The sequence below is a fragment of the Streptomyces sp. NPDC048565 genome, assembly GCF_040650935.1.
Classification (GTDB): Bacteria; Actinomycetota; Actinomycetes; order Streptomycetales; family Streptomycetaceae; genus Streptomyces.
The window spans coordinates 1-110987 of record NZ_JBEZIH010000027.1 but is presented as its reverse complement, the minus strand read 5'-3'; the positions used below and the strand labels follow the sequence as shown (position 1 = coordinate 110987).

Annotated in this window: 105 protein-coding genes and 4 pseudogenes (1 of these 109 running past the window's edge); 58 read left to right on the top strand and 51 right to left on the bottom strand. The window is 71.0% G+C overall.

Annotated elements, in window-relative coordinates; translation table 11 throughout:
• Window positions 1-473, bottom strand: partial view of a regulator gene (locus tag AB0C75_RS28680; protein ID WP_362894624.1) — the start only. The gene continues 1138 nt to the left of window position 1, outside the view; the window shows 473 of its 1611 coding nt (coding positions 1-473); its start codon is at window positions 471-473; the stop codon falls past the left edge of the window.
• A 313-nt stretch (window positions 474-786) separates the two neighbouring features.
• On the opposite strand from AB0C75_RS28680, the gene lipB reads away from it, so the two are divergent.
• The 4 genes from lipB to AB0C75_RS28660 all read left to right on the top strand — a co-directional run bounded on the left by lipB (window position 787) and on the right by AB0C75_RS28660 (window position 3934).
• A complete protein-coding gene (gene lipB / locus AB0C75_RS28675) occupies window positions 787-1608 on the top strand; it encodes a lipoyl(octanoyl) transferase LipB (protein ID WP_362894623.1) in 822 nt (273 codons plus the stop codon).
• Between the two features lie 133 nt (window positions 1609-1741).
• Window positions 1742-2710 carry a lipoyl synthase gene (gene lipA / locus AB0C75_RS28670; protein WP_362894622.1) on the top strand — a complete coding sequence of 323 codons (969 nt, stop codon included), beginning with the start codon at window positions 1742-1744 and terminating at the stop codon, window positions 2708-2710.
• Window positions 2711-2979: 269 nt separating this feature from the next.
• A complete protein-coding gene (locus tag AB0C75_RS28665; protein ID WP_362894621.1) occupies window positions 2980-3180 on the top strand; it encodes a hypothetical protein in 201 nt (66 codons plus the stop codon).
• Window positions 3181-3223: 43 nt separating this feature from the next.
• Window positions 3224-3934, top strand: a complete 711-nt coding sequence (locus AB0C75_RS28660; RefSeq protein ID WP_362894620.1) for a DUF4191 domain-containing protein — start codon at window positions 3224-3226, stop codon at window positions 3932-3934.
• 80 nt (window positions 3935-4014) lie between these two features.
• Here the strand turns inward: AB0C75_RS28660 and AB0C75_RS28655 are convergent, their stop codons facing one another.
• Window positions 4015-4482, bottom strand: a complete 468-nt coding sequence (locus AB0C75_RS28655) for an RDD family protein (protein ID WP_362894619.1) — start codon at window positions 4480-4482, stop codon at window positions 4015-4017.
• A 221-nt stretch (window positions 4483-4703) separates the two neighbouring features.
• Here AB0C75_RS28655 and glnA (AB0C75_RS28650) point away from each other — a divergent pair, with 221 nt between their 5' ends.
• The 4 genes from glnA (AB0C75_RS28650) to mgtA all read left to right on the top strand — a co-directional run bounded on the left by glnA (AB0C75_RS28650) (window position 4704) and on the right by mgtA (window position 9720).
• Window positions 4704-6113, top strand: coding sequence for a type I glutamate--ammonia ligase (gene glnA, locus AB0C75_RS28650; protein ID WP_362894618.1), 1410 nt, complete (start codon window positions 4704-4706; stop codon window positions 6111-6113).
• Between the two features lie 175 nt (window positions 6114-6288).
• Complete coding sequence (locus AB0C75_RS28645) at window positions 6289-6564, top strand: GlsB/YeaQ/YmgE family stress response membrane protein (protein ID WP_362894617.1); 276 nt, start codon at window positions 6289-6291, stop codon at window positions 6562-6564.
• A gap of 179 nt (window positions 6565-6743) precedes the next feature.
• Entirely contained in the window at window positions 6744-7094 is a 351-nt protein-coding gene (locus AB0C75_RS28640) for a metalloregulator ArsR/SmtB family transcription factor (protein ID WP_362894616.1), read from the top strand.
• A complete protein-coding gene (gene mgtA, locus AB0C75_RS28635) occupies window positions 7060-9720 on the top strand; it encodes a magnesium-translocating P-type ATPase (protein WP_362894636.1) in 2661 nt (886 codons plus the stop codon). The genes AB0C75_RS28640 and mgtA overlap by 35 nt, the downstream gene beginning before the upstream one ends.
• A gap of 11 nt (window positions 9721-9731) precedes the next feature.
• Here the strand turns inward: mgtA and AB0C75_RS28630 are convergent, their stop codons facing one another.
• Window positions 9732-11288 carry an LCP family protein gene (locus AB0C75_RS28630; RefSeq protein WP_362894615.1) on the bottom strand — a complete coding sequence of 519 codons (1557 nt, stop codon included), beginning with the start codon at window positions 11286-11288 and terminating at the stop codon, window positions 9732-9734.
• 149 nt (window positions 11289-11437) lie between these two features.
• Here AB0C75_RS28630 and tatA point away from each other — a divergent pair, with 149 nt between their 5' ends.
• Window positions 11438-11740 carry a Sec-independent protein translocase subunit TatA gene (tatA, locus tag AB0C75_RS28625; RefSeq protein WP_362894614.1) on the top strand — a complete coding sequence of 101 codons (303 nt, stop codon included), beginning with the start codon at window positions 11438-11440 and terminating at the stop codon, window positions 11738-11740.
• A gap of 21 nt (window positions 11741-11761) precedes the next feature.
• Here tatA and AB0C75_RS28620 read toward each other — a convergent pair whose 3' ends face one another.
• Entirely contained in the window at window positions 11762-11998 is a 237-nt protein-coding gene (locus AB0C75_RS28620) for a hypothetical protein (RefSeq protein ID WP_362894613.1), read from the bottom strand.
• Between the two features lie 107 nt (window positions 11999-12105).
• Between AB0C75_RS28620 and AB0C75_RS28615 the strand changes: the two genes are divergently transcribed.
• The gene (locus tag AB0C75_RS28615; protein WP_362894612.1) at window positions 12106-12684 is read left to right on the top strand and encodes a TerD family protein; all 579 of its coding nucleotides are present in this window, start codon (window positions 12106-12108) and stop codon (window positions 12682-12684) included.
• A gap of 61 nt (window positions 12685-12745) precedes the next feature.
• Here the strand turns inward: AB0C75_RS28615 and AB0C75_RS28610 are convergent, their stop codons facing one another.
• Window positions 12746-13144 carry a sec-independent translocase gene (locus AB0C75_RS28610; protein WP_362894635.1) on the bottom strand — a complete coding sequence of 133 codons (399 nt, stop codon included), beginning with the start codon at window positions 13142-13144 and terminating at the stop codon, window positions 12746-12748.
• Between the two features lie 151 nt (window positions 13145-13295).
• Here AB0C75_RS28610 and AB0C75_RS28605 point away from each other — a divergent pair, with 151 nt between their 5' ends.
• Together AB0C75_RS28605 and AB0C75_RS28600 are read left to right on the top strand one after the other, a co-directional pair.
• Entirely contained in the window at window positions 13296-13871 is a 576-nt protein-coding gene (locus AB0C75_RS28605; RefSeq protein ID WP_362894611.1) for a TerD family protein, read from the top strand.
• Between the two features lie 81 nt (window positions 13872-13952).
• Window positions 13953-14924, top strand: coding sequence for an SDR family NAD(P)-dependent oxidoreductase (locus AB0C75_RS28600; RefSeq protein ID WP_362894610.1), 972 nt, complete (start codon window positions 13953-13955; stop codon window positions 14922-14924).
• A 54-nt stretch (window positions 14925-14978) separates the two neighbouring features.
• Here AB0C75_RS28600 and AB0C75_RS28595 read toward each other — a convergent pair whose 3' ends face one another.
• The 4 genes from AB0C75_RS28595 to AB0C75_RS28580 form a co-directional block, all read right to left on the bottom strand.
• The gene (locus tag AB0C75_RS28595) at window positions 14979-16790 is read right to left on the bottom strand and encodes a choline/carnitine O-acyltransferase (RefSeq protein ID WP_362894609.1); all 1812 of its coding nucleotides are present in this window, start codon (window positions 16788-16790) and stop codon (window positions 14979-14981) included.
• A gap of 63 nt (window positions 16791-16853) precedes the next feature.
• Window positions 16854-17660, bottom strand: coding sequence for a class I SAM-dependent methyltransferase (locus tag AB0C75_RS28590; RefSeq protein WP_362894608.1), 807 nt, complete (start codon window positions 17658-17660; stop codon window positions 16854-16856).
• Between the two features lie 58 nt (window positions 17661-17718).
• Window positions 17719-18588: an arpA protein gene (locus AB0C75_RS28585; RefSeq protein ID WP_362894607.1), complete on the bottom strand. Its 870-nt coding sequence runs from the start codon at window positions 18586-18588 to the stop codon at window positions 17719-17721.
• Window positions 18589-18754: 166 nt separating this feature from the next.
• A complete protein-coding gene (locus AB0C75_RS28580; RefSeq protein ID WP_362894606.1) occupies window positions 18755-19024 on the bottom strand; it encodes a hypothetical protein in 270 nt (89 codons plus the stop codon).
• A 119-nt stretch (window positions 19025-19143) separates the two neighbouring features.
• Between AB0C75_RS28580 and AB0C75_RS28575 the strand changes: the two genes are divergently transcribed.
• Window positions 19144-19503, top strand: coding sequence for an ArsC/Spx/MgsR family protein (locus AB0C75_RS28575; protein WP_362894605.1), 360 nt, complete (start codon window positions 19144-19146; stop codon window positions 19501-19503).
• Here the strand turns inward: AB0C75_RS28575 and AB0C75_RS28570 are convergent.
• Window positions 19481-20359 (bottom strand): alpha/beta hydrolase, encoded by an 879-nt coding sequence (locus AB0C75_RS28570; protein WP_362894604.1) that lies wholly within the window; start codon window positions 20357-20359, stop codon window positions 19481-19483. The two genes, AB0C75_RS28575 and AB0C75_RS28570, sit on opposite strands and share 23 nt — an antisense overlap.
• A gap of 70 nt (window positions 20360-20429) precedes the next feature.
• Here AB0C75_RS28570 and AB0C75_RS28565 point away from each other — a divergent pair, with 70 nt between their 5' ends.
• Window positions 20430-20882, top strand: a complete 453-nt coding sequence (locus tag AB0C75_RS28565; protein WP_362894603.1) for a MarR family winged helix-turn-helix transcriptional regulator — start codon at window positions 20430-20432, stop codon at window positions 20880-20882.
• 10 nt (window positions 20883-20892) lie between these two features.
• On the opposite strand, the pseudogene AB0C75_RS28560 reads toward AB0C75_RS28565, so the two are convergent.
• A pseudogene (locus tag AB0C75_RS28560) lies at window positions 20893-21851 on the bottom strand (Gfo/Idh/MocA family oxidoreductase).
• Window positions 21852-22106: 255 nt separating this feature from the next.
• Here AB0C75_RS28560 and glnII point away from each other — a divergent pair.
• The 4 genes from glnII (at window position 22107) to AB0C75_RS28540 (ending at window position 26160) form a co-directional block, all read left to right on the top strand.
• Window positions 22107-23141 (top strand): glutamine synthetase, encoded by a 1035-nt coding sequence (glnII, locus tag AB0C75_RS28555; RefSeq protein WP_362894602.1) that lies wholly within the window; start codon window positions 22107-22109, stop codon window positions 23139-23141.
• 320 nt (window positions 23142-23461) lie between these two features.
• The gene (locus AB0C75_RS28550; RefSeq protein WP_362894601.1) at window positions 23462-24085 is read left to right on the top strand and encodes a winged helix-turn-helix domain-containing protein; all 624 of its coding nucleotides are present in this window, start codon (window positions 23462-23464) and stop codon (window positions 24083-24085) included.
• Window positions 24086-24262: 177 nt separating this feature from the next.
• Window positions 24263-25528 carry a sensor domain-containing protein gene (locus tag AB0C75_RS28545; protein ID WP_362894600.1) on the top strand — a complete coding sequence of 422 codons (1266 nt, stop codon included), beginning with the start codon at window positions 24263-24265 and terminating at the stop codon, window positions 25526-25528.
• The gene (locus tag AB0C75_RS28540) at window positions 25513-26160 is read left to right on the top strand and encodes a response regulator transcription factor (protein WP_362894599.1); all 648 of its coding nucleotides are present in this window, start codon (window positions 25513-25515) and stop codon (window positions 26158-26160) included. The genes AB0C75_RS28545 and AB0C75_RS28540 overlap by 16 nt, the downstream gene beginning before the upstream one ends.
• An 18-nt stretch (window positions 26161-26178) precedes the next feature.
• On the opposite strand, the pseudogene AB0C75_RS28535 reads toward AB0C75_RS28540, so the two are convergent.
• Window positions 26179-26487: pseudogene (locus AB0C75_RS28535) on the bottom strand (MarR family transcriptional regulator); the annotation flags it as partial.
• A gap of 54 nt (window positions 26488-26541) precedes the next feature.
• On the opposite strand from AB0C75_RS28535, the gene AB0C75_RS28530 reads away from it, so the two are divergent.
• From AB0C75_RS28530 to AB0C75_RS28520, 3 genes are all read left to right on the top strand, one after another.
• Window positions 26542-27027, top strand: coding sequence for a carboxymuconolactone decarboxylase family protein (locus AB0C75_RS28530; protein WP_362894598.1), 486 nt, complete (start codon window positions 26542-26544; stop codon window positions 27025-27027).
• 62 nt (window positions 27028-27089) lie between these two features.
• The gene (locus AB0C75_RS28525) at window positions 27090-29015 is read left to right on the top strand and encodes a hypothetical protein (RefSeq protein ID WP_362894597.1); all 1926 of its coding nucleotides are present in this window, start codon (window positions 27090-27092) and stop codon (window positions 29013-29015) included.
• A 111-nt stretch (window positions 29016-29126) separates the two neighbouring features.
• Window positions 29127-29861, top strand: coding sequence for a TetR/AcrR family transcriptional regulator (locus tag AB0C75_RS28520; RefSeq protein WP_362894596.1), 735 nt, complete (start codon window positions 29127-29129; stop codon window positions 29859-29861).
• On the opposite strand, the gene AB0C75_RS28515 is transcribed toward AB0C75_RS28520, so the two are convergent.
• The 4 genes and pseudogenes from AB0C75_RS28515 to AB0C75_RS28500 all read right to left on the bottom strand — a co-directional run bounded on the left by AB0C75_RS28515 (window position 29846) and on the right by AB0C75_RS28500 (window position 36142).
• Entirely contained in the window at window positions 29846-30196 is a 351-nt protein-coding gene (locus AB0C75_RS28515) for an isomerase (RefSeq protein WP_362894595.1), read from the bottom strand. The two genes, AB0C75_RS28520 and AB0C75_RS28515, sit on opposite strands and share 16 nt — an antisense overlap.
• Before the next feature lie 197 nt (window positions 30197-30393).
• Window positions 30394-33030 (bottom strand): annotated as a pseudogene (pulA, locus tag AB0C75_RS28510) (pullulanase-type alpha-1,6-glucosidase); the annotation flags it as partial.
• A gap of 266 nt (window positions 33031-33296) precedes the next feature.
• Window positions 33297-34787 carry an alpha-amylase family glycosyl hydrolase gene (locus tag AB0C75_RS28505; protein WP_362894594.1) on the bottom strand — a complete coding sequence of 497 codons (1491 nt, stop codon included), beginning with the start codon at window positions 34785-34787 and terminating at the stop codon, window positions 33297-33299.
• Between the two features lie 575 nt (window positions 34788-35362).
• On the bottom strand, window positions 35363-36142 hold the full coding sequence (locus AB0C75_RS28500; protein ID WP_362894593.1) for a helix-turn-helix transcriptional regulator: 780 nt from the start codon (window positions 36140-36142) through the stop codon (window positions 35363-35365).
• Between the two features lie 122 nt (window positions 36143-36264).
• Between AB0C75_RS28500 and AB0C75_RS28495 the strand changes: the two genes are divergently transcribed.
• A complete protein-coding gene (locus AB0C75_RS28495; protein WP_362894592.1) occupies window positions 36265-36615 on the top strand; it encodes a nuclear transport factor 2 family protein in 351 nt (116 codons plus the stop codon).
• Complete coding sequence (locus AB0C75_RS28490; protein ID WP_362894591.1) at window positions 36612-36974, top strand: DUF1330 domain-containing protein; 363 nt, start codon at window positions 36612-36614, stop codon at window positions 36972-36974. Before AB0C75_RS28495 ends, AB0C75_RS28490 begins: the two co-directional genes overlap by 4 nt.
• 235 nt (window positions 36975-37209) lie before the next feature.
• Here AB0C75_RS28490 and AB0C75_RS28485 read toward each other — a convergent pair whose 3' ends face one another.
• Window positions 37210-37647, bottom strand: coding sequence for an ATP-binding protein (locus AB0C75_RS28485; protein WP_362894590.1), 438 nt, complete (start codon window positions 37645-37647; stop codon window positions 37210-37212).
• Between the two features lie 164 nt (window positions 37648-37811).
• Here AB0C75_RS28485 and AB0C75_RS28480 point away from each other — a divergent pair, with 164 nt between their 5' ends.
• From AB0C75_RS28480 to AB0C75_RS28470, 3 genes are read left to right on the top strand one after another with little or no spacing between them, the layout of a single operon-like run.
• Window positions 37812-38690, top strand: coding sequence for a helix-turn-helix transcriptional regulator (locus AB0C75_RS28480; RefSeq protein WP_362894589.1), 879 nt, complete (start codon window positions 37812-37814; stop codon window positions 38688-38690).
• A complete protein-coding gene (locus AB0C75_RS28475) occupies window positions 38687-38896 on the top strand; it encodes a DUF397 domain-containing protein (protein WP_362894588.1) in 210 nt (69 codons plus the stop codon). Before AB0C75_RS28480 ends, AB0C75_RS28475 begins: the two co-directional genes overlap by 4 nt.
• A 10-nt stretch (window positions 38897-38906) precedes the next feature.
• On the top strand, window positions 38907-39398 hold the full coding sequence (locus AB0C75_RS28470; RefSeq protein ID WP_362894587.1) for a hypothetical protein: 492 nt from the start codon (window positions 38907-38909) through the stop codon (window positions 39396-39398).
• Here the strand turns inward: AB0C75_RS28470 and AB0C75_RS28465 are convergent.
• On the bottom strand, window positions 39319-39867 hold the full coding sequence (locus AB0C75_RS28465) for a GNAT family N-acetyltransferase (RefSeq protein ID WP_362894586.1): 549 nt from the start codon (window positions 39865-39867) through the stop codon (window positions 39319-39321). The two genes, AB0C75_RS28470 and AB0C75_RS28465, sit on opposite strands and share 80 nt — an antisense overlap.
• A gap of 10 nt (window positions 39868-39877) precedes the next feature.
• Window positions 39878-40735: an SDR family oxidoreductase gene (locus tag AB0C75_RS28460; protein ID WP_362894585.1), complete on the bottom strand. Its 858-nt coding sequence runs from the start codon at window positions 40733-40735 to the stop codon at window positions 39878-39880.
• A gap of 71 nt (window positions 40736-40806) precedes the next feature.
• On the opposite strand from AB0C75_RS28460, the gene AB0C75_RS28455 reads away from it, so the two are divergent.
• Window positions 40807-41409, top strand: a complete 603-nt coding sequence (locus AB0C75_RS28455; protein WP_362894584.1) for a TetR/AcrR family transcriptional regulator — start codon at window positions 40807-40809, stop codon at window positions 41407-41409.
• A 22-nt stretch (window positions 41410-41431) separates the two neighbouring features.
• On the opposite strand, the gene AB0C75_RS28450 is transcribed toward AB0C75_RS28455, so the two are convergent.
• The gene (locus tag AB0C75_RS28450) at window positions 41432-42127 is read right to left on the bottom strand and encodes an SDR family oxidoreductase (protein WP_362894634.1); all 696 of its coding nucleotides are present in this window, start codon (window positions 42125-42127) and stop codon (window positions 41432-41434) included.
• A gap of 166 nt (window positions 42128-42293) precedes the next feature.
• Here AB0C75_RS28450 and AB0C75_RS28445 point away from each other — a divergent pair, with 166 nt between their 5' ends.
• Window positions 42294-43172 carry a LysR family transcriptional regulator gene (locus AB0C75_RS28445; RefSeq protein WP_362894583.1) on the top strand — a complete coding sequence of 293 codons (879 nt, stop codon included), beginning with the start codon at window positions 42294-42296 and terminating at the stop codon, window positions 43170-43172.
• 44 nt (window positions 43173-43216) lie between these two features.
• Here the strand turns inward: AB0C75_RS28445 and AB0C75_RS28440 are convergent, their stop codons facing one another.
• From AB0C75_RS28440 to AB0C75_RS28420, 5 genes are all read right to left on the bottom strand, one after another.
• Window positions 43217-44275: a LacI family DNA-binding transcriptional regulator gene (locus AB0C75_RS28440; RefSeq protein WP_362894582.1), complete on the bottom strand. Its 1059-nt coding sequence runs from the start codon at window positions 44273-44275 to the stop codon at window positions 43217-43219.
• Window positions 44260-45942, bottom strand: a complete 1683-nt coding sequence (locus AB0C75_RS28435) for a glycoside hydrolase family 13 protein (protein WP_362894581.1) — start codon at window positions 45940-45942, stop codon at window positions 44260-44262. The genes AB0C75_RS28440 and AB0C75_RS28435 overlap by 16 nt, the downstream gene beginning before the upstream one ends.
• A 121-nt stretch (window positions 45943-46063) precedes the next feature.
• A complete protein-coding gene (locus AB0C75_RS28430; RefSeq protein WP_362894580.1) occupies window positions 46064-46942 on the bottom strand; it encodes a carbohydrate ABC transporter permease in 879 nt (292 codons plus the stop codon).
• Window positions 46939-47955 (bottom strand): sugar ABC transporter permease, encoded by a 1017-nt coding sequence (locus tag AB0C75_RS28425; protein WP_362894579.1) that lies wholly within the window; start codon window positions 47953-47955, stop codon window positions 46939-46941. The genes AB0C75_RS28430 and AB0C75_RS28425 overlap by 4 nt, the downstream gene beginning before the upstream one ends.
• A gap of 20 nt (window positions 47956-47975) precedes the next feature.
• Entirely contained in the window at window positions 47976-49250 is a 1275-nt protein-coding gene (locus AB0C75_RS28420; protein ID WP_362894578.1) for an extracellular solute-binding protein, read from the bottom strand.
• Window positions 49251-49607: 357 nt separating this feature from the next.
• On the opposite strand from AB0C75_RS28420, the gene AB0C75_RS28415 reads away from it, so the two are divergent.
• Both AB0C75_RS28415 and AB0C75_RS28410 read left to right on the top strand, forming a co-directional pair.
• The gene (locus AB0C75_RS28415) at window positions 49608-50651 is read left to right on the top strand and encodes a LacI family DNA-binding transcriptional regulator (RefSeq protein ID WP_362894577.1); all 1044 of its coding nucleotides are present in this window, start codon (window positions 49608-49610) and stop codon (window positions 50649-50651) included.
• 75 nt (window positions 50652-50726) lie between these two features.
• Window positions 50727-51710, top strand: a complete 984-nt coding sequence (locus AB0C75_RS28410; protein WP_362894576.1) for a phosphatase PAP2 family protein — start codon at window positions 50727-50729, stop codon at window positions 51708-51710.
• 52 nt (window positions 51711-51762) lie between these two features.
• Here AB0C75_RS28410 and AB0C75_RS28405 read toward each other — a convergent pair whose 3' ends face one another.
• A complete protein-coding gene (locus AB0C75_RS28405) occupies window positions 51763-54759 on the bottom strand; it encodes a bifunctional [glutamine synthetase] adenylyltransferase/[glutamine synthetase]-adenylyl-L-tyrosine phosphorylase (protein WP_362894575.1) in 2997 nt (998 codons plus the stop codon).
• Between the two features lie 148 nt (window positions 54760-54907).
• Between AB0C75_RS28405 and AB0C75_RS28400 the strand changes: the two genes are divergently transcribed.
• Window positions 54908-55447: a pyridoxamine 5'-phosphate oxidase family protein gene (locus tag AB0C75_RS28400; protein WP_362894574.1), complete on the top strand. Its 540-nt coding sequence runs from the start codon at window positions 54908-54910 to the stop codon at window positions 55445-55447.
• A gap of 65 nt (window positions 55448-55512) precedes the next feature.
• On the opposite strand, the gene AB0C75_RS28395 is transcribed toward AB0C75_RS28400, so the two are convergent.
• On the bottom strand, window positions 55513-56301 hold the full coding sequence (locus AB0C75_RS28395) for a putative protein N(5)-glutamine methyltransferase (RefSeq protein WP_362894573.1): 789 nt from the start codon (window positions 56299-56301) through the stop codon (window positions 55513-55515).
• A gap of 144 nt (window positions 56302-56445) precedes the next feature.
• Window positions 56446-57231 (bottom strand): helix-turn-helix transcriptional regulator, encoded by a 786-nt coding sequence (locus AB0C75_RS28390; protein WP_362894633.1) that lies wholly within the window; start codon window positions 57229-57231, stop codon window positions 56446-56448.
• A gap of 54 nt (window positions 57232-57285) precedes the next feature.
• On the opposite strand from AB0C75_RS28390, the gene AB0C75_RS28385 reads away from it, so the two are divergent.
• Window positions 57286-58476 carry an MFS transporter gene (locus AB0C75_RS28385; protein ID WP_362894572.1) on the top strand — a complete coding sequence of 397 codons (1191 nt, stop codon included), beginning with the start codon at window positions 57286-57288 and terminating at the stop codon, window positions 58474-58476.
• 52 nt (window positions 58477-58528) lie between these two features.
• Here AB0C75_RS28385 and AB0C75_RS28380 read toward each other — a convergent pair whose 3' ends face one another.
• Window positions 58529-59152: an AAA family ATPase gene (locus tag AB0C75_RS28380; RefSeq protein ID WP_362894571.1), complete on the bottom strand. Its 624-nt coding sequence runs from the start codon at window positions 59150-59152 to the stop codon at window positions 58529-58531.
• An 85-nt stretch (window positions 59153-59237) separates the two neighbouring features.
• Window positions 59238-60248, bottom strand: a complete 1011-nt coding sequence (locus AB0C75_RS28375) for an NADP-dependent oxidoreductase (protein WP_362894570.1) — start codon at window positions 60246-60248, stop codon at window positions 59238-59240.
• Between the two features lie 140 nt (window positions 60249-60388).
• Here AB0C75_RS28375 and AB0C75_RS28370 point away from each other — a divergent pair, with 140 nt between their 5' ends.
• Complete coding sequence (locus AB0C75_RS28370; protein WP_362894569.1) at window positions 60389-60955, top strand: TetR/AcrR family transcriptional regulator; 567 nt, start codon at window positions 60389-60391, stop codon at window positions 60953-60955.
• A 28-nt stretch (window positions 60956-60983) separates the two neighbouring features.
• Here AB0C75_RS28370 and AB0C75_RS28365 read toward each other — a convergent pair whose 3' ends face one another.
• Window positions 60984-61178, bottom strand: a complete 195-nt coding sequence (locus AB0C75_RS28365; RefSeq protein ID WP_362894568.1) for a hypothetical protein — start codon at window positions 61176-61178, stop codon at window positions 60984-60986.
• 410 nt (window positions 61179-61588) lie between these two features.
• A complete protein-coding gene (gene glnA, locus AB0C75_RS28360) occupies window positions 61589-62950 on the bottom strand; it encodes a type I glutamate--ammonia ligase (protein WP_099176388.1) in 1362 nt (453 codons plus the stop codon).
• Window positions 62951-63194: 244 nt separating this feature from the next.
• Between glnA (AB0C75_RS28360) and AB0C75_RS28355 the strand changes: the two genes are divergently transcribed.
• The 6 genes from AB0C75_RS28355 to AB0C75_RS28330 all read left to right on the top strand — a co-directional run bounded on the left by AB0C75_RS28355 (window position 63195) and on the right by AB0C75_RS28330 (window position 70033).
• Window positions 63195-63863, top strand: a complete 669-nt coding sequence (locus AB0C75_RS28355) for a DUF3105 domain-containing protein (RefSeq protein ID WP_362894632.1) — start codon at window positions 63195-63197, stop codon at window positions 63861-63863.
• Window positions 63860-64588, top strand: coding sequence for a DUF305 domain-containing protein (locus AB0C75_RS28350; RefSeq protein ID WP_362894567.1), 729 nt, complete (start codon window positions 63860-63862; stop codon window positions 64586-64588). Before AB0C75_RS28355 ends, AB0C75_RS28350 begins: the two co-directional genes overlap by 4 nt.
• Window positions 64589-64712: 124 nt before the next feature.
• Window positions 64713-65138, top strand: coding sequence for a CBS domain-containing protein (locus AB0C75_RS28345; RefSeq protein WP_362894566.1), 426 nt, complete (start codon window positions 64713-64715; stop codon window positions 65136-65138).
• A gap of 99 nt (window positions 65139-65237) precedes the next feature.
• Window positions 65238-66824 (top strand): multicopper oxidase family protein, encoded by a 1587-nt coding sequence (locus AB0C75_RS28340; protein ID WP_362894565.1) that lies wholly within the window; start codon window positions 65238-65240, stop codon window positions 66822-66824.
• A 91-nt stretch (window positions 66825-66915) separates the two neighbouring features.
• Window positions 66916-68670: an NAD+ synthase gene (locus AB0C75_RS28335; RefSeq protein WP_362894564.1), complete on the top strand. Its 1755-nt coding sequence runs from the start codon at window positions 66916-66918 to the stop codon at window positions 68668-68670.
• A 118-nt stretch (window positions 68671-68788) separates the two neighbouring features.
• Entirely contained in the window at window positions 68789-70033 is a 1245-nt protein-coding gene (locus AB0C75_RS28330) for an MFS transporter (protein ID WP_362894563.1), read from the top strand.
• A 74-nt stretch (window positions 70034-70107) separates the two neighbouring features.
• On the opposite strand, the gene AB0C75_RS28325 is transcribed toward AB0C75_RS28330, so the two are convergent.
• The 5 genes from AB0C75_RS28325 to AB0C75_RS28305 form a co-directional block, all read right to left on the bottom strand.
• Entirely contained in the window at window positions 70108-71319 is a 1212-nt protein-coding gene (locus AB0C75_RS28325) for an MFS transporter (protein ID WP_362894562.1), read from the bottom strand.
• A gap of 178 nt (window positions 71320-71497) precedes the next feature.
• Window positions 71498-72682: a Cmx/CmrA family chloramphenicol efflux MFS transporter gene (locus tag AB0C75_RS28320; RefSeq protein WP_362894561.1), complete on the bottom strand. Its 1185-nt coding sequence runs from the start codon at window positions 72680-72682 to the stop codon at window positions 71498-71500.
• A 382-nt stretch (window positions 72683-73064) separates the two neighbouring features.
• Entirely contained in the window at window positions 73065-74084 is a 1020-nt protein-coding gene (locus AB0C75_RS28315) for an endonuclease/exonuclease/phosphatase family protein (protein ID WP_362894560.1), read from the bottom strand.
• Window positions 74085-74252: 168 nt separating this feature from the next.
• On the bottom strand, window positions 74253-74903 hold the full coding sequence (locus AB0C75_RS28310; RefSeq protein WP_362894631.1) for a TetR/AcrR family transcriptional regulator: 651 nt from the start codon (window positions 74901-74903) through the stop codon (window positions 74253-74255).
• 121 nt (window positions 74904-75024) lie between these two features.
• Window positions 75025-76647, bottom strand: a complete 1623-nt coding sequence (locus tag AB0C75_RS28305) for an MFS transporter (RefSeq protein ID WP_362894559.1) — start codon at window positions 76645-76647, stop codon at window positions 75025-75027.
• A gap of 200 nt (window positions 76648-76847) precedes the next feature.
• On the opposite strand from AB0C75_RS28305, the gene panB reads away from it, so the two are divergent.
• The 3 genes from panB to AB0C75_RS28290 all read left to right on the top strand — a co-directional run bounded on the left by panB (window position 76848) and on the right by AB0C75_RS28290 (window position 79734).
• The gene (gene panB, locus AB0C75_RS28300; RefSeq protein WP_362894558.1) at window positions 76848-77735 is read left to right on the top strand and encodes a 3-methyl-2-oxobutanoate hydroxymethyltransferase; all 888 of its coding nucleotides are present in this window, start codon (window positions 76848-76850) and stop codon (window positions 77733-77735) included.
• A 134-nt stretch (window positions 77736-77869) separates the two neighbouring features.
• Entirely contained in the window at window positions 77870-78880 is a 1011-nt protein-coding gene (locus tag AB0C75_RS28295) for an ATP-binding cassette domain-containing protein (protein ID WP_362894557.1), read from the top strand.
• Window positions 78877-79734: an ABC transporter permease gene (locus tag AB0C75_RS28290; protein ID WP_362894556.1), complete on the top strand. Its 858-nt coding sequence runs from the start codon at window positions 78877-78879 to the stop codon at window positions 79732-79734. The genes AB0C75_RS28295 and AB0C75_RS28290 overlap by 4 nt, the downstream gene beginning before the upstream one ends.
• A gap of 9 nt (window positions 79735-79743) precedes the next feature.
• On the opposite strand, the gene AB0C75_RS28285 is transcribed toward AB0C75_RS28290, so the two are convergent.
• The 3 genes from AB0C75_RS28285 to AB0C75_RS28275 all read right to left on the bottom strand — a co-directional run bounded on the left by AB0C75_RS28285 (window position 79744) and on the right by AB0C75_RS28275 (window position 87235).
• Window positions 79744-81825, bottom strand: coding sequence for a serine/threonine-protein kinase (locus AB0C75_RS28285; protein ID WP_362894555.1), 2082 nt, complete (start codon window positions 81823-81825; stop codon window positions 79744-79746).
• A gap of 60 nt (window positions 81826-81885) precedes the next feature.
• Window positions 81886-83811, bottom strand: coding sequence for a serine/threonine-protein kinase (locus AB0C75_RS28280; protein ID WP_362894554.1), 1926 nt, complete (start codon window positions 83809-83811; stop codon window positions 81886-81888).
• A 106-nt stretch (window positions 83812-83917) separates the two neighbouring features.
• Window positions 83918-87235 (bottom strand): BTAD domain-containing putative transcriptional regulator, encoded by a 3318-nt coding sequence (locus AB0C75_RS28275; protein WP_362894553.1) that lies wholly within the window; start codon window positions 87233-87235, stop codon window positions 83918-83920.
• Window positions 87236-87356: 121 nt separating this feature from the next.
• Here AB0C75_RS28275 and AB0C75_RS28270 point away from each other — a divergent pair, with 121 nt between their 5' ends.
• Window positions 87357-88169 carry a site-2 protease family protein gene (locus AB0C75_RS28270; RefSeq protein WP_362894552.1) on the top strand — a complete coding sequence of 271 codons (813 nt, stop codon included), beginning with the start codon at window positions 87357-87359 and terminating at the stop codon, window positions 88167-88169.
• On the opposite strand, the gene AB0C75_RS28265 is transcribed toward AB0C75_RS28270, so the two are convergent.
• Both AB0C75_RS28265 and npdG read right to left on the bottom strand, forming a co-directional pair.
• Entirely contained in the window at window positions 88166-88357 is a 192-nt protein-coding gene (locus tag AB0C75_RS28265; protein ID WP_362894551.1) for a hypothetical protein, read from the bottom strand. The two genes, AB0C75_RS28270 and AB0C75_RS28265, sit on opposite strands and share 4 nt — an antisense overlap.
• A gap of 79 nt (window positions 88358-88436) precedes the next feature.
• Complete coding sequence (npdG, locus tag AB0C75_RS28260; protein ID WP_362894550.1) at window positions 88437-89147, bottom strand: NADPH-dependent F420 reductase; 711 nt, start codon at window positions 89145-89147, stop codon at window positions 88437-88439.
• Between the two features lie 155 nt (window positions 89148-89302).
• Between npdG and AB0C75_RS28255 the strand changes: the two genes are divergently transcribed.
• Entirely contained in the window at window positions 89303-89905 is a 603-nt protein-coding gene (locus AB0C75_RS28255; protein ID WP_362894549.1) for a hypothetical protein, read from the top strand.
• A gap of 22 nt (window positions 89906-89927) precedes the next feature.
• Here AB0C75_RS28255 and AB0C75_RS28250 read toward each other — a convergent pair whose 3' ends face one another.
• A complete protein-coding gene (locus tag AB0C75_RS28250) occupies window positions 89928-90164 on the bottom strand; it encodes a hypothetical protein (protein WP_362894548.1) in 237 nt (78 codons plus the stop codon).
• A gap of 58 nt (window positions 90165-90222) precedes the next feature.
• Between AB0C75_RS28250 and map the strand changes: the two genes are divergently transcribed.
• Window positions 90223-91080: a type I methionyl aminopeptidase gene (gene map / locus AB0C75_RS28245; protein ID WP_362894547.1), complete on the top strand. Its 858-nt coding sequence runs from the start codon at window positions 90223-90225 to the stop codon at window positions 91078-91080.
• A gap of 166 nt (window positions 91081-91246) precedes the next feature.
• Complete coding sequence (locus AB0C75_RS28240) at window positions 91247-91912, top strand: biliverdin-producing heme oxygenase (RefSeq protein ID WP_362894546.1); 666 nt, start codon at window positions 91247-91249, stop codon at window positions 91910-91912.
• A 33-nt stretch (window positions 91913-91945) separates the two neighbouring features.
• Here AB0C75_RS28240 and AB0C75_RS28235 read toward each other — a convergent pair whose 3' ends face one another.
• Window positions 91946-92662: a PhzF family phenazine biosynthesis protein gene (locus tag AB0C75_RS28235; protein WP_362894545.1), complete on the bottom strand. Its 717-nt coding sequence runs from the start codon at window positions 92660-92662 to the stop codon at window positions 91946-91948.
• 29 nt (window positions 92663-92691) lie between these two features.
• Here AB0C75_RS28235 and AB0C75_RS28230 point away from each other — a divergent pair.
• Window positions 92692-92787: pseudogene (locus AB0C75_RS28230) on the top strand (hemin ABC transporter ATP-binding protein); the annotation flags it as partial.
• A 126-nt stretch (window positions 92788-92913) separates the two neighbouring features.
• The gene (locus AB0C75_RS28225; protein ID WP_362894544.1) at window positions 92914-93906 is read left to right on the top strand and encodes a hypothetical protein; all 993 of its coding nucleotides are present in this window, start codon (window positions 92914-92916) and stop codon (window positions 93904-93906) included.
• A 21-nt stretch (window positions 93907-93927) separates the two neighbouring features.
• Here the strand turns inward: AB0C75_RS28225 and AB0C75_RS28220 are convergent, their stop codons facing one another.
• Window positions 93928-94929 carry a YafY family protein gene (locus AB0C75_RS28220; RefSeq protein ID WP_362894543.1) on the bottom strand — a complete coding sequence of 334 codons (1002 nt, stop codon included), beginning with the start codon at window positions 94927-94929 and terminating at the stop codon, window positions 93928-93930.
• 90 nt (window positions 94930-95019) lie between these two features.
• On the opposite strand from AB0C75_RS28220, the gene AB0C75_RS28215 reads away from it, so the two are divergent.
• Entirely contained in the window at window positions 95020-95421 is a 402-nt protein-coding gene (locus tag AB0C75_RS28215) for a VOC family protein (protein WP_362894542.1), read from the top strand.
• An 80-nt stretch (window positions 95422-95501) separates the two neighbouring features.
• Here AB0C75_RS28215 and AB0C75_RS28210 read toward each other — a convergent pair whose 3' ends face one another.
• Both AB0C75_RS28210 and AB0C75_RS28205 read right to left on the bottom strand, forming a co-directional pair.
• The gene (locus AB0C75_RS28210; RefSeq protein WP_362894541.1) at window positions 95502-96245 is read right to left on the bottom strand and encodes a bifunctional DNA primase/polymerase; all 744 of its coding nucleotides are present in this window, start codon (window positions 96243-96245) and stop codon (window positions 95502-95504) included.
• A gap of 141 nt (window positions 96246-96386) precedes the next feature.
• The gene (locus AB0C75_RS28205) at window positions 96387-97022 is read right to left on the bottom strand and encodes a TetR/AcrR family transcriptional regulator (RefSeq protein WP_362894540.1); all 636 of its coding nucleotides are present in this window, start codon (window positions 97020-97022) and stop codon (window positions 96387-96389) included.
• Window positions 97023-97150: 128 nt separating this feature from the next.
• Between AB0C75_RS28205 and ddaH the strand changes: the two genes are divergently transcribed.
• Entirely contained in the window at window positions 97151-98098 is a 948-nt protein-coding gene (ddaH, locus tag AB0C75_RS28200) for a dimethylargininase (RefSeq protein ID WP_362894630.1), read from the top strand.
• On the opposite strand, the gene AB0C75_RS28195 is transcribed toward ddaH, so the two are convergent.
• Window positions 98038-99027, bottom strand: coding sequence for a small ribosomal subunit Rsm22 family protein (locus AB0C75_RS28195; protein ID WP_362894539.1), 990 nt, complete (start codon window positions 99025-99027; stop codon window positions 98038-98040). The two genes, ddaH and AB0C75_RS28195, sit on opposite strands and share 61 nt — an antisense overlap.
• Window positions 99028-99223: 196 nt before the next feature.
• Between AB0C75_RS28195 and AB0C75_RS28190 the strand changes: the two genes are divergently transcribed.
• Window positions 99224-100522: a hypothetical protein gene (locus AB0C75_RS28190; RefSeq protein WP_362894538.1), complete on the top strand. Its 1299-nt coding sequence runs from the start codon at window positions 99224-99226 to the stop codon at window positions 100520-100522.
• Between the two features lie 26 nt (window positions 100523-100548).
• Here AB0C75_RS28190 and AB0C75_RS28185 read toward each other — a convergent pair whose 3' ends face one another.
• Complete coding sequence (locus AB0C75_RS28185) at window positions 100549-101889, bottom strand: multidrug effflux MFS transporter (RefSeq protein ID WP_362894537.1); 1341 nt, start codon at window positions 101887-101889, stop codon at window positions 100549-100551.
• A gap of 85 nt (window positions 101890-101974) precedes the next feature.
• On the opposite strand from AB0C75_RS28185, the gene AB0C75_RS28180 reads away from it, so the two are divergent.
• Window positions 101975-102988, top strand: a complete 1014-nt coding sequence (locus AB0C75_RS28180; RefSeq protein WP_362894536.1) for a Gfo/Idh/MocA family oxidoreductase — start codon at window positions 101975-101977, stop codon at window positions 102986-102988.
• On the opposite strand, the gene AB0C75_RS28175 is transcribed toward AB0C75_RS28180, so the two are convergent.
• Window positions 102975-104642, bottom strand: a complete 1668-nt coding sequence (locus tag AB0C75_RS28175) for an alkaline phosphatase D family protein (RefSeq protein WP_362894535.1) — start codon at window positions 104640-104642, stop codon at window positions 102975-102977. The two genes, AB0C75_RS28180 and AB0C75_RS28175, sit on opposite strands and share 14 nt — an antisense overlap.
• Before the next feature lie 142 nt (window positions 104643-104784).
• On the opposite strand from AB0C75_RS28175, the gene AB0C75_RS28170 reads away from it, so the two are divergent.
• The 4 genes from AB0C75_RS28170 (at window position 104785) to AB0C75_RS28155 (ending at window position 107773) form a co-directional block, all read left to right on the top strand.
• The gene (locus AB0C75_RS28170; RefSeq protein WP_362894534.1) at window positions 104785-105540 is read left to right on the top strand and encodes an SDR family oxidoreductase; all 756 of its coding nucleotides are present in this window, start codon (window positions 104785-104787) and stop codon (window positions 105538-105540) included.
• 158 nt (window positions 105541-105698) lie between these two features.
• Window positions 105699-106163, top strand: coding sequence for a lamin tail domain-containing protein (locus AB0C75_RS28165; protein ID WP_362894533.1), 465 nt, complete (start codon window positions 105699-105701; stop codon window positions 106161-106163).
• Between the two features lie 40 nt (window positions 106164-106203).
• On the top strand, window positions 106204-107058 hold the full coding sequence (locus AB0C75_RS28160) for a PhzF family phenazine biosynthesis isomerase (RefSeq protein ID WP_362894532.1): 855 nt from the start codon (window positions 106204-106206) through the stop codon (window positions 107056-107058).
• Between the two features lie 142 nt (window positions 107059-107200).
• Window positions 107201-107773, top strand: coding sequence for a GNAT family protein (locus tag AB0C75_RS28155; protein ID WP_362894531.1), 573 nt, complete (start codon window positions 107201-107203; stop codon window positions 107771-107773).
• Between the two features lie 199 nt (window positions 107774-107972).
• Here AB0C75_RS28155 and AB0C75_RS28150 read toward each other — a convergent pair whose 3' ends face one another.
• Complete coding sequence (locus tag AB0C75_RS28150; protein ID WP_362894530.1) at window positions 107973-108848, bottom strand: glycosyltransferase family 2 protein; 876 nt, start codon at window positions 108846-108848, stop codon at window positions 107973-107975.
• 396 nt (window positions 108849-109244) lie between these two features.
• Here AB0C75_RS28150 and AB0C75_RS28145 point away from each other — a divergent pair, with 396 nt between their 5' ends.
• Together AB0C75_RS28145 and AB0C75_RS28140 are read left to right on the top strand one after the other, a co-directional pair.
• Window positions 109245-109673 carry a pyridoxamine 5'-phosphate oxidase family protein gene (locus tag AB0C75_RS28145; protein ID WP_362894529.1) on the top strand — a complete coding sequence of 143 codons (429 nt, stop codon included), beginning with the start codon at window positions 109245-109247 and terminating at the stop codon, window positions 109671-109673.
• 205 nt (window positions 109674-109878) lie between these two features.
• Complete coding sequence (locus AB0C75_RS28140; RefSeq protein WP_362894528.1) at window positions 109879-110910, top strand: 7-epi-alpha-eudesmol synthase; 1032 nt, start codon at window positions 109879-109881, stop codon at window positions 110908-110910.
• Window positions 110911-110987: the final 77 nt, after the last annotated feature.

Here is a 110987-nt window from a genome sequence, read left to right as displayed (position 1 = left end):
CCGCGCTCCCGCGGCTCGCCGCGGCCGACCCACTCGTCGGCCCGTCCGATCAGCCAGTCCCGGCTGGGGACGACCAGTCCAGCGGGCGTGAACGCGATCTTGCGCAGCTCCGTATGGCTGCCCGAGTCCTTGCGCCACAGCCCGCTGACGATGTCGACGGCCTCGGCGGGCGTGGCAGCGAACTCCAGCCCGGCATAGACGGGCGCGCACGCGTCCAGGCCCAGATCCTGTGCGGAGAGCCGGCGCCCGAGCCGTCTGGTGAAGACCTCGGCGATCAGCGCGGGGGTGGTGCCCCGGGGCTGCTGGCCGCGCAGCCAGCGGGTCACCGAGGTCTTGTCGTATCGCAGGTCGAGCCCGTGTTCGAGGCCGAGCTGGTCCACCCGGCGGGCCAGGCCCGCATGGGAGAACCCGGCCTCCGCGATGAGGGCAGCGAGCCGCCGGTTCGGGGTGCGCTGCGGAGGTCGTTCCGACATCAGCTGTAAGGTCTCCTGCCTTCGGCGCCGGGCGGGCAGCCCTTACGGGCTCCCCCACGGTTGGGAGCGGGCGAGCCCGTTATGGAACGGCGCGAACTTAACCGCCCCGGCCGCGGTGCCGATGACCTTCGCTCCATGTTCATCCGATCGTGTGAGGACTGTCGGATCGCTGACGGTGGCCCCCTGCCCGTAACCTGCCGGACTCCGTGTTCCGTGGCGGTCGTACAGTGGCTCGGGGCGCACATCAGTGCATGGTGACGTGGCTCAGGGGACCTCCCCGGCCCTCCGGCACCGCGAGTAGGGAGGCACCCGAGTGAGTGAGCTGCGGTTCGTCCGTCTGGGGTTCGGTGAGGAACGGGTCGACTACCAGGAGGCCTGGCAGAAGCAGCGCGAGGTGCATGCCGCCCGGTTCGAGGACACCGTCCCCGACACCTGCCTGCTCCTCGAGCATCCGTCCGTCTACACGGCGGGGCGGCGCACCACGGAGAGCGAGCGCCCGCTGGACGGGACCCCGGTCATCGATGTCGACCGCGGCGGCAAGATCACCTGGCACGGCCCCGGGCAGCTCATCGGCTACCCGATCCTCAAGCTCCCCCGCCCGGTGGACGTGGTCGCGCATGTCCGGCGGCTGGAGGACGCCCTGATCCGCACGGCCGCCGAGTTCGGCGTGGAGACCAGCCGGGTCGAGGGCCGCAGCGGCGTCTGGGTCCTCGGTGACCCGGTCGAGGACCGCCCCTCGCTCGGCGGGCTCTCCCTCGACTTCGACCCCCGCCTCCACGACGAGGAGTTCGACCCCCGGCTGAACGGCCCCGAGTACGCGCCCTCCAACGCGGGACAGCGCCGCGAGGACCGCAAGCTGGCCGCGATCGGCATCCGGGTCGCCAAGGGCGTCACGATGCACGGCTTCTCCCTGAACGTGAACCCGGACAACACCTCGTTCGACCGGATCGTGCCGTGCGGCATCCGGGACGCGGGGGTGACCTCGCTCAGTTACGAACTGGGCCGCGAGATCACGATCGACGAGATCCTCCCGGTCGTCGAGAGACACCTGCGGGACATCCTGGAGAACGCGGAGCTCGCGCCGCGGGTCATCGCGCCGAAGGAGCCTGCCGCGGAGCCGGCCGCCCCGGTATAGGGAGAGCGCGGGGAAGCCGCGGGGAATAGGCCCCCTCGGCCACAGGTTGGCCAGACGCAAGGCCGTTCTAACCACGGGCGTACCCTGGTGTTCGCCGAAGAATCCAATGCAGCGAAAGCAAAGGGGTGCCGGAGTGTCCGGTGTCGCACCCGACGGGCGCAAGATGCTGCGCCTGGAGGTCCGAAACAGCCAGACCCCCATCGAGCGCAAGCCCGAGTGGATCAAAACCCGGGCGAAGATGGGCCCCGAGTACACGAAGATGCAGGCGCTCGTGAAGGGCGAGGGACTGCACACCGTGTGCCAGGAGGCCGGCTGTCCGAACATCTACGAATGCTGGGAAGACCGCGAGGCGACCTTCCTCATCGGCGGCGACCAGTGCACCCGGCGCTGCGACTTCTGCCAGATCGACACGGGGAAGCCGCAGGCGCTGGACCGTGACGAGCCCCGCCGCGTCGGTGAGTCCGTCGTGACGATGGACCTGAACTACGCCACGATCACCGGCGTCGCACGCGACGACCTGGACGACGGCGGCGCGTGGCTGTACGCGGAGACCGTGCGCCAGATCCACGCCCTGACCGCGGAGCGGGCGAGCGGCGCCACGAAGGTGGAGCTGCTGATCCCCGACTTCAACGCGGAGCCGGAGCAGCTCGCCGAGGTCTTCTCCTCGCGCCCCCAGGTCCTCGCGCACAACGTCGAGACGGTGCCGCGGATCTTCAAGCGGATCCGCCCCGGCTTCCGTTACGAGCGCTCCCTGGACGTCATCACGCGGGCCCGTGAGGCCGGTCTGGTGACGAAGTCGAACCTCATCCTCGGCATGGGCGAGACCCGCGAGGAGATCAGCGAGGCGCTCCAGGACCTGTACGACGCGGGTTGCGAGCTCATCACGATCACGCAGTACCTCCGGCCCTCCGCACGGCACCACCCGGTCGAGCGCTGGGTGAAGCCGCATGAGTTCGTCGAGCTGAAGGACGAGGCCGACGCGATCGGTTACTCCGGCGTCATGTCGGGCCCGCTGGTGCGTTCCTCGTACCGCGCGGGACGCCTCTTCCAGCAGGCGATGGAGCGACGCGGAGTGACCGCCGCGACCGCCTCCGCCGTGTGAATCGGCGCACAAGAAGCTACTGAGCGGTAATGCCCGCAACGACGCGGTCCGTACGTCCCCCGCAGGCCAGGGGCCCGTATGGGCCGCGTCGGCGTGCGCGCCGCCGAAATCAGAGTTTCATTGGTGTTTGACCGACCGGTCATGCACTGGTAACACCGAGCAGTGACCCTAGGTACATACACGGTGGCTCCGCAGCCGCCGTCGTCATTGCTTCCCGCTACTCAGTGCGCGCCGGGCGCGCGCATCCGCTCCGAGGGGGAACATCCACGATGCACGTCGCACCGGTACGAGCCAACGCCATCCCGACCGTCGCCACCGCGCTCCGCGCGGTCGAGTCGCTGCTGCTGAGCAGCGGCCAGCGCACCGCCCGCCGCAACGCCTGGACAGCGGTCCTGGAGGACCGCCGCAGGGCGCAGGACCGGGTCGAGGCCGAGCATGTGCTGAAGGCCGTGGCCGACCACCGTTCCTAGGTCGCGTTCCTGCGCCGCTCCGGGGCCACGTAAACTTCCGTACATGGCGAGGAAGGCAAACACTGACGGCGCGGACAGCGCCGAGAACGCGGGGCGGCTCAAGCAGATCGCCCTGACCTACAAGATGACCAGGCGGACGGACTCCAAGGTGGGTCTTGTCGTCGCGGGTGTGGGAATCGTCACCTTCGGCGTCTTCCTCGCGATCGGTTTCCTGATCGGTCACCCCGTCTACGCGGGCATCCTGGGCTTCGTCCTGGCCTTCCTCGCGATGGCGATCATCTTCGGACGGCGTGCCGAGCGTGCGGCCTTCGGGCAGATGGAGGGCCAGCCGGGCGCGGCCGCGGCGGTGCTGGACCGGGTGGGCCGTGGCTGGACCACGACTCCGGCCGTCGCGATGAACCGCAACCAGGACGTCGTCCACCGCGCGGTGGGCAAGGCAGGCATCGTCCTGGTCGCCGAGGGCAACCCCAACCGGGTGAAGAGCCTGCTGGCGGCGGAGAAGAAGCGGATGGCCCGCATCGTCATCGACGTACCGGTGCACGACATCATCGTCGGCGACGGCGGCGAGGGCCAGGTGCCGCTGAAGAAGGTCCGCACCACGATGCTGAAGCTTCCGCGGGTCCTGACCGGGGCGCAGGTGACCGCCGCCAACGACCGGCTGCGGGCGATGGGCGACCTGATGAGCAACATGCCGCTCCCGAAGGGGCCCATGCCGAAGGGCATGCGGATGCCACGCGGCGGAAAGATGCGCTGACCGAACACGTACGAAGAGGAGCAGCCCCGGACGACGCACTCGTCCGGGCCGCTCCTCTTCTCATGCCTTCTTCGTACGCCTCAGATACGCACCTGGACTGCGCGGGCCAGCCGGTCGTGCAGGCCGCGGCTGTCCCGGTCCCAGACGATGGCGGGGACCACCAGGAGCAGCAGCACCGTCCGCAGGACGACCCGCACGGTGCCGAGCCGTCCGCCGTCCTCGGAAACGAGCCGCAGGCCCAGAATCCGCTTGCCGGGGGTGGAGCCGACGGTTCCGACGGTCAGCAGACTCATGACGAGGAAGACGCCGAGCGCCCAGTTCCCCGCCGCCTGCTGGTCACCGCGAGCGAGCAGCCCGTATGCGATCACCATGCACAGGGCCCAGTCGATGAAGAGAGCCCCGAAGCGCCGGCCGAGCGGGGCCACGGACCCCGGGCCTTCCTGGGGCAGACCGAGGCGCTGACCCCGGTAACCGAAGTCGGCGCCCATCTCCTCGGCCGCCGCGCGCGGCCCCGAGAGCCACGATCCGATTGCTTGCCTGTTGTCCACCCGTCCACGGTACTGCGCCCGCTTCCGCACCCGTCCTCGCGGGTGCGGAACACGTCGCGGAGGTGCCGCCCGCGGTCACCCTGGTTAACTTGTGCGAAACAAATGGGTCATGCTGGAGAAATCCTGTCTGCCTATGGTCAGGGCCAGCGTGTGCCACCGCACTGGCCACACAGACGAGCTGCAACCCCGCCCTTTCCCGGGTCGGGAGTAGGAGGAGTTGGATGTTCCAGAACGCCGACGAAGTCCAGAAGTACATCGCCGACAACGACGTCAAGTTCATCGACGTCCGGTTCTGCGACCTGCCGGGTGTGATGCAGCACTTCACGATTCCGGCGGCGACCTTCGACCCGGCCGAGGAACTGGCTTTCGACGGCTCGTCGATCCGCGGATTCCAGGCCATCCACGAGTCGGACATGGCCCTCCGCGCGGACCTCTCCACGGCCCGTGTCGACCCGTTCCGCCGCGACAAGACGGTGAACGTCAACTTCTTCATCCACGACCCGATCACCGGCGAGCAGTACAGCCGTGACCCGCGGAACGTGGCCAAGAAGGCCGAGGCCTACCTCGCCTCGACCGGCATCGCCGACACGGCCTTCTTCGGCCCCGAGGCGGAGTTCTACGTCTTCGACAACGTCCGCTTCCAGACGTCGGCGAACGAGAGCTTCTACCACATCGACTCCGAGGCCGGCGCCTGGAACACCGGTGCGGTCGAGAACAACCGTGGTTACAAGGTCCGCTACAAGGGCGGCTACTTCCCGACGCCGCCGGTCGACCACTTCGCCGACCTGCGTGCCGAGATCTCCCTGGAGCTGGACAAGAACGGCCTCCAGGTCGAGCGCCAGCACCACGAGGTCGGCACCGCCGGCCAGGCCGAGATCAACTACAAGTTCAACACGCTGCTCGCCGCGGCCGACGACCTGATGCTCTTCAAGTACATCGTGAAGAACGTCGCCTGGCGCAACGGCAAGACCGCGACCTTCATGCCGAAGCCGATCTTCGGTGACAACGGCTCGGGCATGCACGTGCACCAGTCCCTGTGGGCCGGCGGCGACCCGCTGTTCTACGACGAGCAGGGCTACGCGGGCCTCTCGGACATGGCGCGCTACTACATCGGCGGCATCCTGAAGCACGCCCCGTCGCTGCTCGCCTTCACCAACCCGACGGTGAACTCCTACCACCGTCTGGTCCCGGGCTTCGAGGCGCCGGTCAACATGGTGTACTCGCAGCGCAACCGCTCCGCCGCGATGCGCATCCCGATCACGGGCTCCAACCCGAAGGCGAAGCGCGTCGAGTTCCGCGCCCCCGACCCGTCCTCGAACCCGTACCTGGCGTTCTCGGCCCTGCTGATGGCCGGCCTGGACGGCGTCAAGAACAAGATCGAGCCGCCTGAGCCGATCGACAAGGACCTCTACGAGCTGGCTCCCGAGGAGCACGCGGGCGTCCAGCAGGTCCCGACCTCGCTCCCGGCGGTCCTCGACGCACTTGAGGCCGACCACGAGTACCTCCAGGCCGGCGGCGTCTTCACGCCCGACCTGATCGAGACGTGGATCGACTACAAGCGCACGAACGAGATCGCCCCGATCCAGCTGCGCCCGCACCCGCACGAGTTCGAGCTGTACTTCGACCTCTAAAGGGTCAGGGCCGACCGGCCCGTGACACCGGCGAGGGCCGCCACCCCGACGACCACGGGGTGGCGGCCCTCGCTGTGTTCCCGGCGGTCCGGGGGCCGCGCGGCGTTTAGAAAGGTCAGGACGGTACAGACGGTGTCTTGACACCAATTCAGTACATCGAGGTAGGAGACGCACCATGGGCATCATCGCCTGGATCATCATCGGTCTGCTCGCCGGCCTCATCGCCAAGGCACTGATGCCGGGCAAGGACCCCGGCGGCATCATCATCACCATCCTCATCGGCATCGCGGGTGGCCTGCTCGGCGGCTGGCTCGGCAAGGTCATCTTCGGTGTGGACTCCATCGATGGCTTCTTCGACATATCCACCTGGATCGCCGCCATCGTCGGATCCCTCATCCTTCTCGTCCTGTACCGGGCTCTCACAGGCAACCGGCGCTCCCGCCGTAGCTGACCCGCCCCGCGCGCTCCTGCCGAATGGCTCCACCTCCTGACGGGGGGCGGAGCCATTCCCCGTCCGTGGGATCCCCGCCGCCTCCGGCCTCCGCCGGGGCGGAGGACCGATTCGTCGGGCACCTACACTGAGATTCTTCGGGCCCGGCAGTGCGGCCCAGGCCGGACAGGAGCGCGCAGGTGGCAGCAGGGAACTCCGACGATCCGCCCGCCGAGGTGCTGGCGGACGCGGCTGCGGCGTTCGGGCTGCTGGCATCGCCGCCGCGGCTGCACATCGTGTGGGCCCTGGCCGAGGGTGAGAGCGACGTGAGCGGGCTGGCCCACCGCGTGGGCGGAGCGCTGCCCGCGGTGAGCCAGCATCTGACGAAGCTGAAGCTCGCCGGTCTCGTACGTTCCCGGCGGGAGGGGCGGCGGCAGGTGTATTACGTCGACGACGCCGACGTGGTGACGGTGGTACGGCTGATGATCGGCCAGCTGACCACCCGTGCCGCGCGTGATGCGGCGCCCCGTCTCCGTGACCTCGGTGCCTGAGAGCGCGACGGCAGGAAACACCGATCCTGCGGGCCCCGGGGAGCGGTGGGCGCGACAGGCTGTGGGTACGGACCTCGGGCCGGGCGACGGGCCGCCGCCCTGGCCCGAGCTCACGTCCCTCCAGGTGCTGCGGCATCTCGACAGCGGGCCCCGCGGGCTCGTCGAGGAGGAGGCCGAGGAGCGGCTCGCCAGGTTCGGAGAGAACACGGTTCCCTCGTGGCGCACGGCCTCCTGGCCGCGCCGGCTCGTGGGGAGCCTGCGGGATCCGTTCACCGTGGTGCTGCTGTGTCTGGGGCTGGTGTCGGCCGTCGTGGCGGCCTGGGGCACCGCGAGCGTGATCCTCTCGCTGGTGGTGGTCAGCTGTGTGCTGCGCGCGGGCGGGGAGCGCCGGGCCGACCGGTCCGTGGCCGCGCTGCGCAGTCTCGTCGCGACCACGGCGACCGTGCTGCGGCGGTCGGCCGACGATGAGGCGCCCCGGTCACGGGAGATCCCGGTCGACGAGCTGGTGCCCGGCGATGTGGTGCGTCTCGGCCCCGGCGATCTGGTTCCCGCCGATGTGCGGATCCTGCGCGCGAGCGGCCTCACCGTGCACCAGGCCCCGCTGACGGGTGAGTCGGCGCCGGTGGCCAGGTATCCCGTCGACGCGCCGGAGCCGCGGGGCGGACCGTTCGACCAGCCGCAGCTGTGCTTCCAGGGCAGCAGCGTGGCATCGGGCAGCGGTACGGCTGTCGTCGTGTCGACCGGGTCGCACACCCGTTTCGCCGCCACCCAGAGCGGTCCGGGCCAGCGCGTGGCCAGTGCGTTCGACCGGTCGGTGCACGGGATCTCCTGGGTCCTCATCCGCTTCATGCTGCTGACCCCGCCCCTGGTGCTCATGGCCAACGCGGCGCTGCACGGCCGGGGGTTCGAGACGCTGCCGTTCGCGGTGGCGGTCGCCGTCGGGCTCACCCCCGAGATGCTGCCGGTCATCGTCACCACCGCCCTGGCCCGTGGGGCGTCCCTCCTCGCCCGGGACCACCGGGTCATCGTCAAGCGGCTCCCCGCGCTGCACGATCTCGGCGCGGTCGATGTGCTGTGCCTCGACAAGACGGGCACCCTCACCCAGGACCGGCCGGTCCTGCACCACGCGCTCGACGTGCGGGGCCGTCCGGACCGTGAGGTGCTGCACTGGGCAGGCGTCAATGCCTGGTGGACGCTCCAGCTCGCCGACCTGCCCGCGCCCGACGCCCTGGACGAGGCGATCCTGGACGCCGTCGACGAGGACGAGCCACTGGCGTACGAGGGTGTGGCCGCGCTGCCCTTCGATCCGGTACGGCGTCTGTCCACCGCCGTCGTACGCCGCCCAGGCCGCCTCGGACTTCACACGATGGTCGTCAAGGGCGCGGCGGAGGACGTGCTGGAGCGCTGCGCGCTGACCGAGGACGAGCGGGCGCGGCTGCTCGCGCTCGCCGCGCGGGAGGCGCGAAGCGGCCTGCGGCTGCTCGCCGTCGCGACCTGCGAACGCCATGCCCGCAGCCGCGACTACACCCCGGCCGACGAGCGTGGCCTCACGCTCATCGGCTTCGTCGCCCTGCGCGACGCCCTCGCGCCGACCGCTGCGGACGCCCTGGAGGTCTTCGCCGACCGGGGCGTGGCCGTCAAGGTCCTCACGGGTGACCACCCGGGCACGGCGGCCCGCGCCTGCGGGGATCTGGGGCTCGACCCAGGCGACGTACTCTCCGCCGACGCCATCGACGGCATGCCGGACGAGGAGCTCGCGGAACTCGCCCGCCGCACCACCGTCTTCGCGCGCTGCGCTCCCGAGCACAAGGCCCGGATCATCTCCGTGCTGCGCGCCGACGGACACACCACGGGGTTCCTCGGCGACGGCGTCAACGACCTGCCGGCGCTCCACGCGGCCGATGTCGGGGTCTGTCCGCGCGACGCCGTGGACGTCGTCCGCGAGAGCGCCGATGTGGTCCTGGCCGAGAAGGACCTCACGGCCATCGCCCACGCGATCACCGCGGGCCGGTACAGCAGTGTGAACATCGCCAGCTATCTGCGCATCACGCTCTCCTCCAACCTGGGCAACGTGATCGCGATGCTCTCGACCGGTCTGATGCTGCCGTTCCTGCCGATGCTCCCGGCGCAGATCCTGGTCCAGAACCTGTGCTTCGACGCCGCCCAGCTCGCCTTCGCCTTCGACCGGCTGCACCCCTCCGCACTCCGGCGGCCCACGGTGCTGCAACCGCGCCGCTTCCTGCGCTTCATCACCGGTTTCGGGATGCTGGGGGCCGCGGCGGACCTGGCCACCTTCGGTGTACTCGCGCTGGCCCTGCACGATGCCGCCCACGCCGACGAGGCAGCCTTCCATGCCGGGTGGTTCACCGAGAACCTGCTCACCCAGGCCCTGGTGATGCTGCTGCTGCGCACCGCCCGCCGCACCGGCCGGGGCGCCACGGCGAGCCCCGTGCGCTGGGCCGCCGCCGGGCTCGCCGTGATCGGCATCCTGCTGCCGCCCTCCCCGCTCGGGCCGCTGCTGGGGATGACCGCGCTGCCGCCCCTGTACTACCCGCTGCTCGCCGCGGTCCTCGCGCTGTACACGGCGGCACTCTCGGTGGCCCGGTCCCGCTACGAGGGGGCGTAGCGGCGCCCGGATCATCCGTACGAGAGTCCCTCGCACAGGTCCTGGTCGGCGGAACGCGCGCCCTCGGCGACCTCGGTCGGCACCCCCGAGGGGGCCGGGGAGGCCTCCGGGGACTCCTCACCGGAGGGATCGCCGGTGGCCTGATCGGCGTAGGACTGCCCGAGTACGACGTCCAGGCCTTCAGCTGTGGAGGAGCGGAGTTCCCCGGTGCCGAGGAGCCGGGCGAGCGTCTCCGCCTCCTCCTTCCGGCCGGGCCCGTACTCGATCACTGTGGTGCTGTGGTCCTGGCTGCCCGCCGTCGCCGTGCCGGTGACGGTGACACCGGCCTCTTCCAGGACGGATGCCGCTCGGGCGGCGAGTCCGGTGACCAGGGTGCCGTTGTGGACGGTGGCGGAGATGCCCTCGCCGGAGATCCGCTCGCCGGCGTCCGGCGAGGGGGTGGAATGCTGGGCGGGACTCTTCTTCTCCCCGTCGCTCCCGCCGCCGGCGTCCTCCCCCTCCAGGGTGCGGTCGGCCTTCAGCGCTGCCCACAGCGCACCGGCGTCCGGTTCGACGATCGCCACACGCGCGCCCTCGTACCGCCAGGGGACGGTGACGAACTCGGTGTTCTGCAGATCGATGTCCTTCAGCGACATCGCGAAGGAGACCAGTTTGTCGGCCGATCCGAGGCCGGGGTCGACGGTCATGGAGGTCGTCGCCGCGTCCGCCAGCGGGAGCAGTTTCGTGGGCGTGAGCCCGTCGCTCTTCACCTTCTTGAGGAGACTGCCGACGAAGGCCTGCTGCCGTTTGATGCGGCCTATGTCGGAGCCGTCGCCGATGCCGTGCCGGATGCGCACGTAGTCCAGGGCCTTCCGGCCGGAGACCTTCTGCACCCCTTCGGCGAAAATGCGCTTGCCGCGCGTGGTGCGGCCGGGGTTCAGATCCTGCTGGTAGATGTCCTGAGGCACACACACCTCCACGCCGCCGACGACCTCCGTCAGCTCCGAGAAGCCGTTGAAGTCGACGACCACGGTGTGATCGACGCGCAGGCCGGTGAGGCTCTCGACGGTGTTCTGGGTGCAGGCGGGGTTGCCCTCGGCCGTACTGCCCATGGCGTACGCCTCGTTGAACATGGCCTGGTGCCTGGTCTCGGTCCAACTGCCGTCGGGCAGCTTGCACGGCGGGATGTCGAGCAGGGTGTCGCGGGGAACGGACACCGCGACGGCGTGCCGGCTGTCGGCGTAGACGTGCAGCAGGAACGCGGTGTCGGAGCGGCCGACGTCGTTCTTGTCCCCGCCGCCCAGTTCGCTGTTCCCTCCGGTCCTGGCGTCCGAACCGATCACCAGGACGTTCTGCCCGTCGGTGGTGGCGGGCCGGTCGTCGGAGATCCCGTCCGCGCCGAAGGTGTCGATGTTGCCGCTGATCTTGAGATACGCCCAGCCCGCACCGGCCGTCACGAGCACGAGCAGCGAGACCGCCGTGACGAGGACGGTCCGTATCCGGGACCGCCTCGGCCGCCGGCCTGAGGCCCTGCCGGCCCCCGTGCCGCGCCGGGGTGCGGCTGCTTTCGCCCGGTGACTGCCTGCCATCTGTACGCCCCATTCGTCCGGCTCCGGCGGAGGGGACGAATGAATCCGTCCCAAGCTTGTACAGTTGCGCAATCTAGCAATCTTTGAAGCGTGCTTCGCACCCCGGTGGTGCGCGGGCCCGCGCCGACGACAGAAAGGACGGGGTGACCATGCTCCGCAACGGACTGGAACCCTGGCACCTGCTGGTGCTGGGGATCGTGGTCATCATGCTGTTCGGCTCGAAGAAGCTCCCGGACTCCGCACGCGCACTGGGCCAGTCCCTGCGGATCCTCAAGAGCGAGACGAAGGCGATGAAGGAGGAAGGCGCGGCGTCCAGCGGCGCCGCGCCCGGTGCCGCACCCGGCGGCGCCCCCTCCGAGCAGCCGGCCGCAGCCGAGCAGCCAGCCGCACCCGAGCAGCCAGCCGCACCCGAGCGGCCGGCCGCACCCGAGGGCGGCACCCAGGTCAGGTGAGCGCGCGCCCCCGCCGGGACGTCAGGGGCTGGCCGCGTCGAAGCCGTAACGCAGCGGCTCGCCCCGCACCCCTGGCCTGCGCCGGTAGACGTACAGCGCGTCCACCCGCACCCCCGGCTGCGGATGCGGGCCGTCCACCTCGCAGGGGCAGGTGACCTGCACCACCCCGGGCCGGTCGGCGACCCTCATCCGCAGCCCGTCGGCGGGCCCGCCGTCGAGCACCGCCACTTCCCACACCGTCGTAACGTCTCCAGTCATACCCAACACATTAATAGTTGCGCATGTCATAAACTATCGTGAATCCATCACACCGGAACGGCCCACACCGGATTCCGGAACGTCTCGACTCGGGAGAAGCAACGCACATGGGCGTCAGCCTCACCAAGGGCCAGAACGTCGTCCTCAACCAGGACGGCACCGCGCTCGCGGACGTCACCGTCGGCCTGGGCTGGGACGCCCGGCCGGTCGGCGGTACGGACTTCGACCTGGACGCGTCCGCGATCGTCTGCGGCGCGGACCTGAAGGTCGCGTCCGACGACCACTTCGTCTTCTACAACAACCTTGCCAGCCCCGACGGGGCGGTCCGGCACACCGGCGACAACCTCACCGGAGAGGGCGAGGGCGACGACGAGCAGATCCTCATCGACCTCGACCGCCTCGGCGACGAGACCGGCCAGGTCGTCTTCGCCGTGTCCATCCACGCGGCCGAGGAACGCGGCCAGAACTTCGGCCAGGTCGACGAGGCCTTCATCCGGGTCGTGGACAACCTCACCGGCCGGGAGATGTGCAGGTACGAGCTCTCCTACGACGCGGCCGGCGAGACCGCGATGGTCTTCGGCGCCCTCTACCGCAGGGGCGGCGAGTGGAAGTTCCGCGCCATCGGACAGGGCTACGCCTCGGGGCTGGGCGGCATCGCCACCGACTACGGCGTCAGCGTCGGCTGACCGCCCCACCCCGGCACCGGGGCCACCTAACCCGTGCCCGCGGCCCCACCACCGGCACGGGTCAGGTGGCGTCCGGGTCGACCGAAGGGCGCCCGGCCACCGCCCGGTCCCCGTCCTTCCGCAGGGAGACCGGCTCCGCGTCGAACGCGTCACTCATGACCTCCTTCAGTTCCGGGCGCGGGTCCAGGGCGTGACGGATCTCGTCGAGAGCCAGGCCGTCGCTGTCCAGCACGTGCTTGCGCACGAATGTCCGCGGGTCCAGGTCCTCGAACTCGAAGTCCTCGAACTCCGGGCCCAGCCCGGACCGCACCTCGTGTTTCGCGGTCTCGGAGAATTCCCGGAACTTCCTCATGACCGCGGACACCGTCCTGATCGCCTCCGGCAGCTTGTCCGGGCCGAACAGGACGAGAGCGAGGATCACCAGCGTGACCAGTTCCAGCACACCCACATCGGCGAACACGCCACCACCTCCCGAGCCGTCGCGGTCCCGTAGCACCAGTACCTCCACGGCATGCATCAATAGTTTCAAAGTTGCGCAATTGATGGAACCATAGAGGCTGCTCCGGCGTTGGACCGGATGACGACAGACCAGAAACAAATGGAGGATCACCGTGGGAGTCAGCCTGGCCAAGGGCGGCAACGTATCGCTGAGCAAGGAGGCCCCCGGCCTCACCGCCGTGACGGTCGGACTCGGCTGGGACGTGCGCACCACCACAGGTGCGGATCACGACCTCGATGCCAGCGCCCTGATGTGCGGCGAAGCAGGCAAGGTCGTCTCCGACCGCCACTTCGTCTTCTACAACAACCTCAACAGCCCGGACGGTTCGGTCCAGCACACCGGTGACAACCTCACCGGAGAGGGCGAGGGCGACGACGAGTCGATCAATGTGGACCTGGCGTCCGTGCCGGCCGAGGTCACGAAGATCGTCTTCCCGGTCTCCATCCATGACGCCACCGCGCGCGGGCAGAGCTTCGGCCAGGTCCGTAACGCCTTCATCCGGGTGATCAACCGGTCCGACAACGCCGAGCTGGCGCGCTACGACCTGAGCGAGGACGCATCGACGGAGACCGCCATGGTCTTCGGCGAGCTCTACCGCCACGGCAGCGAGTGGAAGTTCCGCGCGGTGGGCCAGGGCTACGCCTCCGGGCTCGCGGGCATCGCGGCCGACTTCGGCGTCAACATCTGACACACGTCCGGCGCCGGACACGGGGCTCCGCCCCGGCGGGGGACTTGCGTTGGAGTGCGCTCCAATTCGTAGGTTCGCGGCATGACCACTGAACAGCACGGCATCAACTCAGGGTTCGGTCCGGGCAGTACCACCACGGACGTGCTGCGGGGCACCGATCTGTCCGGGAAGCTCGCCGTCGTGACCGGCGGATACTCGGGGCTCGGTCTGGAGACGACGCGGGCCCTCGCCGCGGCCGGGGCGCGCGTCGTCGTCCCCGCGCGGCGGCGCGAGGCCGCGGTCAAGGCGGTGGAGGGCATCGCAGGGGTGGAGGTGGACACCCTGGACCTGGGCGACCTGGACAGCGTACGGGCCTTCGCCGGGCGGTTCCTCGAATCGGGCCGCTCCATCGACCTGATGATCAACAACGCGGGCATCATGGCCAGCCCAAAAACCCGCGTCGGCCCGGGCTGGGAGGCCCAGTTCGCCACCAATCACCTGGGACACCACGCCCTGGTCAACCATCTCTGGCCGGCCATCGCCCGTGGGGGCGCGCGCGTGGTCTCCGTGTCATCCAACGGACACCAGCTCTCGGACATCCGCTGGGACGACCCGCATTTCGAGCAGGGCTACGACAAGTGGCTGGCGTACGGGCAGGCGAAGACGGCGAACGCCCTGTTCGCGCTGCACCTGGACGCCCTGGGGCGGGACTCCGGGGTCCGGGCGTTCTCCCTGCACCCGGGCACCATCATGACCGAGTTGGGCCGTCACATGTCGCAGTCGGATCTGGACGAGCTGACGCGGTCGATGGCCGAGAGCGAGACGAACGGCGGTTGGAAGACGCCCGAGCAGGGCGCGGCCACGCAGGTGTGGGCGGCGACGTCGCGCCGGCTCGCGGGGCTCGGCGGGGTGTACTGCGAGGACTGCGACATCGCGGAGCCCGCGGCGCCTGGCACGGTGCTGGGCGCCGGGGTGAGCTCCTGGGCCATGGATCCGGACAGCGCCGCGCGGCTGTGGAAGCTGTCGGCCGAGCTCACCGGGGCCGATGCCTTCGGGACGGGCACGGCTCACTGAGCCCGGGGAAGGGGATCCGCACGCGGCGCCCCTCCCCCGGTGGCCCGGCCCTGCTCAGTCCGCCAGCAGCTCGCGCAGCTCGGTGACCGCGTCGCGGAGGTGGTCGGCGAAGGCGTGCATCTGGCCGGCCACCGCGCGCGGAGTGCTCAGGTAGAGGTTGAAGCGGTCCGGCAGCAGGACGTACGCGACGCCGATGCAGCGGCTGCTCGTGGAGCCGAAACCGAAGTACTGGATGTTCTCGGACGGCGCCGAGCTGGTGCTCAGATAGTCGTCCCGCATCGTGACCCAGCCCGGCGAGCGGTACAGGGCGGGCTGTTCGGGCACACCCAGCGCGTCACCGCGGCGGCGCTGGATCAGCTCCAGCTCCCAGAGGTGCTGCTCGGGGGCGTCCCCCGCCTGGCACTCCTTCGCCCGCGCCACATGGGCTCCGGCGGCGGCCCTGAACGCAGCCCGCCGGGTGTCGCGGTCCGCCGCCGGGTCCTCCATCGCCGCGACGAAGACGGGCATCTCCGGGGTGACGACGCGCATCGCCTCGGTGCGGCCGTGGCGGTACTGCCGGGTGGCGATCGACTCGTACGTGGCCCCCAGGCGGCCCTTCGCCCGCTGGTGGGCCAGCTGGTACGCGGCCTGCACGAAGGCGTCGGGCGACACCCCGAGCGCCTTCGCCGCGGTGCTGCCGAAGTCGCCGAACGACACGGTGCGGGTGGCGGTGTCCGCGCCGTACGCGGCGAACGCATCGGCCGCGTCGCGCACCTGCGCCCGCAGGGGCGCGTCCAGTTCGAAGACCAGGGGGTGCGGCACCGGCTCGCCCTGCGGGCGCGCTCCCGAGCGGCGGGAGTGCTCGTCCGGCGAGGTGCCGAGGAGGGCGTCGGTGAAGCTGAGGACGGTCGTGCCGTCCAGCTCGCAGTGCTCGACGTTGATGCCGGCCCGGCCGTCCGCGTAGACGACGAAGGAGACCGCCTTGTCGAACCAGCGGTTGCCGCGGTCCCCGTGGAGCAGCTCGTCGCAGACGGCCTGGGTGTCCTCGGGTGCGAAGTCCTCCAGGCAGACGCAGAACAGCGCGGTCTCGATGTCCTCCAGCGCCCGGGCGTTGCCGGGGCTGCCGTCGGCGAGGGACGCCCTGGTGTCCGCCCATGCGGCGCGCGCCATGGTGGTGAGATGGCCGACCCGGTCCGTCGGCGCCGTGTGGACGTCGGCCTTGGTGACGGCGCGCAGCGCGGCCTCGATCTCGTCGAGGGTGTGCGGGGCGCCGTCGGGGCCGAGCACGTCCAGCCGGAACATGGTGCCGCGGAAGAACACCACGATGTGCCGGGCCGTGGACGGCCCGGGCTCCTGCTCGCTGTACGGGGCGCGCACCGTGTCCAGCGGCACCCCGGGGATACGCGTCGTGGAGAAGAGGTAGGTGTTCTGCACCATCGACTGGGGAACGCCGCGCTGCTCCACCGGCGCGATCAGCCCCTCGTCCAGCCGCCGCTTGTAGTGCAGCGCCCCGGCGACGAGCCCGGCCGCCCGGTCGAGCTGCCCCTGGCCGGTGTCCTGGAACAGGAAGAAGAAGTTGGCGTTCAGCGCGATACGGTCCCGGCGGCCGAGGTAGCGGTACGGCCAGAACGTGTCCAGCCAGCTGTGCACGCCCTCGGTCGCGTCGTACTCCTCCAGCGCCGCGTGCAGGGTCCTGCCGGGGCCGCCGGGCCGCAGGAAGGCGGTGACCTCGGCCTCCGTCGTGGCCCGCTCCTCGGCGGTCAGCAGTGGGGCGCACCAGGCGAGGAACCTCTCGCAGCTCGCCTCCAGCGTGGGCAGCGGCACGCGCGGAAGGGTGCCTTCACGGGCGAAGGTCGCGCCGGCTGCTGCTTCCTGACTGACGTTCAATGCGGCTCTCTTCTCGGTGAGTTCGGTGGGTGGGGTGAGGCGGGCGGTTGCGGGCGGGGCCGTCTACCTGTTCTGCGGTCTGGAGAGATAGAGCTGAGCGTAGAGCCAGCCGTCCTCCTCGAGGCCGCTCGCGTCCACACCGGACGCGGCGAGGCTCTCCAGGACGCCTCGCTGTTCCTGCGGGCCCGCGAACCGCCGCTGCTTGAAGACCTCGTCGACCCGCGTCGTCCGGTAGCCGAGCGCGTCCAGGGCCTCCTCGACGGGGTCGAAGGGGAACATCCGCAGCACGAAGTGCGCCATCCAGGGGAGGCGGCCCTCCTGTACGCGGACGACTCGGGTGAGGGTGCGCTCGGTGACATAGCCGATGCAGCCCGTCGAGATCACGAGGTCCGTCCCGGCGAGGCGGGCGCGCTGCGCGGGGGTGGGGTCGTCCGTCTCCAGGTCGGCGTTGACGGTGTCGTCCAGGAACCCCGCCTCGTGGGCGTAGGCCAGGGCGCTGACGGAGGCGTCGAGGCCGGTGAAGCGCAGGGGGTTCGCGGGGCTGCGGGAGCGGGAGAGCGCGCGGTCGCGCTCCAGCAGTCCCGCGCGGGATCCGGGTCCGCTGCCGTCGTAGCGTGCGTACAGCTCGTCCATGGTGGCGTCGTACTTGAGCAGGGCGGCGTTGATCCCGTACGAGCAGCCGATGTCCAGCACCCGGGGGGCGGCCACCCCTTCCGCCTCTCGGTACTCCTTGACGAGCTTGCCGAAGTAGGGCTTGGCCAGTTGCGGGACGCAGTAGCCGAGCGGGCGGAGCACCTGGAAGTACGTGCGGGGGTCGGGCGCGGTGTAGATGTGGTCCAGCGAGACTTTTCCGGACGCGTCGAAACGCAAGGGGCTTCTCCTCGGTGGGTGGCGCGTGACTGTGCCTGAACCGTTCGCCGTGCTCCGGTCAGTCCAGCAGCTGGTCGCCCCGCACCGCCCGCCCTTCCGCCGCCAGGTGTTCGGGCAGGACACGGCCGAAGAGCTGCTTGGAGCGCGCCACGCTCCCGATGACGCCGGGGCGCTCGCTGTAGGCGAAGATCGCGCTGTGGCGTGCCCGGCCGCCCCGGACGGGGCTGACCCGGTGCAGCGAGTACCGGCCCTTGAACAGCTGGAGGTCGCCGGGCCGCAGGGGCAGACGCTCGGGCTTCGGTGCGCCGCGGCCGTCCAGGACGTCCCGGACGTCGTCGAAGCGCTCGTCCTCGGCGGACCTGATGTTCGGGCAGTACTCGAAGGACCCGCCCTCCTGCGCCTCCTGGGTCAGCATGCTGACCGTGTACTCGTTGGTGTCGAAGTGCCAGGGATGCTCCATGCCGGGCCGTACGACGTTGAGTACGAGACCGGACAGGGGGTCGGCGAGCTCGTACAGGCGTGGCAGCCCGAAGCAGTCGGCGACGAAGCGCTGGAACGCCTCGTCGGCGTAGAGCCTGCCGATGAGGGAGTCCCCTGGGATGCGGTCGCGGGCCACGAACGCGTTGCCGCGCTCGAAGGTGCGCCGGCCGGGGTGGTGTTCGGGCAGGTCCGCGTCCACGTCGATGTTGTAGACGTTGACCGTCTCGACGTCGAAGTACGCCTCGGGGGCGAGGGATGCGCACTCCTGCCGCAGGACGTCGTGGAGCGAGGGCCGGACGAAGTCCGGCAGTACGGTGCAGCCGACCTCGGCCAGTTCGCGCCGCGCCCGCGCCACCACGGCGCGGGATCCGGTACTTCCGGGGTCCGACAAGGGGTAGCGGTCCGTGTCGACCACCTGATCGAGCGTGATGGCTTGCAGAGTGCTCATTCGACCCTCTCACGCGTGCACGTCGATAACTCAACTGATGAGTAACAGAGTTGAAGTTCCCACAGCCTCGCCGCGCTGTCTGTGACACGTCACACTTCCGGACGGCGCGGGCGGTGGCCGGAGTCGTTTCGGTCACCGCCCGCGCCACGGTCACATCAGGGCCGCGTCAGCGCCCGTAGCGGATCAGAGCGCGGACCATGCGGCAGGTGGTGTCGGACGGCGGGTGGATGGCGAGCCGGTCCGCGGCGGCGCGGATCCGGGCGTTGTGGGCGCTCGACGGCTGGTACACACCGGTGTCGAGCAGGGCTATCGCCAGGCGCATGGCCTTCAGGCGACGGTTGTGGGAGACATACCACTCGCGGGGCCGGCCCGCGGGGAGCGGCTTCTTCGGCGGGGACATCTGGAGCGGCTCGGTCGTGACTACGGCAACGGCCATCGGCAACCTCCTGGCACGGTGGTGGAACCCTCACGAACTCCCCCTATTCTACTGTCCCGCACTGACAATCGCCCCTGGCCAGAGGCCTTTTCGAGGGTCACTCCCGTACCCTGGACCCCATGGAGATCTGGATCGATCCGGCCTGTTCCAAGTGCCGCGGCGCGCTGAGTCTGCTCGACGCCGAGGGCGCCGACCACACGGTCCGCCGCTATCTGGAGGACGTGCCGTCCCCCGAGGAGATCCGGGCCGTGCTCGACCGGCTCGGGCTCGAACCGTGGGACATCACCCGGACCCAGGAGGCGGAGGCGAAGGAGCTCGGGATCAAGGAGTGGGCGAAGGACGCCGGTTCGCGCGAGCGGTGGATCGCGGCGCTGGCCGGACACCCGAAGCTCATCCAGCGCCCGATCATCACCGCGCAGGACGGTTCGGCCGTGGTGGCACGGACGGACGAGGCGGTCAGGGACGCACTGGGGCGCTGAGGAAGTCCTCGATACGGCGGGCGATCTCGGCGGCCCCGGGGTCGCCCTGCGGCACGGAGTGGTGGGTGGCGCCCGCGACCGTCGCCGTCCCGGCGTACGGGAGCAGCCGCTCGGCTGTGGCGGCGACCCGTCCCGCGTCGTGGGCCCGGCTGTCCCCGGCGAGCAGGACGAGCGTCTCCACCTCCAGGCCGCGCAGCTCATCGGGTGAGGGCATCGGCCCGGTGACCGGACGGACGGCGGGGAAGCCCACCGCCTCGTCCCGCAGCCGCGCCCGGACAGGATCGAAGGCCGCGCTTCCCGTCTCCCAGGCCAGGAAGGCGCGGGTGCGGCGGACCGTGGGCCTGAGCAGCATCGGCAGGGCGTGCAGCAGATAGCCGGGACGGAAGCCGGCGAAGCAGCGGGTCGGGTCGACCAGGACGAGCCGGTTGACGCGCCGGGGCGCGTACAGGGCGTATCGCAGGGCGATCCAGCCGCCGTACGAGTGGCCGCAGAGCGCGGCGGACCGCACGCCGAGACCGTCCAGCAGCGCATCGAGCCATGCCGTCAGATCGGCCACCGAGCGGAGCGGGCGCTCCCCCGGTGCGCTGCGACCCGGCTCGCCGACGAGGTCGACCGCGTGGACGCGATGGGTGCGTCCCAGGCGCGCCGCCTGCGCGGACCACACGGTGGAGGTGGCGCTGCCACCGGGCAGCAGGAGCACGGGCGGGCCGTCCTCGGGGCCGTGGCTGTTGAGATGAGTGGTGCCGTACGGAGTGGGGACCACGGTCGGGGCCGTGCCGGCGGGCCACCGGGCCGCGATGACCTCGTCGTAGGCCGCGAGGAAGGCCGCGTCCCCGGGCCGCCAGGTGGATGTCATGGGGCTCTCCCTCGGCTCCGTACCTCAGCCTATTATCTCGCTCAACGAGATAATAGGCTGAGGAGCGGCGATGGGCGACCAGGAACGCGAGATGGAGATCGTCCATCTGCTGCGCAGGGTCACGACCGAATTCGGGCTGCGCCAGGCCGAATTCGCGGCACAGCACGGCATGCACCCGACCGATGTGCGGGCCCTGGTCTGTCTGCTCGACGCCGGGCGGAACGGGGCCGATGTCACGGCAGGCCGGCTCGGCGCGGAGCTCGGGCTCAATTCGGCGGGCACCACGTCGCTCATCGACCGGCTGGAGCGGCTGGGCCATCTCACCCGGTCCCGGGACGTGCGGGACCGGCGGCGGGTGCTGCTGAGCGTGACCCCGCAGGCGGTGGAGCTGGGGTGGGCGGCGTTCGGACCGGTGATCGGGAGCGCCGTCGAACTGCTGCGCGGCTTCGACGACACCGAGGTCGCCGCCGTCCGGCGCTTCCTGGACGGCTTCCACACCGCGGTGTCGCGGGGACCGGAGTAGCCGGCGCCCGCTACCGCCCGGCCCGCGCCTGTGCCTGGGGCTGGGCGGCCTGTGCCTCGGCCCGGGTCCGCGCCTGGCTCTCCGCCTCCGCCAGCAGTTCCGTCAGCCGGAGTCCGAACCGTACGTCGCAGGGGTGCGCCACCCCTGTGCGCACCGATTCGATCAGCGCGTCCACCGCCGCCCGGAAGGCGGGGACTGCGCCGTCCCAGCGGGGCAGTCCCGCGGTCCCGTGCTCGCCCCTGAGCTCGATCCCCACCCCGGCCGCCGCCGTCGGAGCGCCCAGTGCGAGCGTCACCGTGCTGGAGGCACCGGAGGCATGGCGCAGAACCAGGTGGTGGGTGTCCGAGGGGCCCCGGGCCGCGCTCAGCCCGGTGACGTCGCCCAGGACCGGGATGAGGACGGACAGCGCGTGCGGGCCGACGTCCCAGAGGCCGCCCTTCTCGTGGCGCCAGGGGGACGCGGCGTACGCGCTGTCGGCGCCGGGTGCCCACAGCGCCCCGATCCAGTGGGCGTGTGCGGTGAACCAGCCGCCCTTCGCGTGCTGTTCGGCGATCCAGGCGGAGGTCTCCGGGGCGAACCGCAGGGTACAGAAGACGAGGGAGGCGACCCGGGCACGCTCGGCGGCCTCGGCCACCTCACGGGCGCCGGCGACGGTCGTGGCCACCGGCTTGTCCATCAGCAGATGGCAGCCGGCCGCCGCGGCGCGGGCGGCCAGCGGGGCCTGTACGTCCGGCGGCAGGGCGAACGCGACGGCGTCGCTCGCGGCGAGGAGCGCGTCGAGCCCCGCGTCACCGGTGTACGCCGTGGCGCCATGGGCGTCGGCCAGCTCCTGCGCGGCCTCGGCCCGGCGGCCCCACACCCCGCTCAGCACGGCGCCGGGGTGCTCGGCGATGGCGGGCGCCTGGGTGTCGCGGGCCCAGGGGCCCGTACCGACAGGCCGATACGCAGGGGGGCAGCGGCTGTCGTCATGGGGCAAGTGTGCCTCGTGCGGCCGTGTGGTCCCCAGGCGGCGACCCCCTGTATACGCCGTATACGACGTGGAGCCGGGCGGCGCACCCATGACTCCTGAGGCCCCGTGACCCACGCCTCCGGGGCCCTCGCCATCAGCCCGTCGCACACAGGAAACGTCGGTAACACGGGGTTCACGCCAGGGCAACGGACGAGAAATCGCGTCTTGCGAAGCTGCGACGCATAGACCGCAGCACCCTCAGAAGGATGGCTTCCGTGACGTTCAAGGCTGAGTACATCTGGATCGACGGCACCGAGCCGACCGCCAAGCTCCGCTCCAAGACGAAGATCATGCCCGGCACCCCGTCGTCCGACGTGGCCGAGCTGCCCATCTGGGGCTTCGACGGGTCGAGCACCAACCAGGCCGAGGGCCACGCCTCCGACCGGGTGCTGAAGCCGGTCTTCACCTGCCCGGACCCGATACGCGGCGGTGACGACGTCCTGGTCCTGTGCGAGGTCTTCCACATCGACATGACCCCGCACGAGTCCAACACCCGTGCCTCGCTGCGCCCGGTCGCCGAGCAGTTCGCCGGCCAGGAGCCGGTCTTCGGCATCGAGCAGGAGTACACCTTCTTCGACGGCCACCGTCCGCTCGGCTTCCCCGAGGGCGGCTTCCCGGCCGCGCAGGGCGGCTACTACTGCGGTGTGGGCTCCGACGAGATCTTCGGCCGTGACATCGTCGAGAAGCACCTGGACAACTGCCTGAAGGCGGGCCTCGCCATCTCCGGCATCAACGCCGAGGTCATGCCGGGACAGTGGGAGTTCCAGGTCGGCCCGGTCTCGCCGCTCGAGGTCTCCGACCACCTGTGGATCGCCCGCTGGCTGCTCTACCGCACCGCCGAGGACTTCGACGTCTCCGCGACGCTGGACCCGAAGCCCGTCAAGGGCGACTGGAACGGCGCGGGCGCGCACACCAACTTCTCCACGAAGGCGATGCGCGAGGGCTACGAGGCGATCATCACCGCGGCCGAGTCGCTCGGCGAGGGTTCGAAGCCGATGGACCACGTCAAGCACTACGGCGCGGGCATCGACGACCGGCTGACCGGTCTGCACGAGACGGCCCCGTGGAACGAGTACAGCTACGGCGTCTCCGACCGCGGCGCATCGGTCCGTATCCCGTGGCAGGTCGAGCAGGACCGTAAGGGCTACATCGAGGACCGCCGCCCGAACGCCAACGTCGACCCGTACGTCGTCACACGGCTGATCGTCGACACCTGCTGCACCGCACTGGAGAAGGCCGGCCAGGTCTGACCGTACGCACGGGGAAGGGACGACAGGTACGGAAGGGGAGCGTGAGGAAGCTGACACAGCGGTCCGTACCGACCGGTGAGAGAACACTGCTGTGCGACGCCGATGTCTGCTTCAATGGGGGCATGGCCAGCTTCCAGTACATCGCGTCGGGTCGCAGCGACCTCGAGCCGTTCTGGCCCTCTCGTCAGCATCATGACTTCGACCGGGTGTGTTGCCGCGCGTGGAACGCGCAGGCCCTCTAAAGCCGTCTCACCCCGGCCTTCGGTCCGCGCGCACGACGTACGTCCTCGACGACTCCTCGCGCGAAAGAGCTGACCCTCATGGCGAACACCCGTCCCTTCCCCACCGCGTCCGCCGCCACCGCGGCGTCCGCGGTGCCCGCTGCGGCCACCACCACCGCTCGCAACACCCTGTCCCCCAACCGCCATCGGCTGCGTGCCGTCGACCGTGACGAGGTCGTCGAGCTCTCGGACGTGGCCGGTTTCCTGCCACCCGGCGCGACCTGGCTGCCCGCACCCGCGCACACGCTCCCGGCCCTGCCGGGCCGGCCTCCGATGGTCGGCTACCTGGTGCTCGTGCCCGCCGACCAGCAGCCGGCTCTGGCCGGTGCCGTGGCCTCGGCCCAGCACCGTGAGTTCGTGCCGGAGCCGGCCGCGCCTCCCGCCGGGCCCGTGGTGATCGACTCCACCCGGCGCACCGCGTCCGTGAACGGCCTCACACTCGACCTCACGTACCTCGAATTCGAGCTGCTCGCGCATCTGGTGGCGCACCCGCACCGGGTGCACACCCGCGATCAGCTGGTGACGACGGTCTGGGGTTACGGGCATGTGGGCGACGGGCGCACCGTCGACGTCCATGTGGCCCGGCTGCGCCGCAAGCTGGGCGTCGAGCACCGCAGGTCGATCCAGACCGTGCGGCGCGTGGGCTACAAGTACGCGCCCTGATCACACACCGCCCGTACGGGAGGCCCCGGGTTCCTGCCCGGGGCCTCCCGCCGTCTCAGGGGTGGTGCCAGGTACACCACCGTCGGGTGGCCGGACGGCTGACGGTGCCCCCTGACCACAGGCGAGACTGGGTGCCGAACGGGATCCGACGTGGACCCGGCGAGGGGAGACATCATCATGAATTCGGCACAGGGCCGGGCACGGACCGCGCTGCTCGCCGGTGGGCGGGCGTTCGTCCTGTCCTTCGCGAGCATCGTGGGCTCGGTCACTCTCTTCGTCCTGTCGGTCGTCTCGATCGTCTTCGTGCCGCTCGGCGTCGGGCTGATCACCACTCCACAGATCATGGAAGCGGTGCGCACGCACGCCAACCGGCGCAGACTGCTCGCCGCGGAGTGGTCGGACGTCCGTATCCCGGTCCCCTACCGGCCGTTCCCGAAGGATCCGCGCACCGGCTTCACCGGGCAGGTGGAGCGCACCACGCTGCTGCTGAAGGACCCGGCGACCTGGCGTGACCTGCGATGGCTGCTGCTCGACATGACGGCGGGCTATGTGCTGCTGGTCTTCGCCTTCGCGCTGCTGGCCTACCCGCTGGAGGGGTTCGTCCTGGCGGCGGGGCTGTGGCGGGTCTTCCAGGACGACACCTACTGGTACGCCTTCGTGCCGGTCACCAGCCAGGCGACGGGCCTGGCCGCCGCGGCACTCGGCGTCGTGTTCCTCCTCGTCGGCCTGTGGGCGAGCCGGCCCCTGCTGCGGCTGCACTTCGTGCTCGCCCGGGCGTCGCTCTCGCCCACCCAGGGGGAGCTCACACAGCGCATCGACCGGCTCACCGAGACCCGGCACGAGGCCGTGGACACGGCGGCGTCCGAACTGCGGCGCATCGAGCGGGACCTGCACGACGGGGCACAGGCCAGGCTGGTCGCCATGGGCATGAATCTCGGCACCATCGAGGCGCTCATGGAGAAGGACCCGGCCGAGGCCAAGAAGCTGCTGTCGATGGCGCGTACGTCATCCGCGGAGGCCCTCACCGAGCTGCGTGACCTCGTACGGGGCATCCACCCGCCGGTGCTCGCCGAGCGGGGGCTCGGGGACGCGGTGAAGGCGCTGGCGCTGCGGCTGCCGGTCGCGTCCGAGGTGACCGTGGAGCTCCCCGGCCGGGCGGACGCCCCGGTCGAGTCGGCGGCGTACTTCGCCGTCAGCGAGGCCCTGACGAACGTGGTGAAGCACTCGGGCGCCGACCGCCTGTGGGTGGACATGCACCACACCGACGGCATGCTGCGGATCTCCGTCACGGACAACGGCAAGGGCGGTGCGTCCGTCGGATCCGGCTCGGGGCTGAGCGGAATCGAACGCCGACTGGGTACATTCGACGGCGTACTGGCCGTCAGCAGCCCTGCGGGCGGCCCCACCATGGTGACCATGGAGATCCCTTGCGCGTTGTCCTAGCCGAAGATCTCTTCCTGCTCCGCGACGGCCTCGTGCGCATGCTCGAAGCCTACGACTTCGAGATCGCGGCCGCGGTCGAGACGGGGCCCGAACTGACCAAGGCACTCGCCGAGTTGGAACCGGACGTCGCCGTGGTCGACGTCCGGCTCCCGCCGTCCCACACCGACGAGGGCCTGCAGTGCGCGCTGGCCGCCCGACGCAGCAGACCCGGGCTGCCGGTGCTCGTCCTGTCGCAGCATGTGGAGCAGCTGTACGCCAGGGAGCTGCTGGCCGACGGCAACGGTGGCATCGGCTATCTGCTGAAGGACCGGGTCTTCGACGCCGACCAGTTCATCGACGCGGTACGCCGGGTCGCCGCCGGGGGCACCGCGATGGACCCGCAGGTCATCTCGCAGCTGCTGTCACGGCGCTCGGCGGACGAGCCGATCGTCGCCCTGACACCCCGGGAACGCGAGGTCATGGAGCTGATGGCACAGGGCCGGTCCAACGTGGCCATCGCCGCGCAGATGGTGGTCACGGAGCGGGCGGTGGCCAAGCACACCTCGAACATCTTCGGCAAGCTCGGCCTGCCCGTGTCCGACGACGACAACCGCCGCGTACTGGCGGTCCTCGCGTACCTCGACCGGGGCTGACCGCGGGGCCGGCGGAGCTCAGCCCGCGAACCACCTTTCCGCGTCCAGCCGGAACGCGGCCGCGGGCACCATCCTGCGCAGATCCGCCTCCAGGGCGCCGACCCGCTCCGCGCCCAACACCTCGACCCACTCCGCGCGGATCCGGTCGAAGCCCTCGGCAGATCTGATCAACACGTCGATGCCGCGCGCGGTGAGCCTGACCCGTTTGCGCCGGCGGTCGTCGGGGTCGTCGATCCGCTCCACGTATCCGAGGCCCTCCAGCCTGTCGACCGTCTTCCCGGCGGCCTGCTTGGAGACGCCGAGACGCCGGCCGATCTCGCTGGCGCTACGTACTTCCCCGATCACACCCTCGACTCGGCGCCACCCGCCGCGCGCCGCACCATGGAGGCCATGGGCAGGAAACAGGGCGGCCGGGTTCCGTCCGGCGTGGCCCGGCTGGCCACTTCGCCGGAAACGCTCGACGGCTTCCTCCGGGCGAGTGCGGCGTTCGAGTCGAGCACCCTGGACCCGCTGTCCCGCGAGGTCGTCGTCATGACGATGGCGACGCGCAACGCATGTCACATCTGCGTGGGACTGCACACGGCGAGACTGACGTCGCTCGGCGCGGCGCCCGAGCTCGTCACGGCACTGCGGGCCCCTGGCGGGCAGCAGCCCCTGCCGGACGAACGACTGGAGGGCATACGGCGGTTCACCCTTGCCGCGCTGGAAACGGCGGGCGCGGTCGGGGATGACGCCCTCCGGGACTTCCGGGCACTGGGCTACACCTCCCGCAACGCTCTGGAGGTGGTTCTCGGCATCGGCACCTACACGATCTCGACACTGGCCAACCGGATGACGGGAGCCTCCATGGACACCGTGCCGACGTAGCAGGCCCGCGCCCCGGGCGCACGCCGGAGTGACCATCGCACCATTCGCTCGTTCAGCTGAATATGCCACCACTGCGAGCAGTACCGCCGTCCGCCGGCCGCCCGTATGCGGGGCGGGCCGTCGGGGAGCGGGCCGAGGCCGCGCCCGCCGAGCACTACGCCCGGCTGGTGCGGCTCGCGTATCTCGTGCTGGCGCCCTCGCTCGGCCGCAACCGCCGGGTCCTGTCGGCCCATGGACTGGCCCAGCGGGCCCTGGCAGGCGGGCAGGCGGCGGATCCAGGGTTCGCGTACGCCCATGTACGCCTGCGGGTGCTGCGCTTCGCGCTGGAGGCGGGGCTGCCGCTGCTGCGGTTCGGCCGGCCGCGGCGGGCGCAGCTCCCGCCGCTGGTGCCCCAGGTGTGGGGGCTGCGGCTGTTCCCGCACTCCTGCGGCGCGGACGAACTGGCCCTGGAGCAGGCCCTGGCCGACACATCCGCGCCCTGCCGGGCCGCGCATGTGCTGCGTGGCCTCGAAGGGCTCGACGACGCCGAGGTGTGCCGGGTCCTGGAAGCGGCGGGTGTCGACGACCCACGGGCAGCCCTGCTGGAGGCCGACGCGCTCACGGCGCCCTACACCCTGCTGGCCTCACCGGAGTTCGACCCCTGTTCGCTCCAGGTCAGACCGACCGATCCGGTGCGCAGGCGGCGGCGCGGGCGCGCCCTGCTGGCCGGGGCCGGCGCCCTGCTGGTCTGCGGGACCCTGCTGCTGATGCCGGGGGACGGCCTGGGCGGCCCGCGCGCCACGTCCGCGCCGCTCTACTCACGCAACGCCACCGCCCAGCTGGCGCTGGATCCGGCCGAGGTGCGCCGGGTGCCCCAGGGGCTCTGGCGGGCGGCCGCGCGCCGGGACTTCACGGTCTGGCCCACGCGCGGCGACCGGACCGGGGACACCCGCCTGCTGGGCCGCGCCCTCGCCGCGTGGGCGCGGCCCGGCCCCGCGGTGGTCCCCTCGGCGACACCGGGCACGCCCGACGGGCCACCGATGGGTCCGCCACAGCTGCTGTACGCGGGCGAGGTCGGCCCGGCGGCCGTGGTGCTGTTCCACGACGGTCTGCGCGTCGTGCGCTACGCCGAGCCGCGCAACGCCGACCCGTCCGGGGGCGCGGCCCTGGACTTCGCCCGGGTGGACGGGGCGGACGCGGTGGGGGCGAGTGCCCTGGTGGTGCAGCGCAGGGCCGGCCGGATCCGCTATCTGACCGCCCCCTGGGTGCGGGAGGCCGGGGTGCGGGACCTGCTCGCGCCGCACGCGGCGGCCCGGCCGTTGCCCCGCGACCGTCACGGGGTGACGGACCCGCTGACGGAGCCCGGGACCCAGGAGGGGGCCCGGGCGGACTGCCACTCCTGGCAGGCCCTTGAGCTGGGGGACGGCACCACGGCGCGGCTGATGACGGATCTGGGTGAGCTCACCCCCGTACGCCTCACCTCCGGCGCGCCGTCCGCCCCGCACGATGTGTCGGGGCGGGCCGAGCGGGAGAGCTGGGCGCGCACCGCCTGTCTCCTGCCCACGGTCAGTTCCAACGGCGTCCGGTCGGTGAACTCCTGGCCGTACGCGGCGCAGCGGCTCCCGGAGGGGGCGGGGGACGCCCTGTGGTTCTGCACCAGGGCGGACACCTGGAGGGGCACGGGCAGCAGGGTCCTGGCGCAGTTCCAGGCGCCACCGGAGCTCTCGGGCGGCGCCGGTGCGCCGGCGGCGGTCGCGGCCCGCGCCGAGGACTCGCCGGACTGCGGGGTACGCCGGCCACGGGTGCTGGCGGGCGTGCTGTGGAAGTCGGACGGCGGCCGGTGGTACGTACTGGCGGCGGGCTCCCGGCAGTTCGTGTCCCTGACCGCGACGGGCGGCGTGACGGGCCGCGCCGACGGGCGGTTCCTCGCACTGCCCGCCGGCGAGGGCGACCGGCCCCGTCTCGACGGTCTGCTGACGGACGGCAGGCGGGCGGGGTCGCTGCGGTGACGCGGCCGCGCGTGTGCCGAGCCGGCGATCAACGCCGTTGACCGGGCCGCTCGGCCATAAGCGGCCCCCTGGAGTCCGCTTCCGCTTCCACCAGTCAGTACGCTGTTGTTCATGACGACCGGGGTGCGACGCAGGATGGGCGTCGATCAGCGCAGGGCCCAGTTGATCGGTGTCGCGCTGGAGTTGTTCAGCAGCCGCTCGCCCGACGAGGTCTCGATCGACGAGATCGCGGCGGCGGCGGGGATCTCGCGCCCGCTGGTCTACCACTACTTCCCGGGGAAGCGCAGCCTGTACGAGGCGGCGTTGAAGCGTGCGGCGGACGAGCTGTCCGGCCGTTTCCTCGAAGCACACGAAGGGCCCCTGGGGGCCCGCCTGATCCGCGTGATGCGCCGGTTCTTCGACTTCGTCGACGAGCACGGCCGTGGCTTCGCCGCCCTGATGCGGGGCGGCCCCGCGGGCGGCTCGTCCACGGCCAACGCCCTGGTGGACGGGGTGCGTCAGGCGGCGTACGAGCAGATCATCGCGCATCTCGACGTCCCGCAGCCACCCGCCCGTCTTGAGCTCGTCGTACGGTCCTGGGTGTCGCTGGCCGAGTCGACGGCGCTGCTCTGGCTCGACGGGAAGCACATCCCGCGTGCGGAGCTGGAGTTGCAGCTGGTGCACGACTTCGCGGCGCTGGCGTCGGTGAGCGCCGCGTACGACCAGGAGATGGCCGGCATCATGCTGCGGGTCTTCGCTCAGGAGCCGGCGGACGGCCCGTTCGGCGAACTGCTCGCCAGGCTCTCGGTCCTGGCGCCCGCCGCACCGGCCGTCCCGCCGCAGCGGCTGCCTCAGTCCTTGCGGTAGGAGGCGTCCAGGTCCCTGACCTCGGCCGAGGCATGGACGGTGAGACCGTCGGCGGGCTTCAGGTGCCCGGCCAGCAACGCCAGTACGGCTTCCGTCAGCTGGGCCTTGATCTCGGGGGTCCGGCCGGGCAGCAGGGCGATGGAGACGTTCACCACGGCGTCGCCCGTCTCGGCGTCTCCGGCGACGAAGGCATCGGCCCGGTGGAACCGGGTCTTGCAGGCGGCGACCTTGGTCGACACCGTCTCGGCGATGACCGGGTGCAGGGCGAGCGCGAAGCCGCGCCGGTCGAAGCTGTCGTCGAGCTCGGCGGAGTAGTCGACGGTGATCTGCGGCATCAGGCGCTCCTGAGGGCGGGTAGCGGTCCGTATATGTGTACAGCGTGCGTGGACATGTACGTGTACGGCTCCAGCTTCGCGTGCCCGCGCCGCGCGCACAAGGGAGGGCCGAGACGGCCGGTCCCGGCTTCCGCCACGAGGGCGGGAGCCGGGACCGGCTGGTGCGGTGTCGGTGCTGTCAGCGGTGTCGGTATCTGTCAGCGGTGGGAGAACACGGCGACCGTGCGTCCCGGCACGGTGAAGCCGCCCGACTTCCTCTCGTACGAGGACTTCTTGACCGTGGCGTCCGAGCCGGCCGCCTGCACGGGGTGCAGGGCGTACGCCTTCCCCGCGAGACCGGGGATCGCCTGGCTCTGCGTGCCGGGGGTCGCGTTCATGACGACGACGAGCTTGCCCAGGCGCATCGTGATGACCCCCGGGGTCTCCTCCTTGCCGGAGAGCGGGAAGGACAGGGAGTGCTGCACCTGTCCGGCGGTCGCGAGGCCGAAGTCCTTCTCGGTGGTGCGGATCCTGAGCAGGTCCTGGTAGGCGGCGGACGCACCGGTGATCTCCGCGCACCCGGGGGTGAGTGCGGCGGAGGTCAGCAGGGGCTTGCCGTAGGACCACTTGTCCTCGTTGTCGGCGGCGGGCGGCAACCCTCGGCCGAAGCCGTTGCCCTTGCGGCAGTCCCAGTTCAGCGTGTTGAACCAGTCACCACTGTCGTAGGAGTTACGGTCCAGCGACTTGGAGCGCAGCAGGTCCGTGCCGGCCTGGGAGAGCGACGGCCCCTGCGAGAGGGTGGCGGTCGCCATCGCCATGACCTGCATACGGGCCCGGTCGGCCGCCGTGGTGTCCGCGGGGAGCTTGAAGGCGAGGGCGTCGTAGAGGGTTTCGTTGTCGTGGGCGTCCGCGTAGGCCAGCGCGTCGCCGGGCGCCGCCGCGTAACCGGCCGGGGCACCGCCGTAGTCGACGCCCGAGCCCTTGACCGTACGGCCCTGGCTGTCGGTGAAGGTGTAGTCGGCGAGGTTGCCGGTCAGGCCGACCTTGATCAGGTCCTGGTAGTGGAGCAGCCGGGCCTTCTGTTCGGCCTCGGTGCCGTTGGCGGGCGAGGCGTTGGGGTCGGTGTAGAGGCCGGAGGCGAAGCCCTGGACGCCGGGGTCCTCGTCGAAGGGGCCGCCGCCGCGCACGGCGTCGCGGGCCCGGTCGGAGAAGGTGGCGATGCCGGTGCCGGCCATGTTCTTCTGGGTGGCCTGGACGAAGCGCGCGTCGTCGGCGATGTCACCGAAGTTCCAGCCCTCGCCGTACAGGACGATCTTCTTCCCGTCGACGCCGTCCCTGGCGGGGGTCAGCGCGTCGAGTGCCTCGCGGACGGCCAGGATGTTGGCCTTCGGGTGGTGGCCCATCAGGTCGAAGCGGAATCCGTCGACCTTGTACTCCTTGGCCCAGGTGACCACCGAGTCCACGACGAGCTTGCCCATCATGGTGTTCTCGGTCGCGGTGTCGGCGCAGCAGCTGGAGGTGTCGACGGTGCCGTCGTCCAGGAGCCGCTGGTAGTAGCCGGGCACGATCCTGTCGAGGATGGACTTGTCGTCCTGCCCCGAGGCGACGGTGTGGTTGTAGACGACGTCCATGACGGTGCGCAGCCCGGCGCCGTTGAGGCCCTGGACCATCTGCCGGAATTCGACGGTGCGCTTGGTGCCTTCGGGGCCCGAGGCGTACGAACCCTCGGGCACCGTGTAGTGCAGCGGGTCGTAGCCCCAGTTGAAGCCGTCCTTCGCGGCGGCCTCGGTAACGCAGGCCTGCTGCTCCTCGGAGTCGGCGGCGTGGGCGGGCAGGTCGCAGCCCGGCTCCTGCTGGTCGGACTTCTTCTCCGGGACGGTCCCTATGTCGAAGGCGGGCAGCAGGTGCACATAGCTGGTGCCGGAGTCCGCGAGCTGCCTGAGGTGCTTCATCCCGTCGGAACGGGTGTCGGTGAAGGCGAGATACTCACCGGGGTGCTTCGACGTGCTGTCCGTGATCGAGAAGTCACGGATGTGCAGTTCCTGAATCTGGGCGTCGCGCAGCGGCACGGCTGCGGGCTTCCTCAGCGCGGACCAGCCGCGCGGCGCCAGCTTCGGGTCGTCGAGGTCGACGACGAGACTGCGGGCGGAGTCGGCGGTCAGGGCGGTGGAGTACGGGTCGGTGACCTTGTTGGTGACCATCTTCCGGACGGTGGGCGCCCAGACCTGGACGACGTAACGGTAGGACGCGCCTGCCCAGCTCTTCTTCCCGGTGACCGACCAGACGCCGGTGCGGTCGTCGCGGCGCATCGGAACGGTCGCCACCGCCTTCCCGCCCTTGCCTGCCCTGCTGCCCTTGCCGCTGCCGGCTTCGAGTTCGAGCGACACGGTGCGGGCGGTGGGTGCCCAGACGGAGAGCGTCGGGGTGCTCCGGCGGAAGACGGGGCCGAGGTCGGACCGGCTCGCGGCCTTCCCGTACAGCGCGTCCAGCACACTCGCGGTCTGTACGCCCGTGGCGGCGAGCAGCGCACCGTCCGCCGCCCGCTGGGTGGCGATCAGCTGGCCGCGCAGGGCGGCCCGGGCCTTGCCACGGTCGCGGGTGTCGACGGTGAACGCCGGGAAGTCCTTGAGGTGCGGGTACTTCGCCTTCTGCGCGTCGGTGAGTCCGGCGGCGCCGAGACGGATCCGCTGCCCCGCGTCGGAGAGGTCACCGTCGACGACGGAGATGCCGCCGTTCTTCGCGTACACGAGCTGCTGGCTGGTGGCGCCGGTGGCCTTCACCTTCCAGACGACGGTGTTCGCGTCGATCCACTGGGCCTCGGACTTCGTGAGGTCCACGGACGGGGCTTCGCCGGCGGTCGTCGAGGCGAGGGCGCTCGGCCTGGGAGCGGCGGACACGGAGGCCGCCGGCACGAGGGGAAGCAACGCCGCGCACAGCAGCGCGGCCGCCCCTCGGCGGAGGGTGGTTCGGGACACGGGCGGGTACTCCTCGGCGTTCAGGGGGATCAAGCGGCGGTGTGAAGCGGCAGTGTGAAACGGGGGTGCGCAGTGGCGGTGCGAAGCGGTGCGGGCCGGGGAGCCGGGGACGCTCGCCCCGGCTCCTCGGCCCGCGGAGGTGTGGATCAGCTGCGCCAGACGTCGGCGGTCAGGGCGACCTTGCCTGAGGACGGCACGGTGGCGGTACGGTCGGCGCCGCTCTCCCAGGTGATGTTGCCGCCGGTGCAGGTACGGGCGTCGACGTGCAGCGCGACGGCGGTGTTCGCGCCCAGGGTGGCGGTGAACTGTCCGGATCCGTCGACGGTGACGCCGTTGCCGGACTGGACGTCGCAGTAGTCGCCGGCGGGCAGGGACGTCTGGAACGTACGGCTCAGCGAGGAACCCTCGTGGTTGATGGCGACGTACGCCTTGGAGCCCCGGCCGAAGGCGATCTGGTCGCCGCCGTTGTCCCACCAGTCCGAGACCCCCTCGCCACCTGCGGCGTTGCGGAAGCCGACCATGGAGGAGATCTCGGTCCAGGCGTGCTGGCACTTCCAGCCGTCGCTGTAGCAGGCGTTCACCTGGCCGCCGTTGGGCGGGCCCGCGTCCTTGTCGGACCACTCGTATCCGGAGTGGACGTCCGGGGAGCCGTAGGGGTAGGCGAGCATGAAGACGTTCGCCAGGGTGTAGTTGGCGCCGTCCTTGTAGTTCAGGGTGTCGCCGCCGCGCTCGGTGTCGTGGTTGTCGACGAAGACGGCGGACTTGCCGGACTCCATGAAGCCCCAGCCCTCGCCGAAGTTCTTCAGCTCGGCGAGGTTCTCGTTGTTGAAGACCTGCTTGAGACTGCGGCCGTAGCGGAACTCCTGGACGTCACCCGTGCCGAGGTACTCGGACGGCGAGACCGCCTCGCCGTCCCCGTATATCGCCTCCTGCTTCCAGTACACACCGGGGTCGCCGATCCGGGACTTGATGTTGGCGAGGTCGCCGGCCGGCATGTGCTTGGCGGCGTCGATCCGGAAGCCGTCGACGCCGAGCGAGAGCAGGTCGTTCAGATAGCCGGCGATCTTGCCGCGTACGTAGTCCTCGCCGGTGTCCAGGTCGGCGAGCCCCACCAGTTCGCAGTTCTGGACGTTGGCCCGGTCGCCGTAGTTGTTGATGTCCGACTGGCAGTCGTCCATGTCGCTGACCGAATAGGTGCCCGGGTAGTCGTACTTGGAGTACGAGGAACCGCCGGTGCCGGTGCCGGAACCGGACGACATGTGGTTGATGACCGAGTCCGCGACGACCTTGACCCCGGCCCCATGGCAGGTGCTCACCATGTTCTCGAAGGCCGTACGGTCCCCGAGCCGGCCGGCGATCTTGTAGCTGACGGCCTGGTACGAGGTCCACCACTGCCCGCCCTGGATGTGCTCCTGGGGCGGCGAGACCTGGACGTAGCCGTAACCGGCGGGGCCGAGACTGTCGGTGCACGCTGCCGCCACCGAGTCGAACTTCCACTCGAACATCACCGCGGTGACGTCCTTCTCACCCGACGGCGCGGCCTGGGCCGTACCGGCGGCGCCGAGCCCCGTGGGGACGGCGAGGACCGCGGCGCCCAGGACGAGGGCGAGCGCACCGGGCAAGGGTCTGTGTGCCATGAGGTTCCTCCTGCGGCGGGGGGCAGAGCGGGGATGGCTGTGCAGCCTCACATGGCAACGCGCCGTGCCCTCAAGGCTCATGAAGCTTCTTGCAGCAAGCCTGCAAAACTTCATGTGCGCAGACCGTACGAGCCGGACCTTCCCTGGTCAACCCTCTGGACACGACGCGATTACATCCCGCTCACATCCACGAAACCGTGGAGATTTCTTCCTGCAAGGCCTTACGCAAGATATTGCGAGCCTGTTAAGTTCGTCCCGACTCCGGCCCGGTCGGCCGGGGGGCCGGAAACCCGGACCCCACGCGCCCGGCCGACCGGGCCGGTCACTGCGCGGAGAGGTCCGGACGTCGCTTCCCCGCCGGCCCGAACCCGGGCCGACCTCCGGACCTCTCCCGTGCGGCGCGGCGGTAATGCCGCTTGGTTGAACGCCACGGAATGGTCCTGTCCCTCGCTGGGCAGGGCGGCCAGTCTCCTACGACGCCAGAGGCGCGGTGGTCTGTTCGCCGTGCTCGCGCAGCATGCGCATGACGGTCGCGGTGAGGGGTGCCGGCCCCTCTTGGCGCCGCTGGTGATTGTCTATCGCTGATCGAACCGGCGTCGAGTCTCGTCGTCGGCCGGCAGGAACGTCTCCAGATGCAGCCCCTCCAAGGCCGCATCGGTGGCGGTGCTGAGGGTGGCGGAGGCGCTGAAAAAACGCAGCGGGCAACCGTCGACGTCGATTTCGAGGGTGATCACCGGCCCTGTGAGGGAGCTGGAGGCATCGGGTTTGCCGACGTAACCCGCGATCTCCGCGGCAAGCTCGTGGTGGCGCTGATCATGGGTGCGCTCGGCACGGTGACTCACCTGTTGCAGAAGGTGGCTGCCCCACTCCGCGAGATTGCCGACCCGGCGGGCCAGCCCGTCCGGATGGAGGCAGACCCGGACCACATTGATCGGCGGCTCCAGCAACTCCGGCGCGCAACCGGCCAGCAGCTGATCAACGGCAGCATTGGCGTCGATGATGTCCCAGTGATCGTCCAACAGCAGGGCGGGGTAGGGCAGGTGGGCGTCGAGAAGCCGGCGCAGACCATCCATCACCACCTCGATCGATATGTCGTCCCATCGGTGGTCCTGATAGCGCGGTGCGTAGCCGGCGGCCAACAGGAGCCGGTTGCGTTCCCGCAGCGGCACATCCAGGTTGTCGGAGAGACGCATGAGCATCTCCGGCGTCGGGTGCGCCTTGCCGGTCTCCACCCGGCTGAGGTGCCGGGTGGACACCCGCGATCGGTTGGACAGCTCCTGCTGGCTGAAACGGCGTCGCTCACGCCAGGTCCGCAACAACGCACCGACCGGTAGGGCTTCGGCTGCAACGCTCATGCCCATGAGCCTAAGGGGCCATGTCCGGGTGGCCATGACCTGTGAGGTCATGGCTCTGCCGACCGGGACCGGACCAGGATGTGGGACATCAGCCGATCGAGATACACGGGAGAAAATCAATCATGAAGGCTGTCGTTCAGCAGTACCTGGCCACCTGGAACGCGACCGGCGACGAGCGTGCGGCCCTGCTCTCCAAGCATTGGTCGCCCGCGGCGACCTACACCGATCCGATGGCCGAGGTCTCTGGCCACGATGGGATCACGGCAGTCGTCGATGCCGTCCGGACGCAGTTTCCCGGGTTCGTGTTCACCCCGGTCGGCGAGGCCGACGCCCACCACCGCCAGGTGCGTTTCCGCTGGGGCCTGGGCCCGGAGGGAGCCGAGCCGCTGGTGATCGGATTCGATGTCCTGGTGCTGGACGAGTCGGGCCGGATCCAGGACGTACACGGTTTTCTGGACAAGGTGCCGGCATGACGGCGCCGCGCGCGTACGCGATCGGTTACCTGAGGGATGTCGAGGCCGGCCCGGAAATCGCGGAGTACATCGAGCAGGTCGAGGCCACGACGGCACCGTACGGCGGCCGCTTCCTCGTGCACGGCGGGCAGCTCGTCGGGCATGAGGGAACCTGGGGCGGCGACATCGTGATCCTGGAATTTCCCGATCTGACCAGTGCTCAGGAGTGGTACGCGTCGCCGAACTACCAGGCGATACTGCCTCTCCGCACCGAGCACTCAACCTCGATGGTCGCCCTGGTCGAGGGCGTACCCGACGGCTATCGAGCCAGCGCGAAGATCCCGCAGCCGTTCCCGAATCAGGACGCTTCGGCCGGGTGATCTGTGCTGAACGCCGGAGAGGTGTGAGACGAGCTCCGGATATTCCTGGAAGATGCGGTGCATCGCTTCGTGCGGTGCGCTGACCATGAAGCTCCGTTCGGAGAGCTGGAAGGGATTGCCGAGAGCATATGCCCGACAACCCTCCCCAGATCCATCCCAGTTGGCCAATATCATCCAGGTGAGTGACAAGGTGCGAAGTGGGGCTGCTCGGCCCAGGCAAGCGAGGTAGTGGCCGTCACCGCCCGAGGTCGATTTCCGCCCAGACCGTCTTGCGCGGGACCGGCCCGACGTCCACGCCCCAGCGGTCCGCAAGTGCCTCGACGATCAGCAGGCCGCGCCCCGACTCCGCGTCACCCGGGGTCGCCTCGACGGTCCCTGGCGCGGGAGGGAGGCTGTAACCCTGGGTATCGGACACCTCGATACGGAGAAATGCCTGGTGGTGGACCGCGAGGTATAGCCGAAAGTCCCGCCCCGGTACGCGGCCGTGCGCGACAGCGTTCGTGGCCAGTTCGGCAACGATGTTCGCCGCCGGCTCCGTGGGCAGCCCCCATTCGCCCAGATGCGCCGTGGTCAGCAGGCGGGCGAGCCTGGCACCCCGGCGGGTGGAGGAGAGCAGCACGGTGAACTGCCGCGCGGGAGCGGAATGTTCGGTTCGGGTGATTTCTTCGGTCATATCACTCAGCGTGGCCCCGATTGCTTACCGTGAAGAGGGATCAGCCGGTTACGTACGGCGACTGTCCTGTCTCTGTCCGGCGCTGTCCCGACTGTCCGGGGTGACGTGCCGGGGACGACAGGGGTTGGTGCAAGAACGGCAAGCGCGTCGGAAGTGGGGCACGGATGAGCGTGGACGAGGCAGGTACGGCACGGGGTAACGAAGGGGCTGACGAGGCGGGTTGGGACGTCGATCCCGATGACGAGTCGGGAGTCACCATGGCCGCCACGGTGGGCCGCCAGATCAAGGCCTGGCGGGAGGCCGCAGGCATGCGGGCCGGGGAGTTCGGGGCCGCGATCGGTTACGGGGAGGACCTGGTCTACAAGGTGGAGGGCGGCCGCCGCATCCCTCGGCCGGAGTTCCTGGACAGGGCGGACGAGGTACTGGGCGCGGGTGGCAAACTCGCCCTGCTGAAGAGGGAGATGGCGGAGGTCCGGTATCCGAAGAAGGTGCGTGACCTGGCGAGGTTGGAGGCACAGGCGGTCGAGCTCCTCGCATACGGGGACCACAACCTGCACGGTCTGCTTCAGACCGCCGAGTATGCGCGGGCGCTCTTCGAGATGCGGCTACCCGCGTACTCGCCGGATGCGATCGAGCAGGCGGTCGCCGCTCGCATGGCCAGGCAGACGATCTTCGAGCGAACCCCAGCTCCTGCACTCAGCTTCGTACAGGAGGAGGCAACGCTGAGACGCCCGCTCGGGGGCACAATGGTCCTGCGCCGCCAGCTCGAACATCTGCTGTCCGTAGGTGAGTTGCGGCAGGTCTCCATCCAGGTCATGCCGATCGCTCGCGAGGAGCACGCCGGAATGCAAGGAGAGACGCAGGTGCTGAAGTTCAAGGACGGAGCGGCACTGGGCCGCTCGGAAGGGGCGTTCAACGGCCGCGCCGTATCCGACCCGAAGCACCTTCGAGTGCTTGAGCTGCGGTATGGCATGATCCGGGCCCAGGCTCTCACCCCTCGGGAGTCGCTGGCCTTCATCGAGCAACTTCTGGGAGAAACATGATCAGCGAGCTGCCCGCCGAGGGCGCTGACGAACTGAATTGGTTCAAGAGCAGCTACAGCAGCAACAGCAGTGAAGCGGACTGCGTCGAGGTGGCCACTACCCCCCGCACCGTGCACGTCCGTGACTCCAAGGATCTGCCCGGCCCCCACCTCGGCTTCACCCCCACCACGTGGGCAGTCTTCCTGACGTACGCCGCCGAGAACTGACGGCAGGCACGTGTTCGCGCTGCGCGAGCGGTGGAGCAGACAGAGACCGTGGGTGAGATGGGTCCTCGCGGTGTACGTGATCGGGTTCCTTGAAGGATTCGGCGCCCACGTTCTGGATCTGGCCCGTGCCGGCATCCACGCCTACGCACCGTTCCAGTGGGTGCCGCTGCAAGTGTTCTTCGTCGCCCTGGTGGTTCTCGACCCGCTGGTCGTCGTCCTGGTGATGCTCACGCGGAGGGCAGGGGTCTGGCTGGCAGGCGCTGTGATGGTGATGGACGCCGGCGCGAACTGGATAGGCAACTGGCACTGGTTGAAGGATGATCTCGCGGGATTGTTGCGTCTTGACGGGCTATTGGTCATCAATCTGTTCGGCTTGTTCGTCGTCGCGTTCCTGCTTCCGTTGCATCACGCGATGGCCGAGCTCAAGCCGGCCGCGTGGCCGGGGGAATGGCGCCGAACCACTGCTCGGCGCCGTATTCCTCGAACCGGTCCACCTCGGTGAATCCCAGCTTGGCCGCGAGGCGCATCGAGCGGGTGTTGGCGGTCTGGGTGCAGAGCACCACCGGTTCGCCGGGAAGCGTGTCGGCGCACCACGTGAGTGCTGCTGTGCACGCCTCGACGGCGTATCCGTGTCCCCACGCCTCCGGCAGGAAGGTGTAGCCGAGTTCGGCCTCCCCGCCGTCCGGGCTGATGTGCCCCGGGCGTTCCGCGCCTCGCCGGTCGAGGGCGACCATGCCGATCATCGCCCCGTCGAGGTCGATCACGAAGAGGCCGGGGCGCCGCCCGGGCACCTCGGGCACCGCGCGTTCGAGCTCGTCGCGCGGTCGGGTGCCGCCCAGGTACGTACGCACCTCGGGCGAGGAGAAGAGTTCGATGAACGCCGCCCGGTCCCGGGCCTCGGACGCGCGGAGCAGGAGCCGTTCCGTCCTGATCGGTGCGGGTGGCCAGGTGACGGGTCCGAGTCCGGTCATGGCGGGCAACCTATCGCATGTCCTTGGGAGTTGCCCCCGGCCCGGCCGTATCGAGGACGGCCGAGCGCAGGGACGCGACGACGCCGCCGTCGACGAGCAGATCGTTGCCGGTGATGAAGGTCGCTCCGGGGCCGAGCAGGAAGGCCGCCGCGTCGGCGATGTCGTCGGGGGTCCCCAGGCGACCGGTTCCCGACGCGGAGACCATGGCACGCATGTGTTCGCCACTGTCCCCGTCGAGTTCCTTCAGCCCCATAGGCGTCGCGATCACGCCGGGGCTGATGGAATTGATGCGGGCGCCCCGCTCTCCCCAGGAGGTAGCTGCGGCCTGGACACGCAGCCGGTTGCCGTACTTCGCCAGTACGTAGGCGCCCTGTCCGAGGACTTCCGGGTCGGTGAACGGCAGGCCCAGCAGCGCGTCGGCGGGTGAGTGCGCGAGGGCGCCCTCCTGCTCCGCGCTCAGAGGGGCGGGCAGCATGTGACCAGCCATGCTGGCTATCACCAGGCCCGCACCGCCCGGAGCTACGACCCGCCCGAACGCCTCGATGACCAGAGCCGTGCCGAGCAGGTCCACCCGCAGAACAGCGGCGGCCGAGGCCTGCACCGGAGAGAGGCCCGCCGTGTGGACGACCTGGGTGACGGGTCCGAGCCGCGCCGCCATTTCGGCGAGGGCGGCCACCGAAGGCCGGGAGGAGACGTCGACCGCTTGCGTCGTGACGTCGTGGCCCTGCCCGCGCAGCAGTTCCGCGACGGTGGTGAGCGTCTCCTCGTCGTAGTCGGCGAGCAGCACCTTGTTGCCCGTGCCCTGGCGCCGGGCGATGGCCTGCCCCATTCCCCCGACACCGATGACGACGACCACGTTCGCGCCCATGGCGGCACCCTCCATTAACGTTACGAACCGTTTCGTAATTAAAATGGAGTCTACTCGTAGGATGGGGCTCCATGGACGATGCGAGACGGCCGGGGCGGCCCCGGGACGCGACCAGGGACGAGGCCATCCTGAAAGCGGCGCGCGAGGTCCTCGTGGACGAGGGCTACGCCGGCCTGTCGATGGAGAAGGTCGCCGCGGCGGCGGGCGTCGGCAAGCCCACGCTCTACCGCCGCTGGTCCTCCAAGGCCGCCCTCGTCGGCGACGCCGTGCTGCACAGCTTCCTCGCGGCGGCACCCGGCTTCGACTCACCCGGTCCGCACGACACCGGCACCACCCAACAGCTGACCGCATGGGTCCGGGCGTACGCCACATCCGTCGGGGACCCGCACCACGCGGCCATGATCCGGGCCCTCGTCGCGGCTGCCGCAGAGAGCCCGCACGATGCGGAGGCTCTCTACAGGCAGCGCACCCACGCGCAGTACACGGCCATCCTGAGCTGGCTGCGCGCGGGAGTGGCCGGCGGCGAGTTGCGTGCCGACGCCGACCTCGAAGCGGTCGCCGACGCGCTGATCGGCTCGGTGCTCTACCAGTTGCTCACGGGCACGGAGCACGGAGCGCCCCGACGGGCCGAGCACCTGCTCGACATCCTGCTGGCCGGACTGCGCCGCAGCTGACCCGCAGCCCCCGTCCCCGCGGTCACCAGGGGACGACGCCCTCGTCGTCGAAGAAGCCGCCGCGCGGCCCGTCGTCCGGCAGGGTGGCGAGCCGGATCGCGATCGCGGCGCCCTGCTCGGGCGTCCGTGGTGCGTTGAAGCCGGTGAAATCGGTCGCGACATAGCCGGGGCAGCCGGCGTTCACGATGATGTCCGTATCGGCGAGCCGACGGGCGTACTGGGCCGTGATGCTGTTGAGCATCGACTTCGACGGTGCGTACGCGGCCATCGCCGGACCCGTCTGTAGCGTCAACGAGCCCATGTTGCTCGACATGTTGACGATGCGCGGCGAGCCCGCACGGCCGAGCAGCGGGAGCATCGCGTTCGTCACCCGCACGACCCCGAGAACGTTCGTTTCGAGGACGGTGCGGACGACGTCGAGGTCGAGCGTCACCGGGTCCTGCGCGCCGCCGTCGGTCCGGCCGGAGATGCCCGCGTTGTTGACGAGGACGTCGAGTCGTCCCGCCGTCCGTTCGATGGTCTTCGCCGCCGCGGCGACGCTGCCGTCGGAGGTGACGTCGAGGGCGACGCCGAACGCGTCGACGCCTGCGGCACGCAGCCGCCCGACGGCCTCCTCGCGCCTGGCCTCGTCACGCGCTCCCACCGCGACCGTGAAGCCGATCGCCCCGAGCCCCTGGGCGATGGCGAAACCGATCCCCTTGTTCGCGCCGGTGACCAACGCGGTCCTGGTGCCCTCGGTGTTCTCGGTGTTCTCGGTGTTCTTGGTGTTCTTGGTGTCCTTCGTGGTGTTCACCCGGTCCATGCTCGGCGTCCCCGTGATCGTTGTCCAAGACCGGTCCGGTACATCGTGATACCTGCCAGGTATCAGGACGTAGGCTTCCGTCATGGACGATCTGGAGACCCGCGAGCTGCGGTATTTCATCGCCGTAGCCGAGGAACTGCACTTCGGGCGTGCGGCCGATCGGCTCGGGATCGCGCAGCCGCCGCTCTCGCGCGCGATCCGTCTGCTGGAGCACCGGCTCGGCGTCCGGCTCCTCGACCGGGACCGTCGCGGGGCGGCGCTCACCGGCGCGGGCAGGGTGCTGCTCCACGAGGCCCGGACCGCCCTTGACGCGGTGGAGGCGGCCGCGCGTCGGACGCGGCGTGCCGGGGATCCGAAGCGGCCGCTCGTACTCGTGACGAAGGCCGGGGCGTCCCACGCGCTGCTGCGACAGCTCCTCGACGCGCTGGCGAGCGAATCCGGTGCGCCGCCGGTCGAGGTCCTGCTGTGCGAGGTCGGCGAGCAGGCACGGCGACTGCGCGACGGACAAGCGGACGTGGCCCTGATGCACCGCCCGTTCGACGACCTCGCCGGGTTCGACACCGAGGATCTCCTCGTCGAGAGCCAGATCGCACTCCTTCCCGCCGGGCATCCGCTCGCGTCGCGCGATCAGCTCACGACGGCGGATGTACGCGATGTGCCGGACCTGCCCATAGCCCGGTGGCCCCGGCTCGACGGGTCCTACCCCGACGGTCCGGGCCCGGAGGTGCACACCCAGGCGCAGCTCGCCCAACTCGTCGCACTCGGGCGGACGTTGCTCGTCATCCCGGCATCCAGCCGGGCGTGGCAGTGGCCCGATCACATCGCGGTTCCCGTCACCGACGCCCCGGACGTCACCACGGTGCTGGCATGGCCGCACGGCAGCCGCTCACCGGCCGTCGCCGCGCTCGTCCGCGCGGCGGCCGCGCTCGGTGACGCCGCGCCCTCCGGGCCCGGACGCTGACGGGGCCGGGTCCCCCCTCCGGACCCGGCCCCGCTCACGCCCGTTCAGGCGCCCCGCACCGCCGCGGTGGAGCCGCGTACCACCAGCTCCGGCTGGAACACGTACTCCGTACGCTGCACGGGGCTTCCCGCGATCTCCTCCAGCAGTGCTCCCACGGCCGCCGCCGCCATCGCCTGCACCGGCTGGCGCACCGTGGTCAGGGGCGGGTCGGTGAAGGCGATGAGCTGGGAGTCGTCGAAGCCGACGACGGAGACGTCACGCGGGACGTCGTAGCCCCTCCCCCGGGCCGTGCGCACCACGCCCAGCGCCATCAGGTCGCTGCCGCAGACGATGCCGGTGCAGCCCTCGTCGAGCAGCGCACCGGCCGCGACCTGGCCGCCCTCGACGCTGAACAGCGTGGAACAGACGAGGAGTTCGGCCTCGTCGCGGTCCATGCCCAGCAGCGAAACGGCCGCGTCGACGAAGCCGTCGCGCTTGCGCCGGGAGGGCACGTAGCGCTGCGGTCCGATCGCCAGGCCGATCCGCCGGTGCCCGAGCTCGGCGAGATGGCTGACGGCCATGCGTACGGCGGCCTGGTCGTCGGGCGAGACGAACGGGGCGCTGATGCGCTCGTTGTAGCCGTTGATCAGGACGAACGGCACACCGCGTTCGGTGAGCGCGGCGTACCTCGACGGGTCGGCCGAGGTGTCGGCGTGCAGCCCGGACAGGAACACGATGCCGCCCACACCACGCTCGACGAGCTGTTCGACGAGCTCGTCCTCCGTCGCGCCGCCGGGCAGCTGGGTGCAGAGCACGGGTGTGTAGCCGTGCCCGGCGAGCACCTGCTCCACGGACTGGGCGAACGCAGGGAAGATCGGGTTGGTGAGTTCGGGTGTCACCAGACCGATCAGCCCGGCGCTGCGCTGCCGCAGCCGTACGGGCCGTTCGTAGCCGAGGATGTCGAGCGCCGCGAGCACCCGCTGACGCGTGGTGTCCGCGACGCCCGGCTTCCCGTTCAGCACCCGGCTGACGGTGGCCTCGCTGACCGTGGCCTGTCCGGCGATGTCGGAGAGCCGCAGCGCCGGTCCTGTCCTGGGTGCGGGGACGGTCACACCGTCCACCACACCGTGGTGTCCGCGGGCAGCTCGAACGTCGCGCCGTCCTCGGTGACCGGGCCGCTGGCGAGCAGCAGGGTGCCGGGGGCGGGGATACGCACCGGCGTGCCCGTCGTGTTGACGGTGCAGACGAAGCCGGGGCGGCCGAGGGCGAGGACACCCTCGGGTGCGTCCAGCCACTCGACGTCCGTGCCGGCGCCGAGGCCGGGGTGCTCGCGGCGGGCGGCGATGGCGGCGCGGTACAGCTCCAGCGTGGAGCCCTCCGTGCCGGCCTGCGCCTCGACGGAGTACGTGCCCCAGCTGTCGGGCTGCGGCAGCCAGCTGCCCCCGCTGCCGAAGCCGTACGAGCTGCCCTCGCGGGTCCACGGGATCGGCACGCGGCAGCCGTCGCGGAAGCCGTCCTGGCCCTCGGCTCGGAAGTACGACGGGTCCTGGCGGACCTCGTCGGGCAGGTCGGTGACGTCCGGAAGGCCCAGTTCCTCGCCCTGGTAGACGTAGGCCGAGCCGGGGAGCGCCAGCATCAGCAGGGTCGCGGCGCGCGCCCTGCGCAGGCCGAGCTCGCCGTCGCCGGGGGTACGGATCTGGGTGCCCAGGCCCGGCGGGTTGGCGAAGCGGGTGGTGTGGCGGGTGACGTCGTGGTTGGAGAGCACCCAGGTGGTGGGGGCGCCGACGGGGCGCATCGCACCGAGCGAGGAGTCGATGACGGCGCGCAGCTCGGCGGCGTCCCAGGCGGTGGAGAGATACTGGAAGTTGAAGGCCTGGTGCATCTCGTCGGGCCGCACGTAGTTCGCGGTGCGCTCGACGGTGGGGGTCCACGCCTCGGCGACGGCGATGCGGTCACCGGGATACTCATCGAGGATGGTGCGCCAGCTGCGGTAGATCTCGTGCACGCCGTCCTGGTCGAAGAACGGCAGGACATCGTCGGCGCTGCCCAGCAGCTTCACCTGGTCGTGCGCTCCGAGGTCCGGCAGGCCCTCCGCCTTGACGAGGCCGTGGGCGACGTCGACGCGGAAGCCGTCGACACCCATGTCGAGCCAGAAGCGCAGGATGGAACGGAACTCGTCGGAGACGGCCGGGTGTTCCCAGTTGAAGTCGGGCTGCTCGGGCGCGAAGAGGTGCAGGTACCAGTCGCCGGGGGTGCCGTCCGCGTCGGTGGTCCGCGTCCAGGCGGGGCCGCCGAAGACGGACTCCCAGTCGTTGGGCGGGAGTTCGCCGTCGGCGCCCTTGCCAGGGCGGAAGTGGTAGCGGTCGCGCAGGGCTGATCCGGGGCCGTCGGCGAGGGCCCGCTTGAACCATTCGTGCTGGTCGGACGAGTGGTTGGGCACCAGGTCGACGATGATGCGCAGGCCCAGGTCGTGGGCCTCGCGGATCAGTGCGTCGGCGTCGAGGAGTGTGCCGAACATCGGGTCGATCGCCCGGTAGTCGGCGACGTCGTAGCCCGCGTCGGCCTGCGGAGAGGCGTAGAACGGGCTGAGCCAGACGGCGTCCACACCGAGGTCCCTGAGGTACGGGAGGCGCGCGGTGATTCCCGCGAGGTCCCCCATGCCGTCGCCGTCGCCGTCGGCAAAGCTCCGTGGGTACACCTGGTAGATCACCGCGTCCTGCCACCAGCCGGTGGGCTGGCCCGGGGCGTCGTCGGACGGGCCGGTGGAGGGGGCAGCAAGGTGCTGGGTCATGTCGTCCCTGTGGTGTCTGGGTGGGGAGCGGCGCCGGGACCGGGTCGGGGATCCGGCGCCGCCCTGACGGGTGCGGTCGTACGGTCGTGCGGGACTGCGTCAGACGCTGTCGAGCGGCCTCTCAGCCCTTGACGGCTCCGGCGGACATGCCGGTCACCAGGTGCTTCTGTGCGAAGAGGAAGACCAGCGCGGCCGGGATCGCGATGAGCACGGACGCCGCGGTCATCGGGCCCCACTGGGCGCCGTACTGGTTGACGAACTTCTGCAGTCCGCCGGCGAGCGTGAGGTTCTCGTCGCCGACCATGAAGGCGGAGGCGTAGGCCACTTCGCCCCAGGCGGTGATGAAGGAGTAGAAGGCGGTGACGGCGAGTCCGGGCTTGGCGAGCGGCAGGATGAGCCGCCAGAACGTACCGAACGGCGTGAGTCCGTCGACCTGGCCCGACTCGTCGATCTCGCGCGGGATCGTGTCGAAGAAGCCCTTCATCATCCAGGCGCAGAAGGGCACCGAGATGGTGAGGTAGGTGATCACGAGTCCGGCCGGCTGGTTGAGCAGGCCCAGCGTCGACATGATGTTGTAGATCGGCACGATGAGGACGGCGACCGGGAACATCTGGGTGACGAGCAGGGTCCACATCAGGCCGCGCTTGCCGGGGAAGCGGAAGCGGCTGACGGCGTAGCCGGTGGTGGCGGAGACGAACACACCGATGACGGTGGAGAGTCCCGCGACGATCACGGAGTTGCCGAACCAGCTCAGGAACTCGGTGTCCTTGATCAGGTTCGTGTAGTTCTCGATCGTCGTCTCTTTGAGGAAACTCGTGGTCGAGGCGTACTTCGCGGGCTTCAGCGAGGTCAGCAGGACCCACAGCACCGGGAAGACCGCGATCACCGACGTGATGATCAGGGTGAGGTGCAGGGCCAGGGAGGCGGCCGGCGAGCGTTCGCCGCGCCGACGGGGCTTACGGGCGTCGTGCCGGGCGGGGGTTGCCGTAGCGGTGGTCACCAGTTGTCTCCCTGCGTGCGGAGCACTCGCCGGTACACCATGGCGAAGAGCATCAGGAGTATGAGGATCAGCACGCCCCAGGTGGAGGACTGCGCGAAGTCGCGCGGGCTGATCTCGAAGGAGAATTTGTACGCCTGGGTCACCAGGATCTGGGTGGCCTCACCGGGTCCGCCGCGGGTCAGCAGGAAGATCACCGGGAACATGTTGAAGGTCCAGATGGTGGAGAGCAGGACCACCGTGGTGGACACCGGGCGCAGTCCGGGAAGCGTGACGTGACGGAAGCGCTGCCAGGCGGTGGCACCGTCCATCTCGGCGGCCTCGTACTGCTCCGAGGGGATCGACTGCAGTCCGCCGAGCAGGGCGACCATCATGAACGGCACGCCGAGCCAGACGTTGACGGCGATGACGGAGAACTTCGCCCAGGCGGGGTCGTTCAGCCAGGGTACGGCGTCGATGCCGGCGCCGCCGAGGATCTTGTTGAGCAGGCCGTTGTTCTCGTTGTAGAGGAAGCGCCAGGCGAAGACCGAGACGAAGCCGGGGATCGCCCAGGGCAGGATCAGCGCCATGCGGTAGGCGGAGCGGCCGACGATCCTGCGGTTGAGGATGTTGGCCAGCGCCATGCCCAGGCAGAAGGTGATGGCCACACAGGAGACCGTCCACACCAGCGTCCAGCCCAGCGTGCCGAGGAACTGGTTGCCGCTCAGGGCGTCGGCGTAGTTGTCCAGGCCCACGAACTCGTACGTGGCGGGCATGTCGTTGACGCCGATGGACCGGGCGACGTTGCGCTCGTTGGCGTCCGTCAGCGACAGCCAGATACCGCGGACGAGCGGATAGCCGATGATCACGCCGATCACGATGACGACCGGGGCGACCATGGCCCAGGCGTACCAGTGGACCGAGAGGGCGCGCCTGAGCCTGCTCGGCGGCGGGGGGTTGCCAGTACCGCGGCTCCGGCCGCGAGCGACGTCGTCGCCCGCGGCCTTCGCCACCGACTGGCTGGTGTGGACAGCCATCAGTCGGCCTGCCTTCCTGGTTACTTCCAGCCCTTGAGGAGCTTGCGGTAGGAGTCGCCGGTCGCCTCGGCGGCCTTCTCGGGAGTGGTCTGGCCGGTGAGGACCTTGGTGTACTCGACGTTCAGCGGGGCGAAGAGGCTGCCGGTCTCGGGGATCCAGGGGCGCTCGACCGCGGTCTCGACGACCGGCTTGAAGAACTGGACGATCTCGCTGTCCGAGGCTTCCTTCTTGGCGTACGCGGAGGTGCGGGTCGGCAGCAGGTTCAGCTCACCGGCGGTCTTCGCCTGGGTCTCGACCGAGGTCATGTAGTCGACGAAGGCGTAGGAGGCGTCAAGGTTCTTGGAGCCCGCGTAGACGGCGAGGTTGTGGCCGCCCTGCGGGGCGCCCTGCCCGGCGGAGCCGGCCGGGACCGGGGAGATGCCGAGGTTCGACTTGTCGTCGGCGAACTCCTTGCCGGTGAGCGTCTCGCCCACCGCCCAGGGGCCGTTGACCATCATCGCGACGTCGCCGTTCTTGAACGCCGACATCATGTTCTCCCAGCCGTCCGTGGCGTCCGTCTTGGCCGTCCCGGAGTCGACGAGGTCCTTCACGACGCCGAACGCCTTGACTCCCGCGGCGTTGTCCACGGTGACGGTCTTCGACTCGGGGTCGACCAGGTCGCCGCCCTCGCCGTAGAGGAAGGAGAGGAAGTAGTAGGAGTCGTCGCCGCGCAGGTAGAGACCGGTCTTGCCGGTCTTCTCCTTGATCTTCTTGGCGGCGCTCTTGAGATCGGCGATCTTCGCGGGCGGCTCGACGCCGGCCTCCTTGAAGATCTTCTTGTTGTAGAAGATGCCCATGGAGTCGATGACCTGCGGGACGGCGAACGTCTTGCCGTCGTACTCGGTCGACGCGGCGGCCTGCTTGAGGAAGTCGCCCTTGTCCTTCAGCGCCGGGGTGCCGTCCAGCGGGGCGAGGTAGCCGAGGTCCGCGAACTCGGGGGTCCAGGCCACCTCGGAGCGGATGACGTCGGGGGCGCCGGAGCCGGCCTGGGCCGCGTTCTTGAACTTGTTCTGCGCGTCACCGAAGGGGACGCTGACGTACTTGACGTCAACCTTCGGGTGCTCCTTCTCGAAGCCTTCGGCGATCTTCTTGAAGACCTTGTCCTCGCTGCCGACGTTCGAGGTGTCCCACCACGTCACCGTGCCGGAGAGCTCGCCAGAGCTCTTGCCGCCGCCGGACTCGTCGTCGCTTCCGCAAGCGGTCGCCGCGAGCGCCAGGGTCGCGACCAGGGCGGTGGCCGTTATGCCACGTCGCATCTGAACTCCTTCAACTGCCGTACCGCTCCGTCGCGGCGCCGGGTCGACGTGAACGTAACAAGGATGCAAGATGACCGAAAGAGCTTGCGGAAGATTTCTGCAAGCGCTGCTGATCGTTACATTCGCGTGTCCTCAAGGTTGCCGTCAAGCCTCTTGACGGCAGTCCGTTCGCCCTGCTCGCGCCCGGCCATGCCCCTTCTCTCAGCGGTACGACGATCCGACCGGAGGGAACGGAGAGAGCCCGCAAGTCCTTGCAAGATGTTTCCGAACAGGGCCGGTCGGCCGGTGACCGGGGCGGACTGCCCGAATCCCGTGCATGGTGGGCAATCCGACACGCGCCCGGTACAGTCCATTGCCATGACCGCACGGCTTGCCGATATCGCAACTCAGGCGGGGGTCAGCGAAGCGACGGTCAGCCGCGTACTGAACGGCAAGCCCGGTGTTGCAGCGGCCACCCGCGAATCCGTCCTCGCGGCGCTCGACGTCCTCGGGTACGAACGCCCCGTCCGGCTGCGCCGGCGCAGCGCGGGCCTCGTCGGCCTGATCACGCCCGAGCTGGAGAACCCGATCTTCCCCGCGCTCGCCCAGGTCATCGGGCAGGCGCTCACCAGGCAGGGCTACACGCCGGTGCTGGCGACGCAGACACCGGGCGGCTCCACCGAGGACGAGCTCACCGAGATGCTCGTCGACCGCGGGGTCGCGGGCATCATCTTCGTCTCCGGACTGCACGCCGACACCTCCGCCGACATGCAGCGCTACGAACAACTGCGCGCCCAGGGCGTCCCCTTCGTCCTGGTCAACGGCTTCTCCCCCAAGGTGCAGGCCCCGTTCATCTCCCCCGACGACCGGGCGGCGATGCGGCTCGCGGTGACGCACCTGGTGGCGCTCGGCCATCAGCGCATCGGCCTGGCGGTCGGGCCCAAGCGCTTCGTCCCTGTGCTCCGCAAGATCGAGGGGTTCCACTCCACGATGCGGGAGCAACTGGACCTCACGGCCGATTGCGTGGAGGAGCTGATCCAGCACTCCCTGTACACGCTGGAGGGCGGCCAGGCGGCCGCGTCGGCGCTGATGGAACGCGGTTGCACCGCGGTGGTGTGCGCGAGCGACATGATGGCGCTCGGCGCGATCAGGGCCGCCCGCCGGATGTCGAAGAACGTCCCGCGTGACCTCTCCGTGGTCGGTTACGACGACTCGCCCCTCATAGCGTTCACCGACCCGCCGCTGACGACGATCCGGCAGCCGGTGACGGCGATGGGCCAGGCCGCCGTACGCACTCTGCTGGAGGAGATCGGCGGCACACCCGCGCCGCACAGCGAGTTCGTGTTCATGCCCGAACTGGTCGTACGCGGCTCGACAGCCGCGGGTCCCGGCCTCTCATCGGCGGCCCGCGCCCGCCGCTGACCTACTGAATGTGCGCCCCGCACCCGACCGGAGGATCATCGGGCCAAGGGGTACGTATCTGGGAGACTTGTGCCTATGGGTGATACGCACGTGACCACAGAGGAAGACCGCTCGGCGGCCTCCCCGTCACCCGTCGCCGACAGCACGCCCGTGTCCGGTTCGACACGAGCGAGCGCTGTGTCACGCATGCGCCGCACCCGGTTCTCCCTCAGCGCGCTGCGCTCCCCGCGCCGCCCACGGCTCTGGTTCGAAATCCTGCTGATCGGGCTCAGTTACTGGCTCTACTCCCTGGTGCGCAACGCCGTCCCCGAGCAGAAGGCCGCGGCCCTGCGGAACGCCGACTGGATCTGGTCCATCGAGCACTCCATCGGGCTCGCCTTCGAGGAGACGGTCAACGGGGCGGTCAACTCGGTGACATGGCTGATCGTCTCGATGAACTACTACTACGCGACGCTGCACTTCATCGTGACCATCAGTGTGCTCATCTGGCTGTTCCGCCGCCATCCGGGCCGCTATGCGGCGGCCCGTCTGATCCTTTTCGCCACCACGGCGGTGGCCCTCCTCGGCTACTACCTCTTCCCGCTGGCACCGCCCCGCCTGATGACCGGCGGCGGCTTCATCGACACGGTGGTGCGGCACCAGACGTGGGGCTCGATGGCCTCGGGCAACTTCAAGCACATGTCGAACCAGTACGCGGCGATGCCGTCCATGCACATCGGCTGGTCCCTGTGGTGCGGTCTGACCATCTGCGCGCTGGCGACAGCCCCCTGGGCACGCATCCTGGGCGCGCTGTACCCGGTGGCCACGCTGATCGTGATCGTGTCGACGGCGAACCACTTCTGGCTGGACGCGGTGGGCGGAATGGCCTGCCTGGCCTTCGGTATCGCCCTTTCCTACGGCTGGTACGGGACACTGCCGCACCGCCTGCCGAAACGCGTCCAGCGCCCCGAAGCGGCCCGCACGGCCCGTCTGCGCGCCCTGCGGAGACCTTCCGCTCGGGAAGCAGGGGGAGCGCGGGCAGTCCGGGACTCCCGCGAACCGGACCCCGCCGACAGCTGAGCTCCGGAACTCACCGGGCACCGGAGCTCACCCGGCGGGCCTCACCCGGACCTCACCCTGCGGCGCCGTAGAACCACTCGTCCACGACCGCCCTGGCCCGCCGGGTGGTCCTCCGGTAGTCCTCCAGCATGTCCCCCACGTGCCCCGGCTCGTAGCCCAGGTAGCGCCCCACCGCTGTCAGCTCCCGCGGGTTCGAGGGGAACGTGTCGCCCGGCCGCCCCCGTACCAGCATCACCGCGTTGCGCACCCGCGAGGCCAGCACCCACGCCTCGTCCAGCATCTGCGCCTCCTCCGCGGGGATCAGCCCCGCCGCGCACGCCGCCGCCAGCGCCTCACGCGTGTGCGGGGTCCGCAGTCCGGGCTCCTCCCAGGCGTGCTGCATCTGCATCAGCTGGACCGTCCACTCGACGTCGCTCAGCCCGCCGCGGCCCAGCTTGGCGTGCAGCGTCGGATCGGACCCGCGCGGCATGCGCTCGGACTCCATCCGCGCCTTCAGGCGCCGGATCTCCCGCACCGCGTCGTCCCCAAGGCCTTCCACCGGGTAGCGCAGCGGGTCGATGAGCTCGACGAAGGCACGGCCCAGGTCCTCGTCCCCGGCCACCGGATCGGCGCGCAGCAGCGCCTGGCTCTCCCAGACAAGACCCCAGCGCCGGTAGTAGGCCGCGTACGACTTCAGGGTGCGCACCAGGGGGCCGGTCCTGCCCTCCGGCCGCAGGTCCGCGTCGATGAGCAGCGGCGGGTCGGCGGTAGGCAGCTCCAGCAGCCTGCGCATCTCCGTGACGACGGTGTTCGCGGCCCTGGCCGCCTCCTCGTCGCTGACCCCTTCCCTGGGTTCGTGCACGAACAGGACGTCCGCGTCGGAGCCGTAACCCAGCTCGTGCCCGCCGAAGCGTCCCATGCCGATGACGGCGAACCTGGTCGGCAGGGTGTTGCCCCACCGTTCGCGGACGGCGGCGCGCAGCGCCCCCGAGAGCGTGGCGGCGTTGAGGTCGCTGACCGCGGAGCCGACCCGGTCGACGAGGGCGCCGTGGTCGGCTTCGGCCGGGTTGTCCTCGGTGCCGTACGAGCCGATGATGTCGGCCGCCGTCGTACGGAACAGCTCCCGCCGCCGCACCCCGCGCGCCACCGCGACGGCCGCTTCGGCCGCGGGGGCCCGGCCGACCGCGGCCAGTACCTCCTGTTCCAGGTGACTACGGCTGCGCGGCTTCAGCCCCTGCGGGTCGCCGAGGATGGCGACGGCCTCAGGGGCGCGCATCAGCAGGTCGGGGGCGAGGCGGCCTGCGGACAGGACCCGGGCGAGATTCTCGGCGGCGGCGCCCTCGTCGCGCAGCAGCCGCAGATACCAGGGGGTCTTGCCCAGGGCGTCGGAGACCTGGCGGAAGCCGAGGAGCCCGGCGTCCGGGTCGGCCGAGTCCGCGAACCAGCCGAGCAGCACCGGCAGCAGCGTGCGCTGGATCGCGGCCTTGCGGGAGACCCCCGAGGACAGCGCCTCCAGGTGCCGCAGCGCTGCGGCGGGGTCCGCGTAACCGAGGGCTTCGAGACGGACCACGGCGGCCTTCGCGCTGAGCCTGCTCTCGCCGGGCGCCAGCTGGGCGACGGCGTCCAGGAGCGGCCGGTAGAAGAGCTTCTCGTGCAGCCGGCGTACGACGGACGCGTGGCGCCGCCACGCCCTGTTCAGATCGGCGACCGGGTCCGTGCGCAGCCCGAGGGAGCGCCCCAGCCTGCGCAGGTCCGCCTCGTCCTCGGGGACCAGGTGGGTGCGGCGCAGCCGGTAGAGCTGGATGCGGTGCTCCATGGCGCGCAGGAAGCGGTACGCCTCGTCCAGCTGGGCGGTGTCCGCCCGCCCGACGTAACCGCCGTCGGCGAGCGCCCGCAGGGCATCGAGGGTGGAGCCCGAGTGCAGGGTGGTGTCGCTGCGGCCGTGCACGAGCTGGAGCAGCTGGACGGCGAATTCGACGTCCCTGAGCCCGCCGGGGCCGAGTTTCAGCTCACGGTCGACCCGGTCGATGGGGATGTTGTCGACGACGCGGCGGCGCATCTTCTGTACGTCGCCGACGAAGTTCTCCCGGTCGGCGGCCTGCCACACCAGCGGGGACACGGCCTCGACGTAGGCGGCCCCGAGCCCGGGGTCCCCGGCGACCGGCCGCGCCTTCAGCAGCGCCTGGAACTCCCAGGTCTTGGCCCAGCGCTGGTAGTACGCCAGGTGCGAGGACAGGGTCCGCACCAGCGGCCCGTTGCGGCCCTCGGGGCGGAGGTTGGCGTCGACGGGCCAGATGGTGCCCTCGACGGTGGTGTCGGAGCAGATCCGCATCAGGTGGGCGGCGAGCCGGGTGGCGGCCTGCATGGCGCTGTTCTCGTCCGCACCGTCGACGGGCTCGCCGACGAAGATCACGTCCACGTCGGACACGTAGTTCAGCTCGTGTCCGCCGCACTTGCCCATCGCGATGACTGCGAGCCTGCACTGCGCGGCGTCGTCGGGCGCGGCGGAGCGGGCGATGGCGAGCGCCGACCGCAGGGTCGCCGTCGCCAGGTCGGCGAGCTCGGCGGCGACCTGGGCGACATCCGTCGTTCCGCACACGTCGCGGGCCGCGACGGACAGGAGGGACCTGCGGTAGGCGGCCCGCAGCGAGTCCGGATCGACGGCGTCGGCGAGCATCAGCTCGAACTCGGGGACCCCGGGGTGCAGGTCGGTGGCCTCGTAGGTGACCAGCACCTGCCAGTCGCGTGGGTGCCGCGCCAGATGGTCCCCGAGCGCCTCGGAGGCGCCGAGGGCGCCGAGGAGCCGGTCCCGCAGCGGCTTGGCCGTGATGAGCGTGTCCAGCAGGATCTGCCGCTCGTCGGCCTCCTCGGCCTCGACGAGCCGCACGAGGCCGTGCAGGGCGAGATCGGGGTCGGCGGTGGCCCCGAGCGCCTCGAAGAGGACGGGATCGGCCCGTACGGAGGAGAGCTCCGGCAGGTCGAGGAGACGCTCGGCGGCGGAGGGGTCGGTGAAACCGTGCCGCAGCAGTCGGGTGAACGTACTGCTCCTGCGTCCCGGCACCGTCGTCATCCTGTGTCTCCTGCCCGCCGATCCCACATGTCCGCCCTTCGAGCCTAGCCCTGCTCCGATGAATCCGGAGCGGGGGCGGAGTCCGTACTTCACGAGGACGATCGAGGAACGACCGCCCGCACCGCACTGCCACCCCTGGAGGCCGGAAATGCCCGACAGCGACACCACCACCGACGCCGCCGCCGTTCCTGAGACCCTGCTGGACCCGCACTACAGCGGCGAGGACGCCACCGCCCGTCCGTGGGCGGACGCGGTCGAGCTGCTGGAGCGGGCGGAGCTGTACTGGCTGTCCACGGTCCGCCCCGAAGGCCGCCCGCACGTCACCCCGCTGATCGGCCTCTGGTCGCACGGCGCGCTGCACTTCTGCACCGGGCCGTCGGAGCGCAAGGCGCGCAATCTGGCGGCCAACCCGGAGGTCGTCCTGACCACCGGAGCCAACACGCTCGACCAGGGCTTCGACGTGGTGGTCGAGGGCCGGGCCGCCCGGGTGACGGACGAGCGGCGGCTGATCACCCTCGCCGAGGCGTGGGAGGCGAAGTACGGCGCGGAGTGGCACTTCGGCGTCACGGACGGGATGTTCTCCAACGGCGCGGGCGGCCGGGCCGAGGTCTTCGCGGTGACCCCCCGCACGGCGTTCGGCTTCGCCAAGGGCACCCCGTACGGCCAGACACGGTGGCGCTTCACCTGAGCCGGCCACGGCCCGCCTCCCCCGGTCACCCGGGGTCTGGCCGGCCACCCGCCTCTCTCCCCCGGTCACCGGGGTCTGGTGCCGATGACGACGGTGGCGTACAGCTCGTCGGAGACCGCGACGCGCGCGGTGAGCCCGCTGCTCCCCACCGTCTCCTCGGCGCGCGCCGCCTGCCGCTCGCTGGTCTCCACGAGCAGGCTGCCGCCCGGGGCCAGCCAGCCGGTCGCCTCCGCGACGACACGCCGCATCACGTCGAGTCCGTCGCCCCCTCCGTCGAGCGCGACGCGCGGCTCGTGGATCCGCGCCTCGGCGGGCAGCAGCTCGACGTCCTCGGTCGGTACGTACGGCACGTTGGCGAGCAGGACGTCGACCCTGCCTCGAAGCGAGCGGGGCAGGGGGGCGAAGAGGTCGCCCTCGTAGACCGTTCCTCGTCCGCCCACGTTGCGCCGGGCCCAGCGCACGGCGGCGGGTTCGACGTCGGCGGCGTGCAGTTCGACCTCGCCCAGCCACTCGGCGAGCGCTCTGCCGAGCGCCCCCGTACCGCAGCAGAGGTCCACGACGACCGCCCGCTCGGGTGCGAGCGCCGCGGCCTGCCGGACGAGGAACTCCGTACGCCGCCGGGGCACGAAGACCCCAGGCCCCACCTCGATCCGCAGCCCGCAGAACTCGGCCCAGCCGAGCACGTGTTCAAGCGGCAGACCGGCTACGCGGCGCTCCAGCATGGCGGCGAGCCCGGCGGGGCCGGCCGCCGTGGAGAGGAGGAGTTCCGCCTCGTCCTCGGCGAAGACACAGCCGGCGGCGCGGAGGCGGGTGACGAGGGTGGAGAAGGTGAGCGGAGGGGCGAATTCCTGCATGGTGCGGAGCCTTTCGGAATGACCGATGGGCGCTCCGCGAGTCGTTCAGGCCCGGTCGGCCACACGACGGCGAGGAGTGAGCGCCCAGCCTGCTGAAGCGGTAATGGGTCTCACCTCCTGGGTCGGTCCCGGTCTCGGGACGGGTCACACTACCGGACCCCGGCCGCGCGCCTCACCGCCCGCGCCTCCCGGTGTTCTGTGGGCACCGGGCGTGCGCCCGTAGGCCCGGCGGAACACATCGATGAAGGCGCTGGCGGACGACCAGCCGCAGGTGTGCGCCACGGTGGTGACGGGACTTCCCTCCGCCAGCAGCACCAGGGCCCTGTAGAGGCGGAGCTGGGTGCGCCACTGGGGGAAGGTCATGCCGAGGTCGCTCCTGAACAGCCGCGACAGGGTACGGGCGCTCGCACCGGTCTCCCTGCCCAGCGCGGCCAGTGTGCGCGGGTCGCCCGGGTCGGCGTGCAGGATCGCGCAGACGGCCCGCAGCGCGGGGGCGGAGGGGGCGGGCAGATGCACGGGCGTCTGGGGCGAGGCGCTCAACTGGTCCAGGAGCACCGCCCGTAGCCGGCCGCGGGACGGACTCTCGTCGCCGGGGGCACGGGTGTAGGCGAGGATCAGTTCGCGCAACAGGGGGCCGACGGTCAGCACCGCAGGTTCGTCCAGGCCGAGCGGGTTGTCCCGCGCGGGGAGCCCGACCAGGTGGAGTTCGAGTGCGCCGTGGGCCTGATGGGCGTGAACGGTACCGGCGGGCACCCAGACGGCACGGTTGGCGGGCGCGACCCAGGTCCCGGCTCCGGTGGTGACGGCCAGCACTCCGCGGGCCGCGTAGACGATCTGGTGGTCGTCGTGACGGTGGGCGTCGATGGCAGCCCCGGGCGCGACCCGCTGACTGCGGGTGGGGGCGGTCGGCTCGTGGCGAATGTCCGGCATCATTCGGCAGATTATCGGAAGTGCGACAGGAGGCCCTCCGGCGACGATGGCGGCGTGCCAGCGAACAGAACGATCCTCCTGCTGTCGGTCGGGCACGGCTGCGTGGACGTCTACCAGGGCTCCGTGGCCGCGCTCATCCCCTTCTTCATCGCCGAGCGGTCCTACACCTACGCGGTGGCCTCCGGCATCGTGCTCGCCGCTTCGCTGCTGTCCTCGGTCGCCCAGCCGCTGTTCGGGGTGCTCACCGACCGGTGGGCGATGCCCTGGCTGATGCCGGCGAGCACACTCCTGGGCGGCCTGGGGGTCGCACTGAGCGGCCTCAGCGGCTCGTACGCCCTGACCCTGGTGTTCGTCGCGGTGTCCGGCATCGGCATCGCCGCGTACCACCCGGAGTCGGCGCGCGTCGCACGGATCGCCTCCCGGGGCAGCCACACCGCGATGGGCTGGTTCTCCCTCGGCGGCAACATCGGCTTCGCCGCCGCCCCGCTCATGGTCACCGCCGCGATCGCCACCGGGGGCCTGCGGTACACCCCCCTGCTGATCCTGCCGGCCCTGGTGGGCAGCGTCCTGTGCCTGCCCGTACTGCGCGCCCTGACGCGGGCCGACGCGGCGGCGGGGAAGGGGACTTCGGCGCCGAAGGCGAGACGAGAGCACGACGACACGGCGTCGTTCGTCAGACTGTCCCTCGCGGTGGCCTGCCGGTCCGTCGCGTTCATGGGGCTGAGCACGTTCATCGCGCTCTACGCCAGGCAGCGCACGGGCGGCGGCACGACGGCCGGCACGGCGGCCCTGTCCGTGCTCTACCTCGGCGGCGCGGTGGGCACCGTGCTCGGCGGCAGGCTCGCCACCCGGTTCGACCGGGTCGCCGTCGTCCGCGGCGCGTACCTGGCCGGCATCGCCGCCGTCGCCGGCACCGTCCTCGTCCCGGGCCCGCCCCTCTACTTCTTCACGGCCCTGGCCTCAGCGGCTCTCTACATCCCCTTCTCGCTCCAGGTGACACTCGGCCAGGACTACCTGCCGTCGCGGGTGGGCACGGCGAGCGGGATCACGCTCGGCCTGGCCGTCAGCGTGGGCGGCGTCGCGGGCCCCCTGATCGGCGCCCTTGCCGACGCCACGTCCCTGCGAACGGCCCTGACCCCGCTGATCCTCATGCCGGGCCTCGCCTACCTGATGGCGCGCACCCTGAACGAGCCGTCCACCCACCTGTCGGTGACGGCGGAGCCGGTGCGGGCCCCCCTGACGTGACGGGGGGAGCTTACGGACGAGAAGGTGCCCGATATGCCGGTGTCTCGCGACCTCAACTTCCCTGTGGCCAGCGGGGTGGCTCCTCGACGCGGGCCTCGGTCCAGGCGCGGGCGAGGATCTCGTCCACGGTCTCGGCCGGGGTCTGGGACGAGGTGTCGATCCAGAGGCCCAGGCGTGCGGTCTCCTCGCGAAGGACCTGGTCGAGCATGTGGACGGTCAGGGTGTCGTAGGCGTTCTTGGTTCTGGCGGCCTCGCGGGCCAGGACCGTGCCCGGGTCCGGCGCGAGGACGACGACCAGCAGGGGTCTGCTGCGGATCTGCGCGACGGTCCAGGCGAGGTGCTCGCCGAGGATGACGTCCTGGGCGACCACGGTGAAGCCGGCCTCGAAGTAGCTGTCGCCGACCTGCGCGGTCAGCTGGTGCCGAAGTCGCAGCTGGCGGACGGCCTCTTCACCGGCGGTGGCCGTCATGTCGGCCCGGCCGTTGACCACCATGCGGCGGAACCGGTCGCCGCGTACGTGCACGGAGTGCGGCAGCCGCTCGGCCAGCGCCTGCGCGACCGTCGACTTTCCAGCTGCCTGGATACCGGTGACGAGGACGATCGCCCGCTCCGCCTGCGGGAATCCGGGTGCGCCGGGTTCGTCCGTGCTCGGCGACGCCTTCGGAGTGCTGGTCATCGTGGCCCTTCAGGACAGGGGGTGTACGAGGCCCCGGTACGGTACCGGCTGCCGGCCGATCCGGCCCGACCCGGCGGAAGGCCCCCTATGCGACCGTGAGCACGATCTTGCCCCGGATGTGCCCCCGGGCGGCGCGCTCGTGTGCTGCCCGGGCATCCGCCAGCGCGAAGGTGCTGTCGATCGCGACGCGAACCGTCCCCGCGTCGAGCAGGCGTCCCAGTTCGGCGAGTTGCGCGCCGTTGGAGCGAACCTGGGTACTGGAGACCGTGACGCCCAGCTTCGCGATCTCCTCCTCGTCGAAGTCCCCGGGGAATACGGGGAACTGGGCTCCCCCGCGCTTGAGTGTGTGCAGGAGACGCCTGCTGTCCGGGCCGCCGACGGTGTCGAGGACGAGGTCGACGTCGTGGACGAGGTCCTCGGGACGGCTCCGGGTGTAGTCGATGAACCGATCGGCGCCGAGGTCACGCAGGAACGATTCGTGCCCACCCGATGCCACCGCGACGGCACGAGCGCCCTTCCACTTCGCCAGTTGCAGCGCGAGGTGCCCCACGCCGCCCGCGGCGCCGTTGACGAGCACCGTGGCGTCGGCGTCCAGAGCCGTCGGGCGATGCCGTGCCTCCTGGAAGGGCGAGGGGTGATCGTGGCCGGTCTCGATCAGGAACTGCCAGGCGGTGAGCCCGGCCATGGGCGCCCCCGCGGCGTGCACATGGTCGATGCCCGCCGGCTTGCGGGCGAGGTCCGACGCGGGCGCCGCCACGTACTCGGCGTATGCGCGTCCACGGAAGCTCGGGAAGCGCAGCATCCCGAAGACCTCGTCACCCACGGCGAAGTCGTCCACCCCCGGTGCGACGGCTTCGACGACACCCGAGACGTCCGTGCCCGGAACGACCGGCAGGCTGACCGTCGACTCCGGGTCCCCGGGCATGGTGGTCATCCCGCCGCGCAGGTACCAGTCCGGAGGATTGACACCGACCGCGTGAACGCGGACGAGCACATCCCCCGGGCCGAGCTCGGGAATCGGCACCTCGTCGTACCGCAGGACCTCGGGACCACCGTGCTCGTGGAGCCGGGCTGCCCTCATCGTGTCTGTCGGCATCGTTCTTCTCCTGCTCGTGGTACGGGATAGAGTTATGCGGATCGGTGATCCAGATAAGCGGATCACTGGTACGAATATATGGACCACTGATCCGAATAGTCAAGAGGGGCCCCGCGAGGGGCCAAGAGGGGCAGGGGCGGATGCGGGCCGACGCGAGGAAGAACCGCGACCATCTGCTCGCGGTGGCGGGCACCGCCATCACCGAGCAAGGCGTCGATGTGTCCCTGCGCGACATCGCGCGCAGGGCCGATGTCGGGCTTGCGACGCTGCTGCGTCACTTCCCGACCCGGGAGGCGCTGCTCGAAGCGCTGCTCCGCACGAGCTTCGACAGACTGACGGGGCAGGCGGCCGAGTTCGAGACATCGAGCTCGCCCGAGGACGCTCTCGTCTCATGGCTGCGCGGCTGCGTCGCGTGGACCACCGAGTACCGCGGCGTGACCACGCTGATGGCGGCCGCCATCGAGGACGCCGAATCCGCGCTCCACGCTTCGTGTGTCACCCTGCGCGCGGCCGGCGCGCGACTCCTCACCCGTGCCCAGGCCGCCGGTGTGGCGCGGAGCGACATCGATGGCACCGACCTGTTCGCACTGGTGGCCATGCTGGCCTGGCTCGGCGATCAGCCCTCGCTCACGTCACGCGCCGATCACCTCTTCGACGTGGTCGCGAGCGCCGTCCTGACGAGCGCGGGGAGCAGCGTCGACGGGTGACCGCGCCACCCCGCGCCGTACAGGCCGCTCACCACGTCAGCCTCTGCGCTCCGCAGCTCGGCGAGGTAGTCGGCGATCGCGTCGCGGTTGCGGTCAGGACCCCGATGCGCGCGGTCATTCTTTCCTGCTCGCGTTCGAGCGTCGTCAGCGTCTCGGGCGTGACGCCGTCGACCTCATCTTCGACGAACAGTCCGACGGTGTGGACCTCGTCAACGGACTGCACCTCAGGTCGGGCATCGGATACGCACTGCCAGACCGGCGCACCCTGTCCTGGATCCCTGAAGGCCGCATCGCGTTCCGGGGCGGCTGGGGCGGCTCGATGGCGATCATGGACCTCGACCGTCGCATGACCATCAGCTACGTCATGAACAACATGGAGGCCGGCATTCTCGGCTCACAGCGGGCCGCGGCCTGCATCACCGCCGTCTACCGGGCTCTCGGCGGTCGGACGCCGGGGTCCCGCTTCGCTGACGGGAGTGGCTCTCGTCCACGGGAGGCGCGAGACCGGCGAGGAGGATCGTCAGGAACTGGCCGGCCGCGGCCGCGGCGTCCTCCCGGGGATCCCGCGCGGAGACGGCTACGGGCCGGCGGTGCGGACCGCCGGCCCGAAGCCGCTCACCCGGACTTCTGGAGTCACAGCACCGGCAGCAGGTTCTTCAGCTCGAAGGCCGTGACCTCGCTGCGGTACTCCTCCCACTCCTGCTTCTTGTTGCGCAGGAAGAAGTCGAAGACGTGCTCGCCCAGCGTCTCGGCGACCAGTTCGCTCTTCTCCATCAGCGAGATCGCCTCGCCCAGATTCTGCGGCAGCGGCTCGATGCCCATCGCGCGGCGCTCCGAGTCGGAGAGGGCCCAGACGTCGTCGTCGGCGCCCGCCGGGAGTTCGTAGCCCTCCTCGATGCCCTTGAGGCCCGCGGCGAGCAGGACGGCGTACGTCAGGTAGGGGTTGGCGCCGGAGTCGATGGAGCGGACCTCGACGCGGGCCGAGCCGGTCTTGCCGGGCTTGTACATCGGGACGCGGATCAGCGCGGAGCGGTTGTTGTGGCCCCAGCAGATGTACGAGGGGGCCTCGCCGCCGGCGCCCGCGGAGCGGCTGGAGCCGCCCCAGATGCGCTTGTACGAGTTGACCCACTGGTTGGTGACGGCGGAGATCTCCGCGGCGTGCGTGAGCAGGCCCGCGATGAAGGAGCGGCCGACCTTCGACAGCTGGTACTCGGCGCCCGACTCGTAGAAGGCGTTGCGGTCGCCCTCGAAGAGGGAGAGGTGGGTGTGCATGCCGGAACCCGGGTACTCCGAGAACGGCTTCGGCATGAAGGTGGCCTGGACGCCCTGTTCCAGCGCGACCTGCTTCATGACCAGGCGGAAGGTCATGATGTTGTCGGCGGTGGAGAGCGCGTCCGCATACCGCAGGTCGATCTCCTGCTGACCGGGGGCGCCCTCGTGGTGGCTGAACTCGACCGAGATGCCCATCGATTCGAGCATGGTGATCGCCTGACGGCGGAAGTCCATGCCGACGTTCTGCGGGGTGTGGTCGAAGTAGCCGGAGCTGTCGGCCGGGGTGGGGCGGCTGCCGTCCACCGGCTTGTTCTTCAGCAGGAAGAACTCGATCTCCGGGTGGGTGTAGAAGGTGAAGCCCAGGTCTGAGGTCTTCGCGAGGATGCGCTTGAGCACGAAGCGGGGGTCCGCGAAGGACGGTGAGCCGTCCGGCATCAGGATGTCGCAGAACATCCGGGCAGTGCCCGGGGCCTCCGCACGCCAGGGAAGGATCTGGAACGTGCCGGGGTCCGGCTTGGCGATCATGTCCGACTCGTACACACGGGCGAAGCCTTCGATGGCCGAGCCATCGAAGCCGATGCCCTCGTCAAAGGCCTGTTCGAGCTCGGCCGGGGCCACGGCGACGGACTTGAGGTAACCGAGAACATCGGTGAACCACAGCCGTACGAAGCGGATGTCACGCTCCTCAAGCGTCCTGAGGACGAATTCCTGCTGCTTGTCCATAGCCACATCCTTGCAGTTCAGACGGTCCGTGCACCACCGCCCGGGGTAGGGGGGACACCTCAGTATCACGACCCGGGATTTCACCCAGATTACGCACACGGTGTGAGAGAGAGCACCCGGCCACCCACTACGCTCGGCGCCCATGGTGTGCAAGGGCCGCGGCCGCTCGGCCGGGGTCCGCGCGACCTGGTTCTCCCGCTCCGATCCCGTCTCCTCCCACCCCTTGGCAGAAGGACCCGACGACATGAGCTTCGACCGCAGGACCCGCCTGGATCAGATGCGCGGCGCCGACCGCGCGCGTGACCGCCGCAACCGGGTCATCGGCATAGGCCTGAGCGCCGTTGTGGTCGCGGGCCTGCTGGGTTTCGGCTCGTACATGCTCCTGGAGAAGTCCGAGGCGACGGAGTCGAAGGAGCCGAAAGCGCTGACCGAGCAGGACGGCAAGGGGCCCGACGACCGGTCCTCCGGGCCGATCGAGGGCGAGAAGACCTGGGATGCGGCGAAGCTGGGCCGCGACCATGTCACGACCGATGTGAAGTATCCGATGAAGCCGCCCGTCGGCGGGAACCACAATCCGGCCTGGCTGAACTGCGACGGCGTCGTATACGAAAAGGCCGTCCCGAACGTCAACGCCGTGCATGCCCTGGAGCACGGCTCCGTCTGGGTGACGTACAGCGGGAAGGCGTCCGGCTCGGACGTCGACGCGCTCGCGTCCCGCGTCAGGAGCACGCCGTACTCCCTGATGTCCCCGTACGAGGGACAGACGGGGGCGATCATGCTGACCGCCTGGGGCAAGCAGGTCACCGTGGACGGCGCCGACGACCCGCGGGTGGCCCGGTTCTTCGCGAAGTACGTACAGGGCGCGCAGACGCCCGAGCCGGGTGCGCCGTGCACCGGCGGGGTCGACGGGTGAGCCCGGCGTTCACCCGTCGTACGCGATGGGTCGCCGGCTCCGCCGTGGCTGTCGCCCTGCTGTTCGCCGGCGCGGCGACGGTCGCATCGGCGCGGGGCGGTACGGAGACGTCCGGGCCTCCCCGTACGCCCTCGGCGGGGTCCGCGGACGCGGGCTTCGCGCGGGACATGGCCGTCCACCATCAGCAGGCCGTGGAGATGGCGTTCATCGTGCGCGACGGCACGGAGGACGAGGACGTGCGGCGTCTGGCGTACGACATCGCCAACACGCAGGCCGGCCAGCGGGGCATGCTGCTCGGCTGGCTGGATCTGTGGGAGCTGCCGAAGACGGCGCCCGACGGGCAGGGGCCGATGGCCTGGATGGAGGGCGGCGCACACAGCGACCACGGCGGGCACGACATGGCAGGCATGGCAGGCATGGCAGGTACCGAGGGCATGGCAGGTACGGAGGGCATGGATCACGACGGGGCCCTCATGCCGGGCATGGCGACCAGGACCGAGCTCGGCCGGCTCCGTGAGGCCACTGGCGCGAAGGCCGAGATCCTCTTCCTCCAGCTGATGACCGACCACCACAAGGGCGGCGTCGCGATGGCCCGCGGGTGCACCCGGCAGTGCACCGTGCCCGTGGAGAAGCGTCTGGCGCGGGGCATGGTCGAGGCGCAGCAGTCCGAGCTCGACCTGATGGCGGACATGCTCGCGGCCCGTGGGGCGGCACCCCGTCCCTGAGCGCGGGAACCGGCCCGGCGTACGCCCGAACGGGTGACAGCGTTCGCGTGCGCCGGGCGGGGCCGTGACGATGGAAGGGCTCGGGGTCGTACAGCAGTGCCCATCGGCACGCAGGAGGCAACCCATGACCACGGCCAAGGACATCATGCATACCGGGGCGCACTGGATCCCCGCCCACGAGACGCTCGACCGCGCCGCCCAGATGATGCGTGACCACAAGGTGGGGGCGCTGCCCGTCTCCGCCGAGGGTGAGCGGGACCGAATGGTCGGGATCATCACCGACCGCGACATCGTGATCAAGTGCGTGGCGTGGGGGCACGATCCGTCGAAGGTGACGGCGGGCGAACTCTGCGACGGCACACCGCGCTGGATCGAGTCGACGGCGGACGTCGAGGCGGTGCTGCTGGAGATGGAGGGCAACCGGATCCGCCGCCTCCCGGTGATCGAGAACAAGAAGCTGATCGGCATGATCAGCGAGGCCGACCTGGCGCTCCACCTCTCGGACGAGCAGGTCGCCGGCTGGGCGGAGAGGGTCTACGCCCACGGCTGACCCACGCACCGGCCCCCGCCGGTACGTTCCCCCCTCGGGTGTCGGGCCCTCGGGTGTCGGGGCGGCGCGCTTATACCCGCCAGGGGTACGGTGCGCAATATGTCTGAAATGCCCACTCGTCGCGCCATGCTCGGCGCCGGAATCGCCCTCGCGGGAGCAGCAGGAACAGCGGGAGCAGCAGGCCTCGCCTCACGCGCCGCCGCGTCCCCGGCCCACCCCTCGCCCTTGCGCGCCCCCTCCCCCGCGCGCGCCGCGGACCAGTACGTCACGCCCGACGGTCCTGAGGTGCTCGACGCGGAGGCCGAGCGGGGCGCCGGGCCGGTGCGGAAGGTCTCGCTCACCGCCGCCGCCTCCCGCTTCGACCTGGGTGGCGGCCTCTCCGTCCCCACCTGGGCGTACGGGGACCACCTGCCAGGTCAAGCGATCAGGGCCACGGCGGGCGACACCCTGGAACTCGCCCTGGCCAACCATCTGCCGCAGGCCACCACGCTGCACTGGCACGGCCTCGCGCTGCGCAACGACATGGACGGCGCGCCCGGGCTCACCCAGCAGCCGATCGCGGCCGGCGCCGACTTCACCTACCGGTTCGCGGTCACCCACCCCGGGACGTACTGGATCCACCCGCACTCGGGTGTGCAGATCGACCGGGGGCTGTACGCACCCCTGATCGTCGACGACCCGAAGGAGCCGCTCGCCTACGACAAGGAGTGGATCGTCGTCCTCGACGACTGGCTCGACGGGGTGGACGGCTCCACCCCCGACGCGGTCCTCGGCGAACTGTCCAAGGGCCGCGGCAGCGGCCATGACGCGGCCGCCCACAAGGCCCGCCGTCGCGCGGCCGGCGAGGACCCGCCCTCACGACTCCTGGCGGACGCGGACAGCGATCTGCTCGGCGGCCACGCCGGCGATGTCGGCTACCCCCACTACCTGGTCAACGGCCGCAGGGCGGCGGACCCCTCGGTCTTCGAGGCCCGGCCGGGCGACCGTATCCGGCTGCGCGTCATCAACGCCGGCGGGGACACCGCCTTCCGGCTGGCGCTCGGCGGCCACCGGATGACCGTGACGCACACGGACGGCTTCCCCGTACGGCACACCGGGACCGACACCCTGCTGCTGGCGATGGGCGAGCGCTACGACGTGCTGGTCACCGCGGGCGACGGGGTGTTCCCGCTGACCGCTCTCGCCGAGGGCAAGAAGGCGTCGGCGCTGGCCGTGCTGAAGACGGGATCGGGGGCGACCCCGCCCGCCACGGTGCGGCCCAAGGAACTGGACGGCGAGCTGGTCACGGCGGACCGGCTGACCCCGGACGCGTCGGTGGCCCTGGCGGAGCGCGAGCCCGACAGGACCGTGCGCATGACACTCACGGGTTCCATGGACGCGTACGACTGGGCCTTCGACCGCAAGCCCTACGACCCGGCGGTGCGACAGCCCGTCAGGGCCGGGGAGCGGGTGCGGCTGGTCTTCAGCAACCGCACCGCGATGTGGCATCCGATCCATCTGCACGGCCATACGTTCGCACTGGCCGGCTCGGCGCTCGGCGCGCGCAAGGACACCGCCGCCGTCCTGCCCGGTGGCTCGCTCACGGTCGACCTGGACGCGGACAACCCCGGCCTGTGGATGCTGCACTGCCACAACGTCTACCACGCCGAATCGGGAATGATGACGGTCCTCGGCTACCTGCGCTGAGCCGCTCGGCCCGGCCCCGTCCGGGAGCGGTCCGCCGCATCCGGACGGGAACGCCAGGACATCGCGTCAGAAAGACGATTACACTGCCGGGGTGCCTCAACTACGTCTCGCACTCAATCAGATCGACGCGACCGTCGGAGACCTCGCCGGCAACTCCGAGTCGATCGTCCACTGGACCCGGCACGCCGCCGAGCAGGGCGCCCATCTGGTGGCGTTCCCCGAGATGGTGCTGACCGGATATCCCGTCGAGGACCTGGCCCTGCGGCCGTCCTTCGTCGAGGCCTCGCGGACCGCGCTGCACGCGCTCGCCGCCCGCCTGGCCGACGAGGGCTTCGGGGAACTGCCGGTCGTCGTCGGCTATCTCGACCGCTCGGAGCACCCTCCGGCGCGCTACGGCCAGCCCGCGGGCTCCCCGCGCAACGCCGCCGCCGTGCTGCACCGGGGGCGGACCGCGCTGAACTTCGCCAAGCACCACCTGCCCAACTACGGCGTCTTCGACGAGTTCCGGTACTTCGTGCCGGGCGACTCGATGCCCGTCGTGCGGGTGCACGGCATCGATGTGGCACTCGCGATCTGCGAGGACCTCTGGCAGGACGGCGGCCGCGTTCCGGCCGCCCGCGCCGCCGGGGCCGGACTGCTGCTGTCGGTCAACGCCTCCCCGTACGAGCGCGACAAGGACGACACCCGGCTGGAGCTGGTCCGTAAGCGGGCCCAGGAGGCCGGGTGCACGACGGCGTATCTGGCGATGACCGGCGGCCAGGACGAGCTGGTCTTCGACGGGGACTCGATCGTCGTCGACAGGCACGGCGAAGTCATCGCCCGTGCACCGCAGTTCACCGAGGGCAGCGTGATCCTCGACCTGGAGCTGCCGGCCGCCGCCGCCCTTCCGCCGTCGGGGGGCGCGGGCGACGGGCTGCGGATCGACCATGTGGTGCTGAGCGCGGACCCGCTTCCCGCCTACGAGCCGGAGCTGGCCGGCGGATACGCGGAGCGGCTCGACGACGACGAGGAGCTGTACTCGGCGCTGGTCGTGGGCCTGCGCGCGTACGCCTCGAAGAACGGTTTCAGCAGTGTCCTGGTCGGGCTCTCGGGCGGAATCGACTCCGCGCTCGTCGCGGCGATCGCCTGCGACGCGCTGGGCGCCGCGCATGTGTACGGCGTCTCGATGCCGTCGAGGTACTCGTCGGAGCACTCCAAGAGCGACGCGGCCGAGCTGGCCCGGCGTACGGGGCTGAACTTCCGCACCGTACCGATCGAGCCGATGTTCGACGCGTACATGGGGGCGCTGGGGCTCACCGGTCTTGCCGAGGAGAACCTGCAGTCGCGGCTGCGCGGCACGACGCTGATGGCGATCTCCAACCAGGAGGGCCGGATCGTGCTCGCGCCGGGCAACAAGTCCGAGCTGGCGGTGGGCTATTCCACGCTGTACGGCGACTCGGTCGGCGCGTACGGGCCGATCAAGGACGTGTACAAGACGTCGGTCTTCCGCCTGGCGAAGTGGCGCAACCGCGCCGCCGTGGAGCGCGGGCAGACCCCGCCGATCCCGGAGGCGTCCATCACCAAGCCGCCGAGCGCGGAACTGCGTCCTGACCAGGTGGACACGGACTCGCTGCCGGACTACGAGGTGCTGGACCGGATCCTGGAGCTGTACGTCGACCGGGACCAGGGGCGGGACGCGATCGTGGCGGCCGGGTTCGACGAGCCGCTGGTGACCAGGACGCTGCGGATGGTGGACACGGCGGAGTACAAGCGGCGGCAGTACCCGCCGGGCACGAAGATCTCCCCGAAGGGCTTCGGCAAGGACCGCAGGCTGCCGGTCACGAACCGGTGGCGCGAATCGGGCTGACGCACGGGCCTGACACCTGAGGCATCTGCCCGATGCCGCCGCCCCACCTCAGCCGCCAGCATGACCGGAGGCGCGCCCCGGCCGGGGCGCGCGTCACGGCGGGTGCGAGGAGCTGGCAGTGGCGTCGGGCGCGGTGGTACGGGATCGCACAGCCCTGCTCTGTCTCATGGGCCTGCTCGTGTCCGGCTTCGGTACGTCCGCGATGTGGCTGACCGCCGGTGTCTGGGTCAAGTCGCAGACCGGGTCGGACAGTCTGGCCGCCCTGACGGTGTGCGCGATGTGGGCGCCGGTACTCGCGGGACCCGCCCTCGGCACGGTGGCGGACCTGGTGCCGCGCAGGCTTCTGCTGGTCACCGTGAATCTGGTGATGGCGGGGCTGCTGGCCTCGCTGCTCCTCGTCGGCCGGGACAGCCGGATCGGCGCGCTCTTCGCGGTCCTGTTCCTCTACGGCGTGAGCGGCGTGCTCCTGGACGCGGCGGAGGCGGCGCTGGTGGCGGGGGCCGTCGACGCGCGGCTGAGGGGGGACTTCAACGGGCTGCGTACGACGGTGAACGAGGGCATGAAGCTGCTCGCGCCCCTCGCGGGCGCCAGCCTGTTCGCCCGGTACGGCGCCGGCCCCGTGGTCGTGCTGGACGCGGTGACGTTCGCCCTGGCCGCACTGGTCTTCGCACGGCTGAGGGTGCGGGAGCCCACCGGTGCGGCCAGGCGGAAGGCCAGGCGGAAGGCCAGGCGGATTTCGGGGAGGAGGTCGCGGCGGGGCGGTACGGCGGCGGGGATCCGGCTGCTGCGCGGCTCGCCGGTCCTGCGGCCGCTGGTGTACGCGGGTGCGCTGACGATGCTGCTGGCGGGGATCAACGGGGCGGCGGTGTACGCCGTCGTGGAGACGCTCGGCCGCCCACCGGCGTACGCCGGAGTGCTGTACGCCTTCCAGGGCGCGGGCTCCGTGGCGACCGGGCTGCTGGCCGGGCCCCTGCTGCGCCGGATGCCGGAGCGGGCCTTCGCCGGGGCGGGGATCGCCGTGTTCGCGGTGGCGGTGGGCGTGCGGGCGGCGGGCGGTGACGCGGTGGCCTCCGCGGCGAGTGCGGCGATCGGCGCGGGCCTGCCCTGTGTGCTGATCGTCGCGATGACGGCGGTGCAGCGGGAGACGCCGGACGCGGTGCTGGGCCGCACGGCCGCTGCGGCCAACTCCCTGATGATGGTGCCGAACGCGTCGGCCCTGGCGGTTGGCGCGGGGCTGGTCGCCGTGGTCGACGTCCGGCTGCTGCTCGCGCTGACCGCGCTCGCGGGACTGGTCACGGCGGCCCGGCTGCTGGGCCCCGTCCTGCGGAGGCGCCCCACACGCACCCCCACGGGACCGGCCTGATCCGGATGAAAGCCCGGGCCTGATGAAATGCCCGGGCCCGACGAAAGGCCCGGTTCCGGCGAAGGGCCCGGGGCTCAGGAGGAGTGCTCGACCAGCTCGCGCGCGTCGGCGGGGGCGCCGGTCGCCACGACACGCGAGGTGCCCGGGGCCCGGTCCAGCACACCTGCGGTGACGGCGACGGCGAGACCCGCCACGGCCAGCACCGCGCCGACCAGGGCCGGAGAGGTCCAGCCCCAGCCTGCCGCGATGGCGACCCCGCCGAGCCAGGCCCCGCCCGCGTTGGCGAGGTTGAAGGCGGAGTGGTTGGAGGCGGACGCGAGCGTGGGGGCGTCCTTGGCCTTGTTCATCACGAGCATCTGCAGCGGTGTGGTCGTCATGAAGCCGATGCCGCCGAGCAGCACCACCATGACCAGCGCCGCCCACTGCACATGGACGGTGAAGGGGAAGACGACGAGCACGACGGCGAGGGCGCCCAGTGAGCCGTAGAGGGTGGGGCGCAGCGCCCGGTCGGTGAGCGGTCCCGCCGCCAGTGCGCCGAGGGTCATCCCGATGCCGAAGAGCGCGAGGACGAGCGTCACCGAGGACTCGCCGAAGCCCATCGCCTCGGTCGTCATGGACGAGAGGTAGGAGTAGACGGCGAAGACGCCGGCGAAGCCGAGGACGGCAGTGAGCAGGCCGAGCACGACCTGCCGGTTGCCGAGCGCGCTCAGTTCACGGCGTACGCCCTGGTGCGCCTCGACGGGGATCTGCGGGACGAGACGGGCGAGCGCGGCCATGGCGGCGAGGCCGATCACCGCGACCACCATGAACGTGGCGCGCCAGCCGAGGTGTTGTCCCAGCAGGGTGGCCGCCGGTACGCCGACGATGTTGGCCACGGTCAGGCCGAGGAACATCGTGGCGACGGCGCGGGCCTGGCGCCCGTCAGGCACGAGGCGCGCGGCGACGACGGCGCCGACGCCGAAGAAGGCCCCGTGCGGCAGCCCGGCCAGGAACCTGCCGGCCAGCAGCCAGCCGAAGTCGGGAGCGAAGGCGGAGGCCAGGTTGCCGACGGTGAAGAGGGCCATCAGCAGCAGGAGCATCCGCTTGCGCGGGATCCTGGAGCCGAGGCCGGTGAGGAGCGGGGCACCGAGGACGACGCCGATCGCGTACGCCGAGACGAGGTAACCGGCGGTGGGTACGGACGTTCCCAGATCGTCCGCGACGTTGGGGAGCAGCCCCATCATCACGAACTCGGTGGTGCCGATGCCGAAGGCGCTCACAGCGAGGGCGAGCAGGGCCAGGGGCATGGAGGTGACCTTTCGGGCAGGGGGCCGACCTGGCCGTGGGGGCCGGGTGGCGGCGGTGATGGTGCGGGAGCGTCGGCGTCGTTGCCGGAACGGGTTATGTATCCCGTCGGAACAAAGTCTCTCAGACGTTTTATGCCCGGACGTGAACATGCCGTTGCGGCGGGGTGTGATGTGGGCATCACTCGGCGGCCCCGAGCCGCCCGGGAACGCGTACCGCACCGGAGGACAGCGAGAGCACCCACCCACCCGCGAGGGCCGCACACATCAGCAGGGCGCTCACCCAGACCGGAGCGCGGAAGCCGAGGCCCGCGCCGAGGGCCAGGCCGCCGAGCCAGGGGCCGGCCGCCGCGCCCACGTTGAAGGCGGCCGTGGCGAAGGAGCCCGCAAGCGTCGGGGCGTCCGGAGCCAGCTGGAAGACCCGGGTGATCAGCGTCGTGCCCGTGCCGAAGGCGAGCGCCCCCTGGAGCAGGACGAGGGCGAGGGCCGCCGCCGGATACGAGGCAGTCAGGGCCAGCATCGCCCAGCCGGCGGCCAGGGCGCTCATGCCGAGCCCGATGACGGCGCCGGGGCGGGCGTCGGCCAGGCGCCCGGCCAGCGTGACGCCCGCGAACGAGCCGACGCCGAACAGCGCGAGCACCATGGGCACCCAGCCCTGGCCGAACCCGGTGACACGGGTGACCAGCGGCTCCAGGTAGGAGAAGGTACAGAAGGTCGCCCCCTGCACGAGCGCCATCACCAGCAGCGTCAGCAGCAGCCGGGGCCGGGCCAGTGCCCGCAGTTCACTCATCGCACCGGCCGGCGGCGGCGCGCCGTCGGGCCGGCCCCCCGGCAGGGCCACCAGCAGCGCCCCCGCGGCCGGTACGGAGACGAGGGCCACGGCCCAGAAGGCCGAGCGCCAGCCCCATAGTTCGCCGAGGGCCGCCCCCGCGGGGACGCCCACCACGCACGCGACGGTGACCCCTCCGACGACCACGGCGGTGGCCCGCGCCCGCCGGTGCGGGCCGGCCAGGGCCAGTGCGGTGACCAGCGCCACCGCCCAGAAACCGGCGTTGGCCAGCGCCCCGGCGACCCGGGTGGCGAGCAGTACCCCGTAGCTGGAGGTCAGGGCGCCGACGACATGGGCGGCGATGAAGACGCCGAGGAAGAACAGCAGCGCACGGCGTCGGGGCCAGGCGCGTCCGGCGAGAGCGGTGAGCGGTGCGCCGACCACCATCCCGACCGCGAAGGCCGAGGTCAGCAGCCCTGCGGCGCCCAGCGAGACGTGCAGGTCACCGGCGATGCCCGAGAGCAGGCCGGACAGCATGAATTCCGATGTGCCCTGGGCGAAGACCGCCAGCCCGAGCACGTACACGGCGAATGGCATGAGTAGAGGACCCCTTGTGCGGAACCGTCGGAGGAACGAGCGGTGTGCGGGGGATGCGGGCCGCGCCCGTCGTCACGCGCCGGAGCGCGGGGACGGCTACGCGGTGGAATGTCCGGTTCACGAACGCCCGGCGTCACGAACGCCCGGTGTCACGAACGTCCGGCGTCACGAACGTCCGGCGTCGTCACGGGACATGAGAGTCGGCCCACACCGCCTCGGGCGGTCCGGCGGTGGTCGACGGCACGGCGGTCGAACCCGGTGACCTGTGGGGTCAGCGGCTTTCGGCGTCGGGGAGCGGCCACCGGCGAACCGGCGGCCGGAGTCTGTCGGACTCGGGGCTGGACATGGATGCGAGCGTACCGCGCCGGTCACAGCCGGGGGGCTACAGCTCCACGCGGGCCGCGATCGGGAGGTGGTCGCTGTCCGTGGCGGGCAGGGTCCAGGAGGACAGGGGCTCGACGCCCCGCACCATGATCTGGTCGATCCGTGCCATCGGGAACGCCGCCGGCCAGCTGAAGCCGAAGCCGTCGCCCGCGGCGCCCTGGGTGGAGCGCATCTGCGAGGTGACCCCGTTCAGCGAGCGGTCGTTCATCGTGCCGTTCAGGTCGCCGAGCAGGACCACCCGCTCCAGCGGTTCGTGCTCGATCGCGTTGCCCAGGGCGTCCGCGCTGGCGTCCCGCTGGTTGGCGGTGAAGCCCGCGTTCAGCTTGACCCGTACGGAGGGGAGGTGGGCGACGTACACCTTGACCCGGCCCTCGGGGGTCGTGACCGTGGCGCTCATCGCGCGGGTCCAGCCGAGCTTGATGTCGACGGGCCCCGCGTCGGTCACCGGGTACTTGCTCCACAGGCCGACGGTGCCCTGGACGGCGTGGTGCGGATAGCGCTCGGCGAGCGCGTCCTCGTACGCCGACACCTTGCCGCTCGGGAGTTCCTGGAGGGCCACGACGTCCGCGCCGGAACCGGCGACCTGCTGGGCGGTGCCCTCGGGGTCGGGGTTGCCCGCGTTGACGTTGTGCGTGGCGACGGTGAGGTTACCGCCGCTGCCCGACTTGTCGGCGAACATCAGGCCGCCGAAGAGATTGAGCCAGACCGCGACCGGCAGGACCAGGGCGATCACCGCCGTCGCGGAACGCCGGACCAGACCGAGGATCAGCAGAAGGGGGATGAAGACGCCGAACCAGGGCAGGAACGTCTCGACGAGGCTTCCCAGATTGCCGATGGTGTTCGGGATGTCCGAGTGGAGGAGCATCACGAGGGTCAGGAGCACCGAGCAGAGCGCCAGGATGATGCCGCGCCGCCAGATGCCCGGGTCTGCGAGCCTTCGGCGCAGGGCCCCGAACCGGGTGCCCGGCCTCGGTCCCGCGTCGGCGCCCTCGGTGTCCGCCCTGTACGCCTGCACCATCGCGCTCGTCCTCACTGCCTTGCCCTGCACATCACCGCGCCTGACGACCCTAGGCGATGTGTGGCGCCGTTCCCGTCCTCGACGACGGCCCTGCTGCCATCAGAACGATGAATTCGGCAGGACTGGTTCCGGATGTGACCACGGTACGGGTGGCTTGCGGCGGAACGGTCACACGGGCGGCGCGTCGGAGTGCGGCGCGAGCCCCTGGAGGAGCATCCGGATGATGCGGTCGGCGAGGTCGTCGGGCAGGGGCGCGTCGAGGCGGTGGATGGTGCGGACCATCATGGGTCCCACGAACAGGTCGTCCATGAGCTCCACGTCGAAGTCCTCACGGAGCTCCCCCGCGTCCACCGCCCGACGCACGGCGGCCAGCATCGCCGCCCGGCGCGGCCCGATGACCGTGTTCTGGTACGCACTCCACAGCTTGGGGTGCTTCTTCGTCTGCACGAACACGTTGTGCAGGAGGGCGGAGGAGCGCTGGGCGAGGGCGCGTGTCCGCATGGACTCCAGCAGGACGCGCAGGTCGTCGAGGCCCCCGGTGCCGGAGACGGTGGGTTCGGGGGGCTCGATGTCGCGCAGTACGTCGACGAAGAGCTCCTCCTTGCCGCTCCAGCGGCGGTAGATGGTGGCCTTGCCGACCCCGGCGGTGCGGGCGATGCGCTCGATGGACAGGCCGTCCAGGGTCTCCCCCGCCTCCAGCAGCTCCGTGACGGCGTCGAAGATCGCCCGCTCGACGGCCGCGCTTCGGGGACGGCCCCGGCGTGGCTCGGAACCTCCCTGGCAGGGCGGATCCACCGGACCCTCGGCCGGGTCCTGCACCGGGTTCTGTGCCGCCTGCCGCACTGGGCCGCCTCTCGCTGTGCCGTCCGCCGTTCGCCGTACGTGTCGATTCTCGCCGACCGGCCGGGGGCGGAGCGACTCCCCCGGCCGGAACAGCCGGTCAGGCCTGGTGCACGGGCTCCTCGGCGGCCTGCGGGGCCCGGTCGGGCTCCCTCCGGTCCGGCTTCCCCTGCGCGGGCTGCCTGCCCGGCAGGAACGCGGCCACCACGGCCGCGCCGATCAGTGCGACCGCCGCCGAGCCGAGCGCGGTGACGTGCATCGCGCCGATGAACGCGTCGTTCGCCGCGGCGACCAGCGGCTTGCCGGCCGGGCCCAGCTTCTGCGCGACGCCCAGGGTCGCCTCGATGGACTCGCCTGCGACGTCCCGCGCTGCGGCGGGTACGCCGTCGAGGTGGCCCTCGATGTCACCCCGGTAGACCGTGGAGAGCACCGAGCCGAGCACGGCGATCCCGAGCGCGCCACCCACCTGGCGGAACGTGTTGTTGATGGCCGAGCCCGAACCGGCCCGCTCGCGGGGCAGGGCCTGCATCACGGCGACGGTGACCGGCGGCATGATGTGCGCCATGCCGGTGCCCTGGACGAAGAAGACCACGCACAGGATCCACAGCGGGGTGTCCGCGGTGAACAGGGAGAACGCCGCGAGGCCGGCGGCGACGAGCAGCATGCCGACGGTGCAGACGGCCTTGGCCCCGAACCGGTCGACGACCAGCCGGGCGCGCGGCGCGAAGATCATCTGCGCGACGGCGAGCGGCAGGATCAGCAGCCCTGACTCCAGCGCGGTGTAGCCGCGCACGCTCTGCAGATAGAAGGCGGAGAAGAAGGTGACGCCCATCAGCGCGAAGAAGACCAGCGCGATGGCCGCGACCGCGGCGGAGAAGGCGGGCTTGCGGAAGTAGGAGATGTCGATCGACGGGTGCGGGCTGCGCTTCTCGTGCCAGACGAAGGCGGCGAGCACCAGCAGGCCGCCGATCAGCGGTGCGAGGACACCGATGTCGGTGAAGGAGGCGAGTTCACCGCCGCGGATGATGCCGTAGACCAGCAGGACCAGGCCGACGACGGACAGGACGACCCCGAGTGGGTCGACGCGGCCGGGCGCGGGGTCCCGTGAGTCGGGCACCAGGACGGCCATGGCGATGAGCGCGATGACCACCACGGGCACGTTGACCAGGAAGATCGAGCCCCACCAGAAGTGCTCCAGGAGCGCACCGCCGGTGATCGGACCGATCGCGATGCCGAGGCCGACGCTGCCGGCCCAGATGCCGATGGCCTTGGGCTGCTCGTCGCGCTCGAAGACGTTCATCAGGACGGCGAGGGTGGCGGGCATCACGAACGCGGCGCCGAATCCCATCAGCGCGCGCCAGGTGATGAGTTCGCCCGGCGACGAGGAGAACGCGGCCAGGGCCGAGCCGAGGCCGAAGAGCAGGATGCCGCCGAGCAGCACCTTCTTACGGCCGATGCGGTCGCCGAGCAGGCCGGCGGTGAAGAGGAGGCCCGCGAAGACGAGGGTGTAGGAGTTGATCGCCCATTCGAGCTGACTCTGGGTGGCTCCGATGCCGGTGGGCGCGGGGCTGGCGATCGTCTTGACCGCGACGTTCAGGATCGAGTTGTCCAGAACGACGATGAGCAGGCTGAACATGAGGACGCCGAGGATGGCCCACCGGCGGCGGTGGACCGCCTCGGGGACACGGGGCGCGGCGGCGGGGCCGCCGGACGGTATGGACATGACCCCGACCCTAGCCGAATTCCAATACGAGACCGTCTCGTATTGGAAAGACTTTACCGGCTCGCCCTCCACCGTTCACACGCAGCGCTCGCAGGGCGGGCGGGTGGGCCCACTTCCCGGGAACGGCCCGGGGATGCCACCATGGAAGGGATCCGGGGACGCCGTCAGGGCGCCTCGAGATGACGAAGGAGCCGTTGGCCATGTCGCTTCAGGCTGCGCAGAACCAGTCCGCCACACCTCCCGCGGGCCCCACCCCCGGCGCCGGCAAGGCGTTGTACGGGGGCACGAGCACCCGCCGCATCAGCGTCCACGACATCACCGCCGCCACCGAGCGCGGCGAGAAGTGGCCCATGCTCACGGCGTACGACGCGATGACCGCGTCCGTCTTCGACGAGGCCGGCATCCCGGTCATGCTCGTCGGCGACTCCATGGGCAACTGTCACCTCGGCTACGAGACCACCGTGCCCGTCACCATGGACGAGATGGCCATGCTCTCGGCCGCCGTGGTGCGGGGCACCAAGCGCGCCCTGATCGTGGCCGACCTGCCCTTCGGGGCGTACCAGGAGGGCCCGGTCCAGGCCCTGCGCAACGCCACCCGGCTGATCAAGGACGCCGGTGTCGGCGCGGTCAAGCTGGAGGGCGGCGAGCGCTCCCACGAGCAGATCAGGCTCCTGGTCGAGTCCGGCATCCCGGTCATGGGCCACATCGGTCTGACCCCGCAGTCCGTCAACGCCATGGGCTACCGCGTGCAGGGCCGTGGCGAGGAGGCGGCGCAGCAGCTGCTGCGCGACGCGAAGGCGGTGCAGGACGCGGGCGCGTTCGCCGTCGTCCTGGAGCTCGTGCCGGCCGAGCTGGCCGCCGAGGTGACCCGCACCCTGCACATCCCGACCGTCGGTATCGGCGCCGGTTCCGACACGGACGCGCAGGTGCTGGTCTACACCGACATGGTCGGGCTGACCGGCGGCAAGGTCCCGCGCTTCACCAAGCAGTACGCGAATCTGCGTCAGGTGCTGACCGACGCCGCCAAGGAGTACGCCGAAGAGGTCGTCGGCGGCGCCTTCCCCGCGGCGGAGCACACCTTCCACTGACGCCCCTCAGAACCACTGCCGCACCACCGACAGCCCGCCGACTTCCCCCATCGGCGGGCTGTCGCCTGCCGTCCGTCCGCTGCTGTCAGCGGCATGTCGGTGACTTGTCGGTGGCGACTGGTCTGATGGTGTCCATGACGCAGAACGACAAGAACCTCAGGGACGGCAGGAACGCCGTCGAGGTGCGGGGGCTGGTCAAGCACTACGGCGACACCAAGGCGCTGGACGGTGTGGACCTCGATGTACGCGAGGGCACCGTCCTCGGTGTGCTCGGGCCCAACGGCGCGGGCAAGACCACCCTCGTACGCTGCCTCTCCACCCTGATCCTGCCCGACTCCGGACACGCGGTCGTCGCCGGCTACGACGTGGTGAAGCAGCCCAGGCAACTCCGCCGCACCATCGGCCTGACCGGCCAGTACGCCTCGGTCGACGAGAAGCTCTCCGGGTGGGAGAACCTCTACATGATCGGGCGGCTGCTCGACCTGCCTCGCAAGAAGGCGCGGTCACGCGCCGACGAGCTGCTGGAGCGCTTCTCGCTCACCGATGCGGCGAAGAAGGCCGCGATGGACTACTCCGGCGGCATGCGGCGCCGGCTCGACCTGGCGGCTTCCATGATCGGCAGCCCGTCCGTCCTGTATCTGGACGAGCCCACCACGGGTCTCGACCCCCGTACCCGGAACGAGGTCTGGGACGAGGTACAGCGCATGGTCGCGGAGGGGGCGACCGTGCTGCTCACCACCCAGTACATGGAGGAGGCCGAGCAGCTCGCCAGCGAGCTGACCGTCATCGACCAGGGCAGGATCATCGCCCGCGGCGGTGTCGACGAGCTGAAGGCCAAGGTCGGCGGCCGCACCCTGCAGATCAGGCCGTCCGACCCGGCGCAGCTGGCCGCGATGGCGCAGGCGCTGCGGGAGGCCGGTCTCGACGGCGTCGCGGGCGCCCAGGCGGTCCCGGACGAGGGACTGCTCTACGTACCGATCCTGAGCGACGAGCAGTTGACCGCCGTCATCGGACTGCTCGGCACCCGGGGCTTCTCGCTGGCGCACGTCGCCACCGCGCTGCCCAGCCTGGACGAGGTGTTCCTCGCCATCACCGGTGGCAAGGCCACCCCCACCGACACGATCCCCCAGGAGGTCGCGGCATGAGCACGACGACTCTGACGCCCACCCCCGCCGGAACGGCCCCGGGCACCCCCGTCACGCACGTCCACGACGAGGGCGGGATCGGGCTCCGGAACAACCTGCGGCACATCGGGGCGCTGGTGCGGCGCAATCTGCTCCAGATCAAGAAGGATCCGGAGTCGATGTTCGACGCGCTCCTGATGCCGGTCATCTTCGTGCTGCTGTTCGTCTACGTCTTCGGCGGATCGGTCGGCAGCAGCCTGGGCGGCAGCCGGCAGGACTATCTGAACTACCTGATCCCCGGGCTGATGGCGATGATGGGCATGAACATCGCCATGGCCGTCGGAAGCGGTGTCAACGACGACTTCCGCAAGGGGGTCATGGACCGGTTCCGCACCATGCCGATCGCCCGCTCATCCGTGCTCATCGCCAAGATCGTGGTCGAGCTCGGCCGGATGATGGTCGCCACGCTGATCCTGCTGGGCATGGGCTTCGCGCTCGGTCTGGAGCTCCATGGGTCGGTGCTCGGCCTGGTGGGGGCCATCGCCCTGGCGGCCGCGTTCGGCGCCGCCATCATGTGGATCTTCATCCTGCTCGGACTGACCTTGAAGACGGCCCAGGCCGTCCAGGGGATGGGAATGATCGTGATGATGCCGCTCCAGTTCGGCTCCTCCATCTTCGCCCCGACGCAGACCATGCCCGGCTGGCTCCAGACGTTCACCGACTACAACCCGCTGTCCAACCTGGCCGACTCGGCCCGCGGGCTGATGATGGGCGGCCCGCTCGGCCACTCGGTCTGGCTGACGCTCGGCTGGACCGTGGTCATCACCGCGGTGATGGCACCCCTCGCGGTGTCCAAGTTCCGTAAGAAGTCCTGAGCTCGGCGTTCAGGTGGGCACCTGCCAGATGCGGACGGTGTCGTCCGCAGAGGCGCTGTCGACCTGGGAGAGTCCCACGGCGAGGGTGTCGCCGTCCGGGCTGAACACCACCGCTGCCACCTTGCCGCCGCAGTCGAAAGTGGCGGTGGTCCTTCCCGTGACCGTGTCCCACAGCCGGACGGTCCCGTCTTCGCTGCCGCTGGCCAGGGCGGAGCCGCCCGGCTGGAACGCGAGCGAGACGACCGAGTCCTTGTGGCCCTTGAGAGTCACGATGTTCTGGCGCGTGGCGACGTTCCAGAGGCGTACCGGGCCGTTCCTTTCCGCTATGGCCAGGATCTGGCTGTCCGGGCTGAACGTCGAGGTCTGGAAGGAGTTGTATTCGGCGTCGATGGTGGCCACTGCCTTGAGCGACGGCACCTCCCGCAGCTTCAGGGGGAACGCGGTGACCAGGAGCTTGGCGTCCGGGCTGAAGGCCAACGGCCCGCTGAACTGGCCCTTTTGAATGTCGAGTCGCTTGCCGGAGCCGAAGTCCCACGTATACAGGCCTTCGGCCATGCTCCCGACGAGGGTCTTGCCGTTCGGGCTGAGGGCCAAGGACTGCACGAAGCCCTCCTGCGCCTTGCCGGCAGGGGGGCCGTCGAACGTCATCACCACGCGGCCGGAGGTCACGTCCCATACCTGGACCTTGTTCTTGTCCGCCCTGATCAGGCGCTTGAGGTCCGAGGTGAACACTGCGGGCTGCAGATAGCTGGGAACGCCGATGCGGACACTTTCAGCATGCTTGGTGGGTACGTCCCACTTCCGGATGGTGCCGTCGCCACCCGCGGCGAGCAACGTCTTGGCGTCCTTCCCGAAGACGAGGACCTGGACGGATTCGGGGCCCTTGAGGGTGACTCCGTCCGCCGGGGATCCCCCGGAAGGACCGGCCTCGGCTCCGGCTCCGGAAGCGGAGTTGTCGGAGTCGCTGCCCCTCTCCCGCACGACGAGCGCGGTCCCGACGCCCGCCGCGGCTGTCGCTGCCGCCAGGCCGCCGATGAGGAGCGTGCGCCGGGACATCCCGCCCGGGCTGCTGTCGGGCGAGGGCGGCGGCGAGGGCGAGGGCGGGTTCGGAGGACGGGCTGGGTAGGCAGGCACATGGGTGGCGGTCGGCAGCATGTGCATCGGCTGCCTGGCGTCGACCAGGTGCAGCGTCCCGCCCTGTCCGGACGAGGGCTGCGCCTCCCCTGCGTTGGCCTCCGGCGGTGTCTGCTCCGTGCCGGGGGCGGGCGCCGGAACGACCGCATCGCCGGCGGGCAGACCCGCGAACCGGGTCAGGAGATCGGCGACGGAAGGGCGCCCGTCGGGGTCTTTGACCAGACAGGCGGTCAACAACCGCAGCAGTTCGCCGTCGAGGCCGTCGAGTGCGGGCGGCTCGTTCAGGATCCGCGGAATGGCCTGCACCAGGGCCGGGGCGTCGAAGGGGCTCCGACCGGTGGCGGCGAAGGCGAGGACGGAGCCGAGGGAGAAGACATCACTGGCCGGTCCGGCCCGGTCGGCGCTGATCTGTTCCGGCGACATGAAGGCGTAGGTCCCGATGACCGTGCCGACGGTGGTGAGCGCACTGGCGTCCAGAGCGAGGGCGATGCCGAAGTCGATGATGCGCGGTCCGTCCTCGGCGAGGATGACGTTACCGGGCTTCAGGTCCCTGTGGACCAGGCCGCAGCGGTGAATGGCGGCCAGTCCCTCCGCGAGTCCCGCACCCAGACGCAGCACCGCCTCGGCGGCGAGGGGGCCCTGTTCAGCGACCGTCTGATGCAGAGTGAGGCCCGGCACGAACGCCGTGACCAGCCACGGCGACGCGGCTTGTGGGTCGGCGTCGACGACCTGGGCGGTGTGGAAGCCGCCTACGCGCCGTGCCGCGTCGACCTCGCGGGCGAACCGCTCCCTGAACTGCGGAGCAGCCGCCAGCTCCGGCCGGATGACTTTGACCGCGACTCTCCGGCCACCTGGTGACATACCGAGAAACACTTGTCCCATACCGCCCGCGCCCAGGCGGCCCTCAAGCCGGTAGGGGCCGACCCACTGCGGGTCGCCGGGCTCCAACGCTTCCATGAGTACCGTCCGTCGAGGGGAAGAAGAGCGGCGTGCGTCACCGGGGAGGTCCGGTGCCCGCTAGGGGAACGCCCACAGCTGGATCGAGTCGCCCGACCCGATGGATCCGAGTCCGGCAGCCAGTGCCTTGCCGTCCGGGCTGAACGCCAGCACCGGGACCCTGAGGACGAGGCCGTTCGAGTCGGGCGCGACCCCGGTCAATGTGGCGGTGACCCGCCCGGTGGACACGTCCCAGAGACTGATGCTCCTGCCGACGGGGCCCTCCGGGTCTTCGACGGGGTTGGCTCCCGCGCCCGCGATCACCGCTTTCCCCGGGCGGTACTCCGCCGCCATGAGGAACTCGTGATGATCGGTGAGCGTGCTGGTGAGGCTGCCGGTCTCCAGGTCCCACATCCGGATGCCGTTGCCGACGCCGGCGAGAACCTTGCCGTCCGGGCTGAACATCACACCACTGTAGGAGTCCTCCCGGTCGACGGCGAAGGTCTTGACGAGGCGGCCGGTGTCGGTGGACCAGAGCAGCACCCCACGGGTGTCCGCGGCCACGCTGGCCAGCGTCTTGCCGTCCGGGCTGAACGCCAGATCCTCAAGGCTTCCGGAATGTCCTTCGAGGGTGGCGGTGGACTCGCCGGTGGCCGGCGTCAGGAGCTCGATCCCCGATTCCTTGCCGACGGCGAGCGTATTGCCGTCCGGGCTGAACGCCAGGGCGGTGACGCCCTGGAACTCGCCGCTGCGGGAGAGGACGACATCCGTCTGAGCGTGCGTGCGCACGTCCCAGCTCCGAAGGGTCCGGTCGAGGCTGCCCGTGTACAGCGTGCTTCCATCCGGGCTGAAGACCAGGGCCAGGACATCACCGGTATGGCCCTTGAGCGTGGCGACCGTACGGCCGGAGGCGACATTCCACAGTCGCACCGTAGTGTCCGAGCTGCCGCTGGCGAGGGTCCGCCCGTCCGGACTGAAGGCGAGACAGTTGACATCGGAACTGTGGCCGCTCAGTTGTCCGACCGGCTTGGTCACGTCTCTGGCGGGGGACGACGTGGGCGTGGGGCCGCCCTTCGACGAGTCCTTCACCTTGCGGTCCGGCCGGAGCAGGAACGTGGGCAGGGCGACCGCGGTGGCGGCGGCCGCGATCCCGCCCCAGAGCACGACGCGTCGACCGACCGGCGGGTTCGGGGCAGGTCCGGTGACCGAGACCTGGCGCAGGATGTCGGCGGCCGACGGGCGTAGAGCGGGGTCCTTGTCCAGACAGGCGGTGATCAGGGAATGCAGGCTGTCGCCGTCGACGAGGCCCGCGAGATGGGGCGGTTCGCCGACGATCCGGTGGACGATCGCCGGGACGGTGGACGCGTCGAACGGGCCCCGACCGGTGGCGGCGAAGGTCAGGACGGAGCCGAGGGAGAAGACATCACTCGCGGGCGAGACGGGAGCGGAACGTATCTGCTCCGGCGATGCGTAGGCGAAGGTTCCGACGATCTGACCCGTGCGGGTCATCGGACCGGTGTCGGCGGCATGGGCGACGCCGAAGTCGATGATGCGCGGTCCGTCCTCGGCGAGGATGACGTTACCGGGCTTCAGGTCCCTGTGGACCAGGCCGCAGCGGTGAATGGCGGCCAGACCTTCCGCGAGTCCCGCACCCAGACGCAACGCGGCGGCAGGAGCGAGTGGACCGTGGGCGGTGACGACCTGCTGGAGCGTGGGCCCTGGGATGTACTGGGTGACCAGCCACGGGGACGGGGCCTCCGGGTCGGCGTCGACGACCTGGGCGGTGTGGAAGCCGCCTACGCGCCGTGCCGCGTCGACCTCGTGGGCGAACCGCTCCCTGAACTGCGGAGCAGCCGCCAACTCGGGCCGGATCAGCTTCACCGCGACCTTGCGTCCCGCAGGGGACGTACCGAGAAAGACCTGTCCCATGCCGCCCGCACCCAGCCGCCCGTCCAGCAGGTACGGCCCGACATGTGTGGGATCCGAAGGGTCGAGGCGCTCCACCATGCGCTACTCGCATCCGCCAGGAAACACGGGTGAGTTCACGAACGAAAGTAAATCATGACCCCGAGGGGGGCCTTGGGGGCGAGTGCCGATCTCCCTCGAAGTTTCGTCACGCGACCTGGGCAGCTGTGTACGCGCTCAGCAGGGCGGTGGCCTCCTCGATGGAGAGGCCACCGCCCTCGGCGTTCGCGGCCTCGTAGGCGGCGGGCCCGAGGACACCGCGGGACAGCTCGTCGGCCGCCGCGATGTTGCTCCGCTCCATCGTCGTCGGCACATGGCCGTCCGGCAGCAGCGCCCGTGCGGCGCCCAGCAACCGCGCCGCCAGGGTGGCCCTTCGCTCACCGCCCAGCCCAGCCAGCGCCCGTGCCGCCGTGACCAGAATGAGCAGACGCATGTGCGGGGCCACCATCTGCGACAGGTGGTCGTCGGACCGCTCCAGCGCCTCCCGGCCCCGGGTCAGGGCGTCGGCGTACAGCCCTTCCTGGTTGTCCAGCCAGGCTTCGCCACCCAGCAGGAACGCGTCGAAGAACACCATCGGCGTGGAATCGAATTCCGCTCGCATCACAGTGAGTTGCTCGCGGGCCTCATCGGTGCGACCGGACATGCCCAGCCACATGGCGAGGAAGAACCGGGCGAACGCCGTCCCCTCGTGCCCCGCACCCCGCCCGTCGATGAGCACCTCCCGGAAGATCGCCTCACCTTCGGCGCCGCGACCGAGCTCGACCAGTGCGGCGGCGTAGCGGGTGCGCAGCACCAGGACCTGGGAGTGGGCGCCCAGCTTCTCCGCGTAACCGATCGCGGCCTGGTAGTCCTCGGCCGCCCGGGTGTGGTCGCCCGCCTTCTCGTTGGCCTCACCGCGTGAGGAGAGTGCCTCCGCCACACCCCAGTCGTCGCCGAGGCGGCGGAAGATCTCCAGGCTCTCGTCGGCGTCCGCGTGGGCCTCGCCCGCCCAGTCGGACCGGTTGGCCAGCATGTTGGCACGCACCTGGAGCGCGGCGGCCAGCTCCCAGTCGTATCCGAACTCCCGGGAGGCGCGCACCCTCTCGTCGAGCAGTTCACGCAGGTTCTCCAGGGCGCCGGTGAACAGGACGGCGAAGAACCAGAGCGAACCCGGGCTGCGGCAGGCCTGCGGCTGCCCCGGCAGGTAGGTGGCGGCGATGACCCGCAGACGCGTGATGCCCGGCTCCGTCGACCAGGACTCCATCGCGTCGTCCGAACCGGCCAGCTGGATCAGCGCCACCTCACGCCGCGCCTCCTGGAGCAGCTCGGGGCCCATGGGCGGCGGCGCGTCGATGCAGCGTTCATGGAGGGAGGGTGCGAGGCGGGCCGGCCCGGCGAACGGGTCCGGGCCGAGTGAGGCGGCGGCCTCGGCCCACTGCTGGGCGTCGCTGCGCAGATCACGCATCTGCCAGTACCAGGAGAGCGAGAGCACCATGCAGAGCGACTCCTGCTCGTCGCGGGCGGCGACGGCGCGCCGCAGCGCGGTGCGCAGATTCTCGTACTCGCGCTGGATCAGTTCGAGGGCGGCGCGCTGTCCGGCGCCCCGGAGTTCGGGGTCGGTGGTGCGTGCCAGCTCCCGGAAGAACACGAGGTGCCGCCGTTCGGTGGCATCCCGCTCCTCCGCCACGTCGAGCCGTTCGCCGGCGTACTCGTCGACGGTCTCCAGGAGGCGGTAGCGCATCCGGCCGTCGGCGGCGGGTGCGGCGACGACGAGGGACTTGTCGACGAGCGAGCCCAGCAGGCCTGCCACGTCACGCGCGCCCGCCGGCCCGTCCGCGCAGACCGCCTCGGCGGCGGCGAGCGTACAGCCGCCGGAGAAGACCGACAGCCGGCGCAGGGCGGTGCGCTCGTCCTCGTCCAGGAGGTCCCAGGACCAGTCGACGACCGCCCGCAGGGTCTGCTGGCGCGGAAGCACGGTGCGGCTGCCGTTGCTCAGCAGCCGGAACCTGTCGTCGAGCCGGTCGGCGATCTGACGCGGGGTGAGCATGCGCAGCCGGGCGGCGGCGAGCTCGATCGCGAGCGGCAGCCCGTCCAGACGGCGGCAGATCTCGGCGGTGGCCGCAGCCGTCTGCTCGTCCGCGTCGACCCGGAAGCCGGACAGCGCCGCGGCACCGCGGTCCGCGAGCAGGCGCAGCGCCATCGGGTCGGGCAGCGGGTCGACCGGATGGACGAACTCGCCCGGTACGCCCAGGGGTTCACGGCTGGTCGCGAGGACGGTGAGCCCGGGGCAGCGGACCAGCAGATGGTCGGCGAGGGCCGCGGCCGCCTCGATGAGGTGCTCGCAGTTGTCCAGGAGGAGCAGCATGCGGCGCCCCGAGCAGTGTTCGGTGAGCCGGGCGAGCGGTTCGCCCGAGCCCCGCTCCGCCGCCCGCAGTCCCTCGGCGCCCGCGCCGCGCAGCACGGTCTCGCGACCGCCGAGCGCGGTGAGTACGGCCTCGGGAACCGCCTCCGGGTCGTCGACCGGCGCGAGCTCGGCCAGCCAGACGCCGTCCGGCCAGCGGGCCGGATCGGTGGACTCGGCCGCCTCCTGGGACAGCCTGGTCTTGCCCGCGCCGCCGGGGCCCAGAAGGGTGACCAGCCGGGCCCTGGTGAGGTCGTCGAGCAGCTCGGCGATGTCCGCGTCACGTCCGACGAAGCTGGTGAGCCTGGCCCGCAGATTGCCCCGTCGCTCGGGCGGGGGGCCGGGAGCGGGGGCCGGAGCGGGTGCGTCCTGGTGCAGCAGCTCCTCGTGCAGTGCGCGCAGTGCGGGCCCCGGGTCGGAGCCGAGCCGGTCGGCGAACAGGGTGCGCACCTCGTCGTACGCCGCGAGTGCCTGCGCGGTGCGCCCGGCGTCCCGCAGCGCCCTGATCCGGAGGGCCTGGAGCGGCTCGTCCAGCGGGTGGTCGGCGCAGAGCCCGGAGAGCTCCGGCAGGGTCCCCTCGGCGCCGCCCTGCGCGAGGGCGGCCTCGATCCTGGTCCTGCGGGCGTCCAGCCGCCTGGCCTCCCAGCGGGCCGCCGCCGCGGCGCGGTCCGGCAGGTCGGCGAATGCGGGCCCGCGCCACAGGTCGAGCGCGTCGTCGAGTACGGCGGCGGCCTTCGCCGCGTCGCCCTCCTCCAGCGCCCTGGTGCCCTCGCCCGTGAGCCGCTCGAAGCGGTGCAGGTCCACGGTGTCCGGTTCGGTGGCGAGCCGGTAGCCGTTCGCCGCGGACTCGACCGCGTCCCGGCCCAGCGCACGCCTGAGCCGGCCCACCAGGGCCTGCAGCGCTCCGGGGGCGTCGGCGGGCGGGTCGCCGTCCCACACCTCGTCGACGAGCACCCCGGCGGGAACCGTGCGGCCGGGCCGCAGGGCGAGCACGGTGAGCAGGGCGCGCAGCCGCGCCCCGCCGAGGGCGACGGGCGTGCCGTCGGAGCGGAGAGCGAGGGTGGTACCGAGGATGGCGTAGTACACACGTCCATTGTCCGTGACGGCTCCGCTCCGGGGAACTGCCACCCGGATGTCACACGTTCCCGCCGTGTCACCCGTACGCTCGGGGGCTCCAGCCGCCGCCCAGCCCTCAGGAGTGCCGCCGATGACCACCGCGTTCCGCCGACCCAGCGACCGGCGGGTCAGCCCGATCTTCCTCGGGATCGTCGCCGTCATGGCCGTCTCGGGCTGGGCGGTGTGGACGGGCTTCGCCGAGCGGACCGGCTTCGCGGTCTTCCTCTTCGTCACCGCGGCCTGGGTCGTCTCGCTCTGCCTCCACGAGTACGCGCACGCGCGCACCGCGCTGCACAGCGGGGACATCTCGATCGGCGCGAAGGGGTATCTGACGCTCAACCCGCTGAAATACACCCACGCCCTGCTGAGCATCGTGCTGCCCGTGCTGTTCGTGATCATGGGCGGCATCGGTCTGCCGGGCGGCGCGGTCTACATCGAGCGGGGCCGTATCAGGGGGCGCTGGAAGCACAGCCTGATCTCGGCCGCCGGCCCCCTGACGAACGTGCTGTTCGCCGTCGTCTGCACGGCGCCCTTCTGGCTGGACGCCCTGGACGGGGTCCCGGTGTCCTTCCGGTTCGCGCTGGCGTTCCTGGCGCTGCTCCAGGTGACGGCGGCGATCCTGAACTTCCTGCCGGTCCCGGGCCTCGACGGCTACGGGGTGATCGAGCCGTGGCTCTCGTACAAGGTCCGGCGCCAGGTGGAGCCGTTCGCGCCCTTCGGGCTGATCGCGGTCTTCGCGCTCCTGTGGGTCCCGGAGGTCAACGGGTTCTTCTTCGACGCGGTGGACGCCCTGCTGCGGGGCCTGGGCGTCAGCGAGGTCGAGACCTACTGCGGGCTCGACACCTACCGCTTCTGGCAGGAGTGGTTCGGCGACCAGGACCCGGGGTGCGCGCTGATCCGCTAGGTCGCGGCGGCCCCGGCGCGGGAGTCCGCCTTGTGCTTGCGCAGGTAGAACCACGCCATGTTCGAGGAGAGGCCGGCCAGCAGGACCCATACGACGCCCAGCAGGATGCCGCCCTGGACGAAGGAGACCACGGCTGCGGCGACGGCGAGGACGCAGACGACGAGGGCGTAGAGAGCGAGGCGGGGCATGAGGGCTGGTGCTCCTGTCCGGGATGGTGCGCGGTCCCGTCCAGTGTCCCTCATGCCCGGTTCGGCTCCTGTCAGGGGCTCACACGTCGGTGGTGCGCAGCCCCGCGTGTGCCTTGTAGCGGCGGTTGACGGAGATCAGGTTCGCCACGAGCGACTCGACCTGGTGGGCGTTGCGCAGCCGGCCGGCGAAGACTCCGCGCATCCCCGGGATACGGCTCGCGAGCGCCTGCACCGTGTCGGTGTCGGCGCGCGCCTCGCCCAGGACCAGCACATCGGTGTCGATCTCCTCGATCGCCTCGTCCTGGAGGAGCACCGCCGACAGGTGGTGGAAGGCGGCGGTGACCCGCGACCCGGGCAGCAGGGCGGCGGCCTGCTCGGCGGCGCTGCCCTCCTCGGGCTTCAGGGCGTAGGCGCCCTTCTTGTCGAAGCCGAGCGGATTGACGCAGTCGACGACGAGCTTCCCGGCGAGCTCCTCGCGCAGCGATTCCAGCGTCTTGGCGTGGCCGTCCCACGGCACGGCGACGATCACCACGTCGCTGCGGCGCGCGCACTCCGCGTTGTCCGCGCCCTCGACGCCGTGGCCCAGCTCGGCGGCGGCGGTCCCGGCGCGGTCGGCGGCGCGCGAGCCGATGATCACCTTCTGTCCGGCGCGGGCGAAGCGGTAGGCGAGGCCGCGGCCCTGGGGACCGGTCCCGCCGAGCACCCCGACGGTCAGGCCGGACACATCGGGCAGGTCCCAGGGGTCCTTGGCGGGGGGCTTCGGGGCGCTTCCGGTGTCATTCGTAGTCATGGCGCCGACCCTACTTCGCAGTGCCGAGGCCCGGGCCGGCGTCGCTCTGGGACGTGCGTCACGCGGAACGGGAAGTGGTGGCGCCATGCTTCCCGTTCGGGTGTATCACCGCGATCGGGCGGTCAGGGGCCCTGCCCGGCGGCATGATGCGGGCCATGGATGCCGTACGTGTCGCGTTGCTGCGTGAGGTGCTCGCCGGGACGGAGTGGCCCGCGGCGGCCCGGGAGTTCGCCCGGGCCCTGCGGTCGTCGGTCGTGCCGCACGGCGGCGGACTGCTGCTGGTGGGGACCGAGGCCTACGAGCCGTGGCACATGGCCGCGCACCTGGTGGACGAGTCCACGTGGTCGGGTCTGCCGCAGCTACGGCCCACGCTCGTACGCCATCGGGTGGAGCCGGACGACCCGGTGCACCTGGCCGTCGGTCTGGGCAGGATCGAGGCGGCCGGGCGCGGCGAGACCCTGCTCGTGGTAGCGCCGGGACAGCCGGCCGGCGGCCTGCTGGAGCGCGTGCACGACGCGCGCCGCGCGGGGGCGACGGTGCTGGCGCTGGACGGCGGCGACCCGGAGGTGCGGGGCCTCGCCCACGAGGCGCTCACGGTCTCCGACGGCGACGAGGTCGACCTGGACACGGTCCAGCACCTGGTCAGCGCCGCGGCGGGAGAGAACTGCGCCCCGTCCCCCCGGGGCCGCCGCACATTCCGTGACCGCCTCTCCCGCCTGGCCGACCAGCTGACGGCCCCGCCACCGGCCCGCTGGTGAGCGGCTGCGGCGCGGGTGAGCCCTAGTCGGGCGTCTCGTCCGTCGGCTCGTCCGAGCGGTCGTGCCACTTCGGGTCGTTCTCCCATTCGAGGTTCCGCTCACGCGCGGTGTCCATCGCGCGCTGGGCCTCCCCCTGGGTGGCGTACGGGCCGAAGCGGTCCTTCGCCGGGCACTCGGGCCCCTCCTCGACCGATTTGTGCTCCAGGCAGTAGTACCATTCGCCCGGTTTGCCCACCGTGCGCTTCTTGAACAGGGCCATCGCTGGATCCTTTCCTCGTTGCCATGGTGCCCCGGGCACGCTGGTTAGACTCGCTGACATGTCTGGCCAGTCGCTTCTCGCACCAGGGGAGATCACTCCCGTCCGTTCCGTTCCCGGAAAGATCCGGCGCCCCGAGTACGTGGGCAAGCCCGCCCCCACGCCGTACACCGGGCCGGAGATCCAGGACTCCGACACCGTGGAGCGGATGCGGATCGCGGGCCGTATCGCGGCGCAGGCGATGGAGGAGGCCGCCAAGCTCATCACCCCGGGAGTCACCACCGACGAACTCGACCGGGTCGCCCATGAGTTCATGGTGGACCATGGGGCGTACCCGTCGACCCTCGGCTACCGGGGCTTCCCGAAGTCGCTCTGCACCTCGCTCAACGAGGTCATCTGCCACGGCATCCCCGACTCCACCGTGCTGCGGGACGGCGACATCGTGAACCTCGACGTCACCGCGTACATCGGCGGGGTGCACGGCGACAACAACGCCACCTACCTCTGCGGCGACGTCGACGAGGAGTCGCGGCTCCTCGTGGAGCGCACCCGGGAGTCGCTGAACCGCGCCATCAAGGCGGTGCGGCCCGGCCGGCAGATCAATGTGATCGGGCGCGTCATCGAGTCGTACGCGAAGCGGTTCGGCTACGGGGTGGTGCGGGACTTCACCGGGCACGGGATCAATTCCTCGTTCCACTCCGGCCTGATCATCCCGCACTACGACAGCCCGCAGGCGACGACCGTGATGCAGCCCGGGATGACGTTCACCATCGAGCCGATGCTGACCCTCGGGTCCCACGACTACGACATGTGGGACGACGGCTGGACCGTGGTGACGAAGGACAGGAAGCGGACCGCGCAGTTCGAGCACACACTGGTGGTGACGGACACCGGGGCGGACATCCTGACGCTTCCGTGAGGCCGGGGTGCCCGCACTTTTTACCGACAGACGGTCGGGAACCCGTTGACTTAGGCAAGCCTAAGTAGGAGGATCGGCGTATCGGTGCGCGGCGGCGTGCACAGCTGCTGCCGGTATGCATCCTTCTGTCCGGACTTCCCGTCCCCTCGGTCCCCGGAGGCCCGCCTTGGACTCGACCGCCACCACCACGCCTTTCTCGACGCTCATCCGCACCGCTTCGCACGAGCAGCACACGGAGGCGGAGTCGTCCAGCTTCATGAGCGACATGCTCGGCGGACGGCTCGGGGTGGACGCGTACACGCGCTACACCGAGCAGCTGTGGTTCGTCTACCGCGCGCTGGAGGACGGCGCCCAGGCCCTGCGTGAGGACCCGGTCGCCGGCCCCTTCATCCAGCCGGAGCTGATGCGCACGGCCGAGCTGGAGCGCGACCTCGGCCATCTGCGGGGCGAGGGGTGGCGCGAGGGGCTGGAGCCGCTGCCCGCCACCGCGGCCTACGCCGCGCGGGTCGCCGAGTGCGCCCGCGAGTGGCCCGCCGGATACATCGCGCACCACTACACGCGCTACCTCGGCGACCTCTCGGGCGGCCAGATCATCCGCGGTACGGCGGAGAAGACCTGGGGCTTCGCGCGCAAGGGCGACGGGGTGCGGTTCTATGTGTTCGAGCAGATCTCCAACCCGGCCGCCTTCAAGCGGGAGTACCGGGAGCTGCTGGACTCGGTGCACGCCGACGACCTGGAGAAGCAGCGGATCATCGACGAGTGCAAGCGCGCCTTCGCGCTGAACACCGCCGTCTTCCACGAGCTCGGCGAGGTCTTCCCGCTCAGCGCCTGAAGCGCCCGGGACCACGGCGCCCGAAGCGCCTGATCATGACGCGGCCACCAGAAGGACGCGGCCCCCGACCTCCACCGTGCCGTCCGGCGCTGGTGCGGTGAGGATCTGGGAGCCGCGTCCTTGTCTGATGTTCAGGGCCCGGCCCAGCTCGGCACTGAGCAGCATGGCCGCCGCGCCGGTCGCCTCGTCCTCGTCGATCCCTCCGGTGCGAGCACCGGCTCCACCGGAGCGGCTGTCGGCGCGCTCATCATCACGCCGCGGAAAGGCCCGTGCCCGTACGCGGCCTGCGGCCTCGTCCTCCCAGGCCCAGACGTAGAGCCAGCCGTCGCCGGGCGGCGGCTCCGTCAGCGCGTCCACATCGGCGACCGACGCGTACCGCTCCAGCTTCCTCGGCGGGACCCACTCCGTGCGGGCCGTGATCCAGGTGAACTCCCCGTCCTGGCGGGCGGTCACATCCCCGACGGGCAGCTCCAGGACCTCCAGGTCGAGCAGCCAGGCCGCGCCGACGAGGGGATGCCCCGCGAACGGCAGCCGCAGGCCGGGCGTGCGGATGTCGACGGTGCCGCGCTCGGGGTCGTCCACGAACACCGTCTCGCTGAAGCCGAGTTTCCGTGCGAGCACCTGCCGGGACTCGTTGTCGGGATACCTGCGCCCGTCGCGCACGACGCCCAGCGCGTTGCCGTGGCGGCCGTCCGGGCCGCAGAACACGCGCAGTACGTCGATGCCTTCGGGTACCTCGAAGTCGTTCACATCCGCATTCAAGCACCGCGGGGCCCGGGATGGCCGCGACGGAGGTCCTGGAGTTCGCCTCCCGCCCGTTCTCCGCGCTGTCCGGCGGCGAGCGCGCCAGGGTCGCACTGCCCCGGGCAGTCTCCCCCGCCCGAGGACCGGGGTGCCGCTCGTCGTACCGAACCGGGCTTCCTGATCCGTGGCCGGCGCCGGCCCGGTAGGGTTCAGGCGGTCAGTGCGGACGACGGATCAGAAGGCGCAGAAGACAACGGATGACAAGGCTGGGTCGACTGGCGGCGGGGCTCGCGACGACGACGGTACTGGTCGTCACGGCGAGCGGCTGCGTGACGGTGCACGGTGAACTGGAAGTCGTGCCGGCGGCGACGAAGTCCGAGGCCGCGAAGGCCCTGGAGGAGTTCACCGTCGCGTACAACAAGGCGGACAAGGCGTACGATCCGGCGCTCGACGAGGACCAGGTGACCGGTTCGCTCGGCGCGATCAACCAGGCCGGTCTGGTGGCGCGGCACAAGATCAGCCCGGACGGCAACGCGCAGCACAAGCCGCTGGAGCTGAGCGACGCCTCCTACCTCGTTCCCAAGAAGGCGGGCTGGCCGCGCTGGTTCGTCGCGGACACCGACTCCAACCGCGACCGGGACGGCGGGAAGGACGACACCCGCTGGCTGCTGGGGTTCATACGCACCGGGCCCGACGCGCCGTGGAAGGTCTCGTATCTGGCGGTGGCATCCCCGTCCGAGATCCCCGAGTTCAGCAAGGACGCCGACGGCTATGTGCAGCCCGTGCCATCGAAGGACACGGACGCCGCCCTGGCCACCCGGCCCGCCGAACTGAGCACCACGTACACGAGCTACCTCACCGACGGTGCGCCGGACGTCTTCGCCCCCGGGTCGATGACCTCGGGCTGGCGGGAGGCGCGGAAGACCACCCGCAGGGCGGGCTACTCCTACCAGTACGTCGACCAGGCGCTGGATTCCGGGACGTACGCGCCGCTGGGTCTGGCGACGGAGGACGGCGGGGCGCTGGTCTTCTTCAGCAGCAGGCACTTCGAGCGGCAGACGGCCGCCGAGGGACTGCGGCCGACGGTCACCGCGGATGTGGAGGCGCTGCTGACCGGCGAGGTGAAGAGCACCCTCACCAAGGAGCGCGTCTCCAGCCAGCTGGTCCACGTACCCAGGAAGGGGTCCGAGGACGACAAGGTGCGTGTGCTGAACCGGCTGCCCGGTCTGGTCGCGGCGCAGGGGTCCTGACGGCCGACGGCTCGCGGGCCGTCACGCGTGGCGCGGGTCGTGCCGGGCCCAGTGCGTGAGGCGTTCGGCGAAGTCCTCGACGAGCCCGCGGAGCTCGTCCGGGCGTTCGACGACGAACGGCCGGTCCAGCGAGGCGAGTACGGCGGGCAGCCAGTCGAGCCGTTCCACCCGCAGCTCGACGCGGGACCAGCGCCCGGCCTCCGGATCCACGCCGCCCTGGGGCGGCAGCTCCTCCACCAGCGCGATACCGGCGGGCAGCCGGGTGCGGATGTGCTCGGGAGCGCCCTGGACGCGCAGGGTCACCTCGTGCTTGTACGGAGCGGTGGCGAGCCCGGTGAGGACGCGCTGCGCGGGGTCGGGTCCCTCGGGCGGTTCGAAGGAGCCCGGCAGGGTCCTGACCTCGGTGACGCGGTCCAGCCGGAACATCCGGTCCTGGCCGGCGGTGAGGTCGGCCGCCGTCATGTACCACTTGCCCGCGTGCGCGACGAGCCCGTGCGGGTGCAGGGTACGTTCGCTGCGGCGGCCGTCCGCGCCCGTGTACCGGATCGAGACCGGCCGGTGGTGGTTGACCGCGTCGGCGACCGGAAGCAGGACCCCGGCTTCCGGAGGGATCGCTTCGCCGGGCGGAGCGGTGAAGGCGAGAGAGCCGAGCAGGGCGTCGAGTCCGAGGCGCAGCCGCTCGGGGAGCACCCGCCTGATCTTGGCCGCCGCCGTCTCGCTCGCCGTGCCCGTGGCGCCGGTGAGGCCGGCCCTGCGGCCCGCGACCAGGCCGAGCAGTACGGCGAGTGCCTCGTCGTCGCTCAGCATGAGCGGCGGCATCCGGTAACCGGGCATGAGCCGGTAGCCGCCGTAACGGCCGCGCACCGACTCGACGGGTACATCGAGGTCGAGGAGGTGGCCGACGTAGTGCCGCACCGTGCGTTCGTCGACGTCGAGGCGGTCGGCGAGTTCGGTCGCGGTCCTGACGCCGCCCGACTGCAGGAGCTCCAGCAGGGTGAGCACACGGGCGATGGGACGGGACATACCGAGAAGTGTGCCGCACATACCGGGCGGGTTCCGCCCGGTATAGGTCGTAGCGTGTGGTCACAAGCACCGAACGACCAGGAGAGAACCATGGACTTTATCTCTGTCCGCATCATCACGGACGACGTCGCCCGCCTCGTCGACTTCTACGAGCGGGCCACCGGAGTGTCCGCCGACTGGTCGACCGAGGACTTCGCCGAGCTCGGGGTCGGCTCGGCCACCCTCGCGATCGGCAGTACGCGCACGGTCCCCCTCTTCGCGCCGGGTTCCGCCCGCCCGGCCGACAACCACAGCGTCATCCTCGAATTCCTCGTCGATGACGTGGACAGCGTGCACACGAACCTGACCGGCTTCGTGGAGGACTTCGTCAACGAGCCGACGACCATGCCCTGGGGCAACCGCGCGCTGCTGTTCCGCGACCCCGACGGCAACCTCGTCAACTTCTTCACGCCCGTCACACCGGCCGCCGTCGAGAAGTTCGCCCGTCGGTAGTCCCGCCGGGACGTTCCGTCGGCAGCCCCGCCGGGAGCCGGCGTCGGGAAGTCGGCGGGGTCAGGAGCCGGCGGGGGCCTTCAGCGGCTGAGGGGCCAGGCCACCGCGTCGTGGTCGAGGTCGCTCGGGTCGGCCGTGTCCGCGTACTGCGCGCAGGCGTCGGTGAGCGTCTCCAGCAGGGTCAGCGGATCGGGCAGCGGGTTCTCCGGGCCACGGATCCAGTGCACGTCCAGCTCACCGGGGAGCCGTGCGGGTGGCAGGAGGACATAGCTGCCACGGCAGTGCCAGCGGAGCCCGGGATGCTCGTCCATGGTCTCGGGGTGGCAGTCCAGCTCGCAGGGCCACCACTCGTCCTCGTCGTCAGGGGTGCCGCGGGTGGCGGTGAAGAAGAGCATCCGGTCGCTGCCGGACCGGGCCACGGGACCGACGTCGATGCCCGCCGCGGTAAGCCGCTCCAGGGCGGCCTGCCCCGCGGTGAAGGGGACGTCGAGGACGTCGTGGATCATGCCGGTCGCGGTGATGAAGTTGGCCAGCGGCTGCCCGGCGGCCCAGCGCTCGATCTGCGCGCTGTCCGTCGTGGACTGCGTCTGCCAGGCGAAGGAGACGGGGTGACGCGCGGGCGTCGGACAACCGACGCGCTCGCACGAACATCGGTATCCGGACGGGTGCGCTGCGGGTGAAATGGGCATTCCCGCATCGGCCACGGCCAGGAGCAGCGCCAGCCGCGCCGCGTCGTCGGCTTCCGGCTGTGGTTTCGGCCGCCTGCGCAGCCACTGGGAGATCCTGCTCTCTGTGCCGCGATAGCGGCCGGAATCGGCGCCCATCTATCCCCTCACCTCAGCGGTTTCCTCTCCATGGTCCCACCATCCTGCTCCTCGGGTGGCCAGACTTCCGAAGCGGGGTACTCGGGCGGTCGCGCAGAGGTCATCACGCACCTACGGAATGTCACGGAATACGGCGGCGGCTCATGGCTGGATCAAGATCCCCCGCAGGGTGAGGTCGACGACGGCGTCGGCGTACGCGTGGGTCAGCGGAAGCGTTCTCAGCAGCCAGCGGTGGGTGAGCGGGGCGATCAGGAGCTCCAGCGCGACGCGTGGATCGATGTCCGCGCGCACCTCGCCCGCCTCCTGGGCGGCGCGCAGGCGTGTGACATACAACTGGAGCTGGGGTTCGAGCAGATTTTCCACGAATCGGGCCCCGAGTGCCGGATCGATGATCCCTTCGGCGGCCAGTGCCCGGGTGGGGGCCGCGCTCGTGGGGTCGTTCAGCCCGTCGACCGTGGCCCGCAGGACCAGCTTGAGGTCGGCCGTCAGGTCGCCGGTGTCGGGGATCTCCGGCGCGCCGTCCTCGCCGGCCGCCACCCCCTCCACCTCGGTGGAGCGGCGGGCGTTCTCGTCGATGAAGGCCTCCATCAGCACCGCCGCCTTCGACGGCCACCAGCGGTAGATCGTCTGCTTGCCGACCCCGGCCCTGGCGGCGATCCCCTCGATCGTCGTCCTCGTGTAACCCACCTCCCCGACGAGTGCGAGCGCGGCGTCGCAGATCGCTCGGCGGGAGCGGTCGCTGCGGCGGCTGGAATCTGGGGCCTTGCGGGAGGGCATCGGGCCATCGTAGAACCGCCCGGCCGTCCGACGGTCCCGTACGAACCACCCGCACGAACCACCCGAACGGATCACAGCGCGAGGGCCCCGGCACGGCGCACCATGAACCCACGCACACACCCGTGCGCATCCACCGTTCCGCGGCCACGGCCGCCGTTCGCGAGGAGCCTGCATTGACCCGTGACGCCACCCCCCGTCGCTACCTGATGTGCGCCCCGTCCCACTTCCAGGTCACCTACTCCATCAATCCATGGATGGATCCGACGAAACCCGTGGATCTGCCCCTGGCCATCACCCAGTGGGAGGACCTGCGCGACCGCTACCGCTCCCTCGGCCACACGGTGGAGCTCCTCACCCCGCGCCCCGACCTGCCCGACATGGTGTTCGCCGCCAACGGGGCCACCGTGATCGACGGCCGGGTGCTCGGTGCGCTGTTCGCCTACCGGGAGCGGTACGCGGAGGCCGAGGCGCACCGGGAGTGGTTCCGGGCCGACGGTTTCACCGAGATCCACGAGCCGGCCCATGTCAACGAGGGCGAGGGCGACTTCGCCGTGACCGCCTCCTACCTGCTCGCCGGGCGGGGTTTCCGGTCCAGTCCGCTCTCCCACGCCGAGGCCCAGGAGTTCTTCGGGCGCCCGGTGATCGGCCTCGATCTGGTGGACCCGCGCTACTACCACCTGGACACGGCCCTGTGCGTCCTGGACGACGCTGCCGACGAGATCATGTACTACCCGGGGGCCTTCTCGCCGGGCAGCAGGTCCGTGCTGGCGCGTCTCTTCCCCGACGCGCTGCTGGCCGAGGAGGCGGACGCCGTGTCGCTGGGCCTCAACGCGGTCAGCGACGGGCGTCACGTGCTGCTCCCGCAGGCCGCGGTGGGGCTCTTCGACCCGCTACGGGACCGGGGCTTCGAACCGGTCCCGATGGATCTGGGCGAGCTCCTCAAAGGCGGCGGCAGCGTGAAGTGCTGCACCCAGGAGCTGCGGGACCATCGTGATGCGCCGGACACAGGAGACGGCTATTCCTCCTCGGGCGGCGGCCAGGCGTCGCCCCACGCGGCGCCCCGGGCGGCACGGTAGAGCGTGCCGTGCCGCTTGGTGACCGTGGCGCGCCGCAGGCCCTCGTCCCGGGTGCAGAGCTCCAGCAGCACCTGCCCCTTGCGGATCTGCGGCCTGCGGATGACCCGTTCATGTACGGGAGCGGCGGGGAAGCGGGTCGCCACGACGTAGCTGAACTTCTCGTCCTCGTGGCTGAGCGAGCCGCCCTTGACCTGGCGGTGCAGGGACGAGCGGCTGACCCGCGCCGAGAAGTGGCACCAGTCCGTGCCGCGCTCGATCGGGCACACGTCGTCGTGCGGGCAGGGTGCCGCGACGCTCAGCCCCGCGGCGATCAGCCGGTCGCGGGCCTCGATGACACGGTCGTAGCCGTCGGGGGTGCCGGGCTCCACGATCACCACGGTCTGCGCGGCCCCGGCGACGGCCTCGACCAGCGCGGCCCGGTCCGCCGGGGTGAGCTCCTTCAGTACGTAGCTGACGGTCGCCAGGTCCGTGGGCTCCAGCGCCGTGCCGATCCTCGCCCGCTCCCAGGTGGCGGACCGCAGTCCGGGGATGCCGGACACCGCTGCCAGCTCACGGCCGAGCGCGAGGGCCGGCTCGGACCAGTCCAGCACCGTCGTCCTTGGCCCGTCCCAGGCCCCGGCCACAGCCCAGCTCGCCGCGCCCGTGCCTCCCCCGATGTCGGTGTGGGTGGCGGGCGTCCAGTCCGGCGCGGCCTCGCGCAGGGCGGCCAGGCAGGACCGTACGGCCTCGAAGGTCGCGGGCATCCGGTACGCGGCGTACGCGGCGACGTCGGAACGGTTCCGCAGGATCGGGGCGTCGGTCGGGGTCGTCCCGCGGTAGCTGGCGATCAGCCGGTCGACGGCTTGCTGGGCCTGGGTCGGGGGCAGCCCGTCGAGCAGGGCGGCCAGCGCCGCGCGCAGGGCTTCCGCGGTGGGGAGGGTGGCGTTCACCGACGGATTGTAGGCGCAGCGGGGCCCGCTGCGCCCTCCGGTGGTCCGGTGCGCACCGGCGGGCGAACGCGGACGGAACAGGGCCGGAACAGGGCCGGAGGAGTCCGGTCGCCGAACTGCCCGCCACGATCAGGCCGTTGCTAGGCTGACCGCCCCCGCACCGGGGACCGTTCAGGGCCGGACCGTCAGGGAGATCATGCGACAGAGGATCGTGCGTCTGGCTCTGGTGGGCGGGGTGTTCCTCCTCGCCCTGATCCTTCTCCCCGCGGCCTGTGGGGGCGGCAGGACCGTCGCCGGGGGCCCGGACGTGCCGAGGAGCACCGGTCCCGCGACCCGGCTGAACGTCCCCCCGGGGTACAGGGCGGACCGCGGCTGGGAGGTCGTCGGCGCGGGGCCCGACTACGCCGTCTCCCACACGACGGGCCGGCTGGCCTATCTGGAGGCGGCCCCGGACCACCGCTACCGGCTGCGGACCCTCGACACGGAGACCGGGCGGAGCGCCTGGAGCGGCGAGGCCTGGCGTCCCCCGGACCCGCGGAACTTCCCGAAGCTGCTCACCGTCGACAAGGACGACCGGCAGTTCTTCGTGACCTGGTCCTACGGGAAGACCGGCATCGGGCCGGAACCCTCGGGGGCCTTCGTCTCGCTCGACGTGTACGACGTGGTGGACGGGAAGCGCCGGCGCGTCGAGGTGCCGTGGGCCGGTGCGCCGGTCGTCACGGCGACCGGCCCCGGCATCGTGATCACCGACGGCGGGGCGAACAGCGCGGTCGTGGACCCGGTCAGCGGTGAGGTGTCGGACACCGCCGCGTCCGCCGTGACGTATCCGAAGGGGTGCGCCGCCTGCAAGCGGCTCACCGAGGTGCGCGGCCAGACGTCGAAGGGGCTGCTGCTGAGCGGGGCGCGTGAATTCTGGGTGGAGGGCGGCTGGTTCAGCAGGAGGACCGCGCCGAAGGGCGCGGACGCCGGCACCGGGGTGCCGACCTCCGTCACACCGGGGCTGATCCTGGCGAAGTGGCAGCTCGCCAAGAAGTCGAAGCGGGCCGCCACCCACCAGTTGTGGACGGTCCATGACGCGGAGAGCGGGAAGCCGGTCGTATCGGTGGAGTGCCGCACCCCGGCCATGGAGCCGGGGCGCTATCCGCAGGCCGCGGTCTCGCCCTCGGGCGACTATCTGATCGCGGGGAATCTGGCCTTCGACCTGAAGGCGAAGAAGGGGTTCTGCTTCGAGAAGGACGGCGGGTCACCGCTGCTGACGTTCGCCTCGGTGACGGACGGGGGCATCGCCTACGGCGCGACGACCGTACGTGACGCGGACGAGGCCCTGAACGGCGGCGGGGCGGGTCCGGTCACGATGAGCTTCGCGACGGGGGACATCGAAGAGCTGCCCCCGAACACACGACTGCCGGAGGTGGAGACCTCCGGCGTCGGTGTGTTCCGCTGGACGGACGGCAGGAACCGCCTGCACCTGCTGGGCCACCCCCGCGTGGGCTGAGGCGGACGGCGCCCGCCCTCGCCCGTCTACCGCGCGGCACCCGTGTGCTGCCACGGCCGGCACAGCAGCAGGAAGCACGCCGTCGCGGACATGGCACAAACCACCTGCACCACGGCCATCGGTACTGCGGTGTGTTCACCGGCGATCCCGACCAGGGGTGAGGCGATGGCACCGATGAGGAACTGCGAGGTCCCCAGCAGCGCGGACGCCGAGCCCGCCGCGTGCCTGGTGCGCATCAGCGCCTGGGTGTTGGTGTTGGGCATCGCCAGGCCCATCGCGGACATGAGCACGAACAGTCCGGCGGCCACCGGCAGCAGGCCGACGTCTCCGAATACCCCGGAGGTCATCAGCAGCAGCGCGACCGCCGCGACGGAGATGACCGCGAGGCCGAAGCCGAGCGCCTTGTCCAGGCTGACCCGTCCGACGAGCACCTTGCCGTTGATCTGGCCCACGGCGATCAGCCCGATGGAGTTGATCCCGAAGAGCAGGCTGAAGGTCTGCGGGGACGCCCCGTAGATCTCCTGGACGACGAACGGGGACGCGCTCACATAGGCGAAGAGCGCGGCGAAGGCGAGGCTGCCCGCGACCATGTAGCCGGTGAACACCCGGTCGGCGAGCAGCCCGCGCATGGTGCGCAGCGCGTCGCCGACACCGCCGGTGTGCCGCTGCTCCGCCGGGAGTGTCTCGTGGAGCCACTTCCAGACGACGAGGGTGAGCAGTATGCCGACGAAGGTGAGGACGACGAAGATGCCCCGCCAGTCGGTGAACTGGAGTACCTGGCCGCCGATCACGGGCGCGATGACGGGGGCCACCCCCGAGATCAGCATCAGGGTCGAGAAGAATCTGGCCATCGCGTCGCCGTCGTAGAGGTCACGCACGACGGCCCGGGAGATCACGATTCCGGCTGCGCCGGCCAGCCCCTGGAGGAGGCGGAAGCCGATGAGGAGTTCCGCGGTGGGGGCCACGGCGCAGATCGCGGTCGCGACGACGTAGACGACCATGCCCAGCAGCAGGGGCCTGCGCCGGCCCCAGCGGTCGCTCATCGGCCCGACGACGAGCTGGCCGAGCGCCATGCCGGTGAGGCAGGCCGTGAGGGTGAGTTGGACCGTCGCTGCCGGGGCGTGCAGCGCGCCGGTGACCTCCGGGAGTGCCGGGAGGTACATGTCCATCGAGAGGGGCGGCAGGGCGGTGAGTCCGCCCAGCACGAGGGTGACCAGAAGTCCGGCCCGCCGTGCGGTGGTCGTGGAGTCGGCCGGGGCACCCACTGCGGCAGGGGTGGTGGCCGGGGCGACGGATACGTCGCCCTTGCTGCTCGTCGGTATGTGCTCGTGTTCTTGCTGGGCCCGGCTCATGCCGCTGTCCGGCATCCTCGTCTCCGCTTCGTTGAATCGACATCTATGCTCTCAGGTCAGTCGGAGTGGTCGATACCTTTTTGCATGGGAGCGGGCGGGCATGAGCGGAACTGTGCGTTGGGGTGTACTGGCGACGGGCGGCATAGCCGCGACATTCACGGGCGACCTGCTGGCGATGAAGGACTCGGGGGCCGAGGTCGTGGCGGTCGCGTCCCGCGCCGAAGCACCGGCGAAGGCGTTCGCCGAGCGGTTCGGGATCGAGCGGGCGTACGGCAGCTGGGCGGAGCTCCTCGCGGACGACACCGTCGACGTCGTCTACGTCGCCACCCCGCACTCGGCGCACCGGGAGGCGGCCGGGCTCGCCCTGGAGGCCGGGAAGCACGTGCTGTGCGAGAAGGCGTTCACGCTCAACGAGCGTGAGGCGCGGGAGCTGGTGGATCTGGCCCGGGAGCGCGGGCTGTTCCTGATGGAAGCGATGTGGACGTACTGCAATCCGCTCATCCGCCGGATGACCGAGCTGGTGGCGGACGGCGCGATCGGCGAGATCCGCACGGTGCAGGCCGACTTCGGCTTCGCGGGCGATTTCGGGGCCGAGCACCGGCTGCGTGACCCCGCCCTCGGCGGCGGCGCGCTGCTCGACCTGGGGGTCTATCCGGTGTCGTTCGCGCAGCTCCTGCTGGGTGAGCCCGACCGGGTGCAGGCGGACGCGCTGCTGTCGCCCGAGGGCGTCGACCTCAACACGGGGATGCTGCTTGGCTGGGACTCGGGTGCCACGGCGCTGCTGAGCTGCTCGATCGTCGGGGCCCTGCCGACGGTCGCGTCGGTCACCGGCACGACCGGGCGGATCGACTTCCCGCAGGGCTTCTTCCACCCGGAGCACTTCCTTCTGCACCGGCAGGGCCGGGAGCCCGAGAAGGTCGTCACGGGCCCGGGGCCGCAGGGCCTTTCGGGCATGCAGTACGAGGCGGCCGAGGTGACGCGCGCGCTGCTGGCCGGCGAGAAGGAGTCCCCACTGGTGCCGCTGGAGGGTTCGCTCGCCGTGATGCGGACGCTCGACGCGGTACGGGACCGGGTCGGCGTCCGCTATCCGGCGGACGGCCCTACGCGGGGGTGAGCCCCGGGTTCCCGGCCTCGGTCACGAAGGAGCCGGCCGTGCTGACCGGCGACCCGGGTGTGGTGACCGCCGACACCGTGCGGAAGTCGGCGCGCGCCTGGTCGGTGCCGAGGGTGACGACCGCGTAGCCGCGACGGCCGTTGTAGAACTTCAGATGCGGGTTGGCCCGGGTGAGGTTGTCCCAGTTCGCCGGCTTCTCGGAGCCGTCCTTGCCGCTGGCGATGGAGGTGGCCACGACCTCGGTGCCGACGGTCCTGGACTCCGGGTCGTCGAAGTCCTTCTTGAGGTCGAAGCCGTAGCCGACGTGCACATCGCCGGTCAGGATCATGAGGTTCTCGATCCCGGCGGCCTCGGCGCCGTCCAGGACGCGCTGCCGGGACGCGGGGTAGCCGTCCCAGGAGTCCATGGACAGCTTGTAGGCGTCGGTCGGCACATCGCGCCGCTGGGCGAAGGTGACCTGCTGCGGCACGACGTTCCACCGGGCGTCCGAGGTCTTCCAGCCGTCGGTCAGCCAGCGCTCCTGGGTGGCGCCCGTCATGGTGCGCGAGGGGTCCTCCGACTCCGGTCCCGGTACCTGCCAGCCGTCGCCGTAGGCCTGGTCGCTGCGGTACTGCCGGGTGTCGAGGATGTCGAACTGGGCGAGCCGGCCGAAGTGCAGGCGGCGGTAGAGCCGCATGTCGGGGCCGGTGGGCCGCTGCGGGGTGCGCAGCGGCTGGTTCTCCCAGTACGCGCGGTAGGCGGCGGCCCTGCGCAGCAGGAACTCCTCAGGGGGGACGTCGTTCTCGGGGGTGTCGCCCGCGTAGTTGTTCTCGGTCTCGTGGTCGTCCCAGGTGACGACGAAGGGGTGCGCGGCGTGCGCGGCGCGCAGGTCCGGGTCGGACTTGTAGAGGCCGTACCGCATGCGGTAGTCCTCCAGCGTGAGCGTCTCCCGGTTGAAGTGGTCGGGCAGCACCAGGTCGGTGTAGGCGCGGGCGCCGCCGGTCGCGGTGACCGCGTACTCGTAGAGGTAGTCGCCGAGATGGAAGACCGCGTCGACGTCCTCGTCCGCGAGGTGCCGGTAGGCGGTGAAGTAGCCGTCGTGGTACGCCTGGCAGGAGACTGCGGCCAGGGTCAGGGAGCTGTTGCGGGCGTCCCGGGCGGGTGCGGTGCGGGTGCGGCCCGTGGGGCTGGTCCAGCTGCCGGCGCGGAAGCGGTACCAGAAGACCCGGCCGGAGTCGAGGCCGTCCACCTCCACATGGACGCTGTGGCCGAACTCCGGGTGTGCGGTGGCGGATCCGCGCCGCACGACCCGCCGGAAGCGTTCGTCGCGGGCGATCTCCCAGCCGACAGCGACGCGCTCGGCGGGCAGCCCGCCGTCGGCCTCGTACGGGCTGGGCGCGAGTCTCGTCCACAGGAGCACGGACGTCGGCAGCGGGTCCCCGGAGGCCACGCCGAGGGTGAAGGGGTCCTCGGTGATCTTCCGGGTGTCGAGCTCGGCGGCGGCCGCCGTGCCCGCGCCGGGCAGGTTGACGGCGAAGGCCAGTGCGGCCGCGGCGCCGGTGACGGTCAGGAACCGGCGGCGGCCCACACCCGGGCCGAGCCGCTGCGCGGCGATGCGCAGCTCGGCGGAATGGCCGGGCCGGTCGGATTGCCTGCTGAGCTGTGCGGGTGTCATATGCCCCTCCCCTGCCGGATGTTGTCAGATGCATTCGAGTGCGGGGCGACGACCTGCCGTTGGCGGGTACACAACATCCTTATGGCGGTGCGATGAGCACCGGGTGCGGGTCGCGGTCAAACCTCCCGTACGCTGCCGGGCCATGAACGCTGAGCAGAGAATCGCTGTCGTCACGGGTGCGGGATCGGGGATCGGCAGGGCCGTCACCCTCACCCTCACGGGTGCGGGCTGGACGGTGGCACTGGCGGGCCGACGGCCCGAGCCCCTGGAGGAGACGGCCGCCGCGGCGGGTCCTGGCGCCACGGTGTGCCTGCCCACCGATGTGAGCGACCCGGACGGGGTGAGCGCGCTCTTCACCTCCGTACGGGAACGCTTCGGCCGGCTGGACCTGCTGTTCAACAACGCGGGGACGTTCGGGCCGCGTTCGGCGCCCGTCGAGGACGTGGCGTACGAGGACTGGCGGACGGTGGTGGACGTCAACCTGACGGGGACGTTCCTGTGCGCACAGGCGGCGTTCCGCCTGATGAAGGCGCAGGACCCGCAGGGCGGCCGGATCATCAACAACGGCTCGGTCTCCGCCCACGCGCCACGCCCGCACTCCATCGCCTACACGGCGACGAAGCACGCGGTGACCGGTCTGACGAAGTCGCTGTCGCTGGAAGGGCGGCCGTACCGGATCGCCTGCGGGCAGATCGACATCGGCAACGCGGCGACCGACATGACGCAGCGGATGAGCGCGGGGATCCTCCAGGCCAACGGCGAGGTGACCGCCGAGCCGGTCATGGCTGCGGACGATGTGGCCCGGACGGTCCTGCACATGGCGGAGCTGCCGCTGGAGGCCAATGTGCAGTTCGCGACGGTGCTGGCGACGGCCATGCCGTACGTCGGCCGGGGCTGATCCGCTTCGGCTCCACGCTTGCCCGGTACTCGCCAGAACTCGCCCGAACTCGCCCTCGAATGACCGAATTCGCGAGTTTCCCCCTGTGAGTCCGGGCAAGCGCGTGCTGCCCGTATGCTGCTGACCTTCACCGAATGAACACAGAAGGAACACACAGCATGCGCATATCCACTGCCACGCCCCTCGCACTGGCCGCCGCCACCGCTCTGGCCGGCTCGCTCCTCGTCACGGCCCCGGCCTCCGCGGCCTCCCATCAGGGCGGGCTGCACCTCGGGAAGATCCAGTACGACAGCCCCGGCAAGGACACCCGGACGAACACGTCCCTGAAGGCCGAGTACGTGGACATCCACAACAACGGCAAGTCGAAGCTCCAGCTCAAGGGCTACAAGCTGAAGGACAGAACCGGGTACACGTACACCTTCCCCAGCTTCACGGTCGCGGCCGGGAAGACGGTCCGCGTCCACACCGGCAAGGGCAAGAACACCAAGGCCCACGTGTACTGGAACCGTGGCTCCTACGTCTGGAACAACACCGGCGACAAGGCCCGGCTGATCAAGCCGGGCGGTGCGCTCCTGGACTCCTGCTCCTGGGGCAAGGGCAAGGGCGTGAAGGTCTGCCACTGAGCCGGGAATGCCCGGCCGCGCCCCTCGGTTGAGCTGCGACATGAGCTCATGTTCCGAGGCCGAGGTCCTGCGCTACACCGCGTTCTCCGCCGATCCCGCCGGGGGCAACCCGGCGGGAGTCGTCCTGGACGCCTCAGGACTCGACAGCACGGCGATGCTCGCCGTCGCCGCGGAGCTGGGCTACAGCGAGTCGGCGTTCCTCACCGCTCCCGACGGCCGCGGCGGGCACACCATCCGCTACTTCAGCCCGAAGGCGGAGGTCCCCTTCTGCGGCCATGCCACGGTCGCCGCCGCCATCGCGCTCGCCGAGCGGGACGGCCCGGGCGACCTGGTGTTCTCCACCCCCGCGGGCACGGTCCCCGTGACCGTCGCCCGCGAGGGCGGCGAGCTCCGCGCCACCCTCACCAGCGTCGAGCCGCACACCACGGACGCCGCCCCCGAGGACGTGACGGAGGCCCTGACCGCCCTGGACTGGCCGGCCGCAGACCTGGACCCCGCACTGCCGCCCCGTATCGCCTACGCGGGCGCCCGCCACCTGGTGCTGGCCGCCGCGACCCGGGAACGGCTGGCGGACCTCTCGTACGACTTCGCCCGCCTCGAAGCCCTCATGCACGGGCTCGACCTGACGACCGTCCAGCTGGTGTGGCGGGAGTCCCCCACGGTCTTCCACGTCCGCGACCCGTTCCCGGTCGGCGGTGTCGTCGAGGACCCGGCGACGGGCGCGGCGGCGGCCGCCTTCGGCGCGTACGCACGCGAGCTGGGCCTCGTCCCGCACGACGCCGTCCTCACCCTGCACCAGGGTGAGGACATGGGCCGCCCCGGCACCCTCACGGTCGAGCTGAGGCCGGGTGACGCACGGATCAGGGTGACCGGGACGGGGACGCGCATCGGCTGAGAGCAGCCGCGTTCTCCTCGGCCTGGGCGACCGTCCGGAAGCGCTGCTCGCCGGGGTGTTCCTCGGCCGGTCCGGCGGCCGCGGGGTCGGACGGGTGAGTCGGGGCCGGGTGACGGGACGAAGGCGCGGCAGGATGACGGTCATGGCACAACCGCTGACCGTACCCAGCATGACCGCCGGGGCCGACTTCGTCCTGCGCCCCTGGGAGATGAGCGATCTGCCCCTCGTCCGCGAGGCGGCACAGGACGACTACATCCCGCTGGTCACCACGATCCCCTCGCCCTACTCCGACGAGGCGGCGGAGGCCTACATCAGGCGTCAGTGGCACCGGGCGGCGGGCGGCGCCGGATATCCGTTCACCATCGCGCGCACCCGGGACCGCCGGCCGGTCGGCTCCATCGGGCTCTGGCTCGCGGACGCGGCCCAGGGCAGGGCGACGCTCGGCTACTGGATGACGACCCCCGGCCGCCGGCAGGGCGTCGCGGGGGCGGCCCTGCGCACGGTCACCACCTGGGCCCTGCACGAGCTGCGCATCCCCCGGGTGCAGCTCCTCATCGAGCCGTGGAACACGGCATCCGTACGCACCGCCGAGAGCGCCGACTACCGGCGGGAGGGCCTGCTGCGCGGCTGGCAGGAGATCGGGGGTGAGCGCCGGGACATGCTGATGTACGCCCGGCTGAACGGCGACCGGCCGTCCGACGGCGGAGGGCCGTAGCGGAGGGTCCAGACGAAAGACCCTGGGGCGCGTTTCGAAAGTAGCGCCGTCCGCCCGAAGGGCGGGCCCGGCGGCGTCCGGTGCGTGCGATCGCAAGGCGGAGGGGCGCCCCGATACTGGGTGTATCGGGGTGATCCCGACAACGCGGCGAGCGTGCGTGCCAGGCGTCGCCGGGCAGGCGGGACTTTCGAAACACCCCCTAGATGACCGGGGGCCGGCCGAGCCGGGTCATGCGCCACACGGTGCGCCACCTCATCGGCCGGCGCGGGCCGCACGGGGTGCGCACACCCTCGATGAAGCCCCCGCACCACGCCTTCAGGCCGGTGAGCGAGCGGATGCGTGCCAGGGTGAGCAGGACCCAGACGGCCAGATAGACCGGGATGAGCGGGAGGGGCAGTCGACGCCTGGCGAGCCAGACCCGGTTGCGGGCGGTGAAGCGGTAGTGGACGGCGTGCCTCGCCGGGGAGGTCTTCGGGTGCCGCAGGACGAGGTCCGGCTCGTACAGGATCTTCCAGTCGTGGTCGAGCGCCCGCCAGGCGAGATCCGACTCCTCGTGCCCGAACCCGAACTCCCCCGCCCAGGTGCCGACCTGCCGGAGCATCCGCACCGAGAGGGCGTGCCCGCCGCCCAGGAAGCTGGTCACCAGGCCTCGCCGCATGGGGTCGCCCGCACGCAGCCGAGGCACATGGCGGCGCTGGGTCTCCCCCCGCTCGTCCGCGATACGGAACGAGACGATCCCGAGGGCGGGATCGGAGTCGTACAGCCGCTGGATCCTCCGGAACACGTCGTCGGCGACGAGGAGCCCGTCGTCGTCGAGCTCGACGGCCACATCCACATCGCCCGAATCGATCAGGGCCGCGAGGCCGACGTTCCGCGCACCGGGGCAGCCCGGGTTCTCGTCGAGGGGGATCTTGGTGACGTCGTGCGGGACGTCGGTGAGCGGAGTCGCGCTCCCGACCAGGACGATCCGCGTGGGCCGCACGTCCTGCTCGCCCACCGACGCGATCAGTTCGTCCAGCTCCCTGGGGCGGTTGCCCATCGTGACGATGACGACTCCGATGCGCGGCAGTGGCATGGCGGCGAACTCCAGTGGTCGGTGCGATGCCGAGATGCTACCGGCGCCACACCGCCCGTTCAGCCCGGCAACGCCCGCTCCGCACGGGTCAGTTCCGCCGGGCCCAGCTCCAGCTCCGCGGCCCCGGCCGAGTTCAGGACGGAGGCCGGTCGGCGGGCTCGCGGGACCGGGATGACGGCCGGGGAGCGGCTCGGCGGCCAGGCCGGCGCGATCCGCTGCGGGCTCGCACCGCGCTCGGCCGCATGTCATGGGGTTCGTCCAGGCACTCACCGAAGAGGTGACACCGCGTCACCGACTCGCGCATCGGGGCGGCGTGTGACTCCCCCGTCCGACCAGGGCCGTCGTTGCATAATGCGGGCCTGAAGCATCGCCGACCGCCCTCCGAGGAGTTCCGTCATGGCTTTGACCCGTACAGAGCGTGAGCAGTTTCTGGCCGAACCGCATATCGCCGCGCTCGCCGTGGACGCCGCGGAGGAGGGGCGGGCACCGCTCACCGTGCCGATCTGGTACCAGTACCTTCCCGGCGGCGACCTGTGGATCATGACGGGACGCGACTCCCGCAAGGGGAAGGACATCGCCGAGGCCGGCCGCTTCAGCATCATGGTCGACCGGGTCGCTCCGACCATCCGCTACGTCTCCGTCGAGGGCCCCGTCGTCGCCACGCTCCCCGCCACCCGCGAGCAGCTGGTGGAGCTCGCCTCGCGCTACCTTCCCGCCGACAAGGTCGAGGGCTATGTCGGCTTCGCGTGGAAGGAGCACGGCGAGCAGGTGGTCATCCATCTGCGCCCCCAGCGCTGGCTCAGCTCCGATCTGGGCGAGGTCTGAGCGGGCACCTGGAGGCCTCGGTTCCGGAAAATCTCCTTCGAGCTGATCTTGCGGCATAGATCGTTTAGGGTCTGGGCAGCATCAGGGCGCACATGATGAGCAATCAATTTCGGTCTCAAAACGTGCACTTCGAGTCAATGGGCGTCAATTCCGATCGCCCTGTCACGGGGCGGGGGCCTGTGAATCGTCTCCTGAAAGGACTCCAATGCCGCAGGACGTCACCTTCGACCTCCCCTTCAAGACCCCGGTCAGCGAGCACCTCGCCCACGCACGGGAGCGCCATCTGCGCTGGGTGTGGGACATGGGCCTGGTGCGGAGCCAGGCCGGGTTCGAGGAGTACCAGTCCTGGGACCTGCCCCAGGCGGCGGCGCGGACCTACCCCCACGCCTCGGCCGACGACATGACCGTCCTGATGAACTGGTTCTCGCTGGCCTTTCTGTTCGACGACCAGTTCGACTCCGGTAGTCCCGACCGCGCGGACCGCATAGCGGAGGTCGCCCGGGAGCTGATAGCCACGCCCCTGCGTCCGGCCGGGACGGCTCCGCGCGTGGTCTGCCCCATCACCCTGGCCTGGGCCGAGGTGTGGGGTCACCTTTCGGATGGCATGTCCCTGACGTGGCGCACCAGGTTCGCCGCCTCCTGGGGCCGTTTCCTGGTGGCACACACCGAAGAGGTCGACCTGGCGGCCGGCGGCCGCGCCGGAACACTCGGGGTCGAGGAGTACGCGGAGTTCCGCCGCCGCACCGTGGGCATCCACCACAGCATCGACGCGGGCGAGCGCAGCCGCGGCTTCGAGGTGCCGGCCCAGGTGCAGGCGCACCCGCTGATGGTCAGGATGCGGGACCTGGCCGCCGACACGATCGGCTTCATGAACGACATCCACTCCTTCGAGCGCGAGAAGCGCCGGGGCGACGGCCACAACCTCATCGCGGTCCTGCACAGGGAGCGCGGCTGCACCTGGGAGGAGGCCGCGGCGGAGGCGTACCGGATGACGACGGTCTGCCTTCAGGAGTACCTCGAACTCGAGGCGCGCGTCCCGGCGATGTGCCAGGAGCTCGGCCTCGGCGCCGAGCAGCGGGACCAGGTGCGGATGGGCGTGGAGGCCATCCAGCACTGGATCAACGGCAACTACGAGTGGGCGCTGACCTCGGGCCGTTACGCCGCCGCCAAGGAGGGCCCGGCCGCGTCGGCCGAACTGGCGGGCCGTGGCTCGCTGGACGACCTGCTCGCCGTCTGACACACCGTCGTGGGGGCCGCCCCGCGGGGGGGCGCCGCGGGGGGGAGGGGCGGGGACGCGGGCGGGGCCGCCCCGGC

Bases quoted from the DNA above. Each gene is read 5' to 3' on its own strand.
- AB0C75_RS28665 (WP_362894621.1), top strand. From the start codon at position 2,980: ATGCACGTCGCACCGGTACGAGCCAACGCCATCCCGACCGTCGCCACC.
- AB0C75_RS28660 (WP_362894620.1), top strand. From the start codon at position 3,224: ATGGCGAGGAAGGCAAACACTGACGGCGCGGACAGCGCCGAGAACGCG.
- glnA (WP_362894618.1), top strand. From the start codon at position 4,704: ATGTTCCAGAACGCCGACGAAGTCCAGAAGTACATCGCCGACAACGAC.
- AB0C75_RS28645 (WP_362894617.1), top strand. From the start codon at position 6,289: ATGGGCATCATCGCCTGGATCATCATCGGTCTGCTCGCCGGCCTCATC.
- mgtA (WP_362894636.1), top strand. From the start codon at position 7,060: ATGCGGCGCCCCGTCTCCGTGACCTCGGTGCCTGAGAGCGCGACGGCA.
- AB0C75_RS28630 (WP_362894615.1), bottom strand. From the start codon at position 11,288: ATGGCAGGCAGTCACCGGGCGAAAGCAGCCGCACCCCGGCGCGGCACG.
- tatA (WP_362894614.1), top strand. From the start codon at position 11,438: ATGCTCCGCAACGGACTGGAACCCTGGCACCTGCTGGTGCTGGGGATC.
- AB0C75_RS28620 (WP_362894613.1), bottom strand. From the start codon at position 11,998: ATGACTGGAGACGTTACGACGGTGTGGGAAGTGGCGGTGCTCGACGGC.
- AB0C75_RS28615 (WP_362894612.1), top strand. From the start codon at position 12,106: ATGGGCGTCAGCCTCACCAAGGGCCAGAACGTCGTCCTCAACCAGGAC.
- AB0C75_RS28600 (WP_362894610.1), top strand. From the start codon at position 13,953: ATGACCACTGAACAGCACGGCATCAACTCAGGGTTCGGTCCGGGCAGT.
- AB0C75_RS28585 (WP_362894607.1), bottom strand. From the start codon at position 18,588: ATGAGCACTCTGCAAGCCATCACGCTCGATCAGGTGGTCGACACGGAC.
- AB0C75_RS28580 (WP_362894606.1), bottom strand. From the start codon at position 19,024: ATGGCCGTTGCCGTAGTCACGACCGAGCCGCTCCAGATGTCCCCGCCG.
- AB0C75_RS28575 (WP_362894605.1), top strand. From the start codon at position 19,144: ATGGAGATCTGGATCGATCCGGCCTGTTCCAAGTGCCGCGGCGCGCTG.
- AB0C75_RS28570 (WP_362894604.1), bottom strand. From the start codon at position 20,359: ATGACATCCACCTGGCGGCCCGGGGACGCGGCCTTCCTCGCGGCCTAC.
- AB0C75_RS28565 (WP_362894603.1), top strand. From the start codon at position 20,430: ATGGGCGACCAGGAACGCGAGATGGAGATCGTCCATCTGCTGCGCAGG.
- AB0C75_RS28550 (WP_362894601.1), top strand. From the start codon at position 23,462: ATGGCGAACACCCGTCCCTTCCCCACCGCGTCCGCCGCCACCGCGGCG.
- AB0C75_RS28545 (WP_362894600.1), top strand. From the start codon at position 24,263: ATGAATTCGGCACAGGGCCGGGCACGGACCGCGCTGCTCGCCGGTGGG.
- AB0C75_RS28530 (WP_362894598.1), top strand. From the start codon at position 26,542: ATGGAGGCCATGGGCAGGAAACAGGGCGGCCGGGTTCCGTCCGGCGTG.
- AB0C75_RS28525 (WP_362894597.1), top strand. From the start codon at position 27,090: ATGCCACCACTGCGAGCAGTACCGCCGTCCGCCGGCCGCCCGTATGCG.
- AB0C75_RS28520 (WP_362894596.1), top strand. From the start codon at position 29,127: ATGACGACCGGGGTGCGACGCAGGATGGGCGTCGATCAGCGCAGGGCC.
- AB0C75_RS28515 (WP_362894595.1), bottom strand. From the start codon at position 30,196: ATGCCGCAGATCACCGTCGACTACTCCGCCGAGCTCGACGACAGCTTC.
- AB0C75_RS28505 (WP_362894594.1), bottom strand. From the start codon at position 34,787: ATGGCACACAGACCCTTGCCCGGTGCGCTCGCCCTCGTCCTGGGCGCC.
- AB0C75_RS28500 (WP_362894593.1), bottom strand. From the start codon at position 36,142: ATGAGCGTTGCAGCCGAAGCCCTACCGGTCGGTGCGTTGTTGCGGACC.
- AB0C75_RS28495 (WP_362894592.1), top strand. From the start codon at position 36,265: ATGAAGGCTGTCGTTCAGCAGTACCTGGCCACCTGGAACGCGACCGGC.
- AB0C75_RS28490 (WP_362894591.1), top strand. From the start codon at position 36,612: ATGACGGCGCCGCGCGCGTACGCGATCGGTTACCTGAGGGATGTCGAG.
- AB0C75_RS28485 (WP_362894590.1), bottom strand. From the start codon at position 37,647: ATGACCGAAGAAATCACCCGAACCGAACATTCCGCTCCCGCGCGGCAG.
- AB0C75_RS28480 (WP_362894589.1), top strand. From the start codon at position 37,812: ATGAGCGTGGACGAGGCAGGTACGGCACGGGGTAACGAAGGGGCTGAC.
- AB0C75_RS28475 (WP_362894588.1), top strand. From the start codon at position 38,687: ATGATCAGCGAGCTGCCCGCCGAGGGCGCTGACGAACTGAATTGGTTC.
- AB0C75_RS28465 (WP_362894586.1), bottom strand. From the start codon at position 39,867: ATGACCGGACTCGGACCCGTCACCTGGCCACCCGCACCGATCAGGACG.
- AB0C75_RS28460 (WP_362894585.1), bottom strand. From the start codon at position 40,735: ATGGGCGCGAACGTGGTCGTCGTCATCGGTGTCGGGGGAATGGGGCAG.
- AB0C75_RS28455 (WP_362894584.1), top strand. From the start codon at position 40,807: ATGGACGATGCGAGACGGCCGGGGCGGCCCCGGGACGCGACCAGGGAC.
- AB0C75_RS28445 (WP_362894583.1), top strand. From the start codon at position 42,294: ATGGACGATCTGGAGACCCGCGAGCTGCGGTATTTCATCGCCGTAGCC.
- AB0C75_RS28435 (WP_362894581.1), bottom strand. From the start codon at position 45,942: ATGACCCAGCACCTTGCTGCCCCCTCCACCGGCCCGTCCGACGACGCC.
- AB0C75_RS28425 (WP_362894579.1), bottom strand. From the start codon at position 47,955: ATGGCTGTCCACACCAGCCAGTCGGTGGCGAAGGCCGCGGGCGACGAC.
- AB0C75_RS28420 (WP_362894578.1), bottom strand. From the start codon at position 49,250: ATGCGACGTGGCATAACGGCCACCGCCCTGGTCGCGACCCTGGCGCTC.
- AB0C75_RS28415 (WP_362894577.1), top strand. From the start codon at position 49,608: ATGACCGCACGGCTTGCCGATATCGCAACTCAGGCGGGGGTCAGCGAA.
- AB0C75_RS28410 (WP_362894576.1), top strand. From the start codon at position 50,727: ATGGGTGATACGCACGTGACCACAGAGGAAGACCGCTCGGCGGCCTCC.
- AB0C75_RS28405 (WP_362894575.1), bottom strand. From the start codon at position 54,759: ATGACGACGGTGCCGGGACGCAGGAGCAGTACGTTCACCCGACTGCTG.
- AB0C75_RS28400 (WP_362894574.1), top strand. From the start codon at position 54,908: ATGCCCGACAGCGACACCACCACCGACGCCGCCGCCGTTCCTGAGACC.
- AB0C75_RS28395 (WP_362894573.1), bottom strand. From the start codon at position 56,301: ATGCAGGAATTCGCCCCTCCGCTCACCTTCTCCACCCTCGTCACCCGC.
- AB0C75_RS28390 (WP_362894633.1), bottom strand. From the start codon at position 57,231: ATGCCGGACATTCGCCACGAGCCGACCGCCCCCACCCGCAGTCAGCGG.
- AB0C75_RS28380 (WP_362894571.1), bottom strand. From the start codon at position 59,152: ATGACCAGCACTCCGAAGGCGTCGCCGAGCACGGACGAACCCGGCGCA.
- AB0C75_RS28375 (WP_362894570.1), bottom strand. From the start codon at position 60,248: ATGCCGACAGACACGATGAGGGCAGCCCGGCTCCACGAGCACGGTGGT.
- AB0C75_RS28370 (WP_362894569.1), top strand. From the start codon at position 60,389: ATGCGGGCCGACGCGAGGAAGAACCGCGACCATCTGCTCGCGGTGGCG.
- glnA (WP_099176388.1), bottom strand. From the start codon at position 62,950: ATGGACAAGCAGCAGGAATTCGTCCTCAGGACGCTTGAGGAGCGTGAC.
- AB0C75_RS28355 (WP_362894632.1), top strand. From the start codon at position 63,195: ATGAGCTTCGACCGCAGGACCCGCCTGGATCAGATGCGCGGCGCCGAC.
- AB0C75_RS28345 (WP_362894566.1), top strand. From the start codon at position 64,713: ATGACCACGGCCAAGGACATCATGCATACCGGGGCGCACTGGATCCCC.
- AB0C75_RS28340 (WP_362894565.1), top strand. From the start codon at position 65,238: ATGTCTGAAATGCCCACTCGTCGCGCCATGCTCGGCGCCGGAATCGCC.
- AB0C75_RS28325 (WP_362894562.1), bottom strand. From the start codon at position 71,319: ATGCCCCTGGCCCTGCTCGCCCTCGCTGTGAGCGCCTTCGGCATCGGC.
- AB0C75_RS28320 (WP_362894561.1), bottom strand. From the start codon at position 72,682: ATGCCATTCGCCGTGTACGTGCTCGGGCTGGCGGTCTTCGCCCAGGGC.
- AB0C75_RS28315 (WP_362894560.1), bottom strand. From the start codon at position 74,084: ATGGTGCAGGCGTACAGGGCGGACACCGAGGGCGCCGACGCGGGACCG.
- AB0C75_RS28305 (WP_362894559.1), bottom strand. From the start codon at position 76,647: ATGTCCATACCGTCCGGCGGCCCCGCCGCCGCGCCCCGTGTCCCCGAG.
- panB (WP_362894558.1), top strand. From the start codon at position 76,848: ATGTCGCTTCAGGCTGCGCAGAACCAGTCCGCCACACCTCCCGCGGGC.
- AB0C75_RS28295 (WP_362894557.1), top strand. From the start codon at position 77,870: ATGACGCAGAACGACAAGAACCTCAGGGACGGCAGGAACGCCGTCGAG.
- AB0C75_RS28290 (WP_362894556.1), top strand. From the start codon at position 78,877: ATGAGCACGACGACTCTGACGCCCACCCCCGCCGGAACGGCCCCGGGC.
- AB0C75_RS28285 (WP_362894555.1), bottom strand. From the start codon at position 81,825: ATGGAAGCGTTGGAGCCCGGCGACCCGCAGTGGGTCGGCCCCTACCGG.
- AB0C75_RS28280 (WP_362894554.1), bottom strand. From the start codon at position 83,811: ATGGTGGAGCGCCTCGACCCTTCGGATCCCACACATGTCGGGCCGTAC.
- AB0C75_RS28270 (WP_362894552.1), top strand. From the start codon at position 87,357: ATGACCACCGCGTTCCGCCGACCCAGCGACCGGCGGGTCAGCCCGATC.
- AB0C75_RS28265 (WP_362894551.1), bottom strand. From the start codon at position 88,357: ATGCCCCGCCTCGCTCTCTACGCCCTCGTCGTCTGCGTCCTCGCCGTC.
- npdG (WP_362894550.1), bottom strand. From the start codon at position 89,147: ATGACTACGAATGACACCGGAAGCGCCCCGAAGCCCCCCGCCAAGGAC.
- AB0C75_RS28255 (WP_362894549.1), top strand. From the start codon at position 89,303: ATGGATGCCGTACGTGTCGCGTTGCTGCGTGAGGTGCTCGCCGGGACG.
- AB0C75_RS28250 (WP_362894548.1), bottom strand. From the start codon at position 90,164: ATGGCCCTGTTCAAGAAGCGCACGGTGGGCAAACCGGGCGAATGGTAC.
- map (WP_362894547.1), top strand. From the start codon at position 90,223: ATGTCTGGCCAGTCGCTTCTCGCACCAGGGGAGATCACTCCCGTCCGT.
- AB0C75_RS28225 (WP_362894544.1), top strand. From the start codon at position 92,914: ATGACAAGGCTGGGTCGACTGGCGGCGGGGCTCGCGACGACGACGGTA.
- AB0C75_RS28220 (WP_362894543.1), bottom strand. From the start codon at position 94,929: ATGTCCCGTCCCATCGCCCGTGTGCTCACCCTGCTGGAGCTCCTGCAG.
- AB0C75_RS28215 (WP_362894542.1), top strand. From the start codon at position 95,020: ATGGACTTTATCTCTGTCCGCATCATCACGGACGACGTCGCCCGCCTC.
- AB0C75_RS28210 (WP_362894541.1), bottom strand. From the start codon at position 96,245: ATGGGCGCCGATTCCGGCCGCTATCGCGGCACAGAGAGCAGGATCTCC.
- AB0C75_RS28205 (WP_362894540.1), bottom strand. From the start codon at position 97,022: ATGCCCTCCCGCAAGGCCCCAGATTCCAGCCGCCGCAGCGACCGCTCC.
- AB0C75_RS28190 (WP_362894538.1), top strand. From the start codon at position 99,224: ATGCGACAGAGGATCGTGCGTCTGGCTCTGGTGGGCGGGGTGTTCCTC.
- AB0C75_RS28185 (WP_362894537.1), bottom strand. From the start codon at position 101,889: ATGCCGGACAGCGGCATGAGCCGGGCCCAGCAAGAACACGAGCACATA.
- AB0C75_RS28180 (WP_362894536.1), top strand. From the start codon at position 101,975: ATGAGCGGAACTGTGCGTTGGGGTGTACTGGCGACGGGCGGCATAGCC.
- AB0C75_RS28175 (WP_362894535.1), bottom strand. From the start codon at position 104,642: ATGACACCCGCACAGCTCAGCAGGCAATCCGACCGGCCCGGCCATTCC.
- AB0C75_RS28170 (WP_362894534.1), top strand. From the start codon at position 104,785: ATGAACGCTGAGCAGAGAATCGCTGTCGTCACGGGTGCGGGATCGGGG.
- AB0C75_RS28165 (WP_362894533.1), top strand. From the start codon at position 105,699: ATGCGCATATCCACTGCCACGCCCCTCGCACTGGCCGCCGCCACCGCT.
- AB0C75_RS28160 (WP_362894532.1), top strand. From the start codon at position 106,204: ATGAGCTCATGTTCCGAGGCCGAGGTCCTGCGCTACACCGCGTTCTCC.
- AB0C75_RS28155 (WP_362894531.1), top strand. From the start codon at position 107,201: ATGGCACAACCGCTGACCGTACCCAGCATGACCGCCGGGGCCGACTTC.
- AB0C75_RS28150 (WP_362894530.1), bottom strand. From the start codon at position 108,848: ATGCCACTGCCGCGCATCGGAGTCGTCATCGTCACGATGGGCAACCGC.
- AB0C75_RS28145 (WP_362894529.1), top strand. From the start codon at position 109,245: ATGGCTTTGACCCGTACAGAGCGTGAGCAGTTTCTGGCCGAACCGCAT.
- AB0C75_RS28140 (WP_362894528.1), top strand. From the start codon at position 109,879: ATGCCGCAGGACGTCACCTTCGACCTCCCCTTCAAGACCCCGGTCAGC.